Here is a 112675-nt window from a genome sequence, read left to right as displayed (position 1 = left end):
TCGCACTCAGGCCGCGCAGGAGCTTGATGACACTTTTCTCGCTCGCCGAAGTCAGCCACTGCTCGGCCAGATCGAGCTCCTTGCCCGCTGCCTCCGGTCGTCGTGCGCGAATCTGTTTGCGTGCGTGCGAAATGTGCGCCTGAGCAATCAAGGCGCGCACCCGGGAATTGATCGGGTCGAGCGCCAGAACACGCTTCGCCAGAGCCACCGCTTTCTTGAACGCGTTGCCGGCGAGAGCCGTTTCGACCGCTTCGAGGAGCACCGCCGGGTCCGTGGCAAAGTGCGCCAGCGCCTGGTCGACAGCGGTGCGCGCCGCCCGCAGGTCGCCAGCCTGCCGATGGCTCTGGATCAGCTTCAGGTGCGTGCCAACGTCAGCCGGGTCGAGTGCCAGACTACGCTCCAGCCAGTCGCGGCACTGTGCAGACATACCCTTGCCGCGGCGACCATCGTCGGCGAACAGTTCAACCAGATGACGCAGGATCAGCGCCGCCTGCAGCGGCGCTTTCTCCGGCGCGGAAAGCAATCCCGCGGCACGCAACCAGTGCGCCTTGCTCAGTAGCAGCTCGCCCTGCAGTTCAGCAGCCAGCGCCGCCAGGCACTCGCGCTCCTCTTCGGCCAGCGTGCCGAAAGCACGCTCGTAGTCGGGCATCCGTCTGCCTGCGTACGGCAACAGACGGCGGCAGAGGATCGCTGCGCTGGCCGGCAAGCCGCTCTGGCGGGGCAGCAACAGCTCGAGCACCCTGCCTGGCGACGGTGCGGAATCGAGCGTCGCCATGGTGGCCACATTGAGCAGCAGGGAACGCCGGCTTTGCGGACAGCCCTTCAGGTCCAGCAGCAACTGCCGCCCCTCGTCATCGAGACCCGGCAGGGCGGCAAGCCAGCGACTACCCGTAAGTAGCGCCGCACGAACGACCGCCGCCAGGCTTTCGAAAGGACCACCCGCGGCGACGCGCTTGATCAGCTCGGCGGCCTGCGTCGGCTCTTCGGTGAGCAACAGCAGGGATTTCAGGAGATAGCGGAGATCGCGGTATGGCGAGCGAAAGGGTATCGCCCGCAGTTGCTCTTCGAGCGCCAGCTGATCGCCACGCGCGCAGGCGGCGATGGCCGCCAGTGCGAGCGCACGATGACGGGATAGTGGACTCTCGGCGGCGAGTTGCGCCAGCGCTTCGGCGGGCGCCGTCAAGACCACCGCTGCCAGCCGTGTTTCAAGCTCGGCGATAGCCGACGGCGAGAGATCGGCGCTGCTGACCAGCAGGCGCAGCGCAGCAGCATGCTCGCCTGCGCGCAGCAACCACTCGACGTAGGGCCCTTCTGCCAGCGGCCGACCGCAAAGGCTGGCGCGATTCCGCCATACCACCAGCGCCTCGGAGAGCATGCCCTTGGCGGCCAGCTCGCCAGCGCGGCCCGCATAGCTGGCGGCCAGACCGTCGACCCACTCGCTCCTGCGCTCCTGCTTCAGCAAGCTCTTGTAAAGCTCTATCGCCTGGCGATACTGACCCGCCGCAAGCGTCTTCTCGGCCTGAGCCTCGGGCGTCAGCGACCCAGCGAGCGCCGCTTGACGGACGCGCGATGCAGGAGCTCTCTTCTTGCGGGACACGGACATGGATTCAGCTGAGGATGAAGCGAAAGCAGGCATTTTATACCAAGAACGTGCCCGATTAAGCCTCCAGGCGCGCGCGCAGATCGACCCACTGCCGGTCGAACAGGCCCTCAATGGACTTGAAGTTGGCCTTGTAAGCCATTTTCCGGCTGTCACGGATCCAGTAACCCAGGTACAGATAAGGAAGCTTGTTGGCCGCACACTGGCTGATTTGCCAGACGATGTTGTAGGTGCCGAAACTGGCCGGGGAAAGATCCGGATCGTAAAAGGTGTAGACCGAAGAAAGACCGTCGCTGAGCACGTCCAGGATGCTCACCATGCGCAAGACACCGTTCTCGGTGAATTCGATGAGGCGGGTGTCGACGCGACTCTGCAGCAGGAAATGTGCGTACTGGTCATGGCTGTCCTCGTCCATGCCGCCACCGGCGTGCCGCGCCGACTGGTAACGCAGGTAAAGCTGATAGTGCTGCTCATGGAAGCACAGCGGCAACTCGCGCGCCTGCAGGCGCGCGTGCCTGTGCACGCTGCGGCGCTGGCTGCGGTTGGGCTGGAACAGATCGACCGGAATGCGTACCGGGATGCAGGCCTGACAGTGGTCGCACTTCGGCCGGTAGGTGAACAGGCCGCTGCGTCGAAAACCGCTGCGCACGAGTTCGCCGTAAATCTCGGTGCTGATCAGATGGCTTGGTGCGGCGACCTGCGAACGCGCCCGCTCATTCGCCAGGTAGCTGCAGGTGTAAGGGGCCGTCGAGTAGAACTGCAGCAGGGAGAACGGCAGTTCCGAGTCATTGAGGCGCGCCATACAACTACCTCCAGGCTTGGTTGGCGCCGTCGGCCGGCCATCGACCCGGCTGCCACGGCACGGCGATCAGCGCGCGCAAACGGGCCATGAAATCGGCACGCGGGATTTCACGCGCGCCCAGAGACGCCAGGTGCGCGGTTTTCATCTGGCAATCTATCATGCCGTATCCCTCGCCCTCAAGGAAGCGCGCGAGGTGTGCAGCGGCGATCTTGGAGGCATCGGTGGCCAGCGCGAACATCGATTCTCCGTAAAACATGCGTCCGATGGCCATTCCGTAGAGACCGCCCACCAGCTCCCCATCAATCCACGTCTCGACCGAATGCGCAAAACCGAGTTGCGCCAGCTGCCAGTAGGCGTGCTGCATTTCGCGAGAAATCCAGGTGCCGTCCTGACCGTCGCGCGGCGCTTCCGCGCAGGCGCGGATGACCGCCGGAAAGTCACTGTCCAGTTTCACCTGGTAGCGACCGGCACGCAGGCGACGGCGCAGGGAGCGCGTAATGCGGAAGTCGGCAGGATCAAGCACCATACGCGGATCCGGACTCCACCAGAGGATCGGTTCGCCGCTCGCGTACCAGGGGAAAATGCCGTGCTGGTAGGCGTTGAGGAGGCGTTGCGGCGACAGGTCGCCACCCGCACAGAGCAGGCCGTTGGGCTCGTGCAGCGCCCGTTCCAGTGGCGGAAAAGGGGCTTTGCCTTCGAGCCAGGGAATCATCGAGACAACGGAATGCTCTGTGCGCTGGGCACACAGCTTTGCATCGGCGTTTTGAAAGCGACGACGTGGTCCACGTCGAGGCGGATGCCGATCAGCTCGCCAAGGGCATGGTTGTGATGCGACGGGACCAGCGACAGGACTTCGACGCCACTGGCGAGCTTCAAGGTATAGAGGATTTCCGCGCCGCGAAAAGCCTTCAGCCGGACTTCGGCAAGCAGTTCGCTGCGGTCGTCGTGAACGATGTCGTCGGGACGGAGCAGCACTTCAACGCCACAACCCTGACCACAGGCAGCGCAGCCCTGGCTGCATGCAAGCGGCAAACGCGATTCGAGAACGCCGAGCTCGACCTGTACGTGCCGTTCATCGATGACCCTGCCAGCCATGAACACGCCCTGCCCGACGAAATCGGCGACAAAGCGGTTGACCGGCTGATGGTAAAGGCGATACGGACTATCCCATTGCTGAATGATGCCGGCGGCCATGACGCCGACCTCGTCGGCCATGGCAAAGGCTTCGTGCTGATCGTGGGTGACCAGCACCGCAGTAATGTTCTGACTCTTGAGAATGTCACGCACTTCGAGCGACAGGCGCTCGCGCAGACCGACGTCGAGATTGGAGAACGGTTCGTCGAGGAGCAGCAACTGCGGTTGTGGCGCCAGCGCACGGGCCAGCGCCACCCGCTGCTGCTGCCCTCCCGACAGTTCATGCGGGTATTTGCCGCCCTGGCCAGCGAGGCCAACCGTCGCCAGCAGCTCGGCGACGCGCTCTTTACGCGGCTCGGCGGCCAGGCCAGCGAGACCGAAACCGACGTTGGCCGCCACCGTCAGGTGCGGAAAAAGCGCGTAGTCCTGAAAAACCATGCCGATCTCACGTTTCTCGGGCGGCAGCCGCCAAGCGGCGCGACTGACGGCCCTGCCCTGCACGCGAATCTCGCCGGCAGCGATCGTTTCAAAGCCGGCGATGCAGCGCAGCAGCGTCGTCTTGCCGCAGCCCGAAGGTCCGAGCAGGCAGGCGATGCTGCCGGTTTCGACATTGAAGCCAACGCCATCGACGACGGTATGCGAGCCGTAGCGCTGGACGATTCCTTCGAGTTCGAGATGGGCCATCGAAGCCTCGTGAGGAGTGGGTCGGTGGGTCGGTGGGCGGTGGGGCCAGGTGCTCAGTGCTTGCCGACGTCAGCCAGGACGTGAAGCAGCAAGGAGCCAGGCCGCTTGTCAATTATAATTCTCATTTACACACTTGAATCATGATCCGCTCACCGCTCAACCCCCTGCTCGTCGTTTCTGCCACCGTCGCCGCTCTGGTCGGCCTGCCGGTGGCCAGCGTGCTGACCAACATCCTCAGCGGCGGTACCGGAACGACCTGGTCGCACCTGGCGGCAACCGTGCTGCCGGACTACATCGCCAACACTCTGGTGCTGTGCCTGACGGTCGGGGTGGGCGTGGTCGTTCTCGGCGTCAGTACAGCCTGGCTGACGACCATGCATTCATTTCCCGGTCGGCGCGTCTTCGAATGGGCGCTGGTCTTGCCACTGGCCATGCCGGCCTACGTTCTGGCCTACATGTACACCGATTTCCTGCAGTTTGTCGGCCCCCTGCAGACTTTCCTGCGCGAATACTTCGGCTGGAGCAAGGCCGACTACTGGTTTCCGGAAGTGCGCAGCCTGGGCGGCGCCGTCGCCATGTTCGTCTTCGTTCTTTATCCCTACGTCTATCTGCTCACCCGCACGGCTTTCATCGAGCGTGCCAGCGGCATGCTCGAAGCTTCGCGCACACTCGGCCTCGGGCCCTGGCGCGGTTTCTTTCGCGTCTCGCTGCCGCTGGCCCGGCCTGCCGTCGCGGCCGGCGCCGCGCTGGCACTGATGGAAACGCTTGCCGATTACGGGACGGTCTCATATTTCGGCGTGCAGACCTTCACCACCGGCATCTATCGTGCCTGGTTCTCGCTCGGTGATCGCATTGCCGCAGCACAACTGGCGGCGGCGCTGCTCGGCTTCGTGATGTTGCTGCTGGCCATCGAGCGGCTCTCCCGCGGCCGCTCGCGCTTCTACGACACCACCGCACGCAACCGGCCACGCACTGGCCAGCGCTTGTCGGGCTGGCGCGGCTGGCTGGCCAGCGCAGTGTGTGCGCTGCCGCTAACCATCGGCTTCTTGTTGCCGGCCTACCTCTTGCTGCGCCTGGCTCTGGCCAACGGCGAGGCGCGCTTCGGCGAACATTTCTTCGTCATGGTACGCAACAGCTTCGTGCTCGCCGGCCTGACCGCAATCATCGCCGTGTCGCTGGCGGTATTGCTCGCCTACGGCGCACGCCTGTCGAAAGGGCTGCTGGCGCGCGCCCTCAACCGCCTGGTCAGCCTCGGCTACGCCGTCCCCGGTTCAGTCATCGCCGTCGGTGTCCTGATCCCGGTCAGCCGCCTCGACATCTGGCTGGCCGGCCAGTGGCAGGACTGGTTCGGCGCCAACCCCGGCCTGCTGCTCACGGGCGGAATCGCGGCGCTGATCTACGCCTATCTGGTGCGTTTTCTGGCCGTCGCCTTGCAGGCGGTGAGCACCAGCCTGGCGAAAATCACCCCGAACATGGACGATGCGGCGCGCAGCCTGGGCCTCGGTCAGAGCGCAACGCTGCGCCGGGTGCACCTGCCGATCCTGCGCAGCAGCCTGTCCACCGCCAGCTTGCTGGTCTTCGTCGACGTCATGAAAGAGTTGCCGGCGACGCTGGTGATGCGCCCTTTCGATTTCGACACCCTGGCCACGCAAGCCTATACGCTGGCCGCAGACGAACGGCTCGCCGAAGCAGCCGGCGCGTCGCTGGCCATCGTCGTTGTCGGACTGCTACCGCTGATCGCGCTGTCACGGCAGATTTCGCGCCGCCATCGCTGACACCGCTGCGGCGATCGGCGCGATCAGCGATACCCCACCTGATCGAAGATCATCTGCGCCTTGGCACGATACATCGCCAGCGAGCCGACCGGCAGCGAGTCGGCCTTGAACTTGCCGAGCGCAATCAGCGCCGGATTGTCGATCTTCATCCCGACCACCACCGGCCACTCGTTGTTGCCGTCGGCAAAATAGCGCTGCGCCTGGTCGCTGGCCAGATACTCGAGGAACTTGAGCGCGGCTTCCTTGTGCGGCGCGTGCTTGAGAACCCCGCCACCGGAGACGTTGATGTGCGCTCCATAGCTCTGTTGGTCAGGCCAGACGATGCCGATCTTGTCCATCGTCGTGCGGTCCTCGGGCTTGTCCGAACGCATCAGGCGCGCCAGATAGTAGGTATTGGCGACCGCCACCGCGCATTCGCCAGCAGCCACCGCCCGGATCTGATCGGTATCCCCACCTTTCGGCGCGCGCGCGAAATTGGCCACCATGCCCTTCGCCCATTGCTCGGCCTTGGCCTCGCCCTGATGGGCGATGATCGACGCCATCAGTGACAGGTTGTAGGGATGCGAGCCCGAACGCGAGCAGACTTTTCCCTTCAGGCGAGGATTGGCCAGGTCGCCGTAAGTCTGCACTTCCTCGGGCTTGACGACGCCTTTGGCATAGACGATGACGCGCGCACGCGTCGAGAACGAAAACCAGTCGACAGTGCGCAGATTGGCCGGAATACGCGCCTCGAGAAGCGGCGAGCTGACTGGCGCAAAGAGGCCCAGTTCGTGCGCGGCCGACAGCCGCGCGGCATCGACGGTGAGCAGGATATCCGCCGGGCTGTACGCGCCCTCGTTCCTGATCCGTTCGAGCAGTTCGTCTTCCTTGCCCTCGATACGTTTGATGGTGATTCCGGTCTGCTCGGTGAAACCCTGGTACAAGGCTTCATCAGTCTGATAGTGCCGCGCTGAATAAAGATTCAGCACTTTCTCCTCGGCCTGGCTGACGCTGCTGCCGAACGCAGCGACCACCACAGCGAGAGTCAACAGCGAACGCGAAAACAAAACTTTCATGTCATACCTCCATTGATTGAAATGCGAATAACTCTTGTTACCAACGGATACTAACAAGCGTAGAGCTCGCTGTAAATGCGACGCGTTCGTGTTTGTACATGTGAGATTCGGGTCGCTTGACGATCCATCATTGTGAACATGAAAAAGTTCAGCCAAAGCATGGTAACGCGAATGATTCGCATGTACATTACAAACTCATTCCTTTGGGTTCTCGCTGCGATTGGGCAGCTTTGACAATAGTCATGGTCCGCGAGACAGGCTCTCGCCAATTTTTTTGGAAACTGTATGTTGATGTCCAAGGACGCATTCGGCGCCGCACGCAGCGCATTGCTGCTCACTTTCCTTTTCACTCAAGCCTCGCCTGCGCATGCTGCAGCCGGGGACGACCCGGGGGCATTGCCAAGGGCAGACGAAATCCGGCAGGGCGAGAGCGGGCCGGCGCGCGAGATGATTTCCATCGCGAGCGCTGACGTCGCTGCGCCGAACTGGCAGGAAAGCACCCTCACCGGCGACTGGGGCGGTGCCCGTCAGCGCCTGTACGACAAAGGTGCCGAGCTCGAGCTTCTCTACACCGCTGACTACCTCCGTAACAATACTGGTGGCTTGAAACGCGGCGGCGGCTACATGGGTCATGTCGACCTGATCCTGCAAGTCGACGGCGAGAAGCTGCTCGGCTGGCAGGGCGGATCGGCGTACCTGCAGTTGATCAGCAACAGCGGCCAACGCGTCAATCTCAACTACGTCGGTAGCCTGATGGGCGTAGACAACATCGAAGCGCCGGTCAACCGCAGCGGCATCTTCCAGGCCTGGCTGCAGCAGTCCTTCCCCGACGACAAAGGCTCACTGCGGCTTGGCCTTTACCCGATCGACTCCGAGTTCTACGTTACCGATTCGTCGGGCGTTTTTCTGCATCCGTCGTTCGGGATGTCCGCCGAAGCCGGTGATTTCGGCACCCTGGCAGGTCCTGCGATCTACCCGACCAGCACCTGGGGCACCCGTCTGCGGATCGATCCGGATCCTGCCTGGTACGCAATGCTGGCCGTCACCCATGGCGTTACGACCGAGCGTGCAGCGACTGCCGGCCCCAACATCAGCTGGCAACAGGGTAGCGGCAGCATGGTCATCGGTGAAGTCGGCCTGCGTCCGACCGAACTGGGCGTGACGCTCGGCGAGCCAGATCCGGCCGCCAGCGACGCGGGTGGCTTCGAACCCATCAGCAAGCTCGCCGTTGGCGCCTGGCGTTTCACGCCGCAGTTCCCGGAGCTGGTGGCGGTCAACTCGGCGGGCGATCCCAAGACCACGACGCACTGGGGCGCCTACATTCTCGGCGAACAGACCCTTTATCGTGTCCCCGACTCGAATCGCAACCTGACGGCCTTCGTGCGCTACGGCGTTACCGACGGCAAGACCAACAACATCGATTACTCGGTCAGCGCCGGTATCGCCTGGCAGGGCGTGTTCGCTGGCCGTGAAGACGACATCTTCGGCATCGGAGCAACGCGCGCGCACGTCGGCCCACAGGGACGTGAACTGCTGGCGGCCGATCTTGGCACGCCGCTGTCGTCTACTGCGGAAACCGTCGTCGAAGTAACTTATCAGCTCCAGCTCGCACGCGGCGTGATCGTGCAACCGCTGATCCAGCGCATTTTCCATCCCGGGCTTTCGCTACCCGACTCCACCGTTGCCGGCGCCCGTCTGCAGCTGGCATTTTGAGCACCGCCACCAGGGCGCTGGCTAACAGCGGCCTGATACAGCCCCCCCCACCAATGAACGACCACCAAGGAGCAAAAAGATGAGCCAGATCGACCGCCAAGAGGCCATTACAATCCTCAACAAGATCATGGAGCTGGAGCTGTCCGGCGTCGTGCGCTACACGCACTACGCGCTGATGGTCTACGGCTACAACCGTATTCCGATTGTCGACTGGATGAAGAAGAACGCCGACGAAAGTCTGGTTCATGCCGCGCGTGCGGGAGAAATGGTGACCTTGCTTGGCGGCCACCCATCACTGGCGATAGGTCCCCTGCTGGAAACACATCGGCACGATATCGGAGATATTCTGCGCGAAAGCCTGGAACATGAAACCGTGGCCCGCGAGGCTTACTACAGTTTGCTGCGACTTGCCGAAGGAAAACATGTCCTGCTTGAGGAATACGCCCGCGAACTGATCGTCGAAGAGGAGTTGCACTCCGACGAGGTGAACAAGATGCTGCGACGACCCGGGCAGACGGACGCCTTCAGCGACTGAAACTCGATCGCACTCCTCCGTCGGAGACGTCTGCACCAGACGTTGAGGCGGAGTCGCTCTGGCCGCGGGTTCGGCCAAGGCGTAGCCACCGTTCCGGTCACGACCGTTAGCGAACGATGCTTTGCTGCTCCTCGCGAGCCAGCAGGCGACGGGCGCCGTTGTAGCGGTTGATCCAGTAACTCTGGCGCATATCCTCGATGCGCACTTCGGCACCGGAGCGCGGCGCGTGCAGGAAGCGGTTGTCACCGAGATAGATGCCGACGTGCGAGAACGCGCGCCGCATGGTGTTGAAGAAAACAAGGTCTCCGGCTTTCAGCTCCTGGCGACCGATCACCGCACCCACCTGGCTCTGTTCTCTGGCCGTGCGCGGCAGCAACATGCCGATCGCCTCCTTGAAAACCACTTGCACCAGACCGCTGCAGTCCAGACCGACATCGGGATTGGTGCCGCCCATGCGATAGTCGATGCCGATCAGTTCGAGGCCCTTGAGAATCAGGTCCTGAGCGCTGTTGGTGTAGCGCTCGAAGAACGACGCATCCTCGACAATTCTGTGCAATTCGGTGGCGTAAACCGAGCCGGCTTTTCCTGGGAGGACCACTGGAAAAGCCATCAGCGCGGCAGCGAAAAGAGGAGAGAGAAGGTATTTTTTGAGCATAGAGGCGGAATTTATGTGAAAAAAGTCACACTGTAAACCCCCAGTTCAGCCGCAGCTATCCCAGAAACCGATCGAAACAAGCACTGCAAGCGACTCACTTAAATGAGATATCCTAGAAAAATCAGGTTCGTGGCAATGCTGCACTGCACATACGAGCAGGGGAACAAACGCGCTATATTGTTTGTCTCGCGGGCACCCGCATCGAACCCTCTAATTCTGGCAAGGGCGATGACGCGGGTTGGCGCACAAAGCTGCTGGGCTTTGTGTTTATAATCCCCGACTGTCCTGACGGTCATCGAGGCGGCAGCTTCGCCCCATGTGTAGTGCTCGAGTTGTGCTCGACTCCTTGTTGTGCTCAACCCCATCATCCAATCCAACGTACGGAGCCTGCATGAGTCCCTTCAAAGCGTATCTGGTCGATGAACAGGAAGGTGTCACCAAAAGCGACTTCGTCAAGCTCGAGGAAGCGCAACTGGATGCGGGCGAAGTGACGATCAAGGTCGCCTACTCGAGCGTTAATTTCAAGGACGCGCTGGCGGCAACCGGCGCCGGCCGCATCATCCGCCGCTACCCCTGCGTCGGCGGCATAGACCTCTCGGGAACCGTCGCCGCGAGCAGCGACGCGCGCTTCAGCGTCGGCGACGCGGTCATTGCCACCAGCTTCGACATTGGCGTTGCGCACCACGGTGGTTATGCCGAATACGCCAGAGTGCCCGCGCAATGGGTCGTCCCCCTGCCCACCGGGCTATCGCTGTACGAAGCGATGGCCCTGGGTACCGCCGGCTTCACGGCGGCCCTGGGAATTGTGCGCATGGAGGAAAACGGTCTCCAACCGAGCAAGGGTCCGCTGATCGTCACCGGCGCCAGCGGTGGCGTCGGCAGCCTGGCGGTGGACATGCTGGCCCGGCGTGGCTATCAGGTCACGGCACTGACCGGCAAGGAAAGCGAAGTCGACTACCTCAAAGGCCTGGGCGCGGCAGCAGTGATGTTCCGCTCGGCGCTCGACCTGTCGCGCATCAGACCCCTCGACAAGACGCTCTGGGCTGGTGCCGTAGACAACCTCGGCGGCGAGGTTCTGGCCTGGATAGTCAGCACCATGAAACAGGGTGGAACGATCGCCAGCATCGGTCTGGCCGCCAGCCCGTCACTGAATACGACGGTAATGCCTTTCATCCTGCGCGGCGCCTGCCTGCTGGGAATCGATTCCGGTTACATTGGCGAGCCGTACCGCAGCGGCGTCTGGCAGCGTCTGGCGAGCGACCTGCGCCCGCAGCATCTGCAGTCGATGACGCGCTGCATCGCTTTCGACGAACTGCCCAAGGTGTTCGACGACTTCCTCAAGGGTCGTGCGCATGGCCGGGTGGTGGTCAATGTGGGCGGCACTTGACGCCCTGGCCTTGATTGCCAGCGCCCACCGCGATGGACACTCCGCAGCAACGGCCTCGCATCCTGATTGTCGATGCATCGCGAAGCGTTCGCACCCAGCTCATCCAGCTCATCCGCGACCAGTACGACTTCCGCGAGGAAGGCGATGGTGAAGGCGGCTGGCAGGCGCTGGTCATCGATCATTCGCTGCAGCTGGTGATCTGCACCTTGTCGATGTCAATGCCGGTACTGGATAGCGACGGTCTGCTGGCGCGACTGCGCACGTCGCGGCTGGCCCGCCTGCGTCAGATTCCGGTGCTGATGATCGCCAGCAACAATGAGGAGGCCAATGCGCGCGCCCGCGCGCTCGGCGCCTCCGACTTCATCGTCAGCAACATCGGTGCCAGCGAACTGCTGGCGCGCATCGACTCGGCACTGCGCCTGGCCCAGGCGCAGAACGTCCTCCGTGAAAATCCGGAACGCGACACCCAGCACCCCGATACCGGACTACCCACCCGCCAGCGCCTCGAAGTACAGGCGGCGCAGGCGATCTCGTATGCCCTGCGCCACGCGAGTCCGGTGAGCATTCTGATCATGGGCTTCGACCGCTTCGACGCACTGCGCGACGAGCACGGCGACGATCTGGTCAAAGAGTTGCACAAACGTTTCGCAAGCATGCTGGCCACCAAGGTGCGCAAGGAGGACAGCCTCGGCCACTACTCCGGCAGCGATCTGGCCGTCGTTTCGCCGGGTACCCCCTACCCGGCCTGCGAAGCCTTCGCCAATCGCCTTCGCGAGGCCTTCGCGGTAGCCAATATCGCGGTGCACGGCAAGCGCCTCGATTTGTCGGTCAGCGTCGGGGTGGCAAATACCCCGGTTGATCGTCTAAACTCGGCGTCGTCCTTGCTCACTCTGGCCGCTCAGCGCCTCAAGACGGCGCAACAGGCAGGTGGCAATCGCGTCGTCGCCTGTGCTGAGAAGCCGTCGCGCCAGCAACCGGCGCCACGCCTCGGCCATGCCATCGACCTGATCAAGGCTGGACACGAGAACGCGGTGATCCCGCATCTCCTGCGCTTGAGCAAAGAAGCACTGCCCTTCCTGGAATTACTGGAAAGGGAATTGAAGTTGGGTCTGCCTTTGGCAGAGCTCCGAAAAAGGACGCTTGACCGGGAGCATTAGGCGCTCGAAGACACCCGGCAGGCGTGGTTTCCACTGCAGCACGTGGTTTAAATTTTGCACGAGGGAGTCTCATGACGACAATCCAAGAGTTTCACAAGAAATCAATCGACAATCCGGACGCTTTCTGGGGAGAAGAGGCCAAACTCATCGACTGGCACACACCATTCAGCCAGGTACTCGATTTTTCCCGGCCACCGTTCGCCAAATGGTTCGTCGGCGGCGAAACCAATCTTTGCTACAACGCCGTTGATCGGCACGCAGCGACGCGACCGAACGACCGCGCGCTGGTCTTCATCTCGACCGAAACCGACCAGGAAGTGGTCTATTCCTTCGCCGACTTGAAAGCCGAAGTGATGCGCATGGCGGCGATCATGCAAAATCTCGGCGTCGGCAAGGGCGACCGCGTTCTGATCTACATGCCGATGGTCGCTGAAGCGGCTTTCGCGATGCTCGCCTGCGCGCGCATCGGCGCCATCCATTCGGTCGTTTTCGGTGGCTTCGCCTCCGGTTCGCTGGCCACCCGCATCGACGATGCAACGCCGGCACTGATCGTCTCTTCCGATGCCGGCATGCGCGGCGGCAAGGCCGTCCCCTACAAGGGCCTACTCGACGAGGCAATTTCCCTGGCCGAGAAAAAGCCGGCGAAAGTCCTGATGATCGATCGTGGCATCGACAAGGGCTTCAACAAGGTCGCCGGTCGCGACGTAGACTATGCGACCGAACGCGCCAAGGTCATGGACGCCGACGTGCCGATCGTCTGGCTGGAGTCCTCCGAGCCGTCCTACATCCTCTATACCTCCGGAACCACCGGCAAGCCGAAGGGCGTGCAGCGTGACACGGGTGGCTACGCCGTCGCCCTGGCCGCGTCGATCAAGAACATCTTCTGCGGCGAAGCCGGCGAGACCTTTTTCGCCACCTCCGACATCGGCTGGGTCGTCGGCCACTCCTACATCGTCTATGGTCCGCTGCTCGCCGGCATGGCCACCGTCATGTACGAAGGCACGCCGCTGCGTCCCGATCCCGGCATCTGGTGGCAGATCGTCGAGAAATACAAGGTCAGCGTCATGTTCTCGGCGCCAACGGCGGCACGGGTGCTCAAGAAGCACGACACCGAGTACATGCACAAGTACGACCTGTCGACGCTCAAGCATCTGTTCCTGGCCGGCGAGCCTCTCGACCAGCCGACGCACGAGTGGCTGATGGGCGAACTCGGCCTGCCGGTGATCGACAACTACTGGCAGACGGAAAGCGGCTGGCCGATGCTGTCGGCCATGCCTGGTGTCGAGAAGACCGAAATCCGCTACGGCACGCCGAGCTTCCCGGTCTATGGCTACAACCTCAAGATCTTCCGCGAAGACGGCACGATCTGCGATCCGGATGAAAAAGGCATCGTCGGCATCCTGCCCCCGCTACCGCCGGGCTGCCTGTCGACCGTCTGGGGCGACGACGCGCGCTTCGTGTCGACCTACTTCACGCTCTTCCGCGAGCCGCAGGTCTACTCGTCGTTCGACTGGGGTATCGCCGACAAGGAAGGCTATCACTACATCCTCGGCCGTACCGATGACGTGATCAACGTTGCCGGCCACCGTCTGGGGACGCGCGAGATCGAAGAAGCCATCCAGGGACATCCGGCGATTGCCGAAGTTGCCGTCGTCGGTGTTGCCGACAAGCTCAAGGGTCAGATGCCGATGGCTTTCGCGGTGGTCAAGAGCGCCGACAGCATCGCCACGCCAGAGCTGGTAGCTGCGCTCGAGAAGGCGGTAATGAAGCAGGTGGACGCCAGCCTCGGCGCGATCGCTCGCCCGAGTCACGTGCACTTCCTCAGCGTCCTGCCCAAGACCCGTTCGGGCAAGCTGCTGCGGCGGACCATCCAGGCCCTCGCCGAAGGTCGCGACCCGGGCGATCTGACGACCATTGAGGATCCCCTTCACACTAAACCGGTGCCGCGGCACCCCGTTGCCAGAACTCCCGGCGCCTGGCGACGCTCGCCTGGCGATCGATCGGTACTTCGATCAGCGTCGCGCCACCGCGTCGCAACGCCCGCTCGACGCTGGCCCTGAACTCGGCCAGCGAGCGGACACGCTCGCCGACGACGCCGAAGCTTTGTGCGGCGGCGACCAGGTCGATGCTTTGCGGCGTCAGCCAGGCGCGCTCGAACTCGGGCAAGGCGGCGACCGGCAGATAATCGAAAATCCCGCCACCGCCGTTGTTGAGCACCACCACCACCATGTCGCGACCGCCGGCCGCGGCCAGTGCGCCCAGATCGTGCTGCGCCGTCAGGTCGCCGACCAGCGCCACGCAGGGGCCATCGCTGGCGATCCCCAGGGCCGTCGACAGATTGCCGTCGATGCCGCTGGCACCGCGATTGCCGAAGAAGCGCAGCGGCTTGTCGCCGCTGCCGGAAAAGGCATCGAGGTCGCGGATGGCCAGCGAGTTGCCGCAGAACACACGATGGCCTGCCGGCAGGCTTTCCAGGAGCGCCGGGATCAGCGTGCCTTCAAAGATTTTCGACGCCTCAGCGGCGTGCGCGCAGGCCTCGAACGCAGCGCTAGCCACGGCCTCGGCAGCTCCTTCGGCCTGCGCAAAAGAAGCCCGCCAGCCTGCCGGCGCGGGCTTTCCGCCGCCGGCCAGCAAAGCCCGGCAGGTCTGCACCGGATCGGCCTGAATCAGTCTGCTGGCGGCGTGCTGCGGATCCGGCCAGCGGCTGTCCGCCGTGATCACCACCTGCACCGCCGGCGCCGCCGCGCGCAGCCAGTCCTGCAGCCTGCGCGTGAGTGGAAAGGCCCCGAAGCGCAGCAGCCATGCGGGGCGCGCCGCGGCGAGCGACGATGCCTGGCGCAGGAAACCCTCGTAGCGCACGCATAGCCGGCTGCGGTCGTGCGCACCAAAACGCAGGTTTGACAGCGCTTCGGCGAAAATCGGGCAGTCGAGCTGCGCGGCCAGCGCGCTCACTGCGTCGGCAAAGCCCGGCGGATAGTCGGCGCCACCACAGACGATCAGCCCGGGACGAGCGCTGATCTCGGCCAGCGTGTCGGCAATCGCCTGTGGCTCCGGCAGCAGCAGCGGTGCGGCAACGCTGATCGCCGCCGGGCAGGCCGCGGCGGCATGCGTCGCGAGCAAGTCGCCGGCCGGCAGCAGCGGCTCACGAAACGCCAGATTCAGATGCACTGGACCCGGCAGCGGCCAGCGGCTGTCAGCGATCGCCCGCGCCGCCAGGCGCTGCAGATAGGCCGTCGAAAAAGCACTAGCGGGCAAGGGCGGCGCGGAGAAGGAACGCACGTGGTTGCCGAACAGCCGCTGCTGATCAATGGTCTGGTTGGCGCCCCAGCCGAGCAACTCGGGCGGACGATCCGCCGACAACAGCAACAGCGGTACGGCACCGAGATCTGCTTCGATGAGCGCCGGAAACCAGTTTGTCGGCGCCGAACCCGAAGTGCACAGCAGCGCCGCCGGCTGGCGCGTGGCCTTGGCCATGCCCAGCGCGCAGAAGGCCGCACTGCGTTCGTCGAGGATGACCTGGCAGCGGATCGCCGGCTGGCGCAGAAAAGCCAGCGCCAGCGGACTCGAACGCGAGCCCGGCGAAAGCACCACGTCGCGCAATCCGGCGGCGGCCAGGGCATCGACCAAAGTCTGCGCCCAGCGCAGGTTGAGCAGACCGATGTCGGCGGCGTCGCTCATGCGCGGCGGCTCGCCTGGCAAGGCGCGCTGTGCAAGGCTTGGCGCAGCGGCTGGCGCAAGGCGTCGGCGATGACCGCCAGCTTGGCTTCGGTTTCGGCAAGTTCCTGTGTCGGGTCCGAGCCGGCGACGATACCCGCGCCCGCGAACAGCTCGGCCTGCCGGTCCTTGATATGCGCGCAGCGCAGGGCGACAACCACTTCGCCGTCGCCGTCACGGTCGATCCAGCCAAGGCCACCGGAGTACCAGGCACCCCGCCGATCGCCGTGGCGGCGCAACCACTGACCTGCGGCCTCTGCGGGTGCGCCGCCCACGGCAGGTGTCGGGTGCAGGCGAGCGATGAGATCGAAAAGCCCGACCCCCGGCCGCAGGCAACCGCGCACGCGCGTACGCAGATGCTGCAGCTCGCGCAGCTGCAACACCTCGGCGGCCGTCGGCGGCGCCAGCGCCGCGCAGAGCGGCGTCAGAGCGGCGCGAACGGCATCGACCACCAGCTGCTGCTCGCGCGTGTTCTTGTCGTCGCGCAAGGCCAGCGAGCTCCGTTCTCCGGCCGCCGAGGCAGCGGCCAGCCAGGCCGTACCAGCGAGCGCGTCGGCCTCGACGACGCCGTGGCGCAGCGAAACCAGACGCTCGGGCGTGGCACCGAGAAAACACTGCTCGTGCTCACCGACGCCGTAGATGGCGCATTCGGGATGGCGATCGGCGAGTGCGGCCAGCACGGCTGCCGGGTCAATGCGCTTGGCGCTGTCGACGTATACGCTGCGCGCCAGAACCAGCTTGTCGACGCCGCCGCCGGCGATCGCAGCCAGGGCGGCGCGGGCTCGCGCCAGGAACGCCCGATCGGCCAGCGTGGCGCTGCGGCGGTGCACGAGGCTGGCCGCCGCTGCCGGGGCTGGCGTCCGCTCTGGCGCCCGATCTGGCGACTGAGCTGCACGCAGAGCGCTGCGCCAGCGTTCGATGGCGCTTTCACCTTCGCGCACCGCGCAGCTGAAAGTGGCGGTGCAGCGACCCGCACGATTGGCCAGCAAAATGGCGGGCACCAGCAGGCGCGCGTTCGGCAGGTCGTCCGCAGTGTCTGCAGCGCTTTCGGTGTTCTCAGAGAAGGCGAAACCGATATGCGCCGCCGGAACGAAACCGGTGTGCTGCCAGTCGTCGTGCTCCCAGACCGGCGCCAGACCGGCAAAAGCGGCCTGCAAAGCCGAAAAACGCGCCGGACCGGCGCTCGTGAAACTCATCGCGCTGCCAATCGCGAGGCGAAAATCGCCGCCTGCGCCAACGCGCTGAGGGCTGTCCCTGCCAGCCTCCGCCGGCCGCGCCCACCAGTTGCGCTGCGCTTGCGCGAGATCGACGTCCAGCCAGCGCTGGTCTTTCCCTGGGCCGAGATCAAGCGTGACGCTGAGCAGACCCCGCGCCGCCGCTGCCGCCAAGCGCGCGCGCAAACGCCGCCGCAAGAGTGTGCTGCGCGGGCCATCGAGCAGCTCAGCGAGGTTCAGGCACTCATTCATTCACTCATTCACCATTCACTCACCCACTCACCCACCTGCGCGAGCTCGCGCAAGGCGCGCCGTTCGATCTTGCCAATGGCGTTACGCGGCAGCGCATCCAGGCGCAGCAGCCGACGCGGTCGTTTGGCCGCCACCAGGTGCTGCCGGCTCCAGTCGTGCAGCGCGCCGAGCTCGGCCGGACCGACGATCAGGGCAACCAGCAGGTCGCCCCAGAGCGGATCGGCAACGGCAGTCACCGCGACGTCGATGACGCCGGGGCAAGCCGCCAGGCAGGACTCGACTTCGAGCGGGTGCACGTTGACGCCGGCGCTGATCAGCATGTCGTCGGCGCGGCCGAGAATGCTGAGCCCTCCGTCGGCGTCGAAACGGCCCAGGTCTGCGGTCGGCAACCAGCCGTCTTCAAGGCCGTCACCGCGCTGCCAGGCCGGGTTCAGGTAGCCGGCCATGACCTGCGCGCCGTGTAAATGGAGACGCCCGTCGGCAGCCACCCGGGCGTGCAGCCCGCTCAGCAAGTGACCGACCTGGCCCGCCTGCCAGTCGCCGTCCGGCCGTAGCAGCGTCGCCGCCTGCGCCGTCGACTCGCTCATTCCCCAGCTCGGGCAGATCGGCCAGCCGCTCGCCAGGGCGCGCTCGCAGAGCGGCCGCGACAAGGCCGCGCCACCGATCAGTGCATGGCGCAGACTGCGCGGCGGCGACGCGCCCTGCGCCACCTCAAGCAGGCGCGCCAACATCGCCGGAACCAGCGACAGGTGACTGACACGGCGGGCGTGCAGATCGTCCCAAACGGCAGTCGCCGAAAAACCGTCATGCAGGAGCAGCGTCGCCGCGGCGCGCAAGCACCGGCCAAGGATGGCGATGCCGCCGACGTGATGCAGCGGCAGACAGGCCAGCCAAAGGTCTCCGGGGTGTAGCGGCAGGCGCTCGTTCGAAGCCGCGGCGGCGGCGTCGATATTGGCCTCGCTGAGCATCACCACCTTGGGCGCGCCCTCGCTGCCGCTGGTGGCAATCAGCAGCGCCAGATCAGTGGCCGCATCGGCAAACCTGGCGTCATTGAGCGCGTCGCCTGCCTTGCTCCTCCCTTGCCCCGCAGCGAGCGACGGGGAAGCTGCGTTGCAAAGATCCCGACTATCGGGCAGCGGCGAAAGCCGCCGCAGGCGACCGCCAGCGAGCGCTTGCAGCCTCGGCCAGGCGGCCTCCGCGAGGAGCGGATCGAGCGGCAGAAAAGCCACTTTCGCCGCCGCACAGGCCAGCGCTGCGAGCGCCAGTTCGCCAGCGCCCGCGGCGATGGCCACGGCGTCGCCAGCCGCCAGCCCTTGCGCACGTAGAAAGCCGCCAGCGCGCTCGGCCAGAGACGCCAATTCGTCGTAGCGCCACTCGCCGCGCGTGCTCAGCAAAGCGAGCGCCGAGGGGTGCTGGCCTGCGTTCGCATGCAGCCAGCGCACGAACGGGCTGCGCCTCTCTGGAAAAGGCGCAGCGTTTTTTGTCGGCAGAAGGGAAGACGCGGCGTGGGTCACTGTGAACGGCAAGACATGGCGCGGAGATTATACGCAGCCCCCCTGGCTCTCGCCCATGCTGCCGATCAAGAAAAACGCCGCGCGCGTCCTGGCGGCTACTGAGCGATGCCAGCGACCAGCACCGCTTCGCCGGCTCGGCGGACACTGCTAAACTCGACCCATGTGTGGACGCTATGCCCTCGATGCCCCTCGCTCGCAGCTCTCGCGACGCTTCGCCCTCGACGAATGCGTCGAGCTGAGCGCCCGCTACAACATCGCCCCGGCCAGTGACGTCGCGGTCATTCGCCAGTCGCCCGAGGGGCAACGCGTTCTGCACCAGCTGCGCTGGGGGCTCTTGCCGCACTGGGCGAAAGACCCGGCAATCGCTGCCCGCCTGATCAACGCCCGCGGCGAGCCATTGGCCGCGCTGGCCGCAACACCCGCCTTTCGCGACGCTTTCCGCAAGCGCCGCTGCCTGCTTCCGGCCAGCGGTTTCTATGAGTGGCAAAAAACCGCCGCGCAACCTGGCTCGGCACGCAAACAGCCCTTCTACACCTCACTGCAGTCAGGCGAAGTGATGGCCTTCGGTGGACTCTGGGAAGCCTGGACCGCACCGAGCGGCGAAGTGATCCGCAGCTGCTGCATCGTCACCACCGCCGCCAACCAGCGGCTGCAGGCAATCCACGAGCGCATGCCGCTGATTCTTGCTCCCGAACACTGGCAGGACTGGCTGAGCGCCCCGGTCGACCAGGCGGCAGCGCTGATCCGCCCCTGCCCGGACGGCGACCTGCAGAGCTGGCCGGTCAGCCTCCGCGTCGGCAAGTCCAGCGCGGACGACCCAGCCCTGATCACCGCGCTGCGTGGCGGCGAGAGATGAAAACCAGCCGCAGCACGATCACCGCCTACGTCAGCCGCGGCGCGGGCATCATGACCCTGGGCAGCGAAAGCCTGCGCCTATCGGGGTTGACGACACCGAGCTACTGTGAACGAACGGGAGGCCGCGGCGCGGCACCCTGCCGCGGCTCACAGATCATCGTGCCTGATCAGATCTTGCGCCATCGTCATCCGCCGATGACCTGCGTTTTGTAGCATAATCGCCGGCAAATGCCGGACTCGAAACTTTCTTGATCAGCTTCGTCGACCCCGAACGCTACCGTTTGATGAAGGCGACGGGCAAGCTGCCGTCGCCGAAAGGCGTCGCCTTCGCGATCATCACTCTTCTGCAGCGGGACGATTTCCGGGTTACGGAACTGGTACGGCTGGTGCAGTCGGATCCGGCGATTGCCGGACGCCTGCTCAAGTTCGCCAACGCCGCCGCCTTTGGCCGCACGCGGCCGATTGTTTCCCTGCAGCGAGCGATTGTCGCCCTCGGATCGTTCAAAGTCCGCGATCTGGTGATCGGGCTGTCGGTGATGCACAGCCACAAGAGCGGCCAGTGCGTCGAATTCGATTACACCGCTTTCTGGGGCCATTCGCTGGCCACCGGCATCGCTTGCCAGGAACTCGCCCGTTTCGCACAGATTTCGAGCGAAGACATCTTCACCATCGGCCTGCTGAGCCGGGTCGGCGAATTGGCAATGGCCTCGCTGTACCCCGACGAGTACGCCGAGGTACTGATCGCGGTGAAGGAGCTGCATCAGGATCTGGCCACTCTCGAGCGTGAACGCTTCGCCATGGACCATCGCCAGCTTGGCGCCACCATGCTCGCCGAGTGGGGCTTGCCGGACATGCTGATCCAGGCCGCCTACCATCAGGAGCAACCCGACGTCGCCGGTTTTCCGGATGGCTCGCGTTTGCAAACGCTGACCCACTCGCTCAATTTTGCCTGCTCGCTGGCCGAAATCTGCATGGCCGACGAAGAGGCGCGCTGGAGCCTGCTGCCGGGTCTGCTGACCCGGGCCGCGCGGCTGGGAATCAGCGGTGAGGCGCTCAACGACATGGTCGACCGCATGGCGCGGCGCTGGCGTGAGTGGGGAGCGACGCTGCAGGTACGCACCCAGGAGCTGCCACCGTTCGCCGAAATCCTCGCCGCCAGCCCGCCGAGCCGACGGGTCAGCGCCGCCAGTCCAGAGCAAAGCGGCAAGGCGCCGGCGCCGCGCCTGCAGGTGCAGATCCTCGGCGTTCCGACGCCGGAACTGCCCGCACTCATGGAACAGATCGAAAGTCTCGGACATCTGCCAGTGCTGCTCGACAGCAGCCCCGAAGGCCTGAAGCAGGCGCTGCGTCAACCCGCCCAGATCGTCATTGCCGACATGTCGATGCCCGGCCTCAAGCCGGCCGTCTTCTGCCGCATCCTGCGCCAGACTAGCGCCGGCAAGGAGACTTACGCCCTGCTCCTGGCATCGCCGGACAGCGAGGGCCATATCATCGAAGCCATCGACGCTGGCGCCGACGACGTACTAGTCAAACCGCTGACCGTCCAGACCTTGCGCGTGCGGCTCAATACCGCCACGCGCATGATTTTGCTGCGCGAAGAGATTCAGCGCGAGCGCCGGGGCATCATGCGTTCGACCGGTGAGTTCGCCGTTGCCCACAAACGCCTGCTGCAGGAGGCGCTGACCGATACCCTGACGCAACTCCCGAACCGACGCCACGGCCTCGACTTCCTGGCTTCGGAATGGGCGTTCGCGCAGTCCAACGCCCTACCCATGGCCTTCCTGCTGCTTGACATCGACCACTTCAAGCGCATCAACGACAGCCACGGACACCCCGCCGGCGACGCCGTCCTGCACCAGCTCGCGGATCTCCTCAAGCGCACCTCACGCGGCGAAGACCTGGTTTTTCGCTACGGTGGCGAGGAGTTCGCTGCGGTGCTGCCAAATGCCAGTGCACGTGCCGCAGCGCAGATCGCTGAACGCCTCCGGACCTTCGTCGAAAAATACAACTTCCTGTGGAACCAACAGGCGCTGCCAGTCACCGTGAGCATCGGCGTAGCGTCCGCCAGCGCTTCCGACGGAAACTGTCAGGCGCTGATCCAGGCCGCCGACGCAGCGCTCTACCAGGCCAAGAACGAAGGCCGTAACCGGGTCGTCGTCGCCGGCTAAGCCAGCGCCAGCGGAGCAGCCGGCAGCCGTCGATCGGCTCAGGGGGCGAGCAGGGCCCGGGCGTGATGGCGCAGGTGATCGTCGATGAAGCTGGCGATGAAGAAGTAGCTGTGGTCGTACGCGGGGTGCACCCGCAGGCGGAGCGGATGGCCGGCAGCCGCGCAAGCCTGGCGCAACATCTCGGGCTGGAGTTGCGCAACCAGAAAACCGTCGGCCGCGCCCTGATCGACCAACAGAGGCAGGCGCTCGCCGCCTCTGGCGATCAATTCGCAAGCATCCCACTCTTTCCAGCTGGCTCGATCTTCACCGAGATAGCGGGCGAAAGCTTTCTGCCCCCAGGGGCTGTCGAGCGCGTGGCTGATCGGTGCAAAAGCCGACAGCGAGCGATAACGGCCGGGGTTGCGCAGCGCACAGACCAGCGCGCCGTGACCGCCCATCGAGTGACCGCTGATGCCGCGCCGCGCGTCGATCGGCAGCAGCTCTTCGATCAGCGCCGGCAACTCCCAGACCACGTAGTCGTGCATCCGATAGTTCTCGGCCCACGGCGGCTGCGTGGCGTTGAGGTAGAAACCGGCGCCGTGGCCGAAATCCCAGGCGCCTTCCGGGTCGCCCGGTACCTGCGCGCCACGCGGGCTGGTGTCGGGCGCGACGATGGCCACGCCCAGTTCGGCTGCCAGACGCTGAGCGCCCGCTTTCTGGACGAAGTTCTCATCGCTGCAGGTCAAGCCGGAAAGCCAGTACAGCGCCGGCACCTTGCCGCTTTCGGCCTGTGGCGGCAGATAGACGGCAAACACCATCGCGCAGCGCAGCGTCGCCGAGCAATGTCGATAACGGCGCTGCCAGCCATCGAAACAGCGATTGCCAGCGATCTCTTCGAGCGCCCCGGCAGTGACCGCCATGACCGTCAGAAATGAATCACCGAGCGGATGCTCTTGCCGGCGTGCATCAGCTCGAAAGCGTGGTTGATGTCCTCCAGACCCATGGTATGGGTAATGAAGGTGTCGAGCGGAATCTCGCCGTTTTGCGCGCGGGCAACATAGCCGGGCAGTTCGCTGCGGCCACGCACGCCGCCAAACGCCGAACCCCGCCAGACGCGGCCCGTCACCAGCTGGAAGGGTCGCGTCGAGATTTCCTCGCCAGCGCCAGCGACCCCGATGATCACCGCTTCGCCCCAGCCCTTGTGACAGCACTCGAGCGCCGCGCGCATCACCTTGACGTTGCCGATGCACTCGAACGAGTAGTCGACGCCACCATCGGTCAGGTCGACGATCACTTCCTGAATCGGACGGTCGTAATCCGCCGGATCGATGCAGTCGGTCGCCCCCAGTTGCCGGGCAATGGCAAACTTTCCGGGGTTGGTGTCGATGGCAATGATCCGCGCCGCCCTGGCCATCACCGCACCGATCACTGCGGAGAGGCCGATACCGCCGAGGCCAAAAATCGCCACCGTTGCCCCCGGCTCGACCTTGGCGGTATTGACCACCGCACCAATGCCGGTGGTTACACCACAGCCGAGCAGGCAGACTTTCTCCAGCGGCGCATCCTTGGCGATCCTGGCCAGCGAGATTTCCGGCAGCACGGTGTACTCGCTGAAGGTCGAGGTGCCCATGTAATGAAAAATCGGCTTGCCCCGGTGCGCGAAGCGGCTGCTGCCGTCGGGCATCAGGCCCCTACCCTGCGTGGCGCGAATCGCCTGGCAGAGATTGGTCTTTCCCGAGGTACAGAACTTGCATTGCCCGCACTCGGGCGTGTACAGCGGAATCACGTGATCACCGACCGACACTGAAGTCACGCCGGGCCCGATGGCCTCGACAACGCCGCCACCCTCGTGGCCAAGGATGCTTGGAAAAATCCCTTCGGGATCGGCACCGGAGAGCGTAAACGCATCGGTATGGCAAACGCCGCTAGCGACGATGCGCACCAGCACCTCGCCACTGCGCGGCGCCTCGACGTCGACTTCGGTGACTTCCAGAGGCTGTCCAGCAGCCCAGGCAATGGCAGCACGTGCTTTGATCATCGACAACTCTCCTCGATGGTTAACTAGTGCAGGTCTTTCACTTTCAGGCGCGGCAAACGGAGGACTTCGACCCCCTCCTCACGCAATGCCTCATATTCCTCATCGCTCGCCTGCCCCCGAATCGAGCGCTGCGGCGTCTCCAGGTAGTGGATCTTTCTGGCCTCTTCGGCGAAGTGCTCGCCGACGTCCTCGCAATTCGCAAGCAGCATGGTTGTCAGTTGTTGCAGGGAGGAGCGCGCACCGGCACGCGGATCGATGGCCGGCCACGGCGGAACTGGAGCGGCGACTGCCGCGCTTGACGCGGCTGAAATGGGTGGCCTGGGTGGCGAGGCCACTTCCAAGCTCTTCGACTGACGGCCCACATGCAGCGCCGACGGCACCCGACGAACCTGCAGCGAACCACAGTCCGGGCAGCTGATCAGCGAACGCGATGACTGGCTGTCGAAATCCTCGCGCGACTGGAACCAGCCTTCGAAGCGATGCTCGTGCTGACAGGAAAGATCGAAAATGATCATCGGGAACCAGCGCAGAAAGCCTGCAGTAAAGGGATCGTGCCCGGAGCCGGGATCGAACCGGCACAGCCGCAAGGCCGAGAGATTTTAAGTCTCTTGTGTCTACCTATTCCACCATCCGGGCGATGCAAGCCATTATACCTGCCCCGAAATGAAAGAAAGGGAAAGTGCCTTAAGCACTTTCCCTTCGATATCTGGAGCGGGAGAAGAGTCTCGAACTCTCGACCTATACCTTGGCAAGGTATCGCTCTACCAACTGAGCTACTCCCGCTTGGAAGCATTTCTGGCGCCGCTCGACGCGTCGGGAAGACCCGCTACGAATCGAAAGATTCGCGACCACCAGCGCGGCGCATTATCCGGATGCTTGCGGCTGCTGTCAACCCGCAACTCGTTTTCGACGACAGCGCCCTGCACTTTGCCAAGCGCGGCTGTCCAGGCTGGCAGCGGGCCCGCAGACCCACGCGCTAGGGCGTCGGCTCGGTCACGAAGGCGATTTTCACCAGACCCGCACGCTGCGCGTCGGCAAGCACCTCGGTGACACGCTCGTAGCGCGTTCCACGGTCGGCGCGCAGATGTAATTCGGGCTGTCCGCCACCGGCGTTGATGGCCACGAAGCGTGCCGCCATTTCACTACGCTCGACCGCCTGGCCGTCGATGAAGACGTCACCGGCGGCGTCGATGGCCACCGACAACACCTGCGGTGGATCATCGAGCCGGCTGGCATCGACGCGCGGCAGGTCGATCGGCAGCGCTTCGTGAAAGAGCGGTGCGGTGATGATGAAGATCACCAGCAGCACCAGCATCACGTCGACCAGCGGCGTGGTATTGATTTCCGCCATCGGCTGGCTGCTGCCACTGTTTTCGAATGAACCGAATGCCATGCTGCCTCCCCTTGTTCAGGCGCTACGCCCGGCACGAACGGCACCCAGATCGACCAGCTTGTCACCGGGCCGGCCACGCAGACCAGTGGTCAGATAGGCGTGCAGGTCATGCGCAAAGCCGTCCAGGCGCGCCAGCGTCAGGCGATTGCCGCGGGTGAAGGCGTTGTAGGCGAGCACCGCGGGAATCGCCACGAAGAGGCCACCGGCGGTCATGATCAGCGCCTCGCCAACGGGGCCGGCGACTTTGTCGAGGACCACCTGGGTAGCGCCCGAGAGACCGACCAGAGCGTGGTAGATTCCCCAGACGGTCCCGAACAGGCCGATGAACGGCGCCGTCGAGCCCACCGATGCCAGGAAGGTGAGTCCGGATTCGATGCTGGCCTGTGCTTCAACGATCTGGCTGCGCAGCGAGCGCGTGACAAACTCGCTGACGCTGACCCCGGCGCCGATGCCACGATCGGAGTGCTGGTGATGCAAGCCGGCGGCGTTGGCACCGGCAACCGCCATGCTGGTGAAAATGCCGGTGCGATCCTCCAGCCGGATCGCCTCGATCGCCGCCGGCAGGCTAGGCGCCCCCCAGAACGAGGCCAGTGCGCGCGCATGACAACGCTTGGCCTGCCAGACAGCGTAGGCTTTGGTGGCAATCACATACCAGCTGAGCACTGACAGCAACACCAAAAGTGTCGCCACCGAATGCGTCACCACATCGCCCTGCGCCCAGAACTGCGCCAATCCCAACTCCATTCGCATAGTCTCTTCTACTTTCCGGTTCAACCTTTGAGCGTGAATTGTAGCGGTACCAGCACTGACGACTCGATGGCCGTCGCGCCGCGTCTGGCGGGGACGAATCGCCAACGTTCGACAGCCGCCATGGCTGCTTCGTCCAGGCGCCGAAAACCGCTCGCCTGTTTGACTTCGACGCTCAGCGGCAGGCCCTCGGCGCTGACCATGACGCGCAGCACAACACGCCCCTCCTCACCCAGTCGCCGCGAAGCCGCCGGATAGACGGGAGGCGGGTTGCGCAGGTAGTCGGCGTCGAAGCGCGCCCCGACCACTGGCAGAGGCGCCGCAAGCGCCAGCGGCGATGCCACTGCCGGCGACGCGGCCTGCGGCGCGACGGCGAATGAAGTCGCCGCAGCTGCCGCAAGCGCCGCCGTCAGGAGCGCTGGCGGCGTCGGCAATGGCTTTTTCGCCGGTACCGGCAACGCGCGCGCCGGCTTCTGCTGGCGGAGCTTTCTCGGCACTTTGACAGGTTCTGGCGGCGCCACCGCGGCTGACGGTTCCAGCGCCTTGGCCACCTTTGGCGGTTCGACCGTCCTGCTTTCCTCGACTTTCGCCAGCACCGGGGCGAGTTCCAGTACGCGCACGGTCAGCACGGGCAAGGTCTCCGGAGGCGTCTGCCCGCTGACCATTCCAAAAGCGAGAAACAGGCCGCTCAGGTGCACGCCCAGGACCAGCAGAACGAGCACAGCCGGCCGCCAGAAAGGCGGCCTGCGCTCTTCCGGCAGTTCGAAGTACCCCGCTGTGCCATGCACCTGGCCCGACATTTCGCTCAACTCCGCCAACTCGGCCTAGCTCAGTGAGCCCTGAGCGGCGCTCGAAAGGACGTCATTGTAAGCCGCGCCAGCGACATCCGGATGCGGCATTTGGTCTCGGCAGAGGTGCTCGCCGTCCGGGAAAGCCAGTGCCGGCAGCACTTCTGTTGCCGGTAGCCGCCATTGTGCCTATCATTCTGCTTCGCGATGGCGAAAAAAACGAGGGCCTTGCGGCCGCCAGCGAGACACCGAGGGAATGAACCAATGAGAGGGGAAGCAGGCTGATGAAGAGGCTGGGGAATCGTTGCGCCATCATGTTGGCATTGGTCTGTGGAGGGCCGGGAAGTAGCGTGGCAGCTGAACCGGCCGACATCGGCAAAAACGAGTACGAATCAAACTGCATTCTCTGCCATGGTAAGGATCTCAAGGCTGGGCCGTATGCCAGCCTCCTGAACGTGACGCCACCGGACCTGTCACGACTGAGCAAGAACAACGGCGGGGTTTTTCCCTTCGATAGTGTCTATAGCGTGATCGAAGGACGAAAAGAGGTCAAGGCGCACGGATCGAGTGAGATGTTGATCTGGGGAAAAGATTATCAGCTCAAAGCCGCCGAGCACTACTTCGAGATGCAACACAACGCCAATTCCTCTGTCCGCGGACGCCTGTTGGCGCTGATCGATTACCTCAACCGCATGCAGCAGAAGTAGGCGCTGCACTGGCCGTCAGCGGCCCCGGCAAGCTTTCGGTCAAGGAACGAATACTATGGCGGCACAATTGTTTGCCGTCGGCGCATCGCTTTATGGCCTTGCTCGGCCGCGGCGCGCGCCGGGCGCGCAACGGTCATGCCAGGGAGCGAGGTGCCTGATCAGGGAAGTCACTGGCGTTCGGCAAGCGCATATTCGGCCGCTTTCGTGGCGTGAATGCGCGTCGTGTCGAAGAGCGGTACGGCCGCATCCGCAGCATTGACCAGCAGCGAAATCTCGGTGCAGCCGAGAATCACCGCCTGCGCGCCCTTGGCCGCCAGCCGGCTGATGATGCGCCGGTACTCGTCGCGCGACGCATCGCGCAGCTGGCCGGCACAGAGTTCGTCGTAGATCACGCGATGAACGATTTCGCGGTCTGCCGCGTCGGGCAGCACGACATCGATCCCCTGCCGTTGCTGGAGCCGTTCCCGGTAGAAAGCCTGCTCCATCGTGAAACGCGTGCCGAGCAGGCCGACCCTGGAAAAACCCGCGCGCTGGATTTCGTCCGCCGTCGGGTCGGCAATATGGAGCAGGGGCAATGCGACGGCAGCCTCAATGGCCGGCGCGACACGGTGCATGGTGTTGGTACACAAGACGAGGAACTCGGCACCGCCTGCTTCGAGCGACTGCGCAGCTTGCGCCATCAATGCGCCGGCCGCGCTCCAGTCACCGCGACGCTGGAGGTCCTCCAGCGGCTGGAAATCGAGGCTGCAGAGCAGCAGCGGCGCCGAATGCAGGCCACCGAGTCGCGCCTGCACGGTTTCATTGATGATCCGATAGTAGGGAATCGTCGACTGCCAACTCATGCCGCCGATCAGCCCGATAGTTTTCACGCAATTCCCTCCAGCCTCTTCGTCGTGAACAGCGGCGACGCAGATCGCCATCATTGCCGGTAGTCCGCAAGCTCTGCTACCGATCCCGGATGAGGCCATTGTCGCCGGCCAGGCGACGATCTGCCAAGTCGAAACCATCGCAAGAGCCCGTTCGCGGCGACGCTGCATGGACGTCAAGCACGACGCGGTGGGAAATTTCCTTGAGCTGCTGCTACAGAATGCCCGACAATGATTAACCTGAATCAAGGCAGCAGGCCCGCGCGGTCGGGACAATGCCGGCCTGAGCGCAAGATGTCGGCCACCGCGGGCGACGATGGACAGGCAGCCTTCCCGACCGGAAAACCGCCACGCCAGCCGCTCCAGCGCCGCCGCAGCAGACTCCCCCGGCCACCCACGGGCAACGAACAAGTGACCAACGCTACCTTTCTCGCTCTGCACAACAGACGTTCGCGACAAGCAAAGACGACCATGAAAATCCTTTCGACGCTGATCCTGTCCATCTCCCTGCTGCTCTCGGCGTGTTCTCAGCCAGTGGCTTTCAAGTCCAGCGACATCACCGGCGTCGATTGGGGGAAGACCTTGAGTTTGACCGACCACAACGGCAAGCCGCGCCAGCTGGCGGATTTCAAGGGCCAGGCGATCGTTCTCTTCTTCGGCTATACCCAGTGTCCTGACGTTTGCCCGACGACACTGCTGGCGATGCGTGACGTGCTCAAGCGCCTCGGCGACAGCGCCAGTCGCGTGCAAGTCCTTTTCGTCACCCTCGACCCGGAGCGGGATAGCGCGCAACTGCTGTCCGGCTACGTCACCGCCTTCGATCCGAGCTTCATCGGCCTGCGCGGTGACGACGCCGCCACCGCTGTCGCCGCCAAGGAGTTCAAGGTCTTCTACGCCAAGCAAGCCGGCAGCACGCCCGCCACCTACTCCATGGACCACAGCACCGGCAGCTACATCTTTGACCCGCAGGGCCGGCTACGACTGCTGGTCCGCCACGGCGAGCCCGCCGACAGCGTCGCCAGCGATATCAAACAGCTGCTCGATGGCCAATGATCCTTCAGGAAAAATGACATGAAACGCCTTCTCTCGCTACTGCTCCTCACTTTTCTATCACTGCCGCTGGCGGCGGCACCGCCCGGCGCGGAGATCAATCTCGATATCGGCACGCCACCGGTGATCCTCGTCAAGCACACCCTGGCGCAACGAAGCTCGCGGCTGGTCTATTTTTACGATCCCGGGATCATCGGCTTGGCTAACGACGGCATGATCAAGCTGCGTGACGGCAGTCGGCTCAACCTCTCACAACGCCAGATCGCCGAGAAACTGATCGACCAGGAGAACCCGGATCGCAATTCGCTGATCTACGCGATCGCTGAAGGCAACGGCGGCCAGCAACTCGAGCCGGTCGCTCGCGCGGCGCAGGTCAAGCGCTGGAAGGAGCAGTTCCACTCGGGCTGGTGGGTCGAAGATGAACAGGGCAACTGGAGCCAGAAGCCCTGATTCCTTTGCCGGCCTGACCCGCTCCCTGGTGCGGAGTGTGCGGCATCTTGTCGCACGCAGACCCCACGGACCGCCACTTATAATCAAGGCCTTTGCATGATGATGAAGGAGTACGGTTTGAAAGCGACACGAACCCAACTGGCGATGGCCTTCCTGTTCAGCCTGTCGGCAACAGCAGCGCTGGCCGCCGATGTCGAAGTCAAGGATGCCTGGATACGCGGAACGGTGACCGGCCAGCAGGCCACCGGCGCTTTCCTGGAAATCACCAGCAAGTCGGGCGCGACGCTCGTCGGCGCCGCCAGCCCGGTCGCAGCGGTCAGCGAAATTCACGAAATGAAGATGGACGGCGGGATCATGAAGATGCACGCCGTAAGCCGCCTCGAACTGCCGGCCGGCAAGCCGGTACAGCTGGCCCCTGGCGGCTACCATGTGATGCTCATGAAGCTCAAGCAGCCGCTGACGAAAGGGGATTCGATCCCGTTGACGCTGCAGGTCGAGGGCCCGGACAAGAGCGTGCAAGTGATCGAAGTTCAGGCCGAAGTGCGCGACCTGACCGCCAGCGGCGCAGCGACGAGCGAGCACAGCACGCACTGAGCCTTTGCCAGGGTCGAGCGCAGCAACAGGGCTGGGTGTGGGAAAACGGCGCTGCCCTTCTCGCTAGCTCATGCCGCCCCCGGGTCAGCGGGGCCAGAGCAGCGGCGCCGCAAGGTCGCCAGGGCGGCCAGCAGGGCGGCCGCGCCGACGCCATGCGCGATCGCCAGCCACAGACTGAAGCCACTGATCACGGTCAGCGCCCCGATCGCCAGCTGCGCGGTCAGTAGCACCAGCAGCGCCACGGCTGCCCTGCGCGTCACGCCATCAGCAAGTGCCTGCCAGGCAGCAGCGCCCAGCACGAGCAGGGTGAGCAAAGCGCTCCAGCGGTGCAACAGATGCAGGCTGAGCCCCCCGGCTTCGCCCGCAGGCGGCGCTCCCGCCAGGCTCGCAAAGGCCTGCAGGGCCGCCCAGCCGGCTGCCGTCGGCCACCAGCTTCCAGCACAATCCGGAAACGACGTACAGGCCACGGCGGCGTAACGGGCGCCGATCAGTGCCCCGAGGATGACAGTCAGCGACAGCGCAGCGCTGCCGAGATGCAGCACCAGCCTCGGCAGGGCCGAAGCACCTGTTCCGGTCAGCAGCGCATCCGGCGTGCTGGCCAGCACCACTCGCCACGAGAAGCTCACCAGGCCGAGGCCGCCGAGAATGTTCAGGAAAGCAACGCCCGCCAGCCGCGGATCCGAACTCCAGAAACCGAGCACCGCCAGCGCCAGCACCAAGGCCACCAGCACGCTTGCCGGACGTGCCGGCGACGGCAGCGACGGACGCCGCCAGCACAGCCACGCCAGATAGCAGGTCAGCAGTAGCGCCAGCGAGGCGGTAGCGCGATGCAGCAGGCGCAGTGGGCCGCAAGTCTGCGCCTGCGGCTCGCTGTTCAGCAGTTGCGCGTAGCAGGCGGGCCAATCGGCACAGCCGAGACCGGCCGCTGCCAGGCGCAGCCAGGCGCTGAGCAGCACCACCAGCAGCGACAGCGCCGTCAGCCAACAGGCAATCGTCCGGATTTTCTGCAGTCGCACAGCCTGGCTGGCAATCAAGCGGCGCTGCCCGCCACCGGCTGTACCCGCAGTTGGTGATTCAACCACAGCAGCAGGCCGAGAACGATCATGGCTCCCCCCTGATGTGCTGCACCGAGGCCAACCGGAACGGCCAGCAGCAAGGTCGAGATCCCGAGCACGATCTGCAGGAATACGGCTACCAGGACCAGAGTCGCGGCCAGGCGAGCGCTGCGCGAAAGCGCGGCTGCCCTGATCTTCCACCACAACCAGGGCACCAGAAAAGCCAACAGCCATGCCCCCAGGCGGTGGTCGAACTGCACCAGGGCCATATTGTTGAAGAAATTCAGATACCAGGGATCGATGCTGAAGCTTTCCGGCGGCAAGATATGCCCGTTCATCAGCGGAAAACTGTTGTAGGCCTTGCCGGCCCGAATGCCAGCCACCAGGCCGCCACTGACGACCATATAGCCGACCAGGATCGCCAGCCAGAAAGCGAAGCGCTGCAAGCCTTTCAGCGTCAACTCACTGGTCGCGCCGGTCGCGCCGGTGGCGCTGCCAAGGCGGCGGCGCTCGCTGAGCAGGCCGAGCGCCAGCCACATCATGGCCACGAAAATCAGGAAGGCCAGCGACAGATGCGCCGTCAGGCGATACTGGCTGACGCGCGGATCATCGATCAGGCCGCTCTTGACCATGTACCAGCCCATCGCGCCCTGCAGCCCGCCGAGCACGAAGATGCCGAGCAGCTTGGGCATCAGCGGCGGGTCGATCTTGCGTCGCCAGCAGAAATAGAGGAAGGGCAGCAGGAAGACGACACCGATCAGGCGCCCGAGAACGCGGTGCCAGTACTCCCAGAAGAAGATGCCTTTGAACTCCTCGATCCCCATCTGGTGGTTGACCTTGTGGTACTCCGGCGTCCTCTTGTATTTCTCGAAAGTCTCGTCCCACTCGGCCTGGTTGAGCGGTGGAACGATGCCGACGATCGGCTTCCACTCGACGATCGACAGCCCGGAATGTGTCAGGCGGGTGACGCCGCCGACGACCAGAATTGCAAAGACCATGGCGCTGCAGATGAACAACCACAGCGCAACTTGCCGGCGAGCGACTTTATTCATACGATGAACCCGGGAGGAAAGAGGAAAGCAAAGCGAGGAAAGCAAAGCGCGAATTATAGGCCCTCGGCGGCGGCCTTGAGCGCTCCAGGGAGCTGCGACCAGCGGTCGCATGACCATGCCTGCAAGGCTGATGATTGCTGGCCTTGCCGGTCATCGCCGTCTTTCCCCGTTCTTGACGTGCATCAAATCAAAAGCAGGGCAAGAGCAGGTATTCTTCGGCCAATTGTGCCCGCAAAGGCCAAGGGATTTTACGTTATCGGCAACTTACCAAGCGCCACGAGCGCCAATCAGCGAAGGAGGATTAAACCATGGTCGACGACAAAGACGACGACATCCCGTTCATGCAGAAGCTGCTGGACAACCACTTCCTGCTCCTGTTTCTCGGTGTGGCGTCACCAGGGCTGATCTACATCCTGTGGGGCATCATCGACATCATGAACACCCCGGTCGCCAAATAAAACAGCCAGTCACCTCAGGGAGAGAGAAATATGAGTGCAATTCTGCCGCCGTCAGATCGGCTATGGTGGAAGCAACCCATCGACAAGGTCGAATGGGCGTGGATAGGGATCGCCTTCGTATGGGGGATGATCATGTTCGGGATGATGATCTACTGGCACATATACGGGAAGCAAAACCTGTCCAACGAGGCTTACAAGATCACCCCCGAACTGTTCGCCGCCAAGGCCGAGAAATTCATCGCCGAGAACACCATCCGCACCGAGACCGACCAGGACATTCCAGTGGTCAAGGTTCCGGCGGGCGGCGACGGCTACCTGATCGCCCGCCTCTGGGCCTGGTACCCGATCCTCGAACTCGAGGAAGGGCAGACCTACAAGATCCATCTCTCGTCGATGGACTACAACCACGGCTTCTCGCTGCAACCGGTCAACATCAATATCCAGGTGATCCCCGGTTATGAGCACGTGGTGAAGATGACGCCGACCAAAAAAGGCACTTATGCCATCGTCTGCAACGAATACTGCGGCATCGGTCATTCCTGGATGCTCGGCCGTATTTACGTGAAATAAGGGGGAGTAAATAGATGGCAACAACGTACCGCACCTGTCCGATCTCGGGAATGCAGTTTGAGGACCAGGCCGAGAAACTGATGCGCTGGAACGCCGTCGCCGGCGTCCTCTGGCTGCTGGTAGGCGGCGTCACCGCGCTGCTGGTGATCCTTACCCGCTGGCCGGCGATCAAGCTGCTGCCGGCCGACCAGTTCTACCTGATTCTCACCGCCCACGGCATCGACATGCTGATCCTGTGGATCCTGTTCTTCGAAATGGCCGTTCTCTACTTCGCCTCATCAGTTCTGCTGAGGTGCCGAATTGCGACACCGAAAATCGCCTGGCTCGGCTTCTGGCTGATGGTCGTCGGCGGCATCATGACCAACGTCGCCGTTTTCCAGGGTGAATCGAGCGTCATGTTCACCTCCTACGTGCCGATGCAGGCGCAGCCGCACTTCTACCTGGGCATCATCCTGGTCGCCGTCGGCGCCCTGCTCGGTACCTGCGTTTTTTTCGGGACGCTGGTCGTCGCCAAGAAGGACAAGACCTATCAGGGCTCGCTGCCGCTGGTGACTTTCGGCGCACTGACCGCGGCGATCATCGCCACTTTCACCATTCTTTCCGGTGCCGGCATCCTGATCCCGACCTACTTCTGGTCGATGGGCTGGATCAAGGAAATCGACGCCCAGTTGTATCGCATGGTGTGGTGGGGCCTGGGACACTCGTCGCAGCAGATCAACGTTGCCGCGCACGTCTCCGTCTGGTATCTGACTGCCGCCGTACTCTTCAACGCCAAGCCGCTGTCCGAGAAAGTCTCGCGTTTTGCCTTCCTGCTCTACATCCTCTTCCTGCAACTGGCCAGCGCGCACCACCTGCTGTCCGACCCGGGCATGAGCGCCGAGTGGAAAGTGCTCAACACCTCGTACTTCATGTACTTCGCGGTGATGGCCTCGATGATCCACGGTTTCACGGTCCCGGGTGCCATCGAAGCCGCCCAACGGCGCAGAGGTTTCACCAACGGCATCTTCGAATGGCTGCGCAAGGCACCCTGGGGCAACCCGGTGTTCTCGGGCATGTTCATCTCGCTGGTCAGCTTCGGCTTCCTTGGCGGCATCTCCGGTGTCGTCCTCGGTACCGAGCAGATCAACATGCTGATGCACAACACTTTCTACGTTCCGGGCCACTTCCATACCACGGTCGTCAGCGGCACCACCCTGGCCTTCATGTCGATCACCTTCCTGCTGGTTCCGGTGCTCTTCCGGCGCGAGCTGATCCTGCCGAAGCTATGCCAGATCCAGCCCTACCTGTACGGCATCAGCATGGGTATTCTCGGCCTGGTGATGATGGGCGCCGGTACGCTGGGCGTTTCCCGCCGGCACTGGGACATGGCCTTCTCGGGCGCACCTTTCCAGTATGAATGGCCGGGTGCCGCCTACCTGATGATGGGTCTGACCGGTATCTTCGGGGTCATCGCCGTCATCGGTGGTGGCCTGTGGATCCTGCTCATCGTCGGCTCGCTGCTGTTCGGCAAGAAACTCGACGGCGGCAAGGTCTCCGACAAGCCGACCCCGATCCCGGCGAACACGCAAGCGGCCTCGGCCGTGGCGCACGGCAGCGACCACGTGCCGGTTCCCGGCACAGTGATCCTGGCCCTGCTGCTCTTCGTGTCCTTCGTGCTCTACTACTTCGTCAACTGGAAATACCTGTCCGAAGTCTGGCTGCTCAGCTAATCGAGCGCGCCCCCACGCCCGTGGCGTGGGGGCCTGCCTCAATCGGGCCTGGACAATAAGCTCCAGGCTCGATTCAAGCAGGTCTGACCCTCGCCCCCAGGGCGATTTCGCGGCCACCCTGCCTCTTCCTTTCCCTTCGCTGCGCCACCGAGACTCATGCACTCCACGCTCCCACCGAACAGCACTTCCGGCTTTCCTTTCCGTGCCATTCTGGGCCTTTTCAAGTTGCGTATCGGCGTAGTCATCACTTTTACCGCCCTGGCCGGCCTGGCAGTCGGCGCCGGCCCCAGCCTGAGTCCCTTGCAACTGCTGGTACTGACCCTCTCGGTACTCATCTCATCGGCCAGCGCCGGCGCCTTCAACCAGTATTACGAACACGACAGCGACCACCTCATGGCGCGCACCAGCAAGCGCCCCTTCGTCACCGGCGAACTGCGCCATGGTCCAGTCTGGCTGCTGCTGATTGCTGCCTTGATGGTACTTTCGGTCGGCGCCGCCTGGATCGCACTCAATGCCTGGTCAGCGCTCTTCGTCTTCCTCGGTGCGTTCTTCTACGCCATCGTCTATACCGTCTGGCTCAAGCGCCGCACCTGGCTGAACATCGTTTTCGGCGGCCTGGCCGGTAGCTGGGCAGTCCTCGCCGGGGCGACGGCGGCCGACCCGCAACTCGGCGCCGTACCCCTGGCGCTGGCGCTGGTCCTCTTCCTGTGGACGCCACCGCACTTCTGGAGTCTGGCCATCGCTTTCCGTGACGACTACGCTGCCGCCGGCGTGCCGATGCTGCCGGTGGTTGTCGGTGACCAGCGGGCGGCGAAAACGATTTTCTTCAGCACCCTGGCGCTGGTCGCCGCCTCCTGCATACCGCTGGCTTTCGGACTCGGTGCGATCTACTTCGTCGGCGCCGCCAGCGGTGGCTTCCTGTTCATCCACAAAGCCTGGCTGCTGACTCGCGACACCCAGCGCAAATCGGCAATGGCCTGCTTTCACGCTTCATTGATCCAGTTGACACTGGTGCTGCTGGCCGCCATCGTGGACAGTCAATTTGCGTCCTGACCCTCGGACGCCCTGACCTTCCGATCCACCACTGGCAGCTTTCGATGATTGGTCCCTGTTTTCGCGCCCTCCTGGCGGCACTTCTCGTTCTGACAGCCTCCCCTCTCGTCGCCGATGAAGCCGCCGTCGAACAGCCCAAGCTCACGGCTCGGCCGCAGGGACTGCTGCGCGGCGACCTGACGCTGACCGCGCTCGACGAGAAAGCCGCTTTCGCCTTTTCGCAAGCCGCCATCGGCAGAGCGCTGGGCGACTTCGTGCTCCTCGACCGCGACGGACAGCCGGTCGAACTGTCCCGTTATCTGGGCAAGCCGCTGCTGGTCAACTTCATTTACACGGCCTGTTTTCAGGTCTGCCCGACGACCACCCGCAACCTGCAGAAAGCGCTCGAAAATACGGTCAGCGTGATGGGCGCCGATCGCTTCAACGTCATCAGCATCGGCTTCAACCAGCCTTTCGACTCGCCGGCCGCCTTGCGGGATTTTTCCCGGCAATACGGCATCGATCTGCCGAACTGGAATTTTCTCAGCCCGGCAACGGCGATCGTCGACCCGTTGACGGCTCACTTCGGCTTCCGCTTCGTCGCCACCGCGGCCGGCTTCGACCACCTCAACCAGGTGACGATGGTGAACGCCGAAGGCAAAATCGTGCGCCAGGTCTATGGCGAGAAATTCACCGCCGAAGACCTCGCCGAACCGCTCAAGCTGCTGATCACCGGTTCCGCCATCCCGCCCGAGACCGGCACCCTGCAGGAGATCATGGAACGTATCCGCATCATCTGCTCGGTCTACGATCCCCGGACCGGACGCTACCGCACCGACTACTCGCTTTATTTCATGTTCGCCGGCTTCCTGACCTTCGTCTTCTTCATGATCTACCTGTCGATCAACTTCTGGAGAAATCGGCGCCGCGACGAGCCCAAGGCGCGCTGATCGGCGAGCGCCAGCTCGCCGCGCGCGCCTGTCACTCCCGTGCTGGCCGCTCACCAAGCCGCTGCCAGAGGCGACTGAAATCAAAATCCATGGCGCAGCCCGACAGCTCGAAATGATGCGTTTCGTTCGAGAAATCAGCGACCTTGCGGTACTCGCCGGCAAACAACTGGTACACCTTGGCCTTGTGCGCCTGTGGGTAAACCAGCACATAGTGAGTCACCCCTTCGCTACGGTAGAGCTCGAACTTGACGACTTCGTCACGGCGGGCGGTCGGTCGGGAAACCACCTCAAAAATCAGCTCAGGCGCACGCGTCAGGCGATCGCCCGCGGGGGTGTAGCAGATCACCAGCACGTCCGGCCGGACGACAGTATCGTCGGCGAATTCGACGTCGATCTCGAACAGCGCCTGGCACTGCGGACAGTCGTCGAGCGATTCATCGAGTTGCCTGAAAATGGCGGCGCTGAGTTGCTGATGCGCCAGCGCAGGAGAAGGCGCCATGGCCAGCGGCGCGCCGTGAATCAACTCCCAATTGCCTTCCCAGAGCAGGTAGTCCTGCACCGTATAGCTTTCCGACACCGCCCGATCGCTCATCACCTTCTCTCCGTCTGGCGAAGTTTCTCCGCTGTGCTGCAAGCGTGGCTCCTCGCCAAAATAGTACGCTACATTAGCGCCTGCAAGTGTCGCGAGCTTGCAGCCAACGCAAACGCCCGACCATTGCCCGAGCATTGCCTAACTTTCCCATGCGCTGTCGCCTCACTTCGCGATGCGCAAAAGCCACTCGCACGCCAGGCAAACCGCCCTTCCGGAGCAGCCATTGAGCGCCGTCGTTCTCTTCCGCCCCGAAATCCCGCCGAACACCGGCAATGTCATTCGTCTGTGTGCCAACACCGGCTGCGAACTGCACCTCGTCGAACCGCTCGGCTTCCGCTGGGAAGACCGCTCGCTGAAGCGTGCCGGCCTCGACTATCACGAGTTCGCACGCGTTTTTCGGCACGCCGACTGGGACGCCTGCAAGCAGGCCCTGAGTGGGCGGCGCCGCTTCGCGATCAGCACGCGCGGCGGACGCCGTTTCGACGATCCCGACTTCGCTACCGACGACGTCTTCGTCTTCGGCCAGGAGAGCAGCGGCCTACCGGCCGAGGTGATGGCCGAATTCGCCGCCGAGCAGCGCCTGCGCCTGCCGATGCGGCCCGGGCAACGCAGCCTCAACCTCTCGAATGCGGTCGCGGTGATGGTTTTCGAAGCCTGGCGGCAACAGGGTTTTGCCGACGGCGTCTAAGCCAGCTTCCGGGGTCTCGCGACAGGCCAGGACCGTCATGGCATGTTTTGTATTTGACTCGTGTCAAGTCGCCTCCAGCCCGCAGTCTATATAATCACCGGCTAATGATTATTCTCAACCACGCTTCAGAGGCCTCCGGCAGGTGAGCTTCCACGCAGCATTGCGCAACGGCACAAAGAGCATTTTTCTGCGTGTTGAAGAAGCCTTCGATACCCCGTTCAGCGGCCAGGACAACCCCCTGCGCCATCTCGGCGCGATGGGTCTCTATCTGCTGTGGATCGTCGTCGGCAGCGGTCTGTATCTCTACACCGTTCTCGACACCGGCATCGATGCGGTCTACCACTCCATCGGCCATCTCTCCCAAGAGCAGTGGTACCTCGGCGGCGTCCTGCGCAGCCTGCATCGCTACGCCTCGGACGGCTTCATGCTGGTGATGATGCTGCATCTGCTTCGCGAATGGTCCTACGGCCGCTATTACGGCTTCCGCCTTTACTCGTGGATGACCGGCATTCCGCTGATCTGGCTGGCCTATATCGCGGGCATCGGCGGCTACTGGATCGTCTGGGACGAACTCGCGCAATTGTCGGCCACCGCGACCACCGAACTGCTCGACTGGCTGCCGATCTTCAGCGAGCCATCGGCGCGCAACTTCATGTCGCCGAGCGCAATCAGCGACCGCTTCTTCACGGTCCTGATTTTCATTCATCTCGGCGTGCCGCTGCTACTGATCCTCGGCCTGTGGGCACACGTCCATCGCGTCGCTCACGTCGATTACCTGCCGACGCGCCGGGTGATGCTGGCTACCGCCGCTGCTCTGACCCTGCTCGCCCTGTTCCGACCCGCGCTCAGCAACCCGCCGGCCGATCTGGCCAGCGTTCCCGGCACCCTGGCTTTTGACTGGTTCATCCTCTTCATTCATCCGCTCACCGACCTGACATCGCCAGCCATCGTCTGGTCGCTGCTCTTCGGCCTGACGGCACTGCTCTTCGCCCTGCCCCTGCTGCCGCACGGCAAGGCGCAGCCGATCGCCGTCGTCGACCCGGCCAACTGCACCGGCTGCGACCGCTGCCATGTCGACTGCCCCTATGCGGCAATCTCGATGGCGCCGCACCCGGGCCGACCGGGCTACCAGCTGGCGATCGTCGACGCCGACCTCTGCGCCAGTTGTGGCATCTGTGCCGGCTCCTGCCCGTCATCAACCCCTTTCCGCCGTCGCGAGACGCTGATCACCGGCATCGACATGCCGCAACTGCCGGTCAACGCCCTGCGCCAGCAACTCGAACATGCGCTGGCGCAACTCGCCGGCCGCACCCGCATCGTCGTCTTCTCCTGCGCGCGCGGTGCCCAGGCCAGCCCACTGGCCGGCGTCGACACCGCGGTGATTGAGCTGATCTGCACCGGCATGCTGCCGCCGGCCTTCGTCGAATATGCGCTGCGCGGCGGTGCCGACGGCGTCGTCGTCGCCGCCTGTCGCGGCGGCGGCTGCGATTTCCGCCTCGGCGAGCGCTGGACCAGCGAGCGCCTGCTCGGTGATCGTGAACCGCACCTGCGCCCCAGCGTACCCCCCTCGCGACTGCAACTACTGCTCGGCTCGGCGCACGACAGCGGCGCACTGGCCCCTGCGGTGGCCGAACTCAGAACCCGGATCGAAACCCTCGGGGTTGCGACCGACCGCCTTCCACCCTACCTGCGGAGTGCTTCACATCATGCTTAAACCCGCCGCCATCGTCGGCCAGGTGATCCTCTACGGCGCTTTTGCCGCTTTCATCGGTTATTTCGCCACCTCGCCGACCTACGACCAGATTCCCGACGACGTCGCGCTGATCAAGCTCTCGATCAGCCACCTCGGCGACCGCGCGTGTCGCAAGCGGACACCCGAAGAGCTGGCCAAGATGCCGCCGAACATGCGCGCACCGATGGAATGCCCGCGCGAACGCTCCGACATCAATCTCGAAGTAGACCTCGACGGCGAGCCGGTTTTTCGTACCGTGCTACACCCCACCGGCCTCTACAAGGACGGCGTGTCGACCGTCTACAAGCGCTTCGAAGTCAAGGCGGGCACGCACCAGCTGGCAGTCCGGATGAACGACAATCTGATCGTTCCCGGCTTCAACTTCGTCCAGGAGGAAGAGATCACCCTTGCCCCACGGCAGGTAATGGTCGTCGACTTCAACCCGGATCAAGGTGGCCTGTACTTCAAGTGATCGCCGCCACTACGCATAACTCCAGACGCTGCCGCCGGCACAGGTCCCGGCCCACAGGCACGCAGGCGAGTTCCACGTCAAACAATTTCCCGAGCTGACATCAAAAATGGTCAAAATCATTCAACAAGTCATCCGCTGGCTGTTCATGCGCATCGAGAACGTGTTCAACGTCGCTTTCGGCGACAAGATGAACCCCTTCTACCACCTCGGCACGATCAGCTTCTGGCAATTCTGGTTGCTGCTCATCTCCGGCCTCTACCTTTACATCTTCGCCGATACCGGCGTCCACGACGCCTTCGAGTCGGTCGAGAGCATCACCCATGACCAGTGGTGGCTGGGCGGTATCCTGCGCAGCGTGCACCGCTACGCCACTGACGGCATGATTCTGACCATGCTGCTACACATGCTGCGGCACTTCGCCTACGACCGCTATCGCGGCTTCCGCTCGTTTTCCTGGCTCACCGGCGTCGTCCTGCTGTGGCTGATCTACATCGCCGGCGTCAATGGTTTCATGCTCGTCTGGGACAAGCTTGCGCAGTTCGTGGTCATCGCCACCGCCGAGTGGTTCGACATTCTGCCCATGTTCAACGGCACCCTGATCCGCAACTTCCTGTTCCTTGAAAACGTCAATAGCCGCCTGTTCACCCTGCTCGCCTTCCTGCACATCGGCATCCCCCTGATCATCGGCATCGTGATGTGGGTGCACGTGCAGCGCGTCCCGCGCGCACACATCAATCCGCCGCGCCCGATCGCCATCGCCGTGACCCTGATGTTCCTGGCGCTGTCGCTGGTCAAGCCAATCCTCAGCCAGGGTGGCGAAGCCGACATGGCGGTAGTCCCGACCGGCATTGCCTTCGACTGGTTCGAGTTGCCGGTGCTGGCGCTGGTCTACGTCACCGACCCCCTGCACCTCTGGTTCTGGGTCATCGGCCTCAGCGTCCTGCTGCTCCTCGTTCCCTGGCTACCGCCGAAGCGACTCGGCTCGGCCAAGGCAGTGACCTCGATCACCTTCCAGCCCGATCACAGATCGGTCAGCGCCCGCTTTGGCGAAACCCTGCTCGACGCCGGCCTGCGTCAGGCCATCAACCTGCCCTACGAATGCCGTAACGGCGGCTGTGGCGTCTGCAAATGCACCGTCCTGCAAGGCAAGGTCGACCCCGGCCTGTACCAGCCGAGCGCGCTGTCCGACGCCGAACTGGCGCAGGGCAAAGTGCTCTCCTGCTGCGCCACCGCCCTCGAAGACGTGACCATCGAGTACCAGGCCAGTGCTGCCAGCAGCCGCATCCCGGAGTACACCGCCCGCGTCGTCAAGATGGAGAAGCTCACCTACGACGTCATGCGCGTCCTGCTCAAACTGCCGGAAGGCCAGGCGATCAGCTTCAAGGCCGGCCAGTACGTGAACATCATCCTCGACGACGGCCAGCGGCGCGCCTTCTCCTTCGCCAACCCGCCGCACGAACCCGAGTTCGTCGAGTTGCAGATCCGTCTGATGACTGGCGGCAAGTTCACCACGCACGTCTTCGAGACGATGAAAGTAGGCGACGAGATCCGCTTCGAAGGCCCGATCGGCGACTTCAGCCTGCGCGAATCCGAGCGCCCGATCGTCTTCGTCGCCGGCGCCACCGGCTTCGCCCCGGTCAAGAGCATGGTCGAAGACGCCTTCAAGCGCGGTCTCAAGCGCCAGATCCATCTCTACTGGGGCGTCAGGACTCTCAAGGATCTCTACCTGCCCGAACTGCCGACGCGCTGGGCGCAGGAACACGACAACTTCCACTTTATCCCCGTGCTCTCCGAGCCCGAGTCCGAAGCCACCTGGAGCGGCCGCACCGGCCTGGTCCACGAAGCCATCCTCGAAGACTTCCCCGAGCTCAAGGAACACGAAATCTACGCCTGCGGCTCGGTGCGCATGGTCGAAGCCATCTTCCCCTTCCTCAAGCAGCACGGTGCGGAAGACGGCGCCTGCTTCTCGGATGCCTTCAGCGTCTCGGCCAGGTCGATGGCCTTCCAGCCCCGGCAGGGGTCGTAGCCCGGGGGCCTGGAGAGACTGATCACCCGCGCCAGCCCCTCCTAGCCCCTCGCCCCTCGCGGGAGAGGGGTTGGGGAGAGGGGGCACAGCCAGCCGCCCGCCCCCAGCCAACATCCACCCCTTCGCCAGGACAAGCCCATGATCACCGCCATCGTCGAATTCAAGCTCCCCCAGACTCTGTCCAGAGAACAGGCCCAGGCCACTTTCCAGAGCACGGCGCCAAAATACCAGGGCATGCCCGGCCTGATTCGCAAGTACTACTTTCTTTCCGAAGACGGCAACCGCGCTGGCGGCATCTATCTCTGGAACACGCGTGCCGACGCCGATCGGGTCTACACGCAAGAATGGAAAGCCTTCGTCCGCGGCAAATACGCCAGCGAGCCGTCGCTCACCTTCCTCGAATGCCCGCTGGTCGTCGACAACCTCACGCAGGAAATCATTGCCGACCAGGCCGTTCAAAGCGAGATAGCGCCCGCCACTCGGTAACGCCCACCACTACAGAAAGGAAGCAAAAATGCCCGACAAAGCTTTTCAGGATTTTTATCCGGAGGATTTCAGTCATTGCTACGGATGCGGCAAAAGCAATGAACACGGCCATCATTTGAAGAGCTATTGGGATGGCGAGACGACCGTTGCCCGCTTTACACCCCGGCACTACCACACCGGCGGCGTCCCCGGCAATGTCTACGGCGGGCTGATTGCCTCCCTGCTTGATTGCCACGGAGCCGCATCGGCGGCGGCCGCCGCGTGCAAGGCAGAAGGTCGCGAAATGGGCGGCGCGCCGCCGATGCGCTTTGTCACCGCCTCGCTCAAGGTCGACTATCTCCGCCCGACGCCCATCGACGCCGAACTGGAAGTCCGCGGCGAAATCGTCGAGGTCAAAGCGCGCAAAGTCACCGTCAGCCTGTCCTTGACTGCCCATGGCGAAGTTTGCGCGCGCGGACACATGATCGCCGTGCGACTGCCCGATGCTGCAGCGAAAAAGCATTAGGCAGGCTGCGACGACGGCATAGCCGAAACCTTGGCCGGCTTAACGGGAAGCCCTGAACCATGCAGGCTGCCAGCGAAAAGCGCCGAAGCGGGGGAAGTCTCCCCCGCACCCCCTCCAGAGTCAGCGCACCCGAGCTCCAGAGTCCAGAGGAACAGAGGCCAGAGCTACTCAACAGGGGAAGAACGCAACACCACCCGGAAACCGACGTCGTCGAAACGGACGCCGGGATCGTCCCAGTCGCGAGAGGCGCAGCGCGCGTAGCCACGAGGGTTGAACCACGAGCCGCCGCGAACGACCCTTGGAACGTCGTCAGCCGCGCGCAGATCCTCGCGGCCATCGTCAGGGTGATAGGGATACGGCTTGTAAAGGCTGCGCGTCCATTCAAACGCGTTGCCAATCATGTCGTACAGGCCGAAATCGTTGGCCATAAAGCAGCCGACAGCGGACGTGTCGCCGATCCCCGAGTCAGCATAGTTGGCCCGAGACGGGTCAACGTCATTACCCCAGGAGAAGACCGCACCCCGCAACCCGCCACGAGCGGCTTTTTCCCACTCCAGCTCGCTGGGCAGTGCAAGCCTCCACTGGTGCTGGCGCACGAGCCTGCCCGCGTCACTGCCCTCGAACAGCGGCGAACCGGCAAGCTGTTCGTTCAGCCACTCACAGTACGCGATAGCCTCATGCCAGCTCACCCACTGCACCGCTCGGCTGTCCGGGTCTCGCAACGAGTCAGCATCGCCGATCTCGTAGTGCGCCGCCTCGACGAAGGCGCGGAACTGCGCGACGGTGACCGGGTAGCGCGCGATAAGGTACTCCGGCGTCGGCGTCGGCGCGTCATTGATTTCGCGATCATCCACCTCGCGGCCGACGATCTTCGCCACCCGCTCCACATCCACCTTGCGAGTACCGATCCGGAACTCGGGGTCAGCGGCAATGCGCACGAAACCGAGCATCTCGTCGGCCGGCAGCCAGAAGCGCTCTTGGTCAAACCGCGGGTCGCCCAGCGCCGAAAGCACATCGCCCGCACGCGCACGAACAACCGGCATGGCAGCTCGCAGCGTCGACTCGTCTGCCAACAGTTCAACGATCCTCCGCGCGCAACCGCCGCGGGTGGCTTCGCCGCATTCGCGCCATTCCAGCGCCGCCGTGCCCGCCAGTTCGGCTGCCGAGAACTGCGCGTTCGGCTCGCCACCGACCCTGGCCAGCGCTCCGAGAAAATCGCGCGCCGACTTGGCGGCATTGCTCGCCCGGTAGCCAGCCAGCAATAGAATCGGCTCGCGCCACCACGGATCGTCGAGGCGGTCGCCGAGCACGGCAAGGATCGCTTCACGGCCCTCGTCGCCGGTGACTTCGCGCAGGTAGCGCGCCACCAGGAATTCCTGAAAGGCCAGATGAATGAAGCGATAGGCGCCCTGTCGCTCCTCCAGCACGCTGCCGCGCTGACGGGCGTGGCTGAGGAAGAGGTCAATGTGCGGCCGAAATTCGGCCTCCTCACGCAAGACCTTCTGCAACGCCCGCTCACCGATCTCGCGCCCCTGGTCACGCCCCTGCTGGTGCATGTGAAAAGCGAGATGCTGCGCCATGTCGCGAAACACCTTCCAGTCGCTGGCCAACTCGCGGATGTCGGCCTGCTCGCGTCCGTAGTCGACTTGCAGCAAGGCGCTGATCGCCTTGTCGAAGAGCTCCGCGCGCCCGTCAGGAAGCGTGCGGTTGTTCACATGCACGATCAGCAACAGGCGCACCATCAGCGGACTGTCGACCAGCACCTGCGTATCGTCGCCGAGGCGCGTGCGGCGGTCGTCCTCGAGCCGCCGAATGCCACCCAGGAGTTCCTGCACCCGCTCACTGCGCAAATCGGCGTCCTGCGGGTGGATACAGGCGTACGCCTGGCGCACCATCGGTACGACGTGTTGCTCGAAATCGAGCGGCTGCACGGCAATCTCACGGAACCTCACGCCCAGCGCAGTACCGCCGCTGCGGTAGGCGATGGTGCGACAGGTGACGACGACGCGCATGCGCTCCTGGCCACTGACCAATTCCTCGACCGACGCACGCACTTCGGCGCGCTCTTCTTCATTGGCGACCTCATCGAGCCCGTCGAGCAACAGGATCACCGGCCGCCCGTCCCTGAGGAGTTGTACGAAGAAATCGTCGGGCAGATCGACGTCGGCCTGCTTCCTGATCAGGTGATAGGAGATGAAGTGTGTCAGCGTCCTCTCGCGTGCCGGTGCGTTGGCCGGCAGCTCGCGGCGGAAGCGGGCGAACGACGCGAGCGGCACAAAGATCGGCAAGGGCAGTTCGCTGGCAGCAGCCCCCAGCAAACCGAGGCGCGACTGCGCCGGCTCGGCCTGCCCGGTGAGCAGTGAAGACGCCAGCGCCCACGCCATGTGCAGCAGTACCGTCGTCTTTCCCGACCCTGGCCCGCCGATGATCACCAGGCGGTTGCCGAGACCGAGCACCTGGTTGAGGTCAATATCGCTGTCGCGCTCACGCTCATCGGGTTCTGTTTTCTCGCCAGCGTCACCGCGGCTGCGGGGGCGAGGGAGAGACTGCGCTGCCATCTTGTCCTGCGCGTCACCGGGCCGCGGGATCGGTCGGGCACGCAGCGGCACATAGGCCGCCTCCAGCGGCAGGGACACCACCAGCGCGCCCCCCGCACGTTCGATGCCGCGCAGCTCGATGGACTCGGTATGGCTACGCAGCCAGCGCAGATAGCCGTCGACCGGGTAGGCCCTGCCGGCCGTCGGGCCAGCGTCGACCTTGGGTGACTTTTGCGACTGCTCAGGCTGGTGCGACGCGACTCGGATCGAGCCGCTTGCAAGCAGCTTATCCAATTGTTGATTGAACTCATGCTTCAGCTGGTCGGTGTTCGTGTAACGCGTTGGGAAGTGCCCCAGGACCTTCAGCTTGTCCTCGAACGCCCACAAGCTTGCCATATCAGCCCGGTTGACACTGGCAGAGCTGATCTGCACGTCCTTGAAATAGGTGAAGATCAAGGGCCTGCCGGTGGCCTTGAATTGCGCGTGGGCGGTCTCGAATTCTTCGTCGGTGTAGCGACCAACCTTGCTCCCGACCAACGTTACAAAAAGGTCGCATTCGCGAATCGCCTGGTTGTACTCGTCCTGCAACCGAGTCTTCGACATGGCATTGAGGAAGTCTTCCCAGAGCACCACCTCGATGAGTAAGTATTCGGCCAACCCGTAGCCCCGCCTTTATGGTCGGCGTGCGTCAGTCAGCGATTGGCGGACAGCCCGTAGACCTGAACACAGCAGCGGAAATCCGGCACCATGCGGCGCATGGACACGGGTGCGGACATTATTTGCGGAGGATCGGCGGCAAGTCACCGCCAGGTGGTGCCGTTCGCCGAGGTGATGGTGACGTTGACCAAGGAGCAGGAAATCAAGCTCCGTTGGGAGGCCAGCTTCTGGCGGAGCCAACATCGGCAAATGCTGGTCCGCTTGGCGCAATCGGAGGCCGCTCATCGGGTGCAAATGGCGCAAGCGGCGGAGCAAGCGGCGGCGCGCGAGGAGGCCTTGCGCAGCGAACTGGCGCAGGCCCATGGCCAGATCCGCGATCTGCAAAAACGCCTGTTTGGTCGCAAGTCAGAACGCTCTTCGGGAGCCGAGAAGAACCCGGCAACGGACCAGAAGTCGTCGCGGGGCCGAGGTCAGCAACCGGGAGCAGCGGGTCACGGGCGGAACCCGGAAAGCCACTTGCCGGCGCAGATCGAGGTCATCGACATCGACTGCCCGCATTGCCCGGACTGTGGTCTGGGCTACGTCGACTTTCCCGGCACGGAAGACAGTGAAGTCCTCGAGATCGAGGTCAAAGCCTACCGCCGGAAGATCTGCCGGCGGCGCTACCGACGGACCTGTCAGTGCGTGGGCGCGCGGGGTATTCTGACCGCGCCACCGCCGGCACGATTGATCCCGCGTGGAAAGTACGGGGTGTCGATCTGGGTGCACCTTCTGCTGTCGAAGTTCTTGTACGGCCAGCCGACGCATCGGCTTCTGCGGGACTTGTCCGATCACCAACTGACGCTCTCGGCGGGAACGGTGACCGGCGGACTGCGTGCCTTGGCGCCGCTGTTCGAGCCGCTTGAAGAAGCGCTGCTTGGCCAGCTGCGCCGCGAGAAACAATGGCACGCGGACGAGACGCGCTGGCGGGTCTTTGCCGAGACCGAAGGGAAGGTCGGACAGCGCTGGTATTTCTGGGTGTTCCACTGCCCATCGGTCATCCACTTCGTGCTCGACCCGAGTCGCTCGGCGGCGGTGCCGATCCGGGAGCTCTCCGGCAGCGCCGGGGGAATCATCATCTGCGATCGCTACTCGGCCTACAAGAAACTCGCGCGAGTTCTTGCGCACTTCATTCTGGCCTTCTGCTGGGCGCACCAGCGGCGGGACTTCCTGGAACTGGCCAACGCCCATCCGGATTTCTCGGACTGGGCACTGGCCTGGGTCGAGCAGATCGGTGAGCTCTACCACTTGAACGGCTGGCGCCTGGAAGTCCGTAACGACCCGGCACAGTGGGCCGAACGCGACCGCGCCTTGCGCCAGGCGATCACGCAGATGGCCAGTCAGCGCGAACGCGAACTGGCAAACCCGGCGCTCAAAATGCCGGCGAGCAAGGTGCTGCGAAGCATGCACAAGCATTGGTCCGGCTTGACCGTGTTTGTCGACCGCCCCGAGGTGCCGATGGACAATAATGCCGCCGAACGCGCACAGCGTACGCCGGTGGTCGCACGCAAGAACTTCTATGGGTCGGGTAGTCATTGGTCCGGCGCTTTCGCCGCGACGATGTTCAGCTTGCTGCTGACGCTGCGCTTGTGGAAAATCAACCCGCGCACCTGGCTGACGGCGTATCTGGAAACCTGCGCCGCCAACGGCAGGCAGCCGCCCGCGGACTTGAGTGTCTTTCTGCCCTGGGCGATGGCAACCGATCGTCTGGCCCAGATGCGTGGCATCCCGGTCGCTCAGGCACCTCCCATCGATAGCTCGTGAAGCCTTATTGTGGGCGTCACTTTACCGCCGACGAACTGCAGACGATCCGCGGCCTGATCGAGGCCCCTCCCGGCGCCAGCCGCGCACAACTCTCGCGTCAGGTGTGCGAGCTCTTCGACTGGCGCAAGCCCAATGGCGAGCTGAAGGACATGACCTGCCGGGTGGCCATGCTGCGCATGCAAGCCGACGGCCTGTTCACCCTGCCGGCGGCACGGTGGGCCGCTCCTCGCCAACCCGACTATCGGCCCACGCACGCCACCGATCCACAACCCTTACTCACTCAGCCGGTGCATGAACTGCCGCCTCTCTCTGTGCGACAGGTCGTCGGTTCGGCGAACTCGCGTCTGTGGAACGAGTACATCGCTCGTTACCACTATCTCGGCCACACGCCCATGGCGGGCAGTCAGAGCCGATATTTCGTCTTCGCCGGCGAGACCCTGGTCGCCTTGCTCAGTTTCGGCGCCAGCGCCTGGAAACTCGCTGCGCGCGAGCAATTCATCGGTTGGCACGATGAGCAGCGACAAAAGAACCTGCAACTCGTGGTGAACAACGCCCGCTTTCTGATCCTGCCCTGGATCCAGTGCCAGGGCCTGGCCTCCAAGATCCTTTCGCTCATGCAGCGGCAACTGCCCAAGGACTGGCTGGCGCGCTACGGCTACCGCCCCGTGCTGCTCGAAACCTTCGTCGAGACGCCCCGCCATCGCGGCACCTGCTACCAGGCCGCCAACTGGATCAAGGTCGGTCAAACCGCTGGGCGAGGCAAGAAGTGCCCCACCAGCAAGCCGATCCTCCCGATCAAGGACATCTGGCTTTACCCCCTTCACCGATCATTCCGATCAGCCCTCTGCCGCTAACCCGCCTCGCCAACGGCGCTGGCGCGCTACGGGTTGGCCGAATACTTACCTCGATGACGACACCCCGCGGACGTAAAGCCTTGTTCTTGCGGCTGATGCAGAGCTCAAACTCCTTCCGCTCCTCGCAGAATTCGGAGGACGAGGCAAGGAAGAGCTTGTTCGTGGTCATCGTGGCGGTTCCTGGAGGCGTTTCGCGGCACAGTATAGCCAAACAGCAGCGAGAAAGAACGACGACTCCGCTCTACTGGCCGAGCCTGGGGCTCTCGCCATCCGTGAAGCGTTTGTCTGCCTACCGTGCAAGCCGCATCCGTGACCCACCAGTGGAGGACAAGTCCATGAGTCAGACGATGGCGCTGGACTGCCGCGTCGCGACGCTCCTCGCAGTGACGGCACGGGGTATGCGGGTGCAATGGCCGCAAGACAGCAGCTTTCGTGATCGACCGCATCGGAACACAGGCCATCACGTACTTGAACCTGGCGCCGTGGTCATGCGCTCGGTTTCGGAATCGGATGGCTTGCAAACACGTGCTCGCGCAAGCCCCAGGTATCGGCGTAGCGCACGTGGTTGATCCAGCCCTGCACGCTGGCATCGAGTTCGCCAAACGAGAGCTTGCCGGCCTGGTAATCGTCCAGGTTGCGAGCCAGCCGACGGGTGAAATTCACCGCGTTACGCCGTTTGAGCAAGCGGCGCGCGGGGTAGACGACGAAACCGAGCCAGGGGATGCCACAGCGCGTCGGCAGCACCTGCGCCTGTGGTTCGTGGATCGTCAGCCGCTCGCGCCCGAGACGGGCAACGATCGCCTCTTTCCACTCGGCAAGCACGGCCTTGCTGTCGCCGAACAGGGCAAAATCGTCCACGTAGCGCAAATAAGCGCCGCAGCCCAGTTCACGCTGGACGAACCAGTCGAAGTCATTGAGAAAGACGTTCGACCAGAACTGCGAGGTCAGATTGCCGATCGGCAAGCCGCGTGGACGGCAGGCGGCGAGCAGGTCGTCGCCCGGAAAATAGACGGGCGTGTACTCAGTCGTGAGCGCGCCGACGCCACTGGCAAGGATGCTGTCGACCAGCCACATTACCTCTTCATCCGCGATCACGCGCGCGAGCTTGGCGCGCAGAAGCGCATGATCCAGCGACGGGAAATGCTGGACGATGTCGGCACGCAGTACGTAGCGATGACGACACGCCAGCTCCTGCAAGCGGTCGACCGCGCGATGCGTCCCCTTGCCGCGACGATTCGCGTAACTGTGCGTAACAAAGCACGCCTCACAGATCGGCTCGATCACATTGCACAGCGCATGATGGACGACGCGGTCGACAAAGGGCGCGGCGCTGATCTTCCGCCGCTTTGGTTCGTGAATAAAAAAATGACGGTAGGCGCCGGGCCGATAGGTCCGTGTTCGCAACGCGCTCTGCAAGGCGATCAAGCGATCGGCAAGCGCTTGCTCGAAGTCCGCTGCGCTATCTTTGCGGCGCTTGCCGCGTGCGGCCAGACGATAGGCGCGCCAGAGGTTGTCCCAGTCGGTAATCGCTGCGAACAGGGGTTCAATTTGTCGCGCTTCGTGAATTTGGCGCTCTTGCCGCATCTGCTCCGCCTGCCCAATCGAACACTTCGAGGATTATTCCCCCATGCCACCGACCAAAGAACTGGTGATCTTCACCCAAACCTACGACTTGCTGAGCTGGCTGCTTCCTCAGTGCGAACGCTTCCCAAAGAGCCAGCGCTTTGTCATCACGCAGCGTCTGCAGGGCGCAGCGCTGAATTTTCAGGAAGAGGTCTTCGAAGCGAATGCGCGCAGTGGAGCGCAGCGACTGCAGCATCTGCAGGCGGCCGACGCGCAGCTCAACAAACGGCGGCTTTACCTGCGCCTTTCGCGACAGTGGGACTGGCTGAGCAGCGGCCAGTACGAGCACGCCAGCCGCATGGTCGCCGAGATTGGCCGCCTGCTCGGCGGCTGGCTCAAGCAGACCCGTTCGGGCGTGCAGGCCAGGCCCGGCGGCACCACGCGCAGCGACGACTCGGATTCTGGATGAGCATCGTCGGGAGGGGCGGGCCACGGCGGGCGCGATGGCCTGGCCGTGCCCTGGTTTGACTATCTGCCCGGCGCAGGCGATGCCCCTGCTGTCGCCCTGCCTCGCGGCATGCGCACGGACCAGACCTGTCTGGCGCTGTTCTTCTTCCTTCGCCTCGGCGGGCAAAACCACTTGCGCGGATCGGCCCGCATTTCCGGAACGTGGTCGGCGCGGGTGCACCGTTACGCCATCCCGCCTCGCGGCGGAACCAGAAGAAGGGTGAGAAGGACGTGGGAAGAACGCAACACCACCCGGAAACCGATGTTGTTGTTACGGTTGTCGGGATCGTTCCTGTTGCGATAGGCGCAGCGCGCGTTGTTACGAGGGTTGTTCCACGAGCCGCCGCGAACGACCTTTCCAGACTGCCTGGCCGGATGTCGCCACCCGGCCAGTGAATGATAGCGAAAAATAGCGCCGCGGGGGAAGTCTCCCCCGCACCCCCTTCCGAGTCAGCGCACCCGAGCTCCAGAGTCCAGAAGAACAGAGGCCAGGGCTACTCAACAGGGGAAGAACGCAACACCACCCGAAAACCGATGAGGTCGTGACGGAGGTCGGGATCGAGCCCGAGGCGATAGGCGCAGCGCGCAAGGAAACGATGGAGTTTCGACGAGCCGCCGCGAACGACCCTTTCAACGTTGTCAGCGGCTTGCAGATCCTCGCGGCCGTCGTCAGTGTGATAAGGATAGGGCTTGTAAAGGCTGCGCGTCCATTCGAAGGTGTTGCCAATCATGTCGTACAGGCCGAAGTCGTTGGGCGGAAAACAACCGGCAGCAGACGTGTCGCCGATCCCCGAGTCGCGATAGTTCGCCCGAGCCGGGTCAACGCCATTGCCCCACGAGAAGATCCCATCCCGCGCCCCGCCACGGGCGGCTTTCTCCCACTCCAGCTCGCTGGGCAGTCCAACCTCCCACTGGCGCTGGCGCACGAGCCAGCCCGGGTCACTGTCCGCGAACAGCGGCGAAGCGGCAAGCAGCTCGTTCAGCCACCGGCAGTAGGCGATGGCCTCGTGCCAGCTCACCCAGCGCACCGGTCGGCTGTCCGGGTCTCGCAAGGCGTCGGCATAGCCGATCGCGTAGTGCGCCGCCTCGACGAAGGCGCGGAACTGGGCGACGGTGACCGGATAACGCGCGATTAGGAACTCCGGCGTCGGCATGGGCGCGTCATTGATTTCGCTTCTATCTACTTCGCGACCGGCGATCTTCGCCAACTGCTGTGCATCCGCCTTACGCGTACCGATGCGAAACGCGGAGTCAGCTGGAATGCGCACGAAACCGAGCATCTCGTCGCCCGGCAGCCACAAGCGCTGTGGATCGAAACGCGGGTCCCCCAGCGCCGCCAGCACGTCGCCGGCTTGCGCTCGCTGGCGATTCGGTGCGCCGCCGGCGTCGGGATGCACGGGCAGCGACGCGGCAAGCCAACCGGCGACCCGCTCCGCAATCGCCTGCGTGCGGCGGCTCTTATTGATCGCCCCGCGACCGATCTCCTGCAGTTGTGTTCCAGCGAGTAGGGCGCAGATCCAGTCGGCTGCATCCGGCGTCTGCCCGTCGCGGAATTTGGCGATCGAAGTGCCGCCGATCAGTTCGTCGGCAGCACTCGCGCCCCGCTCTGCCTTCGCCAGTCGCGCAGCCAGCGGCAGCACGACCTGCCAGTGCGTCGGCGCGGCGCGTGCCAGGCCGGCGCATTGCGCCGCGAAGTCGTCCTGAGCCGCCAGGAAGCTGGCGGCGAGGAACTCCTGAAAGGTGCGATGCGGAAATGTAAACTGCCGCTCGCCGTCCTTCTCGCCCTGCCCAATAAGCAGGCCGGCGCGCTTTTCGATGTACTCGACGACGACCGCGGCCTTGTTCCTGTCGTGGCTGAGCAGCGGGCGAAAAGCGCGGACCAGCCGGTCCTCGCCGATATCCGCCGTACCTTCACGACCGACGTTCTCGGCGTGCACCTTGAACGCCACCTCTTCGAGGACCTCGCGCAGGTCCGAGAGCTTCAGACTGGGCATGGCCAGCTCGTCGAGCAGCGCCTTGTCGGCACCGATCTGGCGGTTCCAGCGCAGCATCAGCAGCTCGACCGACTCCTCGTAGAGATCGGCTCGATCGTCAGGCAGACGACCACGATTGGTATGCAGGGTGGCCATCAGGGTCAGCAGCAGTGGGTTGCGTGCCAGCGGCAGCAGATCGGGGCGTTGGCGGGCAGCGAGCAGGTCGTCGATCTTGCGTTCGGCGTCGCCAGGCGAGCGCCAGCCACGCTTGACCAGCGCCGCGTACCAGGCGCGGATGAAGCGCTCGATCTGCTCGTCGTCGAGGTCGGCCAGGGTATAAACGCCCTGCGCCGGGTCGGCGCCGCCGGGCCAGGCGTACGGCCGCGCGCAGAGCACGAAGCGGCATGCCTTCCCGGCGCTGCCCATCAGCTGGTCGACGGCGGCGAGCACGCGCTCGCGACTGGCGCTGTCGCCGCACTCGTCGAGGCCATCGAAGAGGATCAGCGCGCCCTGCTTGCGCGCGATGCGCTGCACGTACTTCATGGTGTCCGGCGACATGCCGTAGCCGCTGGCGTCGAGGTCGCGGGCGATGAATGCCCACAGGTCGCTGGCGCGCGCCGGCTTGTCGCCGGGCGGAAGCTGCTCGGCAAAGCGGCGCAGGATGACGCGGATCGGCAGCAGCTTGCCGTGCGTCCAGCTTTCACCGAGGCTAGCAAGTTCTTCGGGGTGGCCCTGCCAGGCTTGCGCCAGCGCCAGCAGGAGGCTGGCGCCGAAGGTGCTCTTGCCACTCCCCGGCTTGCCGAGCAGCGTCAGCTGGCGGTGCACGGCCAGCGCTTCGAGGGCGGAAACCGGCTGCGTTTCGCTTTGCCCGGAGCGTTGTTCGTGAACGCTCGTAGCGCGCGACAAGCATTCCGCCAGCGTCGTGTCCTTCGGAATCCGCAGCGTGGTATCCAGCGGCACATAGATGTCGGCGAGTTGCAGCGGCGTCTGCCGCGCCGGATCGGCCGAGGCGTCGATCTCGCCGAGCTTCAGCCCGGCGAGATCGGTCGCCAACGCGTGCAGGTAGAGGGCGATGACCGACTGCGCTTCGGCCGGATCTTCGCCTCCGTGGGTGACGAGCTTGAAGATGCTGACCAAGTCGCGGCCGATGGTCTGGGTTCCCGTGTTGATCGGGCCGTAGTTGTCGCCCCCAACTCCGACGCCATTGGAGCCCACTGCAAAAGCGCCCTCCCCTTCAGCGATAGCGCCACTGCCGGCAAGCTGGGCGCTGATCGCGGCAGCTGCCGCGGAGAAGGTGGTCTGATCGATCAGGCCCGCGTCGAGCGCGCGCTGGAGTTGATCGAGTTGCTGGTCCTGTGGTGTGGTCATGACCTTCCTAACAGTCCCACGCTTGCGTACCTTGTGGGGAAACCCGACAAGCGACAATGGCAAATTCCGCACATCGAAGCACACGCGACGGTGTCAAGAGAGGCCCTACCACGATCAAAAAGCTTCTGAAAAGCCAAGCGGGCAACGAGTTGGAAATGATAGCCCAACCGGTGCCAGAGCGAGGTGGGGATAGCCCCCGCCGTCTGTCCAGAGTTGGTGACCCAGAGTCCCCGAGTACATGAAAGGCGTCAAGGACAAGATTACGCTGCTGCGCCAGACCGCAGTACCACCCGAAAGCCAATGCCGCCATCGTTGAGGTAACGACGGTGCGGTCGAATTCCGTCGCGCCAGGCGCAGCGCGCGTGATAACGGCCGTCAACCCACGATCCACCGCGAACGACCCGCCAAATATCGTCACCGCCCTGCAGCTCTTCACGGCCATCGTGAGCATCATATGGATACGGGCGATAACGGCTGCGTGTCCACTCCCAGACGTTGCCGATCATGTCGTGTAGACCGAATTCGTTGGCCGAAAAGCAACCTACAGCTGATGTGTCGCCGATTCCCGAACCGCTACAGTTTGCCCGCGCCGAGTCAGCCTCATCGCCCCATGGAAACACAGCTCTACTCAATGCGCCACGAGATGCCTTCTCCCACTCGAGTTCGCTGGGCAAGGTAACGCGCACCCTGTGCTGCCGCACCATTTGGGCCACCGCGCTGCGCTCAAGTAGCGGCGAGTCGGCAAGGATTTTGTTCAGCCAGTCGCAGTAGGCGATAGCCTCGTACCAGCTGATCCAGCGGACGGGTCGGCTATCCGGGTCACGCAAAGCGTCTCTATTTCCGAGTTCGTAATCTGTCGCCTCAATGAACGCCCGAAACTGCGCAACGGTAACCGGATACCTCGCAATATGGAATACCGATGTCGGCGTGAACGCATCGTTGATCTCGTCGTCGCCGCCTTCTTCACCAATAATCCGCACGAGCCGCCGCGCGTCCGCCGTACGGGTACCAATCCTGAACTCGGCATCGGCCGCTATACCTACAAAGCCGAGCATCTCGCCAACCGGCAGAGAGAATCGCTGCGGATCGAAGCGCGGGTCACCAAGTTGCGCGAGTCGGTCGCCAGCGCGAGCGCGAACAAAGGGCTGTGCACTCCTTAGGGCAGTCACGTCCGTCAACAAGTCGACGATGCGCCGAGCGCACTCCGCCCCGGTCGTCTCACCGCACTCGCGCCATTCTAAGGCTGCCGTTGCTGCAAGCTCGGCTGCGGAGAACTGCACGTCGGACTCACCACCGGCCCTGGTCCTAGCCAGCGCACCAATCAGATCCCGCGCAGCCTTGGCAGCATTGGTCGCCCAGTAGCCGACGAGCAGCAGAACGGGCTCCCGCCACCACGGATCGTCCAGGCGGTGGTTGAGAAAGTCCAGAATCGCCTCACGACCGCCACTACCGACGACTTCGCGCAGGTAGCGCGCAACCAGAAATTCCTGAAAAGCTAGGTGAATGAAGCGGTACACGCCCTCGCGCTCTTCCAGCACACTGCCGCGCTGACGGGCATGCTTGAGGAAATCGTCGATACGCGGGGGGTACTCTGGCTCCTGGCGCAAGACCAATTTCAGTGCCGACTCGTCGATTTCGCGCCCCTGGTCGGTCCCCTGTTGATGCATGTGGAAAGCGACATGCTGGGCCATATCACGAAAAAGTTTCCAGTCCGTCGACAACTCGCGAATGTCGCTCTCGTCGTGCCCATAATCGACCTGCAACAGCGCGTTGATCGCCTTGTCGAAGAGCTCTGCACGCTCATCGGGCAGTCTGCGATTATTGACGTGCACGATCAACAGCAGGCGCACCATCAGAGGGCTGTCGACCAGCGCCCGTCCACCACCGCTAAGGCGAGCGCGGCGATCGCTCTCCAGTTGGCCGATGCCAGTTAACAAGTCCCGTACGCGCTCGGCGCGCAAGGCAGCGTCGTGCGGGTAGATGCAGGCATAGGCCTGCTGCACCATCGGCGAGATGTGACACTCGAAGTCCAGTGGCTGCACAACGATTTCATGGAAATGTGCGCCCAGGGCCGTACGCCCGCTGCGATAGGCGAGCGTGCGACAGGTAACGACGACACGCGCAGCCTCGCGACCACGCACCAGATCTTCGACCGATTGCCGCACCTCCGCGCGCTCGTCCTCGTTGGCCACTTCGTCCAGCCCATCGAGTAACAGCAGGACATCGCGCCCGTCATAGAGTAGTTGGACGAAGAAATCTGCAGGCAGATCAAAGTCGGCCTGTTTGCTGATCAGGTGGTACGAAATGAAGTGGGCGAGAGTCTTCTCGCGCGCTGGCGCATTCGGCGACAAACTGCGCCGGTAACGGGCAAACGACGCCAATGGTACCAAGACTGGTAGCGGCAAGTCGCTCGGTTTCACCGCCATACCAAGGCGTGAGTGTGCCGGTTCAGCCTTGCCAGTGAGCAGTGAAGACGCCAGCGCCCACGCCATGTGCAGCAGCACGGTCGTCTTGCCGCAGCCGGGGCCCCCGATAATCGCCAAGCGCCGGCCCAAGTCAAGAACCTGATTCAGCGCGGTATCTTCACTTTGTTCCATCGACTTGGCGCTTAGTGGCACATAAGCCGCCTCAAGCGGCAGAAGCACCACCGGCGCTCCACCAAGCCAGCTCGATGCCGCGCAACTCGATACACGCGGTGCGCTCGCGCAGCCAGCGTAGGTAGCCGGCGACCTGTTCTGCGATCTGCTCCCGAGTCTGGCCAGTGCTACCGGCAGCGTAGTAGTTGCTGATAATTTGTGTACCGGTGACGATCGTTCCAGCATTGTCGCCACTGATTTGTGCTGCGCGCTCGCCGAGTGCGTCGCCGTCGCGCTGGGCAATCGCACCCGAACCACCAAGACTGGCTAGCTTTCTGGCGGCCACGCTGGCTTCCGCCTGCGCGTCGAGCTGGGCCTGCAGTTCAGCCACCCTTCGCTGCAGCGCAGCTACATCCAAGGACTCTGTCGGTTCGCCTGCCATGGTCGTGACTCACTCTCCCTGCAGTTTACCCAGCACATACTCCGTCACCGGCCCGGCAACGCCGGCTAGCAGCGGCGAGGCGAAAGCGCTGACGACGGCCCCAATCGCACCCGGTACCATGGCCACCAGACCATCGACGATCTTGCCGAGCTTGCCGTCATCCGCTTGCTCACCCTTGGCAAGCTCGGCCTTGAGTTCCTGGACTTGCTGCACCGCTTCGCCTTGCTTGCCGCCCGGCGCCTGCTGCGCGACAGCGGCCAGCACGGGAGCCAACAACGCCTCCAGATCACGCTGCGAAAGAGCGTTCTTGATCTGATAACGGCCAACAAAATCGCCACCACCGGTGTGCACGCTGCCGCCAATGTGGGCGCCTCCACCGGTGTTGGTATGCGACTGCATACCAGTTTTGATGCTGCCCGTGTTCTTGCCGCCGACAAATACCCCGCCAGCGCCAACAGCCGTCGCGCCTGCCCCTTGCGCGATGGCACCCGGGCCGTTGAGCGTCGCCTGGTAGCTGTCGCCCGCAAGCGCATTCGTGGCGCCCTGCTCCCGCTTGAACTCGATGAAGCCGCCGGCGGCGAGCTTGTCGAGTTGCTGGCTGAAATGCAACTTCAGCCCATCGCTGTCCTTGTAGGCCGTCTGGAAATGACCCAGCGCTTTCAGCTTGTCCTGGAACGCCCACAGGCTGGTCAGATCGGCACGGGCGGCCGTGCCACTGCTGATCGACGCGTCCTTGAAGTAGGTAAAGATGAAGGGCTTGCCGGTTGCCTTGAACTGCCCGAAGGCGGTGTCGAACTCTTCCTCGGTATAGGGCCCGACCTTGGTGCTGAACAGCATCACGAAAATATCGCAGTCGCGAATGGCTTGGTTGTATTCGTCCTGCAGTCGCGTTTTGGATACGGCATCGAGAAAATCCTCCCAACCGACGAGTTCGAGAAAAACGCCGCGGCTGACCCACTCCTTGTTCTTGCGATTGATGAAAACCTCGAATTTCTGCCGGTCCGCCGCCAACTCGGACGACGAAGCGAGGAAAAGCTTTTTATTGAGGGTCATCTTGGCGGTCCTTGAAGGCGGTTCGCGAGAAAGACAGTATAGCCAAGCGACCGGGAGAAAGAGCGGCAATGCTGATCGGCTAAGCGAAGTGCTCGCTCGCTCTTTCCGGAAAGCGGTTGTCTACGCTGGCGGTCGCATCCGTGATGCACGAGTCGGGGACGACGACCACATATCAGAAGGTGGCGCTGGACTGCCGCGTCGCTACGCTCCTCGCAGTGACGAGGTGGCAAGCACGAGGCGCGGGCCGGAAGCGTGGGGGTTCTTTCCTCACCCCAAGCTACGTCGCCACCTCTTTGCGCCAACCTTTGTTCTACGCACGCGTCGGAGCTAGCTCGGCGTTCAACAGCTCGACATAGCGCCGGTAGCTGAAAACGCGCCCGCGCTGGCGTTGCGTGAGCTCGGTGACGATGCCGAGCGCGCTCAAGTGAGCAAGCGATTTGTTCACCGTCGCTGCCGTCAGCCCGGCGGTCCTGACCAGCGCCGCTGCTGTGCTCAGTGGCTGGCGCTGCAACGCCTGATGCACTGCCAGCGCGGAGGCCGCTGCACGGCCAAGCGTCGCGATGCGGTCGCGGTCCGCGTTCACCAGCGCCAGCAGCGCATGCGCCGTCACCACCGCCTGCGTCGCACTCGCCTGCACGCCCTCGGCGAAGAAATCGAGCCAGCGCTCCCAGTCACCGCGCAGGCGCACCTCGTTCAACAGCTCGTAATACAGCGAGCGATGTGTCTTGAAGAACAGGCTGGGGTAGAGCAGCGGCTCGCGCAAGACGCCGTCGGCGACCAGTTGCAAGACGATCAGCAGCCGCCCGATGCGGCCGTTGCCGTCGAGAAAGGGGTGGATGGTCTCGAACTGCACGTGCGCCAGCGCCGCCTTGAGCAGTGGCGAAGTCGCCTCCGGCTGGTCGTTGAGAAAACGCTCGAAAGCAGCGAGACACGCCGGCAGCTCGCCTGCCGGCGGCGGCACGAAGGCCGCATTGCCAGGCCGCGTGCCGCCGATCCACACCGCCGAGCTACGGAACTCGCCGGGAGCCTTGCCGCGCCCGCGCGGATGGTCGAGCAGCACCGCGTGCACTTCGCAAAGCAGGCGGCCGCACAGTGGCAAGCCGCCGCGCAGCAAGGCCAGCCCGCGCTCCAGCGCCGCAACGTAGCGACTGACCTCATGCGCATCGTCGAGCGGCACGCCGGGCTGCTCGTCGATCTCGAAAAGCAGCAGGTCGGCCAGCGACGACTGCGTACCCTCGATCTGCGAGGAGAGCACGGCTTCCTTGCGTACAAAGCTGTAGAGCAACAGAGCGGCGTTGGGCAGCAGCGCAGTGATCGCATCGAGCCGCCCGAGCGCCACCAGCGCGTCGTCGAAGCGCCGCCGCAACGCCGGCGTCCACGCCAGCGGCGGCTGCGGCGGCAGCGCTGCCGGGACGAAGGACTGGTAGGGCTCGTCGGCCGTCGAAACGGTGACGTACTGGCCGGGCGGCGGTCGGTGCATTACTGTGAAAGTCGCCTACGCGACTCACGAATCGCCCTTCTCCCCCTGCGGGAAAAGGGTCTGGGGAAGAGGGGGGCGGTCATGACTTTCATGATCCGGTGTATCTCGACTGTCATGACCGTTTGCGCGAACCTGAAATAAGCGTTGCCGTTATTTTAGGATGTTGGGGGAAAATAAAACAGGGCGATTTCTGCTTGCGGCTTACAGATCTACAGCTCGCCGCGAAAAGCGCGGTGCTGGAGGGAGGCGAAGAGAGCGTCGATTGCGACGCGTACCCGTAACGACCGTCGCCTTGACGCCCTGCACTTCGACCACCCGCGCCAGCATCGCAAGCTCGAGGCGGCACGCTCCTCCATGGAAGCCGGCGCCGGACAGTCGAATGATGAGGTTGAGGCCGAGCTTGCTGCACGGCGAGCCAGCGTGACCAGCCAGAAGTAAAAGTCAGCTGGATGACATAGGCGTAACAGGACCGCGCCGACGTGTGGAACTACATCGCGAAGGAAAACGCGCGAGCGGCCGTGCAAATGGACCAGTTGTTCAGCGACGCGGCCGCCAGGCTGGCCGAATATCCTCATCTGGGCCGGCCGGACAGAATTTCCGGCACCCGCGAGCCGATCCCTCACGACAGCTATCGCCTCGGGTACGAGATCGCAGGCGAGACCTTGTGGGTCCTCGCGCTGGTCCATACCCCCAGGCGGTGGCCGCCTGAGCGCAAGTGAGGAAATCGGGGTCGTATTTTCGCCTGGCCGAAGGGCGCCACACCACCCAGGCCGATTAAAGAGGGCCTCTCTCACGCCGTCAATCAACGCCAGAATCGCCCGCCAGGCAGCTTCGCCCAGGCCTTCTGCCACTGCACTGACTTCTGGACCCGGCAGCTCAGTTGAGCTTGGCACCGGCATCAGCAGAAGCATTGTTCTTCCCCGCCGCTGCGTCGTCCTTGTCTGCTTTCCTGGCTTTCTCGGCTTGCTCGGCTTTCTCGGCTTTCTCGGCTTTGCCTGACGTGCCGCCTTGGTCGGCTGCCTGGCTGGTCGGCTCGCTGCCGGGCGACTGATCGCCAGCACTGGTGGCGCCGCCGACCCTCAGGCGGTCCTTGACGGCGTTGAAGTTGCGCAGGGCCTACAAGTGCAGGTAGATCAGCTCCAGTTCATCGCTGACCGCCAAGGCGTGCAACTTTTCCGCCGGCAAGGCCTTGAGACGCTTGCGGTCAACCGCCAGGAAGCCGCTCAGCGCGAGCTTCTCGCCGCTGGGCAGCGTGAACCGTGCCTGCATCGGCTCCAGCAAGCTTCGACCGAGCACGTGCCGTGCCGGGCATTGGAGACCGGAACGGCAGTTTCGTAGATGAGCAACTGGGTGGCATGCAAGAGATCCCCTTATTGAATGATCGTGAATTGGAAAGCAGGCGCAACGGACGGAGGTTCGGACGGCTACTGAGCTGCCGCGCAACATCGACCGGAAGGCGCACAGCTTTTGCCTGTTCTCGCATTTTCGTATCGTGGTCCGGCATTCTTCTATCGGGTGCTGGCCACCACCACTGCCCACACGCTTGCGCCTCGGCAAATGCTGCAGCCGTCGATTGCCGGCACCTGGGACCCGAAAATAGAGCTTTCCTGCCGGCTCGCCAATGACAGCACGCTCAGAGCTCGGGCCGCCCGCATCGCGGCGACGCGGCCACCACGCAGCGTCGGTTTTGCTGGCTCGCTGGAACAGCCGGCGAGCGAAGGCGCTCTTTACGGTACACTTTGCAGCTCGCGCAAGTTGCCCGAAACAACACCAGACGATAGCCGATTTCGATGAACAAACAAGACCTGTCCGCGCACACCCCGATGATGCAGCAGTACCTGCGCATCAAGGCGCAGCATCCCGGCTTGCTGATGTTCTACCGCATGGGCGACTTCTACGAGTTGTTCTTCGACGACGCGGAAAAGGCGGCGCGCTTGCTGGACATCACGCTGACGACGCGCGGGCAGTCGGCCGGGCAGCCGATCCGCATGGCGGGAGTGCCTTATCACGCGGTCGAGCAGTATTTGGCGAAGCTGGTCCGACTGGGCGAATCGGTGGTGATCTGCGAGCAGATCGGCGACCCGGCGACGAGCAAGGGCCCGGTCGAACGTGCGGTGGCGCGCATCGTCACCCCGGGAACGCTGACCGACGCGGCCCTACTCGACGAGAAATGTGACACGCTGCTGCTCGCGGTGTCGATGACGCGGCAGCTCGCCGGGCTGGCGTGGATCAATCTGGCGAGTGGCGAGTTCCGCGTTTGCGAAGTCGCGCCGCCGAAACTGGCGGCCACCCTGGAGCGCATTCGCCCGGCCGAGATCGTCGTCCCCGAGAGCCTGACAACAGACTTCACGGCCGACGTGGCGCTCACCCGGCGGCCCGACTGGCACTTCGACGTCGAGGCGGCGGGCCGCGAGCTGTGCACCCATTTCGGCACCAGGTCGCTGGCCGGCTTCGGCACCGACGGCCTGCGGCCGGCGATTGCCGCTGCCGGCGCGCTGCTGCGCTACGCGCAGGCGACGCAGGCGCGCGCCCTGCCGCACCTGCAGGCCCTGATCGTCGAACGTGAGGCGACTTATCTGGGCCTGGACACCGCCACCCGGCGCAACCTCGAACTGACCGAAACCCTGCGCGGCCAGCCAGCGCCGACGCTGTGCAGCCTGCTCGACAACTGCAGCAGCGCCATGGGCGCGCGGCTGCTGCGGCATGCGCTGCACCACCCCTTGCGTGATCCGGCGATCCCGACCGCCCGACACGCGGCAATCGCCATGCTGCTCGACGACGAGGAGTCCACGCTGCGTGCGCTGCGCCAGAGTTTGCGCGGCTTTGCCGACATCGAACGTATCGCCGGGCGGATCGCGCTGTACAGCGCACGGCCGCGCGACCTGTCGAGTCTGCGCGACAGCCTTCAGCAACTTGAAACCCTGCGCGCTCCGCTGCGCGACAGCGCGGCGCCGCTGCTCGCCGAGCTGCATGCACAGCTGGCGACGCCGCTGGCCGCGCTCGAACTGCTGCAGCGAGCGATCCTGCCCGAACCGGCGAGCCTGCTCCGCGACGGCGGCGTCATCGCCAGCGGCTTCGACGCCGAGCTTGACGAGCTGCGCGCGCTCAACGACAACTGCGGCACTTTCCTGCTCGCACTCGAAGCGCGCGAACGCGAGCGTACGGGTATCGCCAACCTCAAGGTCGAGTACAACCGCGTGCATGGCTTCTTCATCGAAGTGAGCAACGCGCAGGCCACCAAGGTGCCCGACGATTACCGGCGCCGGCAGACGCTGAAGAACGCCGAACGCTATCTGACACCCGAGCTGAAGGCTTTCGAGGACAAGGCGCTGTCGGCCAAGGACCGTTCGCTGGCGCGCGAAAAGCTGCTCTACGACGACGTTCTGGCCGAACTGCAATGCGAGCTGCCGCGGCTGCAGCAGATCGCCCAGGCGGTCGCTTACCTTGATCTGCTGGCCGCTTTCGCCGACAGCGCGCAGCGGCACAACTACTGCCGGCCGCTGTTTTCGTCCGAGCCGGGCTTGTCCATCGAGGGCGGCCGCCACCCGGTCGTCGAAGACCAGCTCCCCGGTGGCGCCAGCTTCATCGCCAATGACACGCGTCTCGGCGACGGGCGCCGGCTGTTGCTGATCACGGGCCCGAACATGGGCGGCAAGTCGACCTATATGCGGCAGACGGCGCTGATCGCCCTGCTCGCCCACGTTGGCAGCTATGTGCCCGCCAGCAGCGCCGTTCTCGGGCCGCTCGACCAGATCTTCACGCGCATCGGTGCGGCCGACGACCTGGCCGCCGGCCGCTCGACGTTCATGGTCGAAATGACCGAGTCGGCGGCGATTCTGCATCACGCGACCGAGCGCAGCCTGGTGCTGATGGACGAAGTCGGGCGTGGCACTTCGACTTTCGATGGCATGGCGCTGGCTTTTGCGATCTGCCGCCACCTGCTCGAGAAGAACCGCTGCCTGACGCTGTTCGCCACGCACTACTTCGAGCTGACGCTGCTCGCCAACGAATACGGCGACCTGGCGAATGTCCATCTCGGCGCCGTCGAACATGGCGAACGCATCGTCTTCCTGCACGCGGTCGAGGAAGGCCCGGCCAGCCAGAGCTACGGCATCCAGGTCGCGGCGCTGGCCGGCATTCCGTCTTCGGTGCTGCGAGCGGCGCGGCGGCAGTTGCGCGAGTTCGAGCAACGCGCATCGATCAACCCGCTGCAACCTGACCTCTTCGCGAGCGCACTGGCCAACGCCGCCGACGCCAGCGAGCCGGCCATCGACCCGGCGCTCGAACGGCTACGCAGCGTCGATCCCGATCAATTGACTCCACGCGAAGCGCTCGACGCACTCTACGAACTGAAAGCGCTGCTCCAATGAAAACGATTACGGCCACGATCGGGGTTCTGCTGGGCACTCTCGGCCTGCTGCTGGCAAGCGGCTTGCATGCCGAGACCTGGCGCTTCGCGGTCATCGGCGACGTCCCCTACAACAGCTACGAAGAACGTCAGCTACCCGTATTGCTCGACGACATCGCCGCCGAACACCCGCAGTTCATTGTTCACGCCGGCGACTTCAAGGCCCGCCGGATGCCCTGCAGCGATGCGCTTTTCAGCGACCGCCGGACACTTTTCGACGCTTCGCGAGTGCCGCTGATCTACGTCCCCGGCGACAACGAATGGACCGACTGCCACCTGGTGACTGCCGGTGACTTCAATCCCCTGGAGCGCTTGCAGAAACTGCGCGAGCTGTTCTTCGCCACGCCGCGCTCGCTCGGCCAGCAGACGCTGGCGGTCAAACAACAGCCTGGCGACTATCCGGAGCAGCTGCGCTGGCGCCTCGGGCCGGTGCTCTTCGTATCGCTCAACGTGCCGGGGTCGAACAACAATTTCGGCCATCGGAAAACCCCCAGCCCGGAGTATCTCGCTCGCAACCCGGCGGTCATCGAATGGCTGGAACAGGGCTTTGCCGCCGCCAGGCACGAGAAGGCCGCCGGCCTGGTAATCGTCATGCAGGCCAACCCCGGCTTCAAGCACGCGGTCGCCGGCCTGACGCATAGCGGCTACCGCCAGTTGCTCGAAACCCTGCGTCGCGAGACCCTCGCCTTTCCCGGCCAGGTGCTGCTCATTCACGGCGACACGCACTGGCAGCGGATCGACAAGCCACTGCGCGACACGAGCGGCACAAGCAACAATTCCGGGGATGCCGACAAGCAGCCAATCGCCAACTTCACTCGCCTGGAGACTTTTGGCTACCCGCTGCTCGGCTGGGTCAAGGTCATCATCGATAGCGAGAACCCGCAACTTTTCCGCTTCGAGGTGCATGCGCACCGCGCTCACTGAACCTGCCACCGGGCAGCGTGCGGCAGAACTCGGCAAAAGCGCCCACAAGTGCATCGACAGGCATGCCGCCAGGCCCTAGACTTGCGCAGACATTCAAGCGGAGCGGATGATGAAGCTGATCTCTTTTCTGGGCAGAGTATGGGCAGCGGTCCTCATTGGACTGGCGTCGTTCAGCGCCAATGCCGCTGAAATCGTCGTCGGCCAGGTAGCCCCGTTCAGCGGCCCGCTGGCGCCGACCGGGACATTCATGCGTGCCGGCGCCCAGCTGTACTTCGACGCCGTAAACGCTAGCGGAGGAATTCACGGCGCCCAGATCCGCCTGGTCTCCAAAGACGACGGCTACAAAACCGCGGAGACCATTCGCCTGGCGCGCGAAATGCTGAAGGAAGAGCGGCCAGTGGCGTTCTTCGGCTTCGTCGGTACCGGCAACGTCGAAGCCATTCTCGAAAACGGTTTGCTCAGCGAAGCGGGCATTCCGCTAATCGCCGTGCGCACCGGCGCGGCATCGATCGTTCAGCGCAACGACCCGCTGCTGTTCATGACCCGCGCCACCTATGCGGCAGAAGTGAACAAGATCGTCGGTCAGTACGCCACCACCGGCTACAGCAGCTTTGCCATCCTCTACCAGGACGACGCCTTCGGACGCGACGTGCTGGGCAGCGCCGAGCGGGCAATCAAGGAAGCGGGCGGCTCGCTGGTGGCCACCGGCTCGTACGCGAAAAACACTACCGAAGTCGGCGCGGCGGTGAAAACGATTGCCGCCGCCAAACCGCAAGCGGTGATCATGATCGCCAACACCGCGGCCAGTTCCGAGTTCCTGAAACAGTCACGCGAATACGGCAACTTCGCGCAGTACGTCGCGCTCTCGGTCACCGACGCCGCACAGGTCGTCAAGCGAATCGGCGCCGACAAGGCCGCCGGACTGGTCCTCACCCAGGTGGTCCCGGATCCGGACAGCCCGACGTTCCCCTTGATCAAGGAGATCCAGAACAACTTCGCGAAGTTCAAACCGCAGGACGTGACCGTCAATCACACCCTCGTCGAAGGCTATCTGGGCGCCAAGGTGCTCGTTGAAGCCCTGCGCCGTGCCGGCCCAAACCCCAGCCGCCAGAAAGTTCGCGAAGCCCTCGAAACCATGAAAAGCTATGACGCAGGCGAAGTGTTCATCAGCTTCTCCGCCAACCGCCATACCGGCTCGCGCTACGTCGATATCACCATTCTCAATCAGGCCGGCAAGCTGCTGCACTAAAAGCACTAAAAGCACTAAAAGCACTAAAAGCACTAAAAGCACTAAAAGCACTAAAAGCACTAAAAGCACTAAAAGCACTAAAAGCAGGCACGCAAAGATGCGGCGCAGCTACGCTGCGCCAGGCTTCGAGTAGCAGCCGCACGACGCCGCTGACGAGCGGCTAGCGGAAACTGCTGGCGACACTCGACCGCCAGCGCAACTCAGTCGTCGTCGTCGTCGAAGTCGCCGTCGTGGGTGTGACCATGGCTGATTTCTTCGGCAGTGGCCGGGCGAATATTGGTCACCGTACAGGTAAACACCAGCGCCATTCCCGCCAAGGGGTGGTTGCCGTCGAGAACGACCTTGTCGTCGGCCATTTCAGTCACCCGATAGATCAGCACATCCTCGTCGTCGTCCTCGTCTTCGGCGCCCTCGGGGACTCCTTCAAACTGCATGCCAACCTGCAACTCCTCTGGAAACTGCGCGCGCGGCTCGACCTGAACGAGCGCCGCGTCGTACTCACCGAAGGCCTCGTCCGGCTGCATCTTGACGACCACCGACTCGCCAACCTTCTTGTCCTGCACCGCTTCTTCGATCAGGGGAAAAATGTCGTCGTAGCCCCCGTGCAGATAGACCAGCGGCTCCTTACCCGCATCGACCAGCTCGCCCTCGAAATCGACGACGCTGTAATCAAGGGTGACCACGGTATTCTTTGCAACTTGCATGTTCATGAATTGAGTTCCTTCACCACGCGCAACATTTCCAGCGCGTGGCCTTTGGCGGTCACCCCGTAAAGCACGAGACGAAGAACGCCTTGTTTGTCGATGACGAAAGTCGAGCGGACGATACCGTACTTCCTGGCACCATTCACTTCTTTCGCCTGCCAGACACCGTAGCGCTTGCACGCGACCCCTTCGCAATCGGAAAGGAGAGAGACCGAAATTCCGTGTTTGTCTCTGAATTCGGCGTGCCTGATGCAGTCATCACGGCTAATACCGATGATCGTGCAATCGTGGCGCGCGAACTGATCCTCATGATCCGAGAAATCGGTCGCCTGCAAGGTGCAGCACGGCGTGTCATCTCTCGGATAGAAAAAGAGAATGACATTACTCTTGCCCTGAAACTGGGCAATATCGATAAGCTCCATGTCCGCATCGGGAAGGACGAACATCGGCGCTGCCTGTCCTGCTTTCAGCATGGTGACCCCTCATAGACCCTTGCCGCCCGTACGCGAGCAAACGCGAGCAAACGCGAGACGCTGATTCTAACCAAGCTTCCGGAAACTGACCACAAGAAAGCAGTGCCCGGATCAGGCTACAATAAACTCCCGACGAAGATGCTCGCTGACTCAATACCCGCCAGGCACGCCTCAGACATCTTCCCTTATCCCAGCGATTCCAGCGGCGCGCGGAGCTGAAGGATACCCGCCATCTTCATGCGCAGCAAACCCGGAGAGCGCCACATGACTTCCTATCCACCTTTGCTGCACGCCGCCCCCCTACTACTGCTCCTGCTCTTCGCCACGCCGGCAGCAGCAGCGAGTGACGAGGCCACGCTGACCACCATCGAGCTTTCCGCCGAGGCCGCACGACCGGCAGCCAATGATCTGGCGCGCGCCTCGGTCTTTGCCGAGGTCAGCGGCACGACGCCGAGCGAACTGGCGAATCGGGTCAATAGCCAGATCAGCGACGCCCTGAAGACCGCCAAGACCTACGCCAACGTCAAGACGCAAAGCGGCGCCACCCACAGCTATCCGATTTATGCCAAAGACAACAAGATCGAAGGCTGGCGGATGCGCTCGGAGCTGACTCTGGAGTCGCGCGACAGCGCTGCACTGTCCGAACTTCTCGGCAAACTCCAGACCTCGCTGGGCGTCGCCAACCTGATCATGCTGCCGAGCCCGGAAGCCAGGGAAGAGGCCGAAAGCAAGGCCATCATCGACGCCATCGCCGCCTTCAAAGTACGCGCCAAAACAGTCGCCGACGCCCTGGGCGCGAGCTACCGGATCAAGCTGCTGTCGATCAACAGCAGCGGTCGGCCAGCCGGCCCGCCGATGATGCGTGCGGCAGCCATGGCCTCGGCCGATGCCGCAGCGATGCCGATCGAGGCCGGCGAGACACAGATCCGGGCGACAATTTCAGGCCAGATCGTGCTCACCGAATAGTCGGAACGGGGTGCTTGACTGGTTTTCGCGGAACAGCAGTCGCGGCGACGGCAAGCTTGCCAGCCTTCGGCGTGACGGCTGGCGGGGCCCGAGGACGATCAGGAATCTGCACGAAAACTTCGTCCTGCTTGACCATCCCTAGTTCGAAGCGGGCACGCTCTTCGATCGCGTCGTAACCCTGCTTCAGGTCGCGCGCTTCGGCGTCGAGGCCGGCGTTGCGCATCTCGAGGCTCTGATTGATTTCCTTCTGTTGCTGCAACTGCCGGCCGACATCCCATACCCGCAGCCAGCCACCCTTGCCGATCCACAGGGGCGCCTGCAGCAAGGCAATGACGACCACCAAGCCGATAGCGAGCCAACGCACGGTGCGGGACTTCTATGCGCCGACAGGTCAGGACAGATTGTAGAAAGCGTCGCGGCCCGGGTAACCCGCCGTGTCGCCAAGATCCTCCTCGATACGCAGCAGCTGGTTGTATTTGGCGATGCGGTCGGAGCGTGACAGCGAACCGGTCTTGATCTGCAGCGCGTTCATGCCGACGGCGATGTCGGCAATGGTGCTGTCCTCGGTCTCGCCCGAACGATGTGAAATGACTGCCGTATAGCCAGCACGCTTGGCCATTTCGATGGCCGCGAAGGTCTCCGAGAGGGTGCCGATCTGATTGATCTTGATCAGGATCGAGTTGCCGATTCCCTGCTTGATGCCTTCCTTGAAAATCCGCGTATTGGTGACGAAGACATCGTCGCCAACGATCTGTACGTTCTTGCCAAGCCGACCGGTGAGCACTTTCCAGCCGTCCCAGTCGTTTTCGGCCATCCCGTCCTCGATCGAAACAATCGGAAAACGGTCGGCGAGATTGGCCAGATAATCGGTCAGTTCGTGCGCGCTCAACTGCAGGTTCTCACCTTTCAGATGATAGCGCCCCTCCCTGTAAAACTCGGACGCCGCGCAGTCGAGACCGATCAGGACGTCTGCGCCGGGAGCATAACCGGCATTCTCGATCGCCGTAACAATCAGTTCCAGCGCTTCCGCGTGGCTGCCAAGATTGGGAGCAAAGCCACCTTCGTCGCCGACAGCGGTCGAGAAGCCTTTCTTGTGCAGCAATTTCTTCAAGGCGTGAAAAACCTCGGCACCGCAGCGCAGCGCTTCGCGAAACGAAGTCTGGCTGACCGGCAAAATCATGAATTCCTGGAAATCGAGGCTGTTGTTGGCGTGTTCGCCACCATTGATGATGTTCATCATCGGCACCGGCATCTGCATCGGCCCGGAACCGCCAAAGTAGCGGTAGAGCGGCAAGCCCGATTCCTCGGCCGCGGCTTTGGCGACGGCCATCGACACCGCGAGCATGGCGTTGGCGCCGAGACGCGCCTTGTTGTCGGTGCCATCGAGATGAATCAGCGTCTGATCGATGAACGCCTGTTCCTGGGCGTCAAGGCCGATGATGGCCTCGGAAATCTCGGTATTCACGTTTTCGACGGCTTGTAGCACGCCTTTGCCCAGATAGCGCGCGGCATCGCCGTCACGCAATTCGATGGCTTCACGCGACCCGGTCGAAGCGCCCGAAGGCACCGCTGCGCGGCCCATGACGCCGGATTCGAGAAGGACATCACATTCGACAGTAGGGTTGCCGCGCGAGTCGAGAACCTCGCGGGCGACAACATCAACGACAGAGCTCATGATCTTTCCCTTGTTTGCAAAAATACTAGATTGGTAATCCCTCGACGACCAGGATATTCATTTCTGCCGCATTCTTGCGTACGGCGCGCGCGGCCTGGTACTCGGGAGAATGATAGAACTTCCTGGCCTGTTCGAGGGAATCGAACTCGACGATCACCAGCCGCTCAGGCTCCGACCAGTCGCCTTCAAAAACCTCCAGACGCCCGCCGCGTGCACGATAACGACCGCCGTATAGCGCAATCGCCGCTTGCGCCAGGCTCTGGTACGTCGCGTAGGCCAGCGGGTCGCTGATCTTCACTTCGGCCAACAGATAGGCGGCCATTAGCGCAACTCCTCAAAGCCGGCCGCCTTGACCAGACGGTCGAGCGCCACCAGCGTCGTCAGCAGGCTCTCCATGCGCGCCAGCGGCCAGCTGTTCGGCCCGTCGGAGAATGCCTTTTCTGGACAGGGATGCGTTTCCATGAACAGCCCGGCAACCCCCACCGCCACAGCCGCCCGCGCCAGCACCGGAACGAACTCGCGCTGACCGCCAGAGACGCTCCCCTGACCACCGGGCAACTGCACCGAATGGGTGGCATCGAAGACGACCGGGCAAGCGGTCTCGCGCATGATGGCCAGACTGCGCATATCCGAGACCAGATTGTTGTAGCCGAAAGATGCGCCGCGCTCGCAAACCATGATGGTATCGGCGCCAAGCGCAGCATCGCGGGCTTTGGCGACCACATTGCGCATGTCGGCAGGCGCGAGAAACTGCCCTTTCTTGATGTTCACAGGCTTGCCGGCGGCGGCGACGCTCTGGATGAAATCGGTCTGCCGGCAAAGGAAAGCGGGCGTCTGCAGCACATCAACAACGCCGACCACAGCGGCGACATCTTCCTCCCGATGCACATCGGTCAGCACCGGAACGCCAATCTGGCGGCGCACTTCCGAGAGTATCTGCAGACCGGCGTCGACGCCCGGGCCTCGCGCCGTCCGACCCGAGCTGCGGTTGGCCTTGTCGTAGGAGGCTTTGAAAATGTACGCTAGCCCGAGACGCGAACAGATTTCTTTCAGCTGCCCGGCGATATCGATGCACAAGGCCAGCGACTCGGCGGTGCATGGGCCGGCAATCAGAAACAGGGGCTGGTCGACGCCCGCCTCAAAGCCGCAAAGCTTCATGACTTGGCCTGATAAGCCGCGGCAGCGCGCACGAATGAAGTGAACAAGGCGTGCCCTTTGCGCGGCGACGAAGTAAATTCCGGGTGAAACTGGCAGCCGAGGAACCATGGATGGGCGTGCGGGCCATCGGTCGGCAACTCGACAATTTCACACAGCTCGGTTATCGGTGCTCGACCCGAGACCACCAGGCCACTCTCTTCGAGCTTGCCGAGCAAGGTGTTGTTGACCTCGTAGCGATGGCGATGGCGTTCGATGATCTCCGCCTGGCCGTAAATCAGGCGTGCGAGCGTGCCGTCGCCGAGCTTGCATAGCTGGCCGCCAAGACGCATGGTGCCACCCAGGTCGGAATTCTCGTCGCGTTTTTCGAGCCGACCCGAGGCGTCCTGCCACTCGGTGATCAAAGCCACCACCGGGTAGGCAGTATTCGGGTCGAACTCGCTGCTGTGCGCGCCGTTCATGCCGGCAACGTGGCGTGCAAACTCGACGACGGCGAGCTGCATGCCGAGGCAGATGCCGAGAAACGGAATGCCGCCTTCGCGGGCGTGGCGAATGGCGGCAATCTTGCCTTCGGTCCCGCGGCGCCCGAAACCGCCAGGAACCAGGATCGCGTCCATATCCTGCAAGGCAGCGCAGCCCTGACGCTCGATTTCCTCGGAATCGATGTAGCTGATCTTGACCTTGCTGTGCGTGGCGATTCCGGCATGGACCATGGCTTCGGTCAGCGACTTGTAGGATTCGGTGAGATCGACGTACTTGCCGACGAAAGCGATATTGAGCTCCCGCTGCGGGTGCTCGAGGGCGTGCACAATGGTCTTCCAGACGCTGAGATCAGCCGCTTTGGCGAGAATCCCGAGCTTGTGGCAGACGATCTCGTCGAGCATCTGATCGTGCAGCATCGCCGGAATCTTGTAAATCGAGTCGGCATCGCGCGCCTCGATCACCGCCTCGCGCTGGACGTTGCAGAACAAGGCCATTTTCCGCTTGTCGTCTTCGGGAATCGGCCGATCGGTACGGCACAGCAGGATGTCGGGCTGGATGCCGATTTCGCGCAACTCCTTGACCGAGTGCTGCGTCGGCTTGGTTTTCAGCTCACCCGCCGTCGGAATGTAGGGAACCAGCGTCAGGTGCATGTAGCAGGCGTTGTTGCGCCCTTCCTGCAGACCCATCTGGCGAATCGCTTCGAGGAAAGGCAATGACTCGATGTCGCCGACCGTGCCACCGACCTCGATGATCGCCAATTCAGCACCTTCGGCGCCGCGCCGGATGTGTGCCTTGATTTCGTCGGTGATGTGCGGAATCACCTGCACCGTCTTGCCGAGATACTCGCCGCGCCGCTCTTTCTTGATCACCGATTCGTAGATCTGGCCGGTGGTGAAGTTGTTGCGCCGCTCCATGCGCGCATCGGTGAAGCGTTCGTAGTGACCGAGGTCAAGATCGGTTTCGGCACCGTCCTCGGTGACGAAGACCTCGCCGTGCTGAAACGGGCTCATCGTCCCCGGATCGACATTGATATAGGGGTCGAGCTTGAGGTTGGTCACCTTGATCCCGCGAGACTCGAGAATCGCTCCCAGGGATGCGGCCGCGATGCCTTTGCCGAGCGACGAAACCACGCCGCCGGTGACGAATACGTATTTGATCATGGAGTGGGCTACAGCGGGAAAGCCAGATTGTAGCGGAAAACACGCCCTCCTCAAACCTCATCGAGGACGGCCGAGAACCGGGCTGAGCATAATTTCGGGCCTTGAAAACGGCCCTCGCCGGCACGAATCAGCGAATAAACTCGCGGCTGACTTCGCGAAAAATTTCAGTCCCGGCCTGCCGCAACCATTCGAAGGCGACCATTTCACGCGACACGATGTCGGCACCGTGCGCACGCATACGTTCCAGCGCCAGCGCCTTGTCGGTCCTTCGCCGCGACCCGACCGCCTCCTCGACGACGAAAACATGGCGGCCGGCGGCGATCAGATCGAGCACCGTCTGCTGGACGCAGACATGCGCTTCGGTGCCGGCAACGACAAATTGCGCGCGATCGCCACCAACCGCCCGAAAGAGGGCACCTTCGGCGACCGCAGAGAAATGCATCTTCTCGATGCGGCAGTCGTCCGGCAGCAGAGCGCGCAAAGACGGCATGGTCGGTCCCAGGCCTTTCGGATACTGTTCAGTGCAGAGCACCGGGACGCCCAGACGCTGCGCCAGTCGAGTCAGCCAGGAGCTGGCTTCAAGGACGGCTGTAGCGTCGTGGATTGCCGGATAAAGGCGCTCCTGCAAATCAACCAGCAGCAAAGTGGAACGGTCAGCATGAATCAACATTTCATATCTCCAGACGACAGGCGATCAAGCTTTGGACGCCAGGAACTTGCGCGCCCCCAAGGCGACGAGCAGCAGCCCCAGTGCGGCACCGCCCAGCATCCAGGGCACGAAGGGACCGAGACCGCCAGCGTCCGGATCGTACACAAAGCCCAACAGGTCAGTGCCAGGCTTGAGCTTGCCCTGCGCGGTGTAGACATCGACGACATGCTGCCAGCGCGCAATAGTCATTGCTCCCGAGGCGACGCCCGCTGGTCGCGCCAGGTCCCGAATCTGCCGCGCTTCGAAGAGCAGCTGCTCGCGGCTCTTGTTCTGCGTGTTGTATTTGGCGAAGACCCTATCGACCAGTTCCTCGGGGTGATCGAACGCATACTCCAGGCCCTTGAGGGTTGCCGCGCGAAACGCACGCACCGTCTCGGGATGCGCTTGCAGAAAACTCTCCGAGGTGAACAGCAGCATGCCGTAGAAGTCGATCGCCGCGCTACGCGGCAGGAGCAACAGGTAATCACCGCCGGCAAGCAACTCCCCTGCAGCCGCGTCGCCGATGAAGACGCCGACCGCTTCTGCCTGCCCTGCCAGCAGCGCCCGGCGCGCATCACCGATATCCGGCAGGTGCTCGAACTTCCCCGACGGCAGCGCGCTCGCCGCGAGGAAAGCCAGGATCTCGTTCTCGGTGGCGTGACTGGTACCGACACGCTTGCCGGCAAGATCGCCCGCCGAGGCGATTCCGGCCTGCCGGCTGGCCAGCAGGCCGACCGGTGAATGCTGGAGCAAGGCGGCGACGGCAATTACCGGCCGTCCGTTGACACGTTCGACGAGCAGTGTCGAATCGAGCGTCCCGAAGTCGGCCCGCCCTTCGGCGACCTCCTGGGCCACATCGACGCCAGGCGACCATTCTCTGAGCGAGACATCGAGCCCGGCTTCGTGGTAATAAGCTTTCTCCAGGGCGGCAATGAAGGCCGCGAACTCGAACTGATACTTCCAGCCGAGCTGCACGGAAACTGCTTGCCGCGACTCGGGCTTGCCAGCCGCCGGCTGCGCCACCGCTGGCGGCTGCCCGGCAAGCAAGGCAAAGACAAACATCAGCCTGGCGGCGACGTGCACCAGGCGGCGAAGCGTGTGATCGGCGCCAGCGGAGAGACACGGAAAGGTAGTCATCGACAGCGATGGTAATATGCGCGACGCTGGGCGCCAAGCACGAACTCGACATTGCAGACATCCGGGAAGCCCGGCAAGGCCGCAAGCGATCAGCGAGCAACGAGGAACGAGAGAGTTCGCCGAACGATGAACGATAGGGCTACGCCCTGCCCGCCGCGGCGGTCACGGAGTCGACAGACAGGCGCAAGGCCATCAAACTGGAAGCTGGAGCAAGTGAGCAACAGCAGTTTCATCCTGGCAGGAGATCTTCGCAGATGAAAACAGCCGCAATTTACGCCGCGCTGCTGGCCGTTGCCGTCTTGGCGCTCGCCCTGACCGGATGCGGCGAGAAGTCGGCGGACAATGCGCAAGCGGTCACGCCCGAGGTGGTGGAAACGATTCCGGCCGAAACCCCGCCACTGGTCAAGGCGGCCATTGCCGGAAACCTGACGGAAATCAGGGCGTTACTCGACGCTGGCGCAGAAATCGACGCGACTGACGCACTCGGCAGAACGCCACTGCATATGGCCGCCTTCTATGGCCATCCGCGAACGACCGCGCTGCTGATTTCGCGCGGTGCAAACATCGAAGCCAAGGACCGTATCGGCATGACACCCCTGCACGCAGCGGTGATTTCAGGGGGCAGGCGCGAGGTGGAAACGCTGATCGAGCGCAACGCCGATGTGACCGCAAAAACCGACGCCGGACAGACGCCGCTTCACCTGTCGGCAGCAACCGGCCAGCCAAAGCTCTCACAGTACCTGATCGCACAGGGTGCCGATCCGAAGAGCACGGACCTGGACGAGAAAACGCCGCTCTTCTACGCATCGCGAAACGGCCACCCCATCACTACCGGCGTTCTCAAGAAATACGTCAGCAGCAACAATTAAAGCGAGCGCAGCGCACCCCAGCGCCCGGCCCCGGACAATCAGGCCTTTTTCAAAGCCTCGTCGCGCAGTTCGCGGCGCAGGATCTTCCCGACATTGGTCTTCGGCAACTCGCTGCGGAACTCGATCTGGCCCGGCACTTTATAGCCGGTCAGATGTTCTCGACAATGGGCGATCAGTAACTCGGGAGTAAGCGCTGGATCCTTCTTGACTACGAAGATCTTGACGGCCTCACCCGACTTCTCATGCGGCACGCCGACTGCCGCCACTTCCAGCACGCCAGGATGGAGAGCAACAACGTCCTCGACCTCGTTGGGGTAAACATTGAATCCTGAGACGAGGATCATGTCCTTCTTGCGGTCGACGATGCGCACGAAGCCCTTTTCGTCCATCACCGCAATGTCGCCGGTGAGAAGAAAACCATCGGCCATGATGACCTTCGCGGTTTCCTCGGAGCGATTGTAGTAACCCTTCATCACCTGCGGTCCACGCACGCAAAGCTCACCACGCTCACCGAGCGGGACGTCGGCGCCCGCATCGTTACGAATCACCACTTCCGTGGACGATATGGGCAAACCGATCGAGCCATTGTACTCGGGGATATCGAGCGGATTGATGGTCGCCGCTGGCGACGTTTCAGTCAGGCCATAAGCCTCGATCAATGGCTTGCCGGTCACGACTTTCCACTTCTCGGCGACCGCTTTCTGTACCGCCATGCCGCCGCCAAGCGTTACCTTGAGCTTGCTGAAATCGAGCGCCCGGAAAGCATCACTGTTGAGCATCGCGTTGAACAGGGTGTTGACGCCAGTGAGTACCGTAAAGGGATGCTTGGCCAGCTCGGCGACAAAGGCCGGAATATCGCGCGGATTGGTGATCAGCAAGTTGCTGGCACCGACCTTGAAAAAGGTGAAGCAATTCGCGGTCAAGGCGAAGATGTGGTAGAGCGGCAAGGCCGTCACGACCAGATGCTGCTCCTTGCCAAGTGCCGGCTTGATCCAGGCGTGCGCCTGCGCCAGATTCGCCAGGATGTTGCGATGGGTGAGCATCGCCCCTTTCGAAACACCGGTTGTGCCACCGGTGTATTGGAGAAAAGCGAGATCGCCCTGAACGACGCTCACCGATTGCAGTTCGGCGGCTGCACCCTCGGCCAGCGCGGCCCGGAAATTCACCGCCTGCGGCAGATTCCAGGCCGGAACCATTTTCTTGACGTACTTGACGACGAAATTGACAATCGCAGCTTTTGGGAAGCCGAGCATGTCGCCAAGCCGAGCTACCACGACATGCTTGACCGGCGTCCGCGCCACCACCTGCTCCAGAGTCGCGGCAAAGTTCTCGAGAATGACGATGGCCTCAGCACCCGAATCCTTGAGTTGATGCTCGAGTTCGCGCGGGGTGTACAGCGGGTTCACGTTCACCACCACATAGCCCGCTCGCAAGGCCCCGAAAATACAAATGGGATACTGCAGGACATTGGGCATCATCAGCGCCACGCGCGCGCCCTGTGGCAGCTTTAGGACCGATTGCAGATAGGCGGCGAAATCACGCGACAACTTGTCGAGTTCCCCGTACTTGAGCTCGACACCCATGTTGATATAGGCAACCCGATCACGATACTGCGCGACGCTTTTTTCGAAAAGCTCACCCAGCGACTGAAATTCATTCAGTTCTATTTCGGCCGGCACGCCCTGCTGATAGCTCTTGAGCCAGATCTTTTCCATCTGCTCTCCTCCTCTGTCACGCTGTTGATAGGGTGTACCGCTGGCATCGCCTGGCTCGCCACCTCCCGGCTGCTCACCAGCGCAACCACTAGCGCACATCTGTTCGCTACGGTTTTAATTCTAAGGGATTTTTGCAGCCTGATGAACTGCACTTCAAGCAGCACCGGCATCGGAATTTGGAATTTCGAGTCGATACAGCCGTCGGACGACAGGGCGCCGCGCACGCAGGAAGCAAGCAAGCAAGATCCAGCGCACGGGCCACGGGCACAACAGGCTTTGTCAACGGCAAGCGTTGCCCCGCTGCGAACTCAGCGTTCGAGGAGCTTCAGCTTGTCCGGTTGGTTGTTCCACTCGTCGGCATCGACCGGAGGTTCCTTGCGCTCGGCAATGACCGGCCAGCTCTTGGCCAACTCGGCATTGAGCGCGATGAAGGCGCGCTGCGAGTCGGGCACATCGTCCTCGGCGAAGATGGCCTCCGCCGGACACTCCGGGACGCACAGGGTGCAATCAATGCACTCATCCGGATCAATGACCAGGCAATTTGGACCTTCATGAAAGCAGTCAACGGGACAGACATCGACACAGTCCGTGAATTTGCACTTGATACAGTTCTCAGTAACGACGTAGGTCATTGTCTCTGATCTGGAAATTGAGATGCCCGCTACTATAGCCCATTTGCCGAGTGCGAGACAGCCTGGCGGCGTCCTTTGCTTCCCTTCCCGGGATTTTTTCGCTAGCATGAGCGGGCTAGCTGACCCTCCGCTCGTGGCTTCCACCAAGCATGCGGCCCGCTTCGGTTACGCACCCCATCCAAGTCAACAGTCCCCTGCAAGAGGCTTCTTAATGAGCGAACACATCCACCATGTTACGGACGCCAGCTTCGGCGCCGATGTCCTTCAGTCAGAGCAGCCGGTTCTGATTGACTACTGGGCCGAGTGGTGCGGTCCCTGCAAGATGATTGCCCCCCTCCTCGACGACATTGCCAACGATTACGCTGGCCGTCTGAAGGTTGTCAAGTTGAACATCGATGACAACCAGAAGACGCCTGCCAGCTATGGAATTCGCGGCATTCCGACGCTGATGATTTTCAAGAATGGCCAACCGGCGGCCACCAAGGTCGGCGCCCTGTCGAAGCTGCAACTGACCACTTTCATTGACAACAATCTCTGAAGCCGTTACCCTGCGTCCGAAGGTTCGATGGGTGCAAGCTCTGGCCCATAACAAATCAAGAATCCGCGCTGAGTCAATTCAGCGCTGAACCTTCAGCGGAACCGTCAGCGGATCCTCCAAACGTCCTCTCCCGATCGTCGTAGCCCCCTCCCGCCTTCGCCGCACTGCGTTCAGTACGCGCTTCATTCGCGACAACGCGTGGCGCTTCTGGTTTTCCCCTTCCCGGTGTCCCCCTTCTTCGTCTCCAGCGCATGCATCTATCCGAACTCAAAGCACTCCACGTCAGCCAGCTACTTGAAATGGCGGTCACCAACAATGTTGAAGGCGCGAACCGCCTGCGCAAGCATGAACTGATCTTCGCCTTGCTCAAGAATCAGGCGCGAAAAGGCGAGACCATCTTCGGCGATGGCACGCTGGAAACGCTCTCCGACGGTTTCGGCTTTCTGCGCTCGCCGGACACTTCGTATCTGGCCAGCACCGACGACATCTACGTCAGCCCCAGCCAGATCAGGCGCTTCAACCTGCATACCGGCGACACCATCGAGGGCGAGATTCGCACGCCAAAAGACGGCGAACGCTATTTCGCCCTGGTCAAGGTCGACAAGATCAATGGTGAAGTGCCCGAAGCGTCGAAGAACAAGATCCTCTTCGAAAACCTCACACCGCTGCACCCCGCCGAGCACCTGAAACTCGAACGTGAAATCCGTGGCGAAGAGAATATTACCAGTCGCATCATCGACATCATCGCGCCCATCGGCAAAGGCCAGCGCGGCCTTCTCGTAGCCAGCCCGAAGAGCGGCAAGACGGTCATGATGCAGCATATCGCACACGCCATTACCACCAACCACCCGGACGTCACGGTCATTGTCCTGCTGATTGACGAACGCCCCGAGGAAGTCACCGAAATGACACGTTCGGTGCGTGGCGAAGTGGTCGCCTCGACTTTCGACGAACCCGCCACACGTCACGTGCAGGTCGCCGAGATGGTGATCGAAAAGGCCAAACGCCTGATCGAGCACAAGCGCGACGTGGTCATTCTGCTCGACTCGATCACGCGCCTGGCGCGCGCCTACAACACCGTGCAGCCGGCATCCGGCAAGGTGCTGACTGGCGGCGTCGATGCCAACGCCCTGCAAAAGCCGAAACGCTTCTTCGGTGCCGCACGCAACATCGAAGAGGGGGGGTCGCTGACGATCATCGCCACCGCCTTGATCGACACCGGCAGCCGCATGGACGACGTAATCTACGAGGAGTTCAAGGGAACCGGCAACATGGAAATCCACCTCGATCGCCGCATGGCCGAAAAGCGCGTCTATCCGGCAATCAACGTCAACCGCTCGGGCACCCGCCGTGAGGAACTGCTGCTCAAGCCGGATGTGCTGCAGAAGATGTGGGTCCTGCGCAAGTTGCTCTACAACATGGACGATCTCGACGCGATGGAGTTTCTGCTCGACAAGATCAAGGCGACCAAGAACAACGCCGAGTTCTTCGACTCGATGCGCCGCTGATCGACACGGCGATCACAGCGCTGAAGCATGACGACGCCGGCCCAGTAGTGGCAAGGCGTTGCGGTGGGCAGGCAAAAAAAACCTTCGCACAAGAGGGCTAGACAGCCGGGCGGACTTCTGGCAGGATAGGTGGAGCGTAATCAATCTGCGCTTCAGTCGGAGGTTTTGCGATGCTTGCAACGAGTGCGGGGGAATGGGTGCACTGTGGTCGCGTGTTCAGCGCGACGGAGATTGCCGAGCTCTGCGCGACGGTCGCGTGGCTGCCGGGATTGGCACGCAAGGAGTTGGCGGCGACGGTCTGCGAGCACCTGGGCTGGACCACCCTGACGGGGACGGCGAAGATCAGCGCCTGCCTGGACTTCCTGGAGCGTTTGCAGGCGGCCGGATTGCTGGTACTGCCTGCGTTGAGGCCCTCGCCGCCGCGCCGTTGCGCGCCGCCCTCGGCATCCGTCGCCCCCGTTGCCGAGCCGGCGGTGCACTGCGCCCTGTCGGCGCTCGCGCCGGTGTCCCTGGAAGTGGTTCGCGACGCGACCCGGGTGGCGCAGTGGGATGCGCTGGTGGCGCGTTGGCACCCGCTGGGTTTCCAGGGGGCCTTCGGCTACCGGCTGCGCTACTTTATCACGGCGGGCGACCGGCGGCTGGGCTGCGTCCTGCTGTCCGGTGCTGCCCGCGCGGTGGCCGTGCGCGATCAGTGGATCGGCTGGACGGCCCAGGCCCGCCGCGAGAACCTGGCGCGGGTGGTGAACAACAGCCGCTTCCTGATCTTTCCGCACGTCCGGGTGCCGCATCTGGCCAGTCATGTGCTCGGGCAACTCGCGCGCCGCACACGCGCGGACTGGCTCGAACACTGGGGCTTCGAGCCCCTGCTGCTGGAGACCTTCGTCGATCCGCGTCACTATGCCGGCACCTGCTACCGTGCCGCCGGTTGGCAGTTGCTTGGGGCAAGCAGCGGGCGCGGGCTGGCCCGCCCTGGCCAGTCCTATCACAGCACGCCCCGCCAGGTGTGGGTCAAAGCGCTGACCTCGGATGCTTGCGCCTCGTTGTGTGCCGCGCCGGGGAGCCCGCGGTCATGAGCAAACCTTGCCGTCGCCCGACACGCGTGGCCATCAAGAAGCTGCGCTCAGAGAAGAAACGGCAGGAGAAGGTACTGAACGCGAAGCTGCGCGCAACGGGACAAGTCCCCCACTCAGCCGCTCCATTGCCCAACAGAAGCTCGGCCTTCGCGACCGTCGACGAGGAACACCGCGAGGACGCCGTGAGCAAACAGATGCGCCTCCTGCGCAAAGAGCTGCCCGCCTTGCTCGCTCAACTGGAACAAATTCCCGACCCGAGAGATCCCAAAAAGCGCCGGCACAAGCTGACCGTGCTTCTGCTCTACGGCTTGCTGATGTTCGTCTTTCAGTTCTCCTCCCGGCGCGAGACCAACCGCGAAATATCCCGTCCCCAGTTCATGGCCAACCTCCACCTGCTGTTCCCGGAGATCGATACCCTGCCACACGCCGACACCCTGTTTCGGCTGTTGCGCGACATTGACCTTGAACAGCTCGAACAGGCCCACGTCGATCTGGTGAGGCGGCTGATTCGCGGCAAGAACTTTCGCCGCTATCTGATCGACCACTGCTATCCGATCGCCATCGACGGCTCACAGAAGCTCGCTGGCGACACCCTCTGGACGGAGGAACTCCTGCAACGTACCGTCGGCAAGGACGAAACCCGTCACACCCAGTACTTCGTCTACGTCCTCGAGGCCAGCTTTGCCTTCCACAACGGCCTGGTCATCCCACTGCTCAGCGAGTTCCTCGAACACGCGCTGGGCGAACCCGAAGCGCAAAAGCAGGACTGCGAGCTGCGCGGCTTTGTGCGCTTGAGCGACCGGCTCAAGACGCTGTTCCCCCGCCTGCCGATCCTGCTCCTGCTCGACGGCCTCTACGCCAACGGGCCGGTGATGCGGCGCTGCTTGCGCGCCCACTGGCAGTTCATGATCGTGCTCAAGGACAAGGATTTGTCCACGGTCTGGCAGGAGTTCCGCGCGCTCCACGCCCTGAAGCCACAAGTTGTGCAGCGCGGTTGGGGAAGACGCCGACAACACTTCAGCTGGGTCAACGACATCGACTACGCCTTCGCTGCCAACGGGCGTCAGCGTCTCAAGCTGAATCTGGTGGTCTGTGAGGAAAGCTGGGAGAAGATCGATGAACAGGCCAGGACCGTCACCGAAACATCGCGCCACGCCTGGCTCTCCAGCCAACCGCTCAGCCAAGACAATGTCCATGAGCGCTGCAACCTCGGGGCCCGCCACCGCTGGGGCATCGAAGCGGGCTTCCTCGTCGAAAAACATCAGGGCTACCACTACGAGCATGCCTTTGCCCTCGACTGGAATGCCATGAAAGGCTATCACCTCCTCATGCGCCTGGCGCATGTGTTCAATACCCTGGCACGCTTCACCCGACAGCTACGCGATCTCTATCAGCAACTCGGCGTGCGCGGTGCCATCGCCTTCATTCGAAGCTCCTGCGCCGCCCCCTGGCTCGACCCAGCACGAATCCGCGCGCTCCTCGCCGCTCCATTCCTGCTTCAACTTGAGTGACCTCACACAGGCGTACCCGAAACATCCTCTCGAGCGCGGCGTACGCCGCGTTCGGAAAGGCTCGCCTGGCGATCGTACCGCCGTCCAAAAAATTCTTTCGGCATCCTCCTGGCTGACTCCACCACCCGTCCTTTGCCGCTAGCCAACCGCAATTTGACCGCCTCGACCGCAAAAGCGGGCGTTACCGGCAAATGAGCCTGATTCGGCTGGGTCATGCGTCAGGGCTGCGGCGATCATCAGCCGATTGCAGATGATCAAGAAATCACCGATAATCGCGTTCTTTCAAAAAAATGCTCTCGTGCCGATCGCCTCTCCCGGCGATGGCCAGACCGCACGAACACACAGGAGAAGCACCCGATGAAAGCCAACATTCATCCAGCATACAACGAACTCGCGGTGACCTGCTCCTGCGGCAACACCTTCGCCACCAAGTCGACAATGAAGAAAGACTTGCATGTCGAGGTCTGCGCGGCCTGTCATCCTTTCTACACCGGCAAACAGAAGATCATCGACACCGCTGGTCGGGTCGAGAAATTCAACCAGAAATACGGCGCGATGCGCAAGTCGGCTTAAGCCACGCCAAAGACTCGACTGGAGTCGGCAGAAAAGGCAGCCGGAAGGCTGCCTTTTTTCATGTGGATTAATGTGAAAGTCGCGCATGCGACTCACGAAACTCCCGCATCCCCTTGCGGGAGAAGGGCCCGGAGAAGAGGGGGACGGTCATGACTTTCATGCGCTGGGGTGTTGCGGCATGTCATGACCGTTAGCAGAAGACGAGGATGAGCACCAGTTCAGCGATGTCAGCTCAGCCGGAGCAGAAACGATTCAAGGGGATCACGCTACCGCCGAGTGGCTGGACTCTGGCGATCCTGCTCGTCCTTTATATTTTTACCGGGCTGCTCGGCCACGACCCATGGAAAAACGACGATGCGGTGACCATCGGCGTGGTCCACGATCTGGTCCGCAACGGCCACTGGCTGAGCCTGAGCCTGGCGGGCGCTCCCTACCCCGACGCGCCCCTGCACTATTGGGTGGCGGGAGCGACTAGCTACCTGTTTGCCTGGCTTTTGCCGCTACATGAAGGGACGCGACTGGCCAGCGGCGCGTTTACGCTCCTCGCCCTGACCTTCATCTATCTCGCGGCACGTGAACTGCACGGCCGCGAGCAAGCGCCGGCAGCCCCGCTGCTGCTGGCGGGCAGTATCGGTTTCCTGTTCCACGCCCACGAAGCGCAACCGATGCTGGCAACACTGACCGCGCACACCGCCGCCTACTGGGGCCTTGCCCAGCTCAACGGCCGGGCGCTGCGTGGCGCGTGTTGCGTCGGCGCCGCTCTCGGCCTCGGTTTCCTCGCCAACGGGCTGGCAGCAATGCTGCCGTTGTTACCCGTGGCCGCCTTTGCCGCCTGGCGCGCCGAAAACCGCCAGCGTGCGATCGTGATGCTGCTTGGCTCGCTGCTCCTGGCGGCTCTGCTTGCTGGCGCCTGGCTAGTTGCCTTGCAAAGTGACGCACCCGATTTCCTGGCCGCTTTCTGGCAGGGCGAGCTGGCCGTGTTCGCGGGCGGCAGTCAGCCACTGCTCAATCTGACGCGCCTTTCCGGTTTGCTCCCCTGGTACGCATGGCCGGCGCTGCCCCTCGCCGGCTGGACACTGTGGGCCAAGCGTCGGCAATTGCGCACGCTTCCTTTGGCCTTGCCGATTTTCGCTTTCTTGGTGACCCTGCTGGCCATCATCACCTACCTTGGCGCACGTAGCACGACGGCCTTGCTGCTGCTGCCGCCGCTGGTTCTGCTCGCCGTCCCGGGCGTTTCATCGCTGCGCCGAGGTGCGGCGAACGCCTTCGACTGGTTCAACATGATCACCTTCAGCTTCTTTGCCATTCTGGCCTGGATTGGCTGGTCGGCACTGGTGTTCGGCTGGCCGGAGAGGCTGGCACGGCAGGCCATTCGGCTCGAACCGGGCTTCGTCGGTCAGTTCAACTTGCTGGGCGTCAGCTTCGCTGTGCTCGGGACACTGATCTGGTCCTGGCTGATCGTCACCAGCCCACGCTCGCCGATGCGCGGCATCATGCACTGGATGGCCGGCCTGACCCTGTTCTGGCTGCTGATTGCGACCCTCTGGATGCCCTGGATCGATTACGGAAAAACCTACCGTCCGGTGTCCGCGGCGCTGGCCAAAGCACTACCCGAGAAGCGCGGGTGCATCGCCGGACTGAACCTTTCCGACTCCCTGCTCGCCTCGCTCGACTATTTTGACGGCATACGCACGCTGGCGCTGTCCAGCCCCGCCGGAAAGAAATGTGATCTGTTGCTGACCACGCATGCTGCGCCAGGCGCTGGCAACTGGCAAAAAGTGTGGGAGGGTGGACGGCCCGGTGATCGTCGCGATAACGAAAAGCTGCAGCTCTACCGGCGTCAAGCGAAGAAGACCGCCAACCGCCAACCAGGCGGCAATCAGCAGTAAGCTGCCGCAGCGGCCTTCTCAAAGCCTGATGAAATGCTCGCGGTAGTATTTCAGCTCTTCGACAGACTCGCGGATATCCGCCAGCGCGGTGTGATCGGCCTTCTTGACAAAGCCTTTCGCCAGCTCGGGTTTCCAGCGCCGACACAGTTCCTTGAGGGTGCTGACATCGAGATTCCGGTAGTGGAACCAGGCCTCGAGCTGCGGCATGTACCTGACCATGAAGCGCCGGTCCTGACCGACGGAATTGCCGCACATCGGGCTGACCGACTGGCCAACGTACTCCTGCATGAAGGCCAGCGCGGCCGCTGCAACGGCCCCCTCGTCGAGCGCAGACGCCTTGACGCGAGCGATGAGGCCCGAGCGCGCGTGCGTTTTCTGGTTCCACTCGTCCATGGCGTCCAGGCAGGCGTCATCCTGATGGACCACCCACGCCGGTGATTCGGCGATCGTCGTCAGCTGACTGTCGGTGACGATCATCGCCAGCTCGATGATGCGATCGCGCTCAGGTTCCAGGCCGCTCATTTCCATGTCCAGCCAAACGAGGTGATTTGCATCCTGTGCCATATAATCCGCCTGAACCGATAAAACGACTATTGTGTCACACTCGTATGCTCAATCCTTTCTCTCTCGCCTTCCTTGCCGCCCTGCTGGCGATGTTCATCCTGCGTCTCTGGCTGGCTCAACGCCAGATCTCGCATGTCATTGCGCACCGCGCAACGGTTCCCGCGAGCTTCGCCGACCGCATCGAACTTGCCGCGCACCAGAAAGCCGCTGACTACACGGTGAGGCGGACCCGCTTCGGCAGAATCGACCTCGCCGTCGAAGTCGCGCTGCTGCTCGCCTTGACGCTCGGAGGCGGCCTGCAGGTACTGCACGACTTCTGGTCGCAACGACTCGACGGCCTGCCCTACGGCGTCGCCCTGATCTTTAGTGTGCTGGCGATCTCGGCCATCATCGATCTGCCACGGGCGCTTTATCGACAGTTCGTCATCGAAGAAGAATTCGCCTTCAACCGCATGACCCCGCGGCTGTTTCTCGCCGACCTCCTGAAGCAGGCGGCCCTTGGCCTCGCCATCGGCACGCCGGTGCTGCTCGCCGTGCTCTGGCTGATGGAAAGAATGGGCAGCCTGTGGTGGCTCTACGTGTGGCTCTTCTGGTGCGTCTTCAACCTGCTGATCCTGTTCCTTTACCCGACCTGGATCGCGCCGCTGTTCAACAAGTTTGTCGCCCTCGACGACGCGCCGCTGAAAGCGCGTGTCGAAGCCTTGCTGAGCCGCTGCGGCTTTAGCAGTTCGGGCCTTTTCGTGATGGACGGTTCGAAGCGCTCCAGCCACGGCAACGCCTATTTCACCGGCTTCGGCAAGAGCAAACGCATCGTCTTTTTCGACACCCTGCTCGGCCGCCTGCAGCCTCTCGAGGTGGAGGCCGTGCTGGCGCACGAGCTCGGGCACTTCAAACATCGGCACGTCATCAAACGCATTGCCATGCTCTTCGCGCTGTCGCTCGGCTTTCTCGCCCTCCTCGGGCAACTGATCGACGCCAGCTGGTTCTTCAACGGCCTCGGTGTCGAAACGCAGAATACGGCCCTGGGACTGCTGCTGTTCTTCCTCGCCGCGCCGGTGTTCACCTTTCTGCTGACCCCGCTGCTGAGCCTGCTCTCACGCCGCGACGAATTCGAGGCCGACCGCTACGCAGCCGACAAGGCTTCCGCCAGCGATCTCGTTGCCGCACTGGTCAAACTGTACGAAGACAATGCCGCCACCTTGACCCCCGACCCGCTGCACTCGCTGTTCTACGATTCTCACCCACCCGCAGCACTGCGTATTGCACGCCTGCAGCAGGGGTGAACCCGGCACCCGAGGATCTCGCCGCCATGACAACCGCACACGAACTTGCCCGCGAACATTGCCGCCCCCTGCGCGGCAGCGAACACCTGCTCGAGCCAACGCAGGCAGCCAGCCTGCTGACCTGCCTGCCGGGTTGGCAGATTTCTGACCGTGGCGTGCTGCAGAAGGAATTCACCTTTGCCAGCTACGCCGCGACGCTGCTCTTCGTCAATACCGTCGCTGGCCTCGCCGAACGCGAAAACCACCACCCCGACCTGGAAGTCGGCTACGGCCGTGTCAAGGTCAGCTACAGCACGCACGATGTCGGTGGCCTGTCGCGCAACGATTTCACCTGCGCTGCAAAAATTGAGGCCCTGACAGGGTTTTGAAGCTGACCGGCACCGTCGTCGCAGCTTACGGCCGGCAATACCGGGTCGAGCTGGCCGATACCACGACGCTACTCTGCTTCCCTCGCGGCAAGAAGAGCGCCATCGCCTGCGGCGACCAGGTCATCGTCGAACCAAGCAGCGCCAATCAGGGGGTGATCAGCTCGATCGAAGCGCGCCGAACCCTGCTCTATCGCTCGGACCACTTCAAGCAGAAACTGATTGCCGCCAACGTCACGCAAGTGATTGTCGTGGTCGCCACCGAACCCGCTTTTTCGGACGAGTTGATCACGCGCTGCATCGTTGCTGCGGAGAGCCAGGATATCAAGGTGTTGATCGTTCTCAACAAGTGCGACCTGAGCGAGCGGGTGGCAGCAGCCCGGGCGCCGCTGGCGCAGTATGAAAAGCTCGGCTACCCGGTCGTGATGCTCTCCGCGACACAGGACAGCGCCCTCCTCCTGCCCCATCTTGCCGGCCATCTCAGCCTGCTGATCGGCCAATCCGGGATGGGCAAATCAACCCTGATCAATTCCCTGATCCCCGACGCCCGAGCAGCCACGCGCGAGATCTCGGAAGCGCTCAACACCGGCAAGCACACCACCACGCATTCCCGGCTCTACCGTCTCGGCACGGCCGCGGCGCTGATCGACTCGCCGGGGCTGACCGAGTTCGGCCTGCAGCACCTGTCGTCGGAGGACATCGCGCTGGCGTTTCTCGAACTTCGCCCGCTGCTCGGCAAGTGCCGCTTTCGTAACTGCCGGCACGACCGTGAACCCCACTGCAGCGTGCATACTGCGCTCGGGCAAGGCGACATTGACCCACGCCGCTACGCGGTATTCCGCTCACTCTGCGCCGAAATCGGCTAACCCCACAGGAGTCTTTACGATGAGCGACATCAGTATTCGCCGCAGCCATGGAAAAACGCGCGCCCAGGCCCGTAAATCCGCTGAACACATGGCTGCCGAGTTGAAGGAAGAGTTCGACCTGGATTACGACTGGGACGGCGATGTCATGAACTTCAAGAGGCCAGGCGTTAGCGGCGAGTTGTCGCTCGACAGCAAGGAGGTCTCGCTCGACATCACGCTCGGTTTGCTGCTCTTCGCGCTCAAGCCAAGCATCGAGCGCGAAGTACACCGTTTCTTCGATGAGAATTTTCCAGCCTGAGCCTTGCGTTCCCGGCTGAGGCCGGCGGCCAAGGCTGCTTCAGCTCGCGTGCAAGCTCTCGACCAGCGCGATGTACTGCTTCATCGCATCGTCAGACGCAGTCTCTTTTATCGCAGCCCAGGCGTCATACTTGGCGCGACCAACCAGGTCCGTAAACCCTGGACGCCGGCCCTCGACATCGCCATCGGTGGCCTGCTTGTAGAGCGCATAAAGCTTCAGCAAGGAGGCGTTGTCCGGCCGCTCGCTGAGGGTCTTGGAACTGGCCACGGCGGCCTCGAACTGGGTCTGTAAATCACTCATGCTGATCTCTCCGGTCGATAAACTGATGAATCGTCTTGCCATTATATGCCTTAGCCATTTTCTCCGGGAGCAGTTGCGATGACCGCGCGCGAACAAGTTTCCCACGTCGACACCGCCTGGCTACACATGGACCGACCTGAAAATCTGCTGCAAATCGTCGGTGCACCGGGACTGGCGCCAGCGCTGATCGACACGGCAGGGCTGGCGACGCGAGCGATAGAGGCGACTTCTTCTGGCAGCTGGTCCTTGAACCGCTCAGCGAAGTCAGCGCGAGCGTGATCCGCGTCGGCGGCAAGCTCTGGGGACAATACGTCGGCTGCAAGCTCTGGGGACAATACTCGCGCTGCGCCAAGGAGTCGGCGCCAATCGGCGACCTTGCCCGGATCGGCGGCGCCGTTGCCCGAGAAATCGGCAAACCGGCGCTGATGCCGGCGCGCAGCCCGACACACTTCAAGGGAAAGCCGGGCACGGTCAAGCGGGTCGCCTGGCCAAGCTGACCCGCGTCGCCCGCGCGAACAACGCGGCACGGCTACGGCGAAGCCTCAATCAGCCAGTTCGGCCCGCGCCGCTTCGACATCGAGGCGCTCCATCGCGTCCATCGGCGTGAAGGCCGCGGCCTCCTGATAGAAGCGCTCGGCGTCCTTCATTTTCGCCTTGCCAAACATCATCACCAGGGCATTCGCATACTCGATGCGGGTAATCGCAGAATCGGGGTTAAGCTTCAGAGCCGCTTCGAAAAGTTCGTTGGCGGTGCTCTTCTTGACTCCGTAGGTCACTCCCCCGACCAGCGCTCCGACCTTGTCGAGTACCTCGGCGTGATAGGCGCCCAGCGCGACACGTGCGTCGGCGTGCCGGGGTTGCAGTTCGAGAGCCTGCAGCAGACTGTGTTTGATCTTGCCGCCGAGGCCCTGCGTCAGCGCCTTGACCACCGAGATGCTCTGGCTGTAGCGGCCAAGGGCGTAGGCGTGCAAATACCAGCAATTGGCGTCGCCCGGCGTTTTCTCCTGCTGCTCCTCGCAGCGCCGAGCGACTTCCATAAGTAGTCGACGCTTGTGCTCGTCATCGGTATCGAGGTAATTCGCATGGATGGCGGCAGCCTTGTTGGCGGCGTTGTAGCCGGCCATGCCACAGGCCAGGCCGGACTCGACCGCTTTGCCAAAGTCACCCGCGTGATAACTGCGCCAGGCATCCTGGACCTTGGCGTCCTCGGGAAACGGCTCGCAGTCGCCACAATGCAGGCGCTCCCAGCTCTTCTGCAGCGCCGCGCCGGGATAGGCGTAGGCCTTTTCGGGATAGGGAAATTTGTTCCAAGCCATGATCTTCCTCCAGATGCGTGAGCAATTTCCAAGCGCCTGCTGCTACGTCGTGACGTACTCGCGCGACAGCTTTTCGAGCAGCATTTTCGATTCGTCAAGCAGAAATGGCGAGAGCATCGCCATCACCTGATACACACCGCGCCCGATGCGACCGCTCTCGATCTTGCCGCGTGGATCGCAAGCGTACTCGAACGACAGCCAGTAGCTGGCGATCACCGCCGCGTTCGTTGCTAGAGCCCGCAGTTCCAGAGTTGTCGCCCGCATGGCACCCGTCGCTACCAGGCCCTCGCAAAGAATGGTTGCGGTATGCACTTTGTGCGCCATGATCTGCTTGAAATGGATCTCGAGCAGGCGATTGCGAGTCAGCAGATCGTTCAGATCGCGGTAGAAGAAGCGGTACTTCCAGATCGTCTCGAAGAGCAGATGCAGAAACAGCCAGATATCTTCCACATCGGCCAGGCGCCGCGTCGGCGCGGCAAGCGTTTCCTCGATCTCGCGCTCGAAGACGACGAAAATCTCCTCGATGATCTCGTCCTTGTTGTGGAAGTGATAGTAGAGGTTGCCGGGACTGATGTTCATCTCGTCGGAAATGACCGTCGTCGTCACGTTCGGCTCACCAAAGTCATTGAACAAGCGCAGGCTGGTCTCGACGATTCTCTCGCGGGTTCGCCTCTTCGGTTTGTTCTCCATCCGTCCCCCATCGCAAGCCTGATTGTCGACGCGGGTCAGGATAGCACCGCTGGCAAGCGCAGGGAATGCCACTCGCCTTGTTCCCGAGGGCGGGAGCAACGGGAGTCACGTCTTTTGCGCCTGCAACCACCGCTCCAGGTCAGCCAAGGACGAATCGAGCGCGCTGGCGCTGCTCGCCAGATCCGGACGGCGCTTGCGTGACAGGAGAGAGCGCGTGTGATCCTTGAGCACGCCGAGATTCAATTGGAAGCCATGGCGCGCAAGAATGGGCTGCAGTTCGTGGCGGCGCTGATAGAGGTCCTTGCGGGTACGCTGATAGGCATGCTCACAGAGGCGACTACGGCCACGATAGCTGAAGACATTGGTAAAGAACATGTCAGCATCGTCGCGTGTCGGTTCGAAGAGCAGCACGTCGGCCCCTGCGAACTCGAGCCGGTAGCGGTCCATGCCGGTGCGCATTCGCGAGTGGATGATGGCGCGAAAAGTCTGTGCCAGGACGACCGGCAAACCGCCCTCGACCAGATGTGTGGGCGCCGACGCCGAACGTTCGTGCGCCGGCCGCTGCGCCGCTAGCCGAGAATCAAAAGGCACCAGCGGGTTGATGCAAATCACCAGCTCGGCGCCTTCGTGCAGCGCAACGGAAGCGTGCAGAGTCTTGATCAAGGCGCCATCGACAAAATAGCGCTCGCCGATCCTGACCGGTGGGAACAAACCCGGCAAAGCCGCACTTGCCTGCACGGCGACGGAAATCGGCACATCGTCATACCCCGCCGAGCCGAAGGCCACCGACTCACCCGTGTCGAGATCGGTCGCCACCAGAAAAAGCTGGTGCTTCAACTGGCGAAAATCGTTGCTTCGCCCACCCGTCGAAAAAAGCTTGCAGAGCAGCTTGTCGATTCCCGCATTGTTGAAAACGCCGGTCGGAAGCGCATGACTGAGGCCCTGGAAAGCCTCCACCAGACGAAGGTGCCAAGGGTCGGACAGATACTGCCGCAAGGACGACCAGAAGATAACCGGCACCGACATGGCGCGCCGGATGTATTCACCGAAAGCCGGCCGTAACAACATGCCGGGGTCGAACACTTCGTTGTTGTCCTTCTCGACGAGCATCCTGGCCAGGGCCGCAGGCCCCAAGCCGTTGGCGACCGCAGCGGAAAGCAGGGCTCCGGAACTGACACCGACGTAGATGTCGAACTCGTTGAAATCGACGCCGTCGAGCGCCTCGGACAAGGCGGCCATTGCGCCCACTTCGTAGATTCCACCCACCGGACCGCCGCCGGCGAGCGCCAGCGCGATCTTTGCAGGCCTGCTTGTCGCAGTCATGGAGTAGCCCTTTTACTTGAGAAAGCGCGGTCAGAGGCAGCGCCGAAGGACCAGCGGATGATCCGCGAGTCACGCGACAGGGTGCACAAGGCGAGACCCGCCCTCCCGTACTGAGCCTGCTGCGCTGCAGAAAACTCTTGCGCGCAGCTTACGGAGCCAGAAGTCGTTCAGAAACCTGGCACCGCAAGCTGGCGACCGGATTACTCGGCGCCACTCTTGGGAAGCGTATTCAGCACGTCGGCGGGCGTTACCGGCACCGCCGGCTTGGCTGCTGCTGCTTTCCGTACCGCAGGCTTGCGGACAGCGGGCTTGGCGGCGGCGGTAACCGCTTGCGCAACGCTCGCCGCCGCCCGCGTGGCCGACTTGACCGTGGTCCTGGGACTGGCCGGCTTGGCGGCAGGCTGCCCTTCCGTCAGCGCCTGCACCGCGGCGCTCAGATCAACGACGCGTCTTGGACAGCTTGTCGATATCCTGCTTACTCGGCACGCCGAGGCTTCCCAGGGCACGCGCCACGCGGTCCTCGAAAACCTGCTCAAGGCGATCCCAGGTCCCGGTTGCCTTGCCGGCCACATCGGCGATCTTTTCATCGGTCATCTTGCGCGTCTTGGCCTGAATGGTCTCGCCTTCCTTGACCAGCGCGTCGAACACCTTGCCGCCCTCTTCCTGTGCCTTGGCAAAGGCGCCAAGACCCGCCAGCCAGATTTGCTGGGCAGATTCCTTGACCGTCGATGCCAGTTGGTTCTCGTTGACGTCACCCGCCAGTTCTTTGAGTTTCTTGCCCATCTTTATCTCCTTGAAGGTACTAATCAAAAGGTGACAAGCTTTTTCGCTTGCCCTGGAAACCAAGTCTAGTGACAATATCTAGAGGACGCACACTAAAGGCCTGGGTTGCAAGCTCTAGCGACTGATAGTCTAGGCAAGAAAATGACATGAATTTCGGGAGACAGCAATGAATTACTTCGTCACGGGGGCCACTGGGTTCATCGGCAAGCGGCTGATCACCAAGCTACTGGCCCGCCCAGACGCGGTCGTCTATTTCCTGGTGCGCAGCGTCGAAGCAGACCGGATCCAGGAACTTTACGAGTTCTGGAACAGCGACGAAAAGTGCGTCATCCCCATCGTCGGCGACCTGACACAGGCCAAGCTGGGGATCTCGAAAACCGATATTCGCAAGCTGAAAGGCAAGGTCGATCACTTCTTCCATCTGGCCGCCGTCTACGACCTCAAGGCCAGCGCCGAGGAGCAACAGCGGGCCAATGTCGACGGCACACGCAACACGGTGCAGCTGGCGGAGGAAATCGCCGCCAGGCACTTCCACCTGCCAGCTCGATCGCCGCCGCCGGACTCTTCGAAGGCTTGTTTCGCGAAGACATGTTCGACGAAGCGGAGAACCTGGAGAATCCCTACTTTCGCACCAAACACGATTCCGAGGCCATCGTTCGCCAGGAATGCAGGATCCCGTGGCGCGTCTTCCGTCCGGCGATCGTTGTTGGCGACTCGCGGACCGGCGAGATGGACAAGATCGACGGCCCCTATTACTTCTTCAAGCTGATCCAGAAGATCCGCAAGACCTTCCCGGCGTGGATGCCGACCATCGGCATCGAGGGTGGGCGCATCAACGTCGTACCGGTCGACTTCGTGGTCGCCGCGATGGACCACATTGCGCACCTCAAGGGCGAAGATGGTCAGTGCTTCCACCTCACGGATCCGACGCCAATGCGCGTTGGCGACCTGCTCAACACCATCGCTCGCGCGGCCCACGCACCGGAAATGGCCATGCGCATCAACGCCGCACTGCTCGGCTTCATCCCGCGCTCGGTGCGCAAGGCGATGTTCTCCCTGACGCCCGTTCGACGTATTCGCAACGCAGTGATGAAGGACCTCGGCCTGCCTGACGACATCCTCGACTTCGTCAATTACCCGACCCGCTTCGATTGCCGCGAAACGCAGCGCGCACTCAAAGGCACCGGCATCGCCGTGCCGGCGTTCGATAGCTACGCCTGGCGCCTGTGGGACTACTGGGAACGTCACCTTGACCCCGACCTGTTCATCGATCGCACCTTGCGCGGCAATATTGAGGGCAAAGTGGTACTGGTCACCGGCGGTTCGTCCGGAATCGGCAGGGCCGCCGTCCGCAAGATGGCCGAGGCCGGCGCGATCGCGGTCACCATTGCCCGCGATCAGCAGACTCTTGACGAAACCCGCGCGGAGTTCGAGGCCGCTGGCCTGCAACTGATCACCTACGCCGTCGACATCGCCAACAAGGAACAATGTGACGCACTCGTAAAAGCCCTCAACGAGGAACACGGCGGCGTCGACATCCTGGTCAACAACGCCGGACGCTCGATTCGCCGCGGCATCGAGAACTCCTTCGATCGCTTCCACGATTTCGAACGCACGATGGAAGTGAACTATTTCGGCGCGCTGCGGCTGACCATGGGCCTACTTCCCGGAATGCTGACCAAGCGCAAGGGACAGGTGATCAACATCTCGTCCATCGGCGTCCTCACCAACGCCCCACGCTTCTCGGCCTACGTCGCCTCGAAAGCGGCGATGGACGCCTGGGCGCGCTGCGCCGCCTCCGAGTTTACCGACCGCGGCATCGAATTCACGACCATCAACATGCCCCTGGTGCGCACGCCAATGATCGCGCCAACCAAGATCTACGAACAGGTCCCGACACTGTCACCCGAAGAAGCCGCCGACCTGATCGTCGAAGCGATCATCCACAAACCGGTGCGTATCGCCACCCGACTGGGAATCTTCGGTGCCTTGCTGCACTCGCTGACGCCGAAGGCGGCGCAGATCATGATGAACACCAGCTTCCGCATGTTCAGCGATTCCAGCGCCGCCACGCACAAAAAAGGTGACTCGGCGCCGCAAACAGCCGACCAGATCGCCTTCTCGCAAATAATGCGCGGAATTCACTTCTGAGGGTCATGATCTGGCGAGTCGTACGCGGCTTTCACCTTGACATCCGCCAAGCCACTCTGCTGCCCCTGGAACTCGTGATGCGCTCCCCTGCTCTCTCCGTTGTCTCTTTTTCCCCTTTTCGCCTTTGCGCATAACACACGTAAGCACACCATTCATGACTACATCCACCCCTGGCCCGGAAACCAAACCGGAAGCCTGCAGCGCACCGATAAACCCGACGGACAAACCCCTTCCCAGCCAGAATGCTCGCCAGCTGCTCAAGGACTTGCAGGAAAAATTCCCCGTCTTCCGCGACAGCCAGCCGCTGGCCATCGGCATCGACAAGCAACTCATGGCGCGACTGCCAGGCCTCGAGCGCAAACCCTTGCGTATTGCCCTGGGAATCCACACTCACTCACTGCGCTACCTGAAAGCAAGCGAAAAGGCGGCGACCCGCGTCGACCTCGACGGCCAGCCGGCCGGCGAAATCACGTCCGAGCAACGCCAGCATGCCTCGGAACTGGTCAAGGAGCGCCTCAAGAAGCAGGCCGAGCAACGCAAGATGCAGCGCGAGGCGGAAGCCCAGGCTCGTCAGCACGCCGCGAAACTCGGCAAGCTGGTCGAAAAGTTCGGCCGCAGCACGTGAGCACCCGGAACAGCGCTCGGCGCTGATCAGCGCTGGCCCGCAGCCGCCTGCAGGCTTCCTGCATAGCGACGGAGGGAGCGAGCCGCTTTCGCAGCCACGACAGTGGCGGTTTTATTACATCCGCACCACTTGCACGACCCAAGTATTAAATATTTCAGCAAGCAGCTGTTTGGTAAATATTTGCTTAATTTCCTATACTTCATGCATAGAGGGTATACAGGCACGGTCAGGTGGGCCTGTATACGGCGAGATCGATAAAGCCCGTTTTCCTAACAGGCCCACGAGGAGTCACAATAATGAAAAAGTTTTCTCTATTGTCGGGGGTAGTCGCTGTCGGCTTGGCACTGAATGCTGGCGTCGCCAGGGCGGCCTTTATCGATGGGACCGTTGCCTTCTTCGAGGGCTTCACTACCTCAGCCTTGCCCAGCGCACCGACCCACTCCATTGTCAGCGGCCTGACCACGTTTGGCGTAAAAGCAGTCGCCGATACCCAAAACAGCGGGACCGGCGATTTCGCAGGATTACCGCTCCTCGCGAATGCCTTTACCTTTGACATCAATGCTTTGCCAACGCTTTTCTTCACGACGACTGACTTCACCTTCACGCTCCTCAGCGCGACCCAGAGCTTCAGCAAACCGCTAGGCTGCGACCAGGGCCGGTGCGAGGACGCCATCGGTCTGAGCATTGCCGGCGTCGTATCGCACCCTCATTTTGACGCTACCCCATTCATGGGAAGCTGGACTGCCAAGGGCTTCTGTGAGGGCTCTGCCGGCGAGTGCACAAACGCAGTCACCGGTGAGTGGTCCGCTTCCATCGCCACCACCGCCAGCCCTGTTCCCGTTCCGGCGACGCTCGCGCTGCTGGGCATTGGACTCGTCGCCATGCTTGGCACCCGCCGCAGCTCCTGAGGCCGACTCGCGGCAAAAAACCCCGCGCCGAGGCGCGGGGTTTTTTGTGTTTCACAAAGGCCCGAGGAGCGGCAGCGCGATGAGCCGAAGACGGCACTTCCCCGGATCACCGGTTCGTGCTTCAGCACTGGGGAGAGCTCGGCGAGGACACAGCCCTGAAGCATGAATGCTGCATCCCGGTATTTTCAAGGCCTGGCGGTGCGTCGCAAGAAAAAACCTTCGCACAAGAGGGCTAGACAGCCGGGCGGACTTCTGGCAGGATAGGTGGAGCGTAATCAATCTGCGCTTCAGTCGGAGGTTTTGCGATGCTTGCAACGAGTGCGGGGGAATGGGTGCACTGTGGTCGCGTGTTCAGCGCGACGGAGATTGCCGAGCTCTGCGCGACGGTCGCGTGGCTGCCGGGATTGGCACGCAAGGAGTTGGCGGCGACGGTCTGCGAGCACCTGGGGTGGACCACCCTGACGGGGACGGCGAAGATCAGCGCCTGCCTGGAGCTCCTGGAACGTTTGCAGGCGGCCGGATTGCTGGTCCTACCTGCGTTGAGGCCCTCGCCGCCGCGCCGTTGCGCGCCGCCCTCGGCATCCGCCACCCCCGTTGCCGAGCCGGCGGTGCACTGCGCCCTGTCGGCGCTCGCGCCGGTGTCCCTGGCAGTGGTTCGCGACGCGACCCGGGTGGCGCAGTGGGATGCGCTGGTGGCGCGTTGGCACCCGCTGGGTTTCCAGGGGGCCTTCGGTTACCGGCTGCGCTACTTCATCAAGGCGGGCGACCGGCGGCTGGGCTGCGTCCTTCTGGCCGGTGCTGCCCGCGCGGTAGCCGTGCGCGACCGCTGGATCGGCTGGACGCCCCAGGCCCGCCGCGAGAACCTGGCGCGGGTGGTGAACAACAGCCGCTTCCTGATCTTTCCGCACGTCCGGGTGCCGCATCTGGCCAGTCATGTGCTCGGACAACTCGCGCGCCGCGCACGCGCGGACTGGCTCGAGCACTGGGGCTTCGAGCCCCTGCTGCTGGAGACCTTCGTCGATCCGCGTCACTATGCCGGCACCTGCTACCGTGCCGCCGGTTGGCAGTTGCTTGGGGCAAGCAGCGGGCGCGGGCTGGCCCGCCCTGGCCAGTCCTATCACAGCACGCCCCGCCAGGTGTGGGTCAAAGCGCTGACCTCGGATGCTTGCGCCTCGCTGTGCGCCGCGCCGGGGAGCCCGCGGTCATGAGCAAACCTTGCCGTCGCCCGACACGCGTTGCCATCAAGAAACTGCGCTCGGAAAAGAAACGGCAGGAGAAGGTACTGAACGCGAAGCTGCGCGCAACGGGACAAGTCCCCCACTCAGCCGCTCCATTGCCCAACAGAAGCTCGGCCTTCGCGACCGTCGACGAGTGTTACGTCCGCCGCTCTCCAGTAACTGACGGCGTCGCCTATCCCATGAACGGCGAGAGCGAAGGAAGGCGTGCTGCCTGAACGAGGCTGGGACGACGTGAACGAAAGATGGGCCGGGACACCTCTGTTATCGTGGGAAGTTATCAAGACAACCGAGATAGAAGAGAGCCCAGCCCATGCAGCGAATTGTAGCCGGCATCGACACGATCGAGCAGCATCTTGAGGCCGTCAGGCAAGCCCCCGAAGTGTATCGGCCGCCGTGCTGCCCGCATTGCGGGCTCAAGATCCTTTGGCCACACGGGCACTATGAGCGCAAGGCCGACCGACGAGCCGGGCAGGTTTCCCTCAACCCGATACCGATCTGCCGCTACCGTTGCTCTGGTTGTCGGCGCACCTGTTCACGTCTGCCGGCGTGCATCGCACCGCGCCGCTGGTATGACTGGTCGGTGCAGCAAGCCCACCTCGAACGGCAGTTGAGCGAACGCTCCGATCGGCGCCGTGCACTCGGCAGCCTGCCGGACCGGCGTACCGCCGGTCGCTGGTGGGACTGGCTACAGAAGAGCAGCCTGCTGTTCGAGTTTCACCTGCGCGCCCGCTGTGCCGAACTCGGGCGGGCCGCCGACTTCGGCGCTTTCTGGCGTCGGGTATTCGAATCCATGGGCCTGGTGCAAGCCATGACCCTCCTTGATCAAGAGCTGAACATCCCGTGATGTCCTGATCCTGAACGAGCGGCGGACAGGGCAGACCCCGCCCGGGCGGGGTCCCCACACAGTTTGCTCCTGTCATTATCCGGGTCCTTCTGGTTTGATCACCTCTCCGATTTATCACAAGGAGTGGTCATGAACCCGATTGATCCGAAAGCCCTGTTTCGCCTGTCCGTCCTGGGTCCGCTGATTAGCCGCGAGCGGCTGGAGCGGGGAGAACTGCAACAGATTCTGCGCGAGCTGGCCAGCCGCGAATACGCCATTCCCGGCACCCGTCGGCGGCATCTGAGCGAGAAGACGATTCAGGCCTGGTACTACGCCTGGCGCCTCCACAAGCTCGATGGGCTGACGCCCAAGGTACGCGCCGACCGCGGGCAATCGAAGCTCTCCGCCGCCACCCAGGCCGCCATTCTTGCCGCCAAGCGCGACAACCCGCGGCGCTCGCTGTGCCAGATTCGCCAATTGCTCGAAGCGGCCGGCACCGTCGCCCGTGGCGGCCTCGCCCGCTCGACCATTCACCGTCTGCTGCAGCAGCACGGTCTGTCACGAATCAGCGGCTCGGCCAGCCTGCCGGAAGAGAAACGCAGCTTTGTCGCCGCGACCGCGGGGGCGATCTGGTATGGCGACGTGATGCACGGCCCACGCGTCCCGATCGGCGGCAAACTCGCCAAGAGCTATCTCGTCTCACTGTTCGACGACGCTTCCCGGTTGCTCACGCACAGCGCCTTCTGCCCTGGCGAGACCGCTCTGGACATCGAAGGCGTGCTCAAGCAGGCGGTGCTCAGGCGCGGCATTCCGCTCAAGTTGGTCGTTGATAATGGCGCCGCCTATCGCGCCGAAACTTTGCAGGGGATCTGCGCCCGGCTGGGCATCCATCTCATTCACTGCCGGCCGTACGCGCCCGAGGGCAAGGGCAAATTGGAGCGCTGGCACCGTACCTGCCGCGATCAGTTTCTCAGCGAACTCGACGAGCGCCATATCGCCAGCCTGGACGATCTCAACGCGCGTTTGTGGGCTTGGCTCGAGCAGGTTTATCACCGCCGCCCGCATGCCAGTCTGGACGGCATCAGCCCTTTGGCACGTTACCAGCAGGACCTGTCCAGGATTCGCCCGCTCGGGCCGTTGGCGGCGAAGCTCGATCTCTTGTTCCGGCATCGCGTCAGCCGTCTGGTGCGCAAGGATGGCACGGTGTCGTATCACGGCAAACGCTTCGAGGTGCCGTTCGAGCTCTCCGGTCAAACGGTGTCTCTGGTGGTCGATCCGCATACCGAGGTAGTGATCGGCGTCGAGGACGAGGAAGGGAAAGCGATCGGCGCGGCGACGCCGCTCGATGCACTGGCCAACGCCACACGTCGGCGACGCCAGCCGGACCCGGCGAACACTGACCCAGCGCCCCCGACGAAGAGCGGCCCGAATCTGATCGAGCTGATCTATCAGCAATATTACGACTGCAAGGGGGAGTGAAATGGACTTGCAACACTTTGGTTTGCGGCATTCGCCGCTGGGCAAGGAAGCGGCCGAGTTGTGGGATGACGGTGCGCTGGGGCTGTTGGCGGAGCGCTTCGCCTGGTTGTTGCACTCGCCCGGAGTCGGCCTGATCACCGGCGAACCGGGAGTGGGCAAGACGGCCGCCTTGCGCCAGCTGACCCGCGGCCTGAATCCGCATCGCCACCTGGTGATCTATCAGGCGGAGACGGATTTCGGGCGGCTCGATATCTATCGCGGTCTGGCGCGCGCTCTGGGAGTGGAAGCGGGCTATCGGCGGGCGCAGCTGTGGCGCGATCTGAAGGAGCGCATCCTGCAACTGGTCGATGGCCGCCAGTTGGTGCCGGTATGGATCATCGACGAGGCGCAGAATCTGCCGCTGGAGTTCTTCCGCGATTTGCCGGCCTTTCTCAACTTCGCTTTTGATACACGCGATGTGATGTCGGTCTGGTTGATCGGCCATCCGGCACTGGCGCAAACACTGGAGCGGGCGCCGTATGCGGCGCTGGCCGGGCGCGTTCAGGTACGCGTGCAGCTCAAACCGGTGCTCGAACGCGAGCGCTTTGCGCAACTGATCCAGCACAGCCTGAAGAGCGCCGGTTGCACGCATACGCTGCTCAGCGATTCGGGTCTGGAGATCTTGCGGCAGGCCAGCAAGGGGCTACCGCGGCACGCCGGGAGAATTCTGCGCACGGCGATGCGCCTGGCGGTACCACGCGGCCTCAATCATCTGCCGGACGATCTCTTGCAGTTGGCGATCGAGGAATTGCGATGAGCCGCCGCTCTGCTCTCCCGTTGTTCCCCGATGGGCTCTCCGATGAAAGCGCGGCAGTGCTCAGTGAATTCCTTAACCAGCTCGCCGTCGCATGCGAAAGCCGTTACTTCGTACAGCTGCGCCGCTACCACCAGCGGCAGATGAATCTGTACGATCCCGAAGCCCCCTGGCGGACCACGCCGCTGCCGCCTCGGTAGCGCCTTCATCCCACGCTGCCGCCGGGATAGATGTTCCCGTCGCAGCGTGGGACTCGGCCAGCGTTTCAACCTCGAAAAGCTTGGGCCGAGGGCTCTAAATCAGCGCAGGACGTAACAACGAGGAACACCGCGAGGACGCCGTGAGCAAACAGATGCGCCTCCTGCGCAAAGAGCTGCCCGCCTTGCTCGCTCAACTGGAACAAATTCCCGACCCGAGAGATCCCAAAAAGCGCCGGCACAAGCTGACCGTGCTTCTGCTCTACGGCTTGCTGATGTTCGTCTTTCAGTTCTCCTCCCGGCGCGAGACCAACCGCGAAATATCCCGTCCCCAGTTCATGGCCAACCTCCACCTGCTGTTCCCGGAGATCGATACCCTGCCACACGCCGACACCCTGTTTCGGCTGTTGCGCGACATTGACCTTGAACAGCTCGAACAGGCCCACGTCGATCTGGTGAGGCGGCTGATCCGCGGCAAGAGCTTCCGCCGCTATCTGATCAACCACTGCTACCCCATCGCCATAGACGGCTCACAGAAGCTCGCCGGCGACACCCTCTGGGCGGAGGAACTCCTGCAGCGCACCGTCGGCAAGGAGGAAACCCGCCACACCCAGTACTTCGTCTACGTCCTCGAGGCCAGCTTTGCCTTCCACAACGGCCTGGTCATCCCACTGCTCAGCGAGTTCCTCGAACACGCGCTGGGCGAACCCGAAGCGCAAAAGCAGGACTGCGAGCTGCGCGGCTTTGTGCGCTTGAGCGACCGGCTCAAGACGCTGTTCCCCCGCCTGCCGATCCTGCTCCTGCTCGACGGCCTCTACGCCAACGGGCCGGTGATGCGGCGCTGCTTGCGCGCCCACTGGCAGTTCATGATCGTGCTCAAGGACAAGGATTTGTCCACGGTCTGGCAGGAGTTCCGCGCGCTCCATGCCCTGAAGCCGCAAGCCGTGCAGCGCTGCTGGGGACGACGCCGACAACGCTTCATCTGGGTCAACGCCATCGACTATGCCTTTGGTTCGAACGGGCGTCAGCGTCTCAAACTGCACGTGGTGGTCTGTGAGGAAAGCTGGGAGTGGATCGATCAACAGGCCGCGACCGTGACCAAAACGGGGCGCCACGCCTGGCTCTCCAGCGAGCCGCTCAGCCAAAACAATGTCCATGAGCGCTGCAACCTCGGCGCCCGCCAGCGCTGGGGCATCGAAGCGGGCTTCCTGGTCGAGAAGCACCAGGGCTACCACTACGAGCATGCCTTTGCCCTCGACTGGAATGCCATGCAGGGCTATCACCTCCTGATGCGCCTGGCGCATGTGTTCAATACCCTGGCACGCTTCACCCGACAGCTACGCGACCTCTATCAGGAACTCGGCGTGCGCGGTGCCATCGCCTTCATCCGAAGCTCCTGCGCCGCCCCCTGGCTCGACCCAGCACGCATCCGCGTGCTCCTCGCCGAGCCATTCCTGCTTCAACTTGAGTGAGCTCACCCAGGCGTCACCGAAACATCCTCTCAAGCGCGGCGTACGCCGCGTCCGGAAAGGCTCGCCTGGCGATCGTAGCGAAGTCCAAAAAACCTTTCGACATCCTCCTGACTGACTCCATCCCCCCCGTCCTTTCTTTGCCGCCAGCCAACCGCAATCTGACCGCCTCGACCGCAAAAGCGGGCGTTACCGGCAAATGAGCCTGATTCGGCTGGGTCATGCGTCAGGGCTGTCAGGTACCGGATTGTTTACGCCTTCCTTCCAGGGAAGGGGCACTATCATGTGCTGGGAATCGTACCGAGGGAATTCAATTATGAAGCTGACCATGAACTCAGTCGCCGCATCCTCACAGCGTACGAAAACCTTTGAAAAGCGGGTTGCCGGCCCAGAAGGGACTTGCGAAGCCACTTCTGTCGCACAGCCGTGCGTCATCTTTCGATTTGAAGATCACGCGATCCCCAGGGTTGACACGCCTGCCAAGCACACAGCGATCAAAGATCTCGTCGGTAGCTGGAGCAAGAACGAACAGCGGCGTGCCGCGCTCGAACAGGCCCGAAAGTGGGTTGCGGATTCGTTCCATGGGGGAGATGGCGACACGGTCCGCACGCTTCGGCTCCGGAAGGGGTGGTCGCAGGCGCGACTAGCCGCCGATCTTGGAACAAGCCAGTCACACGTCGCACGCATCGAGCGTGGTACTGAGAATTTGTCCATCGAGACTTGTCGTCGCCTGTGCGTCGCTTTGGGTATCAACATGAACACTCTCGATGAGGCACTTCGCCGGCAAGAGAGTCTGGCCGCAAGCAAGGCCACGTAATGGACCGTCACATTCAGACGGTTTTCTGCGACGATATTCGGCACGAAGTGGGCGGAAAACATTCCTATATAGGGGTCTATAGCGGGAAGCTGTTTGTGCCGACCTTCCCTGCAACGCTATCAACCTATTTTCCTCAGTTGAACCCTCGACAAGTGATGCAAACTCAGCCCTGACAAGGGTTTGCGGCCAATGAGGAGGGTCACCCGATGGGTGAGATGAATTTTGAGCAAAAAGGGATCGTCAAGGCGGTGGGTACCGCCTTGCAGGAAGTGGGGCAATCGGCGGTGGGAATGTGCGTGGCAACGCCGGGCGGCCGGTTTCATGTCCGGTGGGACGAAGGCGGCAGCGCGACGGCTTTGGGCCAGCTGGCCTTCTTTGCCGAGTTCCTCGAAGTCTCCGGACTGTTCTCCCGCTGGAAGGAAAGCTGTCCGACGAACTACAGCAGCCCCAACGCGCCGACGGTGGTCAATATCCTGGGCACCTGGCTGCTCTCGATACTGGATGGGCAGCGGCGCTATGCGCACGTGACCGGGCTGCGTGGCGACGCCGTCGCGCCAGAGCTCCTCGGCATGACCAAGATCGTCAGCGACGAAAGCCTGCGCCGCGCACTGGCGCATCTGGCCCCCGAACAGGCCAAGCGCTGCCATGATGAAGAACGCGCAGCCCGCGCCGTACAGCTGACAAAGAGCAGCGCCTGGATGGACGCGGCTCTGGCCGAAAGCACGGGCGAAGCCCTGCGTACGCCCTGGATCCTCGACGCCGATACCACCGTCAAACTGCTCTACGGCCACCAGGCCGGCGCTGAGATCGGCTACAACCCGACCAAGCCAGGCCGGCCAAGTCACACCCTGCATACCTATTGGATCGGCAACGTTCGCCTGGTGCTCGACGTGGAAGTCCAAGGCGGAAAGAGCACGGCCGCCAAACACAGCCTGCCCCGTCTGCGCTTGCTGCTCGATCGGCTCGCGCCCGAAGAGCGTCCTGCCCTGGTGCGAGGCGACAACGCCTTTGGCAACGAAGGCGTGATGGCCGCGATGGAAGAGATCGAGCAGCCGTACCTCTTCAAACTCAGACAGACCGCCGGGGTCAAGCGCCTGATCGAGCGGCTCTGGCAGCGAGGCGACTGGCAGAGCGTCGACCAAGGCTTCGACGCCGTCGAAGGCAAGCTCCGCTTGACTGGCTGGAGTTGTGAGCGACGGGTGGTCGTCCTGCGCCGGCGAGTCAAGTCCAGCCCGGGAGCTGAAACGAGTAAGGAGAGTCCGCAGCAAGAGCTGCCGTTCGCCGAGGGTTCAGACAAGGCCAAACTCTGGGAATATTCGGTCCTGGTCACCAATGCCGATTACTCGCTGGAAGCCATGGGTCAGCTGTACCGCGATCGGGCGGATTGCGAGAACGGCTTCGACGAACTGAAAAATCAGTGGGGCTGGGGCGGCTACACCACGCATGATCTGGAACGTTGCAACCTTTCGGCGCGCGCCGTGGCTTTGATCTACAACTGGTGGAGTTGGTACGTTCGCCTGGCGCACCCAAAGGCGCGCCTGGAGGCGATCACCAGCCGCCCGATGTTGCTCGCTGGCGTCGCCCGCCTGACCCAGCACGCCGGCCAGTCGCGTCTGCTGCTCACGATTTCCCATGCGGCGTGAGATCAGATCAAGGCAATGATCGCCAACATCCGCAAGGGTCTTGACCATGTTCTGGCAACCGCGCCTCAGTTGCCGAAACCGGCCGCTGGCCGGCGTTGGTCCGCTACATCGTCAGCAAGATCCTCGCGGCGAGACCGAAAAGCGCGCGGCGCTTCGGCTTGCCGCCGCCTTTCTTACCTGCTGGAAGCAGCTAACAGAGGAATCTAGCAGCCTGTTGGACTACCCGTCGGCAAAGCCTGCGCGTTTCACCATGTGAAAAAAAAAAGCCGGATTTCTCCTGCTTTTCGAGCGTTTCCGAGGGATTTCCCCTCATTTTCCCTACTGTGGGCGCAATACGGCCAAGCGCTTCAAATTCCAGGCGAGGCAAACCAGCGTCCACTCGCCGGTGACCTTCTTCAAGCCGCGCAGGGAGAAGCGGCGAAAGCCCATCACCGATTTGATGATCCCGAAGACCGGCTCGATCGTCTGCTTGCGTAAGGCGTAGCGCGCTCGTCCATCCTTGGTCTTCAGCCGATGGGGCATCGCCTGTACTGGCGTGGCATTGTCGGGCAAGGGGGCCGGCTCGCTGTGGCGCTCCCGCCAATCCGGATGATGCTCGTCGCGTCCGACGGCGATCAGGGGCTCGATACCGGCCGCCTCACACGCCTTGATGTTCTTCTCGCTGCAGTAACCGCTGTCGGCGATCAGGCATTCCACGGCGCCGAGCACCTCGGCCTGGGCCTTGAGGGTGGCCAGCATCGGCTCGACCTGCTCTTTATCGTTGGGAGCCTGCGTGACCCCGGTGGCGACGATCAGCATCGTTGCCGCATCGGCCGCCGCCTGGGCGTTGTAGGCCTGTTCGAAGCCGCCACCGGCGACCGGCATGATGCGGGACTCTTCGTCGGTCAGATTGATCTGATCACGGTCCCGTGGTCCGGGCTCGGGAGCCTTGGGGGGCTTGCCACCGAGCTTCTTGCCGGTCGCCTCGGGCCGCACGGCGGGCCATTTTCTCGTCGTACTCGGCTTTCTCGCGCTGAAAGCGCTCCTCGGCCCGAGCGACAAGCTTGGCCTTGGCGGCGGCCATGGCGGTCAGCCGATCTTCGCGACGCTTGAGTTCCTCGGGCAGGCTGACTCCCGTCGGGATATCGGCTTGATCCGCCTGTTCTGCCAGCGCCAGTAATTCCTGAACCTCGGCCTTGAGTTGGACTTCCAGCTTTTCGATGTGCCCGTGCGATAGCGCACTGTGCCGCGAGGCGTTGGCTTCGACCTTCGAGCCATCAAGACTGATGTTACCCACCTTGAGCACTTTCATTTCCGTGGCCATTTTCAGGACCTGCAGAAACAGGTCGCTCAGTTCGTCAAGGAACCGTCGGCGGAAGGTGGCCAAGCTGTCGTGATCGGGATGAAGGTTGGCGGCGATGAAGCGGAAGGCTATCGAGTCGTAGGTTGCCTGCTCCAGCCTGCGGCTGGAGAAAATACCCGTGATGTAGCCATAGACCAGAATCCCCAGTAGGGTGGCCGGATGGTAGGCTTTCGATCCGCGCCCCGCGTACTCGCGCGTCAGCTTGGAGAGATCGAGCTGGTCGATCACTTCAACAATGAATCGCGCCAGGTGATCCTGGTTCAGCCAGTCGTCTACCGACGGCGGTAGCAGATAGTCGGTCTGGCGGTCAGCGACGATAAACTTGGACATGCGACGACCCGGTTGCTCGAAGAGGTATGATTATATCATATCTGGATCTGGCGCAGGGAAAGTCCGACAGGCTGCTAGGATCAAAGCTTTGCGTGGCGATGAATGTCCTTACGCCTGCTGAAAGGCCGTTTGCGAAGCTTACGGTGAGGCTCCTGAAGGACGAGGATGTGCTGATTGAAGGCACATTAGGTGATTTCTACGGATCTTCATACCGTGCAAGCCGGTCGGATCAGGATGTCCCACTTGGGTAGAAGTGGGTTTCGTGCCAGCCTGGACTCGACAGCTTGCATGGCATCCTTGGCCACGGTGATTCCTTTTTCATAGACCGTGCGGCTCAGTTCGACGACGGGATGAATGCCTTTCCACGTCATGCTCTTTGCCCACTCCAACATCGTTTGGGTGTCGGTGAGCTTGGCGCCGTTCCAGTGCTTTTCCAGGATTCCCCAGCAACGCTCCACCGGATTGTATTTGCTGTGGTACGGCGGATAGTACAAGAGGCGGATGGACTTCCCGGTGTGATCGGCAAACTCGACGATTCGCTTGAGAAATTGCGTACGCCGGCCATTGCTCTCCGGCCCGTTATCCGCCTTGATTTGGATGTGTGTGACGCGAGCACACTCCTCGGACGCTTGACTCTCCCACCACGCGTAGAGGCTGTCGATGATGAAATCGCTGGTCTTCGCCGAGCTTCCGAAAGACAAATGGAGCCGCCCACTGTCTTCGTCGACGACACCAAACGGTGTGTGTTTCTCTTCGCATCCCATGTCGTGATCCGCCGCTTGGTTGTCGCCCCGCGTCTTGCCACCTCGCGAGTAGTCGCCAATATTCACCGTCGCCTTGCAGTCCATGCTTACGCGCATGACGGCCTCGCCTTGGCAATCTCGGTCATGCTCCCGGATATTGGCGAAGATGGCGTCGGTTTCGGGGACTTTTTTTGGGGTTTGGCCTTGAGCACCGGACGCAGCCGGTACCCGTTTCGGTTCAGTACTTTCGACATGCCGCTTCGTGACGGCAGCACGTCGTCGGCAAAACCCCGCGCTCGCAACTGCTTGATGGCTTCCTCGGCCGTCAAGCGGGTAAATGACAAAGTCGTGCGAAAAGTCGGATCTTGTTGGGCATGGCTTTCCGCCAGTTCCCAGAGAGCTTGCGCCACCTCCGGGTGTTTCTCCTCCCACGATTTCGCGCCGCAGCGGAACGCGTGCAGCCCCAGACAAACAATCCCCGTACGTTTCTCATGAAGGCCAAGCTGCACCGTCTGCCGACTCCATCCGAAAACGTCCTCTGCACGCCGAGGATTGCCCCCGCAGTATTTCAGCGTCATCTCCGCCTGAAACACCCTACGGTCCGCTCCCGTCATCTTGCTCGAAGCAAGCCGGATATCTTCAATGTGGACGGCTTCAAGAGAAACCTTGCTTTCAGCTACCGTGGCGGCCTTCATCAGCAATACCTCCAACCTCATAATCTACTGAAAGTATCGCATACAACGGTATGAAGCTCCGTAGAAATCACCTTAGACGATGTACAGTTGTCCGCAGCGGTAGATGTGCCTGAAGATGACGCAATGACCAAGGACGGGATTCTGGCGCTTCAGTCCGTGATTGTGTTTTCGCCTTTTGTGCTTGAGGGGCCCTGTACCCTTCGTGTGCGGGCTGAGACGGAAGAAGGCGAAGTGCGTGGGCTCGGGTTACGGGTTGAACAGGCGCCCGCGGAAATGGTGATTCAGCAGTAGCACTGCCACTTTTTTCTCGCGAGGCTGCGTCTCGCGGAGCCCCCACGCCCCCATCACAGCACCTCCTTCACCTCCTTGGCCGCCTCATCGATCCCCGAAATCCCGGTTCTTCTCGATGAAGTTGAAGACCCAGCGCACGATCGCCCACCCCGGCAGACCACAGCCGAAGATCAAGCCGCCCAGAGCCACGAGGCCGGTCACTTTGATGACTGCCATGCGCGGCGTAACCAATTTGGCAGTGCGCCGGGTACGGCCTCTTGCGGCGCACACCAGATGCAGCCACTCGGCGATCACCGTATCCAGACTGCCGAGGTTCTCCTTCAGCGAACTCATGCTGGCGTCGTCCCAGTTGACGAAGAAGCCAATCGCCAAGGGCTGGTGATCCACGTCCGCGGCGTTCGCGCAGGCCGGCTGCAGCAGGTGGCGCAGGGTGCGCTCACGCTCGCGGGCGAGTTTGAGCTGCTCGTTACGCAAGACGCGTTCGCGGCGCGTCGTGGGTTGTTCGGGAGCGAGCGCCGGGATATCCGGCACGGCGTGCGCGCCGTGTGGCAGAAAGCCGGCGGTCGGCAGATGCAGCGCCGGCAAGACCGGCGCGGCCAGAATACTGAGCAGAAGTCCGCCGAGGAGCAGGGTCAGGTCGACACCGACCAGCAGCATGCCCAGGCGGAGACGCGGCCAGCGCTTTTTGGCCGGATCGAAAAACACGGCTGCGGCGATTTTTGGGCCGCAGTCTGGCCTGGGCGACGGGACGACGGATGGAGGCTGCGACATCTGCAGATCAGCGGCCTGTGGCAATGCGCTTTGCGCACCCCCGCACTGGCGGGCTGGTCTTCCTGCTGCCTGAGCGAAGACGCCGCGCGCGGCGTCACCCCGATTGTCGAATCGCGAGCTAACGGTCATGACAGTCGAGATACCCCGGATGATGAAAGTCATGACCGTCCCCCCTCTTCTCCCGGCCCTTCTCCCGCAGGGGGAGAAGGGAGGTTCGTGAGTCGCATGCGCGACTTTCACATTAAGGGTAGGGTGCATGGAGAACATCTGGCGGCAGGAATGCGGATCTTGTCCGCTGTCCAGCATTAGCGCAGGTTTTGTGTCCACGCCGGATCAGCAGTAAGCACTTGCCCCTAAGCTTCCCGTAATTCTCGCTCGCTATCTTCGCTCCCACGCGACTTCGCGTGCATTAACGTGGATCAAAGGAGCGACCACCAAGAAATTTCGACAGAGTCGCAGCGACCGTCGTTTTTGCACCCATCATTGACACCACTTAATGTGAAAGTCGCGCACGCGACTCACGAAACTCCCGTCTCCCCTCGCGGGAGAAGGGTCAGAAGAGGGAAACATGACTTTCATGACTTGGGGTGTCGCCACGTGTCATGACCGTTAGGCCGGCAAGATCTGGCGACAACGCCAGCCTGCGATCGCCGATGCGACTTCAGATACTGAATACGAAGGAAACACGAAAGCATGTCCTTGCTCCTGAAGCCTTACTGGCGCGCTGCTCTCGCCGTCTTCGGCGCCGCCCTGACGCTGTATCTGATCTATGCCAGCTGGCGGCAGTTCTACCCGGTGACTGCCGCGGCGGGCTGGGAGGTGCAGGTCTATCGCGACGAGATTACCATGGTCAGCGCGCTGGCGCTGGACGGCCAGGGCGACCTCTACATCAGCCAGGAGATCGCCAGCGGCAAGGGCAAGATCCTCAAACTGACGTCCGACGGCAACCTCACCGAGATACTCAGCGGGCTCTCCAAACCGGACGGCCAGGTGATTTTCCGTGGCGGCCTGGTGACCGGCCAGGAAGGCGGCAAGCTGCCGGTGCTGTGGCTGCGCAACGGCCAGACCGAGACTCTCTTCGAGGGCAACGGCATCGAGGGCATCGCCACCGACGGCCAGGTGCTCTACGCCATCGAGGATGCGCGGCCGGGCCGCCTGTTGCGCTTTACCCCCGACAGCGGTGAACTGAGCGTGCTTCGTGACGGGCTGGACGATGGCGAGGGCGTCAGCCTGTGCGCCGACGGCCGGCTGTTCTATACCGAGAAGCGCCAGGGCTGGGTCAAACAATGGCAGGCCAAAGGCCCGGACATCGTCGTCGCCGATGGCCTCAACGCACCCGGTTTTGTACAATGCACTGCCGATGGCCTGTGGATCACCGAGGACGCAACGCACATGGCGCGCGTGCTGCTGCTCGACACCAGCGGCAAGCTGCAGGTCATCCTGACCCACCTGCGTTCCGCGCAGACCATCATTCCGCTCGCTGCCGGCAGTTACCTGCTGGCCGAACAGGGGCGCCAGCGCATCCTGAAACTCGCCCGCCCCGCCTCATTCTGAAACTCTGAATTTTCAGGCAACCATGACCGCCACCCTCACCCGGCGCAAGCCGTCGCTCAGCCGCCGCATCAGCCAGCCGACCCTGAAGAAGTCACCTCGCCTTCACCCTCCTCAGCGCCGCCGCGCTGCTCACGCTGTACACCTTGTTGCGCCTGGCGCTGCTGGTCTACAACCGCGAACTGATCGGCAGCACTCCGACGGCGACCTTCATCGAGGCTTTCTACAATGGCCTGCGTTTCGATGTGCGCCTGGTGGTCTATGCGCTCACGCCGCTGCTGCTGGCGCTGCTCAGCATCCGCGCCATGGCCGCCCGCGGCCTGCTGCGCGGGTGGCTGACCGCCTTCGCCAGTTTCACTCTGCTGCTCGGCATTAGCGAACTGGATTTCTACCGCGAATTCCACCAGCGCCTGAACGGCCTGGTGTTCCAGTATTTCGAGGAAGACCTGGCCACGGTGGGAAGCATGTTGTGGAACGGCTTCCCGGTTGGCCGCTACCTGCTGGCCTGGGCGGCCGCCACCTGGCTGCTGGCCAGACTGTTCAAGGGCCTCGATCGGCTCAGCCGGCCGGCAATCCCGGCGGCGCCAGAGGCATCGCAGCCGCAGCCGAGCTACGCCGCACCGACCTGGTACTGGCGAACCGGCCTGTTCCTCCTCTGCGCACTGCTTGCCGTGGTCGCCGCCCGCGGCCACCTGCGTCAGGGTCCGCCGCTGCGCTGGGGTGAC

At 63.0% G+C, this 112675-nt stretch carries 102 protein-coding genes, 2 tRNA genes and 6 pseudogenes (2 of these 110 only partly in view); 59 read left to right on the top strand and 51 right to left on the bottom strand.

The annotated features are described in order from the left end of the window. The 4 genes in view from V5B40_RS10755 to V5B40_RS10740 are tightly spaced (at most 55 nt apart) and all read right to left on the bottom strand, a layout consistent with a single transcriptional unit that may run on beyond the window. Nucleotides 1-1603 carry the 5' portion of a tetratricopeptide repeat protein gene (locus tag V5B40_RS10755; RefSeq protein ID WP_332354484.1) on the bottom strand. The gene continues 968 nt to the left of window position 1, outside the view, so 1603 of the gene's 2571 nt are visible here — the first part of the coding sequence; its start codon is at nt 1601-1603; its stop codon lies off the left edge, out of view. Between the two features lie 55 nt (nt 1604-1658). Next, nucleotides 1659-2402, bottom strand: a complete 744-nt coding sequence (locus V5B40_RS10750) for an arginyltransferase (RefSeq protein ID WP_332354483.1) — start codon at nt 2400-2402, stop codon at nt 1659-1661. 4 nt (nt 2403-2406) lie between these two features. Continuing rightward, nucleotides 2407-3114 carry a leucyl/phenylalanyl-tRNA--protein transferase gene (gene aat, locus V5B40_RS10745; protein WP_332354482.1) on the bottom strand — a complete coding sequence of 236 codons (708 nt, stop codon included), beginning with the start codon at nt 3112-3114 and terminating at the stop codon, nt 2407-2409. Beyond that, nucleotides 3111-4220 carry an ABC transporter ATP-binding protein gene (locus V5B40_RS10740; RefSeq protein WP_332354481.1) on the bottom strand — a complete coding sequence of 370 codons (1110 nt, stop codon included), beginning with the start codon at nt 4218-4220 and terminating at the stop codon, nt 3111-3113. Before V5B40_RS10740 ends, aat begins: the two co-directional genes overlap by 4 nt. A 140-nt stretch (nt 4221-4360) precedes the next feature. On the opposite strand from V5B40_RS10740, the gene V5B40_RS10735 reads away from it, so the two are divergent. Further along, nucleotides 4361-5995, top strand: coding sequence for an ABC transporter permease (locus V5B40_RS10735; protein WP_332354480.1), 1635 nt, complete (start codon nt 4361-4363; stop codon nt 5993-5995). A 23-nt stretch (nt 5996-6018) separates the two neighbouring features. Here the strand turns inward: V5B40_RS10735 and V5B40_RS10730 are convergent, their stop codons facing one another. After that, nucleotides 6019-7050, bottom strand: coding sequence for an extracellular solute-binding protein (locus V5B40_RS10730; RefSeq protein WP_332354479.1), 1032 nt, complete (start codon nt 7048-7050; stop codon nt 6019-6021). Between the two features lie 291 nt (nt 7051-7341). On the opposite strand from V5B40_RS10730, the gene V5B40_RS10725 reads away from it, so the two are divergent. Then, nucleotides 7342-8763, top strand: coding sequence for a carbohydrate porin (locus tag V5B40_RS10725; protein WP_332354478.1), 1422 nt, complete (start codon nt 7342-7344; stop codon nt 8761-8763). 79 nt (nt 8764-8842) lie between these two features. Beyond that, nucleotides 8843-9298 (top strand): ferritin-like domain-containing protein, encoded by a 456-nt coding sequence (locus tag V5B40_RS10720; protein WP_332354477.1) that lies wholly within the window; start codon nt 8843-8845, stop codon nt 9296-9298. Nucleotides 9299-9404: 106 nt separating this feature from the next. Here V5B40_RS10720 and V5B40_RS10715 read toward each other — a convergent pair whose 3' ends face one another. Continuing rightward, nucleotides 9405-9953 carry a C40 family peptidase gene (locus V5B40_RS10715; protein ID WP_332354476.1) on the bottom strand — a complete coding sequence of 183 codons (549 nt, stop codon included), beginning with the start codon at nt 9951-9953 and terminating at the stop codon, nt 9405-9407. 391 nt (nt 9954-10344) lie between these two features. Here V5B40_RS10715 and V5B40_RS10710 point away from each other — a divergent pair, with 391 nt between their 5' ends. From V5B40_RS10710 to V5B40_RS10700, 3 genes are all read left to right on the top strand, one after another. After that, a complete protein-coding gene (locus V5B40_RS10710) occupies nt 10345-11340 on the top strand; it encodes an oxidoreductase (protein WP_332354475.1) in 996 nt (331 codons plus the stop codon). A gap of 32 nt (nt 11341-11372) precedes the next feature. Then, nucleotides 11373-12497 carry a GGDEF domain-containing response regulator gene (locus V5B40_RS10705; protein ID WP_332354474.1) on the top strand — a complete coding sequence of 375 codons (1125 nt, stop codon included), beginning with the start codon at nt 11373-11375 and terminating at the stop codon, nt 12495-12497. A gap of 71 nt (nt 12498-12568) precedes the next feature. Then, nucleotides 12569-14557, top strand: coding sequence for a propionate--CoA ligase (locus tag V5B40_RS10700; RefSeq protein WP_332354473.1), 1989 nt, complete (start codon nt 12569-12571; stop codon nt 14555-14557). A 4-nt stretch (nt 14558-14561) separates the two neighbouring features. Here V5B40_RS10700 and menD read toward each other — a convergent pair. The 3 genes and pseudogenes from menD to V5B40_RS10685 form a co-directional block, all read right to left on the bottom strand. Further along, nucleotides 14562-16175 (bottom strand): annotated as a pseudogene (gene menD / locus V5B40_RS10695) (2-succinyl-5-enolpyruvyl-6-hydroxy-3-cyclohexene-1-carboxylic-acid synthase); the annotation flags it as partial. Next, a complete protein-coding gene (locus V5B40_RS10690) occupies nt 16172-17677 on the bottom strand; it encodes an isochorismate synthase (RefSeq protein ID WP_332354472.1) in 1506 nt (501 codons plus the stop codon). The gene V5B40_RS10690 and the pseudogene menD, both read right to left, overlap by 4 nt. Nucleotides 17678-17685: 8 nt before the next feature. Continuing rightward, complete coding sequence (locus tag V5B40_RS10685) at nt 17686-19119, bottom strand: class I adenylate-forming enzyme family protein (RefSeq protein WP_332354471.1); 1434 nt, start codon at nt 19117-19119, stop codon at nt 17686-17688. Between the two features lie 232 nt (nt 19120-19351). On the opposite strand from V5B40_RS10685, the gene V5B40_RS10680 reads away from it, so the two are divergent. The 3 genes from V5B40_RS10680 to V5B40_RS10670 are packed head-to-tail and all read left to right on the top strand — an operon-like array spanning nt 19352 to nt 22214. Beyond that, nucleotides 19352-20047 carry an SOS response-associated peptidase gene (locus V5B40_RS10680; RefSeq protein ID WP_332354470.1) on the top strand — a complete coding sequence of 232 codons (696 nt, stop codon included), beginning with the start codon at nt 19352-19354 and terminating at the stop codon, nt 20045-20047. Continuing rightward, complete coding sequence (locus V5B40_RS10675; protein WP_332354469.1) at nt 20044-20259, top strand: hypothetical protein; 216 nt, start codon at nt 20044-20046, stop codon at nt 20257-20259. The genes V5B40_RS10680 and V5B40_RS10675 overlap by 4 nt, the downstream gene beginning before the upstream one ends. Before the next feature lie 35 nt (nt 20260-20294). Beyond that, nucleotides 20295-22214: a GGDEF domain-containing response regulator gene (locus V5B40_RS10670; RefSeq protein WP_332354468.1), complete on the top strand. Its 1920-nt coding sequence runs from the start codon at nt 20295-20297 to the stop codon at nt 22212-22214. A 38-nt stretch (nt 22215-22252) separates the two neighbouring features. Here the strand turns inward: V5B40_RS10670 and fghA are convergent, their stop codons facing one another. From fghA to V5B40_RS10630, 8 genes are all read right to left on the bottom strand, one after another. Continuing rightward, nucleotides 22253-23113 (bottom strand): S-formylglutathione hydrolase, encoded by an 861-nt coding sequence (fghA, locus tag V5B40_RS10665; protein ID WP_332354467.1) that lies wholly within the window; start codon nt 23111-23113, stop codon nt 22253-22255. A 5-nt stretch (nt 23114-23118) separates the two neighbouring features. Continuing rightward, nucleotides 23119-24231: an S-(hydroxymethyl)glutathione dehydrogenase/class III alcohol dehydrogenase gene (locus V5B40_RS10660; RefSeq protein WP_332354466.1), complete on the bottom strand. Its 1113-nt coding sequence runs from the start codon at nt 24229-24231 to the stop codon at nt 23119-23121. Between the two features lie 23 nt (nt 24232-24254). Further along, the gene (locus tag V5B40_RS10655) at nt 24255-24746 is read right to left on the bottom strand and encodes a DUF1178 family protein (protein WP_332354465.1); all 492 of its coding nucleotides are present in this window, start codon (nt 24744-24746) and stop codon (nt 24255-24257) included. A 37-nt stretch (nt 24747-24783) separates the two neighbouring features. Next, a tRNA-Leu gene (locus V5B40_RS10650) sits at nt 24784-24867 on the bottom strand. A gap of 71 nt (nt 24868-24938) precedes the next feature. Next, nucleotides 24939-25014, bottom strand: a tRNA-Gly gene (locus V5B40_RS10645). Between the two features lie 193 nt (nt 25015-25207). Continuing rightward, complete coding sequence (locus V5B40_RS10640; protein WP_332354464.1) at nt 25208-25624, bottom strand: ExbD/TolR family protein; 417 nt, start codon at nt 25622-25624, stop codon at nt 25208-25210. Between the two features lie 15 nt (nt 25625-25639). Continuing rightward, the gene (locus V5B40_RS10635) at nt 25640-26374 is read right to left on the bottom strand and encodes a MotA/TolQ/ExbB proton channel family protein (RefSeq protein WP_332354463.1); all 735 of its coding nucleotides are present in this window, start codon (nt 26372-26374) and stop codon (nt 25640-25642) included. 20 nt (nt 26375-26394) lie between these two features. Then, entirely contained in the window at nt 26395-27171 is a 777-nt protein-coding gene (locus tag V5B40_RS10630) for an energy transducer TonB (protein ID WP_332354558.1), read from the bottom strand. A gap of 338 nt (nt 27172-27509) precedes the next feature. On the opposite strand from V5B40_RS10630, the gene V5B40_RS10625 reads away from it, so the two are divergent. Next, nucleotides 27510-27866 carry a c-type cytochrome gene (locus V5B40_RS10625; protein ID WP_332354462.1) on the top strand — a complete coding sequence of 119 codons (357 nt, stop codon included), beginning with the start codon at nt 27510-27512 and terminating at the stop codon, nt 27864-27866. Nucleotides 27867-28033: 167 nt separating this feature from the next. Here the strand turns inward: V5B40_RS10625 and V5B40_RS10620 are convergent, their stop codons facing one another. Further along, nucleotides 28034-28735: an aspartate/glutamate racemase family protein gene (locus V5B40_RS10620; protein ID WP_332354461.1), complete on the bottom strand. Its 702-nt coding sequence runs from the start codon at nt 28733-28735 to the stop codon at nt 28034-28036. 468 nt (nt 28736-29203) lie between these two features. Between V5B40_RS10620 and V5B40_RS10615 the strand changes: the two genes are divergently transcribed. From V5B40_RS10615 to V5B40_RS10605, 3 genes are all read left to right on the top strand, one after another. After that, nucleotides 29204-29785 carry an SCO family protein gene (locus tag V5B40_RS10615; RefSeq protein WP_332354460.1) on the top strand — a complete coding sequence of 194 codons (582 nt, stop codon included), beginning with the start codon at nt 29204-29206 and terminating at the stop codon, nt 29783-29785. An 18-nt stretch (nt 29786-29803) separates the two neighbouring features. Continuing rightward, nucleotides 29804-30232 carry a DUF1318 domain-containing protein gene (locus tag V5B40_RS10610; protein ID WP_332354459.1) on the top strand — a complete coding sequence of 143 codons (429 nt, stop codon included), beginning with the start codon at nt 29804-29806 and terminating at the stop codon, nt 30230-30232. 117 nt (nt 30233-30349) lie between these two features. After that, nucleotides 30350-30826: a copper chaperone PCu(A)C gene (locus V5B40_RS10605; protein ID WP_434735866.1), complete on the top strand. Its 477-nt coding sequence runs from the start codon at nt 30350-30352 to the stop codon at nt 30824-30826. 68 nt (nt 30827-30894) lie between these two features. Here the strand turns inward: V5B40_RS10605 and V5B40_RS10600 are convergent, their stop codons facing one another. Further along, entirely contained in the window at nt 30895-31860 is a 966-nt protein-coding gene (locus V5B40_RS10600) for a COX15/CtaA family protein (protein ID WP_332354458.1), read from the bottom strand. Next, nucleotides 31857-32933: a COX15/CtaA family protein gene (locus tag V5B40_RS10595; RefSeq protein WP_332354457.1), complete on the bottom strand. Its 1077-nt coding sequence runs from the start codon at nt 32931-32933 to the stop codon at nt 31857-31859. The genes V5B40_RS10600 and V5B40_RS10595 overlap by 4 nt, the downstream gene beginning before the upstream one ends. Nucleotides 32934-33241: 308 nt before the next feature. Between V5B40_RS10595 and V5B40_RS10590 the strand changes: the two genes are divergently transcribed. From V5B40_RS10590 to V5B40_RS10570, 5 genes are all read left to right on the top strand, one after another. After that, nucleotides 33242-33391, top strand: coding sequence for a hypothetical protein (locus V5B40_RS10590; RefSeq protein WP_169066036.1), 150 nt, complete (start codon nt 33242-33244; stop codon nt 33389-33391). 30 nt (nt 33392-33421) lie between these two features. Further along, nucleotides 33422-33961, top strand: coding sequence for a cytochrome C oxidase subunit II (locus tag V5B40_RS10585; protein ID WP_332354456.1), 540 nt, complete (start codon nt 33422-33424; stop codon nt 33959-33961). 14 nt (nt 33962-33975) lie between these two features. Then, a complete protein-coding gene (locus V5B40_RS10580; protein WP_332354455.1) occupies nt 33976-35670 on the top strand; it encodes a cbb3-type cytochrome c oxidase subunit I in 1695 nt (564 codons plus the stop codon). Nucleotides 35671-35826: 156 nt separating this feature from the next. Beyond that, nucleotides 35827-36723, top strand: a complete 897-nt coding sequence (cyoE, locus tag V5B40_RS10575; RefSeq protein WP_332354454.1) for a heme o synthase — start codon at nt 35827-35829, stop codon at nt 36721-36723. Nucleotides 36724-36767: 44 nt separating this feature from the next. Then, nucleotides 36768-37652, top strand: a complete 885-nt coding sequence (locus V5B40_RS10570) for an SCO family protein (RefSeq protein WP_332354453.1) — start codon at nt 36768-36770, stop codon at nt 37650-37652. A 31-nt stretch (nt 37653-37683) separates the two neighbouring features. On the opposite strand, the gene V5B40_RS10565 is transcribed toward V5B40_RS10570, so the two are convergent. Continuing rightward, the gene (locus tag V5B40_RS10565) at nt 37684-38286 is read right to left on the bottom strand and encodes a Uma2 family endonuclease (RefSeq protein ID WP_332354452.1); all 603 of its coding nucleotides are present in this window, start codon (nt 38284-38286) and stop codon (nt 37684-37686) included. A gap of 181 nt (nt 38287-38467) precedes the next feature. Between V5B40_RS10565 and V5B40_RS10560 the strand changes: the two genes are divergently transcribed. The 6 genes from V5B40_RS10560 to V5B40_RS10535 all read left to right on the top strand — a co-directional run bounded on the left by V5B40_RS10560 (nt 38468) and on the right by V5B40_RS10535 (nt 44153). Continuing rightward, on the top strand, nt 38468-38932 hold the full coding sequence (locus V5B40_RS10560; protein ID WP_332354451.1) for a tRNA (cytidine(34)-2'-O)-methyltransferase: 465 nt from the start codon (nt 38468-38470) through the stop codon (nt 38930-38932). A 142-nt stretch (nt 38933-39074) separates the two neighbouring features. Next, nucleotides 39075-40646: a hydrogenase iron-sulfur subunit gene (locus V5B40_RS10555; RefSeq protein ID WP_332354450.1), complete on the top strand. Its 1572-nt coding sequence runs from the start codon at nt 39075-39077 to the stop codon at nt 40644-40646. Next, the gene (locus tag V5B40_RS10550) at nt 40639-41136 is read left to right on the top strand and encodes a hypothetical protein (RefSeq protein WP_332354449.1); all 498 of its coding nucleotides are present in this window, start codon (nt 40639-40641) and stop codon (nt 41134-41136) included. The genes V5B40_RS10555 and V5B40_RS10550 overlap by 8 nt, the downstream gene beginning before the upstream one ends. 106 nt (nt 41137-41242) lie before the next feature. After that, nucleotides 41243-43162: a 2Fe-2S iron-sulfur cluster-binding protein gene (locus V5B40_RS10545; RefSeq protein WP_332354448.1), complete on the top strand. Its 1920-nt coding sequence runs from the start codon at nt 41243-41245 to the stop codon at nt 43160-43162. A 138-nt stretch (nt 43163-43300) separates the two neighbouring features. Further along, complete coding sequence (locus V5B40_RS10540; RefSeq protein WP_332354447.1) at nt 43301-43648, top strand: YdhR family protein; 348 nt, start codon at nt 43301-43303, stop codon at nt 43646-43648. 28 nt (nt 43649-43676) lie between these two features. Continuing rightward, nucleotides 43677-44153, top strand: coding sequence for a PaaI family thioesterase (locus V5B40_RS10535; RefSeq protein ID WP_332354446.1), 477 nt, complete (start codon nt 43677-43679; stop codon nt 44151-44153). A 164-nt stretch (nt 44154-44317) separates the two neighbouring features. On the opposite strand, the gene V5B40_RS10530 is transcribed toward V5B40_RS10535, so the two are convergent. Then, on the bottom strand, nt 44318-47347 hold the full coding sequence (locus tag V5B40_RS10530) for an SUMF1/EgtB/PvdO family nonheme iron enzyme (protein ID WP_332354445.1): 3030 nt from the start codon (nt 47345-47347) through the stop codon (nt 44318-44320). A 90-nt stretch (nt 47348-47437) separates the two neighbouring features. Here V5B40_RS10530 and tnpC point away from each other — a divergent pair, with 90 nt between their 5' ends. Together tnpC and V5B40_RS10520 are read left to right on the top strand one after the other, a co-directional pair. Further along, nucleotides 47438-49150: an IS66 family transposase gene (gene tnpC / locus V5B40_RS10525; RefSeq protein ID WP_332354444.1), complete on the top strand. Its 1713-nt coding sequence runs from the start codon at nt 47438-47440 to the stop codon at nt 49148-49150. Next, on the top strand, nt 49147-50004 hold the full coding sequence (locus V5B40_RS10520; protein ID WP_332354443.1) for a Druantia anti-phage system protein DruA: 858 nt from the start codon (nt 49147-49149) through the stop codon (nt 50002-50004). The genes tnpC and V5B40_RS10520 overlap by 4 nt, the downstream gene beginning before the upstream one ends. 486 nt (nt 50005-50490) lie before the next feature. On the opposite strand, the gene V5B40_RS10515 is transcribed toward V5B40_RS10520, so the two are convergent. Then, nucleotides 50491-51588 carry a reverse transcriptase domain-containing protein gene (locus V5B40_RS10515; RefSeq protein WP_332354442.1) on the bottom strand — a complete coding sequence of 366 codons (1098 nt, stop codon included), beginning with the start codon at nt 51586-51588 and terminating at the stop codon, nt 50491-50493. A gap of 43 nt (nt 51589-51631) precedes the next feature. On the opposite strand from V5B40_RS10515, the gene avd reads away from it, so the two are divergent. Continuing rightward, nucleotides 51632-52036, top strand: a complete 405-nt coding sequence (avd, locus tag V5B40_RS10510) for a diversity-generating retroelement protein Avd (protein WP_332354441.1) — start codon at nt 51632-51634, stop codon at nt 52034-52036. Nucleotides 52037-52257: 221 nt separating this feature from the next. Here the strand turns inward: avd and V5B40_RS10505 are convergent, their stop codons facing one another. The 6 genes from V5B40_RS10505 to V5B40_RS10480 form a co-directional block, all read right to left on the bottom strand. Then, on the bottom strand, nt 52258-52467 hold the full coding sequence (locus tag V5B40_RS10505) for an SUMF1/EgtB/PvdO family nonheme iron enzyme (RefSeq protein WP_332354556.1): 210 nt from the start codon (nt 52465-52467) through the stop codon (nt 52258-52260). Between the two features lie 101 nt (nt 52468-52568). After that, a complete protein-coding gene (locus V5B40_RS10500; protein WP_332354440.1) occupies nt 52569-55415 on the bottom strand; it encodes an SUMF1/EgtB/PvdO family nonheme iron enzyme in 2847 nt (948 codons plus the stop codon). A 260-nt stretch (nt 55416-55675) separates the two neighbouring features. After that, nucleotides 55676-58060 (bottom strand): SUMF1/EgtB/PvdO family nonheme iron enzyme, encoded by a 2385-nt coding sequence (locus V5B40_RS10495; RefSeq protein ID WP_332354439.1) that lies wholly within the window; start codon nt 58058-58060, stop codon nt 55676-55678. After that, a complete protein-coding gene (locus V5B40_RS10490) occupies nt 58044-58382 on the bottom strand; it encodes a hypothetical protein (RefSeq protein WP_332354438.1) in 339 nt (112 codons plus the stop codon). The genes V5B40_RS10495 and V5B40_RS10490 overlap by 17 nt, the downstream gene beginning before the upstream one ends. A 60-nt stretch (nt 58383-58442) precedes the next feature. Beyond that, on the bottom strand, nt 58443-59486 hold the full coding sequence (locus V5B40_RS10485; RefSeq protein WP_332354437.1) for a toll/interleukin-1 receptor domain-containing protein: 1044 nt from the start codon (nt 59484-59486) through the stop codon (nt 58443-58445). Between the two features lie 310 nt (nt 59487-59796). Next, nucleotides 59797-60966, bottom strand: coding sequence for a Fic family protein (locus tag V5B40_RS10480; protein WP_332354436.1), 1170 nt, complete (start codon nt 60964-60966; stop codon nt 59797-59799). A 464-nt stretch (nt 60967-61430) separates the two neighbouring features. Here V5B40_RS10480 and V5B40_RS10470 point away from each other — a divergent pair. After that, nucleotides 61431-61685 (top strand): annotated as a pseudogene (locus tag V5B40_RS10470) (type II toxin-antitoxin system RelE/ParE family toxin); the annotation flags it as partial. Between the two features lie 397 nt (nt 61686-62082). On the opposite strand, the gene V5B40_RS10465 reads toward V5B40_RS10470, so the two are convergent. Beyond that, entirely contained in the window at nt 62083-62412 is a 330-nt protein-coding gene (locus tag V5B40_RS10465; protein ID WP_332354555.1) for a SapC family protein, read from the bottom strand. Between the two features lie 344 nt (nt 62413-62756). Here V5B40_RS10465 and mutS point away from each other — a divergent pair, with 344 nt between their 5' ends. The 3 genes from mutS (at nt 62757) to V5B40_RS10450 (ending at nt 67547) form a co-directional block, all read left to right on the top strand. Further along, the gene (mutS, locus tag V5B40_RS10460) at nt 62757-65336 is read left to right on the top strand and encodes a DNA mismatch repair protein MutS (RefSeq protein ID WP_332354435.1); all 2580 of its coding nucleotides are present in this window, start codon (nt 62757-62759) and stop codon (nt 65334-65336) included. Further along, nucleotides 65333-66298: a metallophosphoesterase gene (locus tag V5B40_RS10455; protein ID WP_332354434.1), complete on the top strand. Its 966-nt coding sequence runs from the start codon at nt 65333-65335 to the stop codon at nt 66296-66298. Before mutS ends, V5B40_RS10455 begins: the two co-directional genes overlap by 4 nt. Before the next feature lie 109 nt (nt 66299-66407). Then, entirely contained in the window at nt 66408-67547 is a 1140-nt protein-coding gene (locus V5B40_RS10450) for an ABC transporter substrate-binding protein (protein WP_332354433.1), read from the top strand. A gap of 200 nt (nt 67548-67747) precedes the next feature. Here the strand turns inward: V5B40_RS10450 and V5B40_RS10445 are convergent, their stop codons facing one another. Both V5B40_RS10445 and V5B40_RS10440 read right to left on the bottom strand, forming a co-directional pair. After that, on the bottom strand, nt 67748-68251 hold the full coding sequence (locus V5B40_RS10445) for an FKBP-type peptidyl-prolyl cis-trans isomerase (RefSeq protein ID WP_332354554.1): 504 nt from the start codon (nt 68249-68251) through the stop codon (nt 67748-67750). A 2-nt stretch (nt 68252-68253) separates the two neighbouring features. Continuing rightward, a complete protein-coding gene (locus tag V5B40_RS10440) occupies nt 68254-68724 on the bottom strand; it encodes a peroxiredoxin (protein WP_332354432.1) in 471 nt (156 codons plus the stop codon). A gap of 264 nt (nt 68725-68988) precedes the next feature. On the opposite strand from V5B40_RS10440, the gene V5B40_RS10435 reads away from it, so the two are divergent. After that, nucleotides 68989-69690, top strand: coding sequence for an SIMPL domain-containing protein (locus V5B40_RS10435; protein ID WP_332354431.1), 702 nt, complete (start codon nt 68989-68991; stop codon nt 69688-69690). On the opposite strand, the gene ftsB is transcribed toward V5B40_RS10435, so the two are convergent. The 7 genes from ftsB to V5B40_RS10400 form a co-directional block, all read right to left on the bottom strand. Further along, entirely contained in the window at nt 69680-70054 is a 375-nt protein-coding gene (gene ftsB, locus V5B40_RS10430; RefSeq protein WP_332354430.1) for a cell division protein FtsB, read from the bottom strand. The genes V5B40_RS10435 and ftsB overlap by 11 nt on opposite strands. Nucleotides 70055-70081: 27 nt before the next feature. After that, nucleotides 70082-71365: a phosphopyruvate hydratase gene (gene eno / locus V5B40_RS10425; RefSeq protein ID WP_332354429.1), complete on the bottom strand. Its 1284-nt coding sequence runs from the start codon at nt 71363-71365 to the stop codon at nt 70082-70084. Nucleotides 71366-71390: 25 nt separating this feature from the next. After that, nucleotides 71391-71687 carry a DUF1330 domain-containing protein gene (locus V5B40_RS10420; protein ID WP_332354428.1) on the bottom strand — a complete coding sequence of 99 codons (297 nt, stop codon included), beginning with the start codon at nt 71685-71687 and terminating at the stop codon, nt 71391-71393. Further along, complete coding sequence (gene kdsA / locus V5B40_RS10415) at nt 71687-72523, bottom strand: 3-deoxy-8-phosphooctulonate synthase (protein WP_332354427.1); 837 nt, start codon at nt 72521-72523, stop codon at nt 71687-71689. The genes V5B40_RS10420 and kdsA overlap by 1 nt, the downstream gene beginning before the upstream one ends. Further along, nucleotides 72520-74163 (bottom strand): CTP synthase, encoded by a 1644-nt coding sequence (locus V5B40_RS10410; protein WP_332354426.1) that lies wholly within the window; start codon nt 74161-74163, stop codon nt 72520-72522. The genes kdsA and V5B40_RS10410 overlap by 4 nt, the downstream gene beginning before the upstream one ends. A 127-nt stretch (nt 74164-74290) precedes the next feature. Beyond that, complete coding sequence (locus tag V5B40_RS10405) at nt 74291-74833, bottom strand: hydrolase (RefSeq protein ID WP_332354425.1); 543 nt, start codon at nt 74831-74833, stop codon at nt 74291-74293. A gap of 24 nt (nt 74834-74857) precedes the next feature. Beyond that, nucleotides 74858-75988, bottom strand: coding sequence for an ABC transporter substrate-binding protein (locus tag V5B40_RS10400; protein WP_332354424.1), 1131 nt, complete (start codon nt 75986-75988; stop codon nt 74858-74860). Between the two features lie 254 nt (nt 75989-76242). Between V5B40_RS10400 and V5B40_RS10395 the strand changes: the two genes are divergently transcribed. Further along, nucleotides 76243-76857 (top strand): ankyrin repeat domain-containing protein, encoded by a 615-nt coding sequence (locus tag V5B40_RS10395; protein WP_332354423.1) that lies wholly within the window; start codon nt 76243-76245, stop codon nt 76855-76857. A 38-nt stretch (nt 76858-76895) separates the two neighbouring features. Here the strand turns inward: V5B40_RS10395 and fadD are convergent, their stop codons facing one another. Together fadD and fdxA are read right to left on the bottom strand one after the other, a co-directional pair. Next, a complete protein-coding gene (gene fadD, locus V5B40_RS10390) occupies nt 76896-78572 on the bottom strand; it encodes a long-chain-fatty-acid--CoA ligase FadD (protein ID WP_332354422.1) in 1677 nt (558 codons plus the stop codon). Between the two features lie 308 nt (nt 78573-78880). Beyond that, the gene (gene fdxA / locus V5B40_RS10385) at nt 78881-79204 is read right to left on the bottom strand and encodes a ferredoxin FdxA (protein ID WP_169068150.1); all 324 of its coding nucleotides are present in this window, start codon (nt 79202-79204) and stop codon (nt 78881-78883) included. 211 nt (nt 79205-79415) lie between these two features. Between fdxA and trxA the strand changes: the two genes are divergently transcribed. The 6 genes from trxA (at nt 79416) to V5B40_RS10355 (ending at nt 86296) form a co-directional block, all read left to right on the top strand. Continuing rightward, nucleotides 79416-79742 (top strand): thioredoxin TrxA, encoded by a 327-nt coding sequence (gene trxA / locus V5B40_RS10380; RefSeq protein ID WP_332354421.1) that lies wholly within the window; start codon nt 79416-79418, stop codon nt 79740-79742. A gap of 251 nt (nt 79743-79993) precedes the next feature. Then, on the top strand, nt 79994-81250 hold the full coding sequence (gene rho, locus V5B40_RS10375) for a transcription termination factor Rho (protein ID WP_169068152.1): 1257 nt from the start codon (nt 79994-79996) through the stop codon (nt 81248-81250). 170 nt (nt 81251-81420) lie between these two features. Next, the gene (locus tag V5B40_RS10370) at nt 81421-82323 is read left to right on the top strand and encodes a DUF4338 domain-containing protein (RefSeq protein ID WP_332352692.1); all 903 of its coding nucleotides are present in this window, start codon (nt 81421-81423) and stop codon (nt 82321-82323) included. After that, nucleotides 82320-83834, top strand: coding sequence for a transposase family protein (locus V5B40_RS10365; RefSeq protein WP_332354420.1), 1515 nt, complete (start codon nt 82320-82322; stop codon nt 83832-83834). Before V5B40_RS10370 ends, V5B40_RS10365 begins: the two co-directional genes overlap by 4 nt. A gap of 357 nt (nt 83835-84191) precedes the next feature. Further along, nucleotides 84192-84407 (top strand): 50S ribosomal protein L31, encoded by a 216-nt coding sequence (rpmE, locus tag V5B40_RS10360; RefSeq protein WP_332354419.1) that lies wholly within the window; start codon nt 84192-84194, stop codon nt 84405-84407. 206 nt (nt 84408-84613) lie between these two features. Then, a complete protein-coding gene (locus V5B40_RS10355; protein ID WP_332354418.1) occupies nt 84614-86296 on the top strand; it encodes an ArnT family glycosyltransferase in 1683 nt (560 codons plus the stop codon). An 18-nt stretch (nt 86297-86314) separates the two neighbouring features. On the opposite strand, the gene orn is transcribed toward V5B40_RS10355, so the two are convergent. Beyond that, nucleotides 86315-86860, bottom strand: a complete 546-nt coding sequence (gene orn / locus V5B40_RS10350; RefSeq protein ID WP_332354417.1) for an oligoribonuclease — start codon at nt 86858-86860, stop codon at nt 86315-86317. A gap of 44 nt (nt 86861-86904) precedes the next feature. Between orn and V5B40_RS10345 the strand changes: the two genes are divergently transcribed. Genes V5B40_RS10345 through V5B40_RS10330 form a run of 4 tightly spaced genes read left to right on the top strand, consistent with a single transcriptional unit; the run spans nt 86905 to nt 89672 of the window. Further along, the gene (locus tag V5B40_RS10345; protein ID WP_332354416.1) at nt 86905-88143 is read left to right on the top strand and encodes a M48 family metallopeptidase; all 1239 of its coding nucleotides are present in this window, start codon (nt 86905-86907) and stop codon (nt 88141-88143) included. Nucleotides 88144-88169: 26 nt separating this feature from the next. Continuing rightward, nucleotides 88170-88511 (top strand): 4a-hydroxytetrahydrobiopterin dehydratase, encoded by a 342-nt coding sequence (locus tag V5B40_RS10340; RefSeq protein WP_332354415.1) that lies wholly within the window; start codon nt 88170-88172, stop codon nt 88509-88511. Next, nucleotides 88508-89374 carry a ribosome small subunit-dependent GTPase A gene (rsgA, locus tag V5B40_RS10335; protein ID WP_332354414.1) on the top strand — a complete coding sequence of 289 codons (867 nt, stop codon included), beginning with the start codon at nt 88508-88510 and terminating at the stop codon, nt 89372-89374. Before V5B40_RS10340 ends, rsgA begins: the two co-directional genes overlap by 4 nt. 19 nt (nt 89375-89393) lie before the next feature. Then, the gene (locus V5B40_RS10330) at nt 89394-89672 is read left to right on the top strand and encodes a polyhydroxyalkanoic acid system family protein (RefSeq protein WP_332354413.1); all 279 of its coding nucleotides are present in this window, start codon (nt 89394-89396) and stop codon (nt 89670-89672) included. A gap of 39 nt (nt 89673-89711) precedes the next feature. On the opposite strand, the gene V5B40_RS10325 is transcribed toward V5B40_RS10330, so the two are convergent. Further along, nucleotides 89712-89972: an acyl-CoA-binding protein gene (locus V5B40_RS10325; protein ID WP_332354412.1), complete on the bottom strand. Its 261-nt coding sequence runs from the start codon at nt 89970-89972 to the stop codon at nt 89712-89714. 78 nt (nt 89973-90050) lie between these two features. Between V5B40_RS10325 and V5B40_RS10320 the strand changes: the two genes are divergently transcribed. Both V5B40_RS10320 and V5B40_RS10315 read left to right on the top strand, forming a co-directional pair. Further along, nucleotides 90051-90251, top strand: coding sequence for a hypothetical protein (locus V5B40_RS10320; protein ID WP_332354411.1), 201 nt, complete (start codon nt 90051-90053; stop codon nt 90249-90251). Next, nucleotides 90248-90469, top strand: coding sequence for a hypothetical protein (locus V5B40_RS10315; protein ID WP_332354410.1), 222 nt, complete (start codon nt 90248-90250; stop codon nt 90467-90469). Before V5B40_RS10320 ends, V5B40_RS10315 begins: the two co-directional genes overlap by 4 nt. 45 nt (nt 90470-90514) lie before the next feature. On the opposite strand, the gene V5B40_RS10310 is transcribed toward V5B40_RS10315, so the two are convergent. From V5B40_RS10310 to V5B40_RS10295, 4 genes and pseudogenes are all read right to left on the bottom strand, one after another. After that, nucleotides 90515-91288 carry a hypothetical protein gene (locus V5B40_RS10310; RefSeq protein WP_332354409.1) on the bottom strand — a complete coding sequence of 258 codons (774 nt, stop codon included), beginning with the start codon at nt 91286-91288 and terminating at the stop codon, nt 90515-90517. Nucleotides 91289-91330: 42 nt separating this feature from the next. Continuing rightward, entirely contained in the window at nt 91331-91978 is a 648-nt protein-coding gene (locus V5B40_RS10305; protein WP_332354553.1) for a TetR/AcrR family transcriptional regulator, read from the bottom strand. Nucleotides 91979-92083: 105 nt separating this feature from the next. After that, nucleotides 92084-93301: a patatin-like phospholipase family protein gene (locus V5B40_RS10300; protein WP_332354408.1), complete on the bottom strand. Its 1218-nt coding sequence runs from the start codon at nt 93299-93301 to the stop codon at nt 92084-92086. 200 nt (nt 93302-93501) lie between these two features. After that, a pseudogene (locus V5B40_RS10295) lies at nt 93502-94084 on the bottom strand (phasin family protein). 166 nt (nt 94085-94250) lie between these two features. On the opposite strand from V5B40_RS10295, the pseudogene V5B40_RS10290 reads away from it, so the two are divergent. From V5B40_RS10290 to V5B40_RS10245, 10 genes and pseudogenes are all read left to right on the top strand, one after another. Beyond that, nucleotides 94251-96235, top strand: a pseudogene (locus V5B40_RS10290) (SDR family oxidoreductase). A 154-nt stretch (nt 96236-96389) separates the two neighbouring features. Then, nucleotides 96390-96860: a ProQ/FINO family protein gene (locus V5B40_RS10285; protein WP_332354407.1), complete on the top strand. Its 471-nt coding sequence runs from the start codon at nt 96390-96392 to the stop codon at nt 96858-96860. Between the two features lie 338 nt (nt 96861-97198). Then, on the top strand, nt 97199-97768 hold the full coding sequence (locus V5B40_RS10280; protein WP_332354406.1) for a PEP-CTERM sorting domain-containing protein: 570 nt from the start codon (nt 97199-97201) through the stop codon (nt 97766-97768). A 305-nt stretch (nt 97769-98073) separates the two neighbouring features. After that, nucleotides 98074-98976, top strand: a complete 903-nt coding sequence (locus tag V5B40_RS10275) for a Druantia anti-phage system protein DruA (RefSeq protein ID WP_332354405.1) — start codon at nt 98074-98076, stop codon at nt 98974-98976. Next, nucleotides 98973-99221: a hypothetical protein gene (locus V5B40_RS10270; protein WP_332354404.1), complete on the top strand. Its 249-nt coding sequence runs from the start codon at nt 98973-98975 to the stop codon at nt 99219-99221. Before V5B40_RS10275 ends, V5B40_RS10270 begins: the two co-directional genes overlap by 4 nt. A 95-nt stretch (nt 99222-99316) precedes the next feature. Continuing rightward, a complete protein-coding gene (locus V5B40_RS10265; RefSeq protein WP_332353731.1) occupies nt 99317-99850 on the top strand; it encodes a DUF6431 domain-containing protein in 534 nt (177 codons plus the stop codon). Between the two features lie 129 nt (nt 99851-99979). Then, nucleotides 99980-101308 (top strand): DDE-type integrase/transposase/recombinase, encoded by a 1329-nt coding sequence (locus tag V5B40_RS10260; protein WP_332353652.1) that lies wholly within the window; start codon nt 99980-99982, stop codon nt 101306-101308. Between the two features lies 1 nt (nt 101309). Then, on the top strand, nt 101310-102104 hold the full coding sequence (locus V5B40_RS10255) for an ExeA family protein (RefSeq protein ID WP_332353730.1): 795 nt from the start codon (nt 101310-101312) through the stop codon (nt 102102-102104). Next, entirely contained in the window at nt 102101-102301 is a 201-nt protein-coding gene (locus V5B40_RS10250) for a hypothetical protein (RefSeq protein WP_332353729.1), read from the top strand. Before V5B40_RS10255 ends, V5B40_RS10250 begins: the two co-directional genes overlap by 4 nt. A gap of 140 nt (nt 102302-102441) precedes the next feature. Next, nucleotides 102442-103770 carry a transposase family protein gene (locus V5B40_RS10245; RefSeq protein WP_332354403.1) on the top strand — a complete coding sequence of 443 codons (1329 nt, stop codon included), beginning with the start codon at nt 102442-102444 and terminating at the stop codon, nt 103768-103770. A 346-nt stretch (nt 103771-104116) separates the two neighbouring features. Here V5B40_RS10245 and V5B40_RS10240 read toward each other — a convergent pair whose 3' ends face one another. Next, nucleotides 104117-104350, bottom strand: a complete 234-nt coding sequence (locus V5B40_RS10240) for a hypothetical protein (RefSeq protein WP_332354563.1) — start codon at nt 104348-104350, stop codon at nt 104117-104119. Here V5B40_RS10240 and V5B40_RS10235 point away from each other — a divergent pair. Then, complete coding sequence (locus V5B40_RS10235; protein WP_332354552.1) at nt 104261-104584, top strand: helix-turn-helix domain-containing protein; 324 nt, start codon at nt 104261-104263, stop codon at nt 104582-104584. The two genes, V5B40_RS10240 and V5B40_RS10235, sit on opposite strands and share 90 nt — an antisense overlap. A gap of 206 nt (nt 104585-104790) precedes the next feature. After that, on the top strand, nt 104791-106227 hold the full coding sequence (locus V5B40_RS10230) for a transposase (protein WP_332354402.1): 1437 nt from the start codon (nt 104791-104793) through the stop codon (nt 106225-106227). Between the two features lie 318 nt (nt 106228-106545). Here the strand turns inward: V5B40_RS10230 and V5B40_RS10225 are convergent. The 3 genes and pseudogenes from V5B40_RS10225 to V5B40_RS10215 all read right to left on the bottom strand — a co-directional run bounded on the left by V5B40_RS10225 (nt 106546) and on the right by V5B40_RS10215 (nt 110561). Further along, nucleotides 106546-107899, bottom strand: a pseudogene (locus V5B40_RS10225) (IS1182 family transposase). A 206-nt stretch (nt 107900-108105) separates the two neighbouring features. Next, nucleotides 108106-109220 (bottom strand): annotated as a pseudogene (locus V5B40_RS10220) (ISAzo13 family transposase). Between the two features lie 492 nt (nt 109221-109712). Beyond that, nucleotides 109713-110561, bottom strand: coding sequence for a hypothetical protein (locus V5B40_RS10215; RefSeq protein WP_332354562.1), 849 nt, complete (start codon nt 110559-110561; stop codon nt 109713-109715). Nucleotides 110562-111092: 531 nt separating this feature from the next. Between V5B40_RS10215 and V5B40_RS10210 the strand changes: the two genes are divergently transcribed. Then, nucleotides 111093-111953, top strand: a complete 861-nt coding sequence (locus V5B40_RS10210; RefSeq protein ID WP_332354401.1) for a hypothetical protein — start codon at nt 111093-111095, stop codon at nt 111951-111953. A gap of 134 nt (nt 111954-112087) precedes the next feature. Next, nucleotides 112088-112675 carry the 5' end (the start) of an LTA synthase family protein gene (locus V5B40_RS10205; protein WP_332354551.1) on the top strand. 1401 nt of this gene lie beyond the right edge of the window, so the window shows 588 of its 1989 coding nt (coding positions 1-588); it begins with the start codon at nt 112088-112090; the stop codon falls past the right edge of the window.

Origin of the sequence: Candidatus Accumulibacter meliphilus, assembly GCF_036625345.1 — a bacterium.
GTDB lineage: Bacteria > Pseudomonadota > Gammaproteobacteria > Burkholderiales > Rhodocyclaceae > Accumulibacter > Accumulibacter meliphilus.
Note: the sequence above shows the minus strand (reverse complement) of the source record. Positions and strands in the feature narration are given on the sequence as shown.

What these genes read in the sequence shown, in the direction of transcription:
- V5B40_RS10750 (WP_332354483.1), bottom strand. Translation starts at nt 2,402, where the DNA reads ATGGCGCGCCTCAATGACTCGGAACTGCCGTTCTCCCTGCTGCAGTTC.
- aat (WP_332354482.1), bottom strand. Translation starts at nt 3,114, where the DNA reads ATGATTCCCTGGCTCGAAGGCAAAGCCCCTTTTCCGCCACTGGAACGG.
- V5B40_RS10740 (WP_332354481.1), bottom strand. Translation starts at nt 4,220, where the DNA reads ATGGCCCATCTCGAACTCGAAGGAATCGTCCAGCGCTACGGCTCGCAT.
- V5B40_RS10735 (WP_332354480.1), top strand. Translation starts at nt 4,361, where the DNA reads ATGATCCGCTCACCGCTCAACCCCCTGCTCGTCGTTTCTGCCACCGTC.
- V5B40_RS10730 (WP_332354479.1), bottom strand. Translation starts at nt 7,050, where the DNA reads ATGAAAGTTTTGTTTTCGCGTTCGCTGTTGACTCTCGCTGTGGTGGTC.
- V5B40_RS10725 (WP_332354478.1), top strand. Translation starts at nt 7,342, where the DNA reads ATGTCCAAGGACGCATTCGGCGCCGCACGCAGCGCATTGCTGCTCACT.
- V5B40_RS10720 (WP_332354477.1), top strand. Translation starts at nt 8,843, where the DNA reads ATGAGCCAGATCGACCGCCAAGAGGCCATTACAATCCTCAACAAGATC.
- V5B40_RS10715 (WP_332354476.1), bottom strand. Translation starts at nt 9,953, where the DNA reads ATGCTCAAAAAATACCTTCTCTCTCCTCTTTTCGCTGCCGCGCTGATG.
- V5B40_RS10710 (WP_332354475.1), top strand. Translation starts at nt 10,345, where the DNA reads ATGAGTCCCTTCAAAGCGTATCTGGTCGATGAACAGGAAGGTGTCACC.
- V5B40_RS10705 (WP_332354474.1), top strand. Translation starts at nt 11,373, where the DNA reads ATGGACACTCCGCAGCAACGGCCTCGCATCCTGATTGTCGATGCATCG.
- V5B40_RS10700 (WP_332354473.1), top strand. Translation starts at nt 12,569, where the DNA reads ATGACGACAATCCAAGAGTTTCACAAGAAATCAATCGACAATCCGGAC.
- V5B40_RS10690 (WP_332354472.1), bottom strand. Translation starts at nt 17,677, where the DNA reads ATGAATGAGTGCCTGAACCTCGCTGAGCTGCTCGATGGCCCGCGCAGC.
- V5B40_RS10680 (WP_332354470.1), top strand. Translation starts at nt 19,352, where the DNA reads ATGTGTGGACGCTATGCCCTCGATGCCCCTCGCTCGCAGCTCTCGCGA.
- V5B40_RS10675 (WP_332354469.1), top strand. Translation starts at nt 20,044, where the DNA reads ATGAAAACCAGCCGCAGCACGATCACCGCCTACGTCAGCCGCGGCGCG.
- fghA (WP_332354467.1), bottom strand. Translation starts at nt 23,113, where the DNA reads ATGGCGGTCACTGCCGGGGCGCTCGAAGAGATCGCTGGCAATCGCTGT.
- V5B40_RS10660 (WP_332354466.1), bottom strand. Translation starts at nt 24,231, where the DNA reads ATGATCAAAGCACGTGCTGCCATTGCCTGGGCTGCTGGACAGCCTCTG.
- V5B40_RS10655 (WP_332354465.1), bottom strand. Translation starts at nt 24,746, where the DNA reads ATGATCATTTTCGATCTTTCCTGTCAGCACGAGCATCGCTTCGAAGGC.
- V5B40_RS10640 (WP_332354464.1), bottom strand. Translation starts at nt 25,624, where the DNA reads ATGGCATTCGGTTCATTCGAAAACAGTGGCAGCAGCCAGCCGATGGCG.
- V5B40_RS10635 (WP_332354463.1), bottom strand. Translation starts at nt 26,374, where the DNA reads ATGCGAATGGAGTTGGGATTGGCGCAGTTCTGGGCGCAGGGCGATGTG.
- V5B40_RS10630 (WP_332354558.1), bottom strand. Translation starts at nt 27,171, where the DNA reads ATGTCGGGCCAGGTGCATGGCACAGCGGGGTACTTCGAACTGCCGGAA.
- V5B40_RS10615 (WP_332354460.1), top strand. Translation starts at nt 29,204, where the DNA reads ATGAAAATCCTTTCGACGCTGATCCTGTCCATCTCCCTGCTGCTCTCG.
- V5B40_RS10610 (WP_332354459.1), top strand. Translation starts at nt 29,804, where the DNA reads ATGAAACGCCTTCTCTCGCTACTGCTCCTCACTTTTCTATCACTGCCG.
- V5B40_RS10595 (WP_332354457.1), bottom strand. Translation starts at nt 32,933, where the DNA reads ATGAATAAAGTCGCTCGCCGGCAAGTTGCGCTGTGGTTGTTCATCTGC.
- V5B40_RS10590 (WP_169066036.1), top strand. Translation starts at nt 33,242, where the DNA reads ATGGTCGACGACAAAGACGACGACATCCCGTTCATGCAGAAGCTGCTG.
- V5B40_RS10585 (WP_332354456.1), top strand. Translation starts at nt 33,422, where the DNA reads ATGAGTGCAATTCTGCCGCCGTCAGATCGGCTATGGTGGAAGCAACCC.
- V5B40_RS10580 (WP_332354455.1), top strand. Translation starts at nt 33,976, where the DNA reads ATGGCAACAACGTACCGCACCTGTCCGATCTCGGGAATGCAGTTTGAG.
- cyoE (WP_332354454.1), top strand. Translation starts at nt 35,827, where the DNA reads ATGCACTCCACGCTCCCACCGAACAGCACTTCCGGCTTTCCTTTCCGT.
- V5B40_RS10570 (WP_332354453.1), top strand. Translation starts at nt 36,768, where the DNA reads ATGATTGGTCCCTGTTTTCGCGCCCTCCTGGCGGCACTTCTCGTTCTG.
- V5B40_RS10550 (WP_332354449.1), top strand. Translation starts at nt 40,639, where the DNA reads ATGCTTAAACCCGCCGCCATCGTCGGCCAGGTGATCCTCTACGGCGCT.
- V5B40_RS10545 (WP_332354448.1), top strand. Translation starts at nt 41,243, where the DNA reads ATGGTCAAAATCATTCAACAAGTCATCCGCTGGCTGTTCATGCGCATC.
- V5B40_RS10540 (WP_332354447.1), top strand. Translation starts at nt 43,301, where the DNA reads ATGATCACCGCCATCGTCGAATTCAAGCTCCCCCAGACTCTGTCCAGA.
- V5B40_RS10535 (WP_332354446.1), top strand. Translation starts at nt 43,677, where the DNA reads ATGCCCGACAAAGCTTTTCAGGATTTTTATCCGGAGGATTTCAGTCAT.
- tnpC (WP_332354444.1), top strand. Translation starts at nt 47,438, where the DNA reads ATGCGGCGCATGGACACGGGTGCGGACATTATTTGCGGAGGATCGGCG.
- V5B40_RS10515 (WP_332354442.1), bottom strand. Translation starts at nt 51,588, where the DNA reads ATGCGGCAAGAGCGCCAAATTCACGAAGCGCGACAAATTGAACCCCTG.
- avd (WP_332354441.1), top strand. Translation starts at nt 51,632, where the DNA reads ATGCCACCGACCAAAGAACTGGTGATCTTCACCCAAACCTACGACTTG.
- V5B40_RS10500 (WP_332354440.1), bottom strand. Translation starts at nt 55,415, where the DNA reads ATGACCACACCACAGGACCAGCAACTCGATCAACTCCAGCGCGCGCTC.
- V5B40_RS10485 (WP_332354437.1), bottom strand. Translation starts at nt 59,486, where the DNA reads ATGACCCTCAATAAAAAGCTTTTCCTCGCTTCGTCGTCCGAGTTGGCG.
- V5B40_RS10480 (WP_332354436.1), bottom strand. Translation starts at nt 60,966, where the DNA reads ATGCACCGACCGCCGCCCGGCCAGTACGTCACCGTTTCGACGGCCGAC.
- V5B40_RS10465 (WP_332354555.1), bottom strand. Translation starts at nt 62,412, where the DNA reads ATGTTGCGCGGCAGCTCAGTAGCCGTCCGAACCTCCGTCCGTTGCGCC.
- mutS (WP_332354435.1), top strand. Translation starts at nt 62,757, where the DNA reads ATGAACAAACAAGACCTGTCCGCGCACACCCCGATGATGCAGCAGTAC.
- V5B40_RS10455 (WP_332354434.1), top strand. Translation starts at nt 65,333, where the DNA reads ATGAAAACGATTACGGCCACGATCGGGGTTCTGCTGGGCACTCTCGGC.
- V5B40_RS10450 (WP_332354433.1), top strand. Translation starts at nt 66,408, where the DNA reads ATGAAGCTGATCTCTTTTCTGGGCAGAGTATGGGCAGCGGTCCTCATT.
- V5B40_RS10445 (WP_332354554.1), bottom strand. Translation starts at nt 68,251, where the DNA reads ATGCAAGTTGCAAAGAATACCGTGGTCACCCTTGATTACAGCGTCGTC.
- V5B40_RS10440 (WP_332354432.1), bottom strand. Translation starts at nt 68,724, where the DNA reads ATGCTGAAAGCAGGACAGGCAGCGCCGATGTTCGTCCTTCCCGATGCG.
- V5B40_RS10435 (WP_332354431.1), top strand. Translation starts at nt 68,989, where the DNA reads ATGACTTCCTATCCACCTTTGCTGCACGCCGCCCCCCTACTACTGCTC.
- eno (WP_332354429.1), bottom strand. Translation starts at nt 71,365, where the DNA reads ATGAGCTCTGTCGTTGATGTTGTCGCCCGCGAGGTTCTCGACTCGCGC.
- V5B40_RS10420 (WP_332354428.1), bottom strand. Translation starts at nt 71,687, where the DNA reads ATGGCCGCCTATCTGTTGGCCGAAGTGAAGATCAGCGACCCGCTGGCC.
- kdsA (WP_332354427.1), bottom strand. Translation starts at nt 72,523, where the DNA reads ATGAAGCTTTGCGGCTTTGAGGCGGGCGTCGACCAGCCCCTGTTTCTG.
- V5B40_RS10410 (WP_332354426.1), bottom strand. Translation starts at nt 74,163, where the DNA reads ATGATCAAATACGTATTCGTCACCGGCGGCGTGGTTTCGTCGCTCGGC.
- V5B40_RS10405 (WP_332354425.1), bottom strand. Translation starts at nt 74,833, where the DNA reads ATGTTGATTCATGCTGACCGTTCCACTTTGCTGCTGGTTGATTTGCAG.
- V5B40_RS10400 (WP_332354424.1), bottom strand. Translation starts at nt 75,988, where the DNA reads ATGACTACCTTTCCGTGTCTCTCCGCTGGCGCCGATCACACGCTTCGC.
- V5B40_RS10395 (WP_332354423.1), top strand. Translation starts at nt 76,243, where the DNA reads ATGAAAACAGCCGCAATTTACGCCGCGCTGCTGGCCGTTGCCGTCTTG.
- fadD (WP_332354422.1), bottom strand. Translation starts at nt 78,572, where the DNA reads ATGGAAAAGATCTGGCTCAAGAGCTATCAGCAGGGCGTGCCGGCCGAA.
- fdxA (WP_169068150.1), bottom strand. Translation starts at nt 79,204, where the DNA reads ATGACCTACGTCGTTACTGAGAACTGTATCAAGTGCAAATTCACGGAC.
- trxA (WP_332354421.1), top strand. Translation starts at nt 79,416, where the DNA reads ATGAGCGAACACATCCACCATGTTACGGACGCCAGCTTCGGCGCCGAT.
- rho (WP_169068152.1), top strand. Translation starts at nt 79,994, where the DNA reads ATGCATCTATCCGAACTCAAAGCACTCCACGTCAGCCAGCTACTTGAA.
- V5B40_RS10370 (WP_332352692.1), top strand. Translation starts at nt 81,421, where the DNA reads ATGCTTGCAACGAGTGCGGGGGAATGGGTGCACTGTGGTCGCGTGTTC.
- V5B40_RS10365 (WP_332354420.1), top strand. Translation starts at nt 82,320, where the DNA reads ATGAGCAAACCTTGCCGTCGCCCGACACGCGTGGCCATCAAGAAGCTG.
- rpmE (WP_332354419.1), top strand. Translation starts at nt 84,192, where the DNA reads ATGAAAGCCAACATTCATCCAGCATACAACGAACTCGCGGTGACCTGC.
- V5B40_RS10355 (WP_332354418.1), top strand. Translation starts at nt 84,614, where the DNA reads ATGAGCACCAGTTCAGCGATGTCAGCTCAGCCGGAGCAGAAACGATTC.
- orn (WP_332354417.1), bottom strand. Translation starts at nt 86,860, where the DNA reads ATGGCACAGGATGCAAATCACCTCGTTTGGCTGGACATGGAAATGAGC.
- V5B40_RS10345 (WP_332354416.1), top strand. Translation starts at nt 86,905, where the DNA reads ATGCTCAATCCTTTCTCTCTCGCCTTCCTTGCCGCCCTGCTGGCGATG.
- V5B40_RS10340 (WP_332354415.1), top strand. Translation starts at nt 88,170, where the DNA reads ATGACAACCGCACACGAACTTGCCCGCGAACATTGCCGCCCCCTGCGC.
- V5B40_RS10330 (WP_332354413.1), top strand. Translation starts at nt 89,394, where the DNA reads ATGAGCGACATCAGTATTCGCCGCAGCCATGGAAAAACGCGCGCCCAG.
- V5B40_RS10325 (WP_332354412.1), bottom strand. Translation starts at nt 89,972, where the DNA reads ATGAGTGATTTACAGACCCAGTTCGAGGCCGCCGTGGCCAGTTCCAAG.
- V5B40_RS10320 (WP_332354411.1), top strand. Translation starts at nt 90,051, where the DNA reads ATGACCGCGCGCGAACAAGTTTCCCACGTCGACACCGCCTGGCTACAC.
- V5B40_RS10310 (WP_332354409.1), bottom strand. Translation starts at nt 91,288, where the DNA reads ATGGCTTGGAACAAATTTCCCTATCCCGAAAAGGCCTACGCCTATCCC.
- V5B40_RS10305 (WP_332354553.1), bottom strand. Translation starts at nt 91,978, where the DNA reads ATGGAGAACAAACCGAAGAGGCGAACCCGCGAGAGAATCGTCGAGACC.
- V5B40_RS10300 (WP_332354408.1), bottom strand. Translation starts at nt 93,301, where the DNA reads ATGACTGCGACAAGCAGGCCTGCAAAGATCGCGCTGGCGCTCGCCGGC.
- V5B40_RS10285 (WP_332354407.1), top strand. Translation starts at nt 96,390, where the DNA reads ATGACTACATCCACCCCTGGCCCGGAAACCAAACCGGAAGCCTGCAGC.
- V5B40_RS10275 (WP_332354405.1), top strand. Translation starts at nt 98,074, where the DNA reads ATGCTTGCAACGAGTGCGGGGGAATGGGTGCACTGTGGTCGCGTGTTC.
- V5B40_RS10270 (WP_332354404.1), top strand. Translation starts at nt 98,973, where the DNA reads ATGAGCAAACCTTGCCGTCGCCCGACACGCGTTGCCATCAAGAAACTG.
- V5B40_RS10265 (WP_332353731.1), top strand. Translation starts at nt 99,317, where the DNA reads ATGCAGCGAATTGTAGCCGGCATCGACACGATCGAGCAGCATCTTGAG.
- V5B40_RS10260 (WP_332353652.1), top strand. Translation starts at nt 99,980, where the DNA reads ATGAACCCGATTGATCCGAAAGCCCTGTTTCGCCTGTCCGTCCTGGGT.
- V5B40_RS10255 (WP_332353730.1), top strand. Translation starts at nt 101,310, where the DNA reads ATGGACTTGCAACACTTTGGTTTGCGGCATTCGCCGCTGGGCAAGGAA.
- V5B40_RS10250 (WP_332353729.1), top strand. Translation starts at nt 102,101, where the DNA reads ATGAGCCGCCGCTCTGCTCTCCCGTTGTTCCCCGATGGGCTCTCCGAT.
- V5B40_RS10240 (WP_332354563.1), bottom strand. Translation starts at nt 104,350, where the DNA reads ATGGAACGAATCCGCAACCCACTTTCGGGCCTGTTCGAGCGCGGCACG.
- V5B40_RS10230 (WP_332354402.1), top strand. Translation starts at nt 104,791, where the DNA reads ATGGGTGAGATGAATTTTGAGCAAAAAGGGATCGTCAAGGCGGTGGGT.
- V5B40_RS10215 (WP_332354562.1), bottom strand. Translation starts at nt 110,561, where the DNA reads ATGACTTTCATCATCCGGGGTATCTCGACTGTCATGACCGTTAGCTCG.
- V5B40_RS10210 (WP_332354401.1), top strand. Translation starts at nt 111,093, where the DNA reads ATGTCCTTGCTCCTGAAGCCTTACTGGCGCGCTGCTCTCGCCGTCTTC.